Origin of the sequence: Lysinibacillus sp. NPDC097231 (assembly GCF_044761885.1) — a bacterium.
Taxonomy (GTDB): Bacteria; Bacillota; Bacilli; order Bacillales_A; family Planococcaceae; genus Lysinibacillus.
Window position 1 is genome coordinate 1 of sequence record NZ_JBIWDH010000015.1, and the last position, 102,363, is coordinate 102,363.

Sequence of the window (102,363 nt, forward strand, 5' to 3'; positions counted from 1 at the left end):
AGCTTTTCGAGCGTTTTTTGATTTCTCTTGTAAAAATTCTTTAGGCGTTTTTTGGTTGTAACGGGCTTTTGTATGTGTGGCATCCACAATAATCGCTTGACTGTTAATAATTTTTTTCTCCAATGCGATCTCAACTGTTTTCCCAATGAGCATGTCTAATAAGCTTACGTCTTGGAGACGAAGCCGACGAAATTTTGTAAGCGAACTTGAATCAATGACTGGATCTTCTGGCGCCATATCCAAGAAATATTTGAATGACATATCATACTTTGAGCGCTCTACTAGGTCGACGTCTGATACATCATAAATTGCTTTTAATAATAAGTACTTAAACATACGAATTGGAGAAATGGCATTACGTCCATTGTCTAAACAATATTTTGTTTTTAACTCTTCTAAAATGAATGAAAAATCAACAAGTTCATTGATTTGACGAAGTATATTATCTTTTGGCACAACAATATCGTAGATCGCCATATATGGACTTAAATGAAGGGTTTCTTGATTTGAAATCATCGGGGGCACCACCTGCACATTAATTCTTTTATTATAAAGGAAAGCGTGACTAAAATAATAGTGTGATACATTGCGTTGTTTGGAGAAGCATCGCTCGACTCCTGCGGGAAAGCGAGACAGACGAGACCCCGCACGAAGCGAAGCGTAGGAGGAGGCTCGGCGCTCGCCCGCGGAAAGCGAGCGGAATGCTTCGGAAAACAACAGTAGAGTCACAGTGCCAAATGAAAAAAGCGAGGTATATTCAACGATTTACTCGTTAAATACCTCGCGATGTGAGAAGATATAGACTTTTTCAGTGCCCTCCTCTGATGACGAGGCTGTTTTTTTCAATTCACTCACTATTTGTAAGTGGATTTTGCTTAATGAGTTCCTTTTGCAATGCTTTTTTTTGCATCGTAGCATTTAAAATTCCGCCGAAGATCAAAATAATCCCTGTGAAATAAAGCCAAAGCATTAAAATAATAACTCCACCAATACTGCCATATGTAGCGGAATAATTTGCAAAATTACTTATATAAAAAGAGAAAGCATATGTTACAGCCAGCCAGGTAATAGTCGAAAACAACGCCCCTGGCCATACCATCATTAACCTTAAACGTGGATTTGTATTTGGAACAAATCTATATATTGTCATTAAGACTATAAAAATAAGTAGCGGTGGCATCGACCAGCGTAGTCTATGCCATATTACTTCAAACTGCTCTTCAACACCAGCAATCGAAAATAAGAAATGCCCAACCTGCTGCCCGAATATTGGTAATAGCAGCGCAACTGCAATAACTATGACAAATGCTATGGTGAAAACAAGGGATAATCCCCGATCTAGTATACTCGAGCTACTCTCAGTATCGTAGGCCTTATTTAAGGCTCTAATTAACGCATTAATTCCTTTTGAAGCTGACCATATGGTTCCAATCACCCCAAAAGATAATAAACTACTGTTACGAATTGTTAAAATTTCATTTAACGTATTTTCAATGAGCCTATACACCTCATCTGGCATAATATTCACTAAAATTGAATATACTTGCGTCGTCTCTAAATTCAGATATGGTAGTAATGTGACTAGGAAAATTAGTAGCGGGAAGAAAGATAGTAGAAAGAAATAAGCCAACTGCGCGGCAAGAGCTGATATATCTACTCGCTGTAAGCGTAGTAGTAAATCTTGCATAAAGCCCTTTGATGTCATCACATCTACAGTTTCTTCATCTGGTGAGACAAATGATTTAACCACACCAACTGCTGTATTTATCGGTGCTTTTTTCTTTTCCATTAAATCCCCTCCTAAATACAACAGCTATTCTTTATGGGGTAAAGAAAATGCTGATTTTGTATCATTAATCATGCCTTGTATTGCGGAAGGTAATTCTTTAAACTCATCAACTTTTTCAGCAATCGTGTTGACATTTTCTGATACACTTTCACAAAGTACTTTAGCCGCCAAAACTTTTTCTTCCACTAAAACTTGTAACTCCTCTCGATTAGATGCATAATACGATATTGCTTCCTTCATCTTTTTCGTTGTTGCTACCGTCTTTTCACGAGTAGTACGATCAAGCATACTCAACGCAGCACCAACTGCCGCACCTGCTACAACGGATGCTAATAATTTACTTTGGCCCATAGTAAAACCCCCTGCTTTATAAATATATTTTCCATTAATTTATCAATAAACAGCTTACTGCCCTTATTCTACCCAATAACAGTCTATTTTTAAAGCAATGCCCAAATACAGTGTTGACAATTTTTTTATTCAATGAAATGATATGTGCGAGGATTATGAAAGGTAGGTTTAAAGAAATGGATTTATCATTACCGTCAAAAGAAAACGTTATTTATATGGTCGACCAAATGAAAGAAAAGCTTCGCATGGTAAATGTTGATGCAATGAAATCGGAAAATTTTGATGAAGCAAATTATGAAGATTTAGTCTACTTATACGAAATGGTCATGAAGCGCGAAACATTTAGCCCAAGCGAGATGCAAGCAATCGTTGCTGAGTTGGGAGCATTACGTAAATAAGATTTTGTAAATAAAAAGCTATTAGCATGACATTAAAGCCTTTTGCTAATAGCTTTTTTCTATTTCGTATTTTTGGCAGCAGAGCCATCTTCAGTTACAAGTGGTTGAATTAATACTTCTACACGACGATTTTTCGCACGACCCTCAGCTGTATCATTCGGAGCAATAGCTCGGTTTTCGCCATAACCTTTAGCACTAAAGTTCTCAGACTTTAATTGAGAATTACTATTCAATAGAACCATATAGAATTTTGAAGCACGCATTAATGATAGCTCCAAGTTTGACGAGAAATTCGGCCCTACTGGGACATTATCTGTATGTCCTGTGATGACAATGTTTCTGGCTGGATCTGATACTAATACACCAGCAAGTTCTTTAGCTATCGGAATATATTCTTGTTTAATCTCTGCTTTCCCTGGATCGAACAAAATACTATCACGAATCGTTACAAGTAAACCTTCATCAGTCATCGCTGTTGCGAATTGACCTTCCATCTCATGGACAGCAATAAAATTGTCAACACTATCCTTAATTTCAGCTAACTCTCGCTGATCCTTTAAGTATGCTGAATTTTGTTGCGGTATTTGGTCACTATCTGCATTTGGACTTGGTACCGGTGCAGGCTGTTCTAAAAAGCTTGTACCCCCATCGAAAACCTGATTAAATACTGCTGACATTCTTTCTAGTTTTTCTTGATCTATCGAACTGGATGCAAATAATATGATAAACACAGCCAATAGCAGTGTTAAAATATCTGCATATGGTACCAACCAAGACTCATCAATATGCTCATCATGCTTTTTTTTCTTAGCTTTCTTTGCCAAGGCCGCCCGCCCCGCTTTCACCCGAAATTTGACGACGTTCTTCCATCGTTAAGTAAGAAGATAGTTTTTGTTCGATAACACGTGGAGCCTCCCCTTCTAAAACAGAAAGGATACCTTCAATCATCATTCTTTTTTGTTTAACTTCGACAGCTGATTTACGTTTTAGTTTATTAGCAAATGGATGCCATAAAACGTAACCAGTAAAAATACCTAATAATGTAGCCATGAAAGCAGCTGAAATAGCGTGCCCTAGCTTTTCTATATCATTCATATCTGCTAATGCGGCAATTAAACCTACTACCGCACCAAGTACCCCTAAAGTTGGGGCATATGTACCGGCTTGTGTAAAGATTGCAGAACCACTAGCATGACGGTCTTCCATTGCTTCTACTTCTTCTGTTAAGACATCACGAATATAATCCGCATTCTGACCATCAATTGCTAATGTAAGTCCATTTTTTAAAAATGGGTCTTCTATCTCTGAAGCTTTACTCTCAAGCGCTAAGAGACCTTCACGACGAGCCAAATCTGCCCATTGTGAAAACATCTTAATAATCTCGATATCATCTGCTAATTTTGTTTCTTTAAAAAGAATTTTAAATAGCTTTGGTACACGCTTTAACTCCTTCACAGGGAAGGCAATTGTTACTGCGGAAATCGTACCGAAGATGATAATTAAAATAGCTGCAGGGTTATAAAACGCAGTTAAGTTTACACCCTTTAGCACCATCCCTGTTAATAGTGCGAAAAACGCAATAATTAACCCTACAATCGACGATATATCCATTCTTGAACCTCCAAATCTCCTAATAATCTTAATTTCGTCTGTTTTTCCATATTTTTAAATATATAATATAGTATAAATGTATTTCATTAATTTTTCGATGGAATAAATGCTTTTTATTCACTTTTCAGCCATATTTGATTATATTGAATTAAGAATCATACACTAAATTGTCTTTATTTGAAGGGAGTTAAGAATTTGTTATTATCTTTCGACACAAAATTACTAAATTATGCCGAATTAGCTGTAAAAGTAGGAGTAAATATCCAAAAAGATCAATACCTCTATATGAGCTGTTCGACTGATAATTTAAAACTGGCTCAGATAATTAGTAAAATCGCCTATGAAAATGGTGCAAAACAGGTTTTTGTCGATTTATCTGATGATGTCCTTATTCGTACTCGCTATGAAAACGCCCCAAAAGACTCATTTGAGTTCTTCCCACCATGGAAGATCCAACAGCGCGAATGGCTAGCTGAACATGGAGCTGCCTTTTTAAGTATCATTTCTCAAAACCCTGATTTATTAAAAGGAATTGAGCATGAGAAGATTATGACTTTCCAAAAAGCATCTGGTAAGGCATTAGCTAATTTTCAAAGCTGGATGCAGGCAGATAAATTTAGCTGGACAGTTATTGCAGCCCCTTCTAAACCTTGGGCAGCAAAGGTATTTCCTAATTTGCCAGAGGATCAACAAATAGATGCTTTATGGGAAGCAATATTTGATGCTACACGTACAAACCTAGAAAATCCAGTAGAGGCTTGGACAGAGCATGATAAGCAACTACATAACAAAGCTGATTATTTAAATAACAAACAATATAAGGAGCTTCACTACACAGCTCCAGGCACAGATTTAACAATTGAATTACCAACAAAGCATCTATGGACAGGCGGAAGTAGCGTCAACGTACAAGGGCAAACATTTATGGCAAATATGCCGACTGAAGAAATCTTTACTGCACCTTTAAAAACAGGTGTAAATGGCTATGTATCAAGTACTAAGCCTTTAAGCTATGGCGGTAATATTATTGACAAATTTAAACTAACATTTAAAGATGGACGAATTGTTGATGTAGAAGCTGAACAAGGACAAGAAATATTAACCGCGCTTATTGCTACAGATGAAGGTGCGCATTATCTTGGTGAAATAGCATTAGTACCACACAAATCACCAATTTCACAATCTGGTTTACTATTTTACAATACATTATTCGACGAAAATGCCTCTAATCATTTAGCGATAGGAAACGCTTATGCTTTTTGTATCGAGGGTGGTAAGGACATGTCTTTAGACGAGTTACTTACGAATGGACTTAATCACAGCTTGATACATGTGGATTTTATGATTGGTTCAGAGCAAATGAATATAGATGGCATTACTATAGATGGTCAAATAGACCCGGTTTTCCGCAATGGTAATTGGGCAATTTAAGTAATTCATTCCTACTAATATTATTCTAGGTAAGGTATGTTATTGATGTCATAAATTATCCTTAGATTTTCCTAGTAACCTATTGTATAATTAAAACAGATAATATAGTAATTACTTGAGTAGAGAGGAGCTTTTATCGTGTTCTTGACGACTTTACTAGGTTTTTCAGCCGTTTTATTAATTTCTATGGGATTCTTCATCCACTATCTTCAAGTTGGATTAGATACTAAATCTTCTGTAACCGTAGATCCAAAACCAAAAGAAAAATTTTAATTTTATGAAAAACAGCTACTAAAAAACGTAGCTGTTTTTTGTTTATCTAGCGTTAAGTGTACAAGTCTCCCACTTTAAGATGTAAGTGAAGAATAACTGCCCGTATAGCCAGATTAGTGAGAACTGGTAATCAATGAAGAAAATTCCTCGCTAATTCAAGTTTCGCTATATTTTTAATTATTTCAATCTGCTAATTAATTTACTAAACTTTCTTATTTTTCGTAATAATCGCGTGATTATTGTCATTATTATTTGCATATTTAAAGTTTTCCTCTAAAATATTTTTGTAAGGAAGGGAGCAATTTTTCATGACAATGTTACAAGATATTCTAGAATTTAATAAAGATTTCGTTCAAGAAAAAAAATATGAGCCTTTTATTACAACAAAGTATCCTGATAAGCGAATCGTTGTATTATCTTGTATGGATACTCGCCTTGTAGAGCTATTACCTAAAGCTATGAATTTACGTAATGGCGACGTAAAAATTGTTAAAAGTGCTGGCGCATTAGTTAGTCACCCATTTGGTGCGATTATGCGTAGTTTACTTGTAGCTGTTTATGAACTACAAGCAGATGAGGTGTATGTTGTAGGACATTATGATTGCGGTATGAGTGCAGTTGATCCAGAAGCTATGCTAAGTAAAATGGTTGCTAGAGGAATTAGCCCTGAAACCATAAAAATGATGGAATATTCAGGTCTTGATTTAAAAGAATTTTTACGTGGCTTCGGTGACGTCGCGACAAGTGTAATGAAAAGTGTCGATACTATTCGTAATCACCCATTAATGGTGAAAGACGTACCTGTTCATGGCTTAGTAATTGATCCGAATACAGGTCGCTTAGATTTAATTGAAGACGGTAGAAAACACTAATTAACGATTATTTCGTTATTATCTAAATACAATAGAAAAGAAGTGTCTATCCGACTTAACTCGAAAGATAGACACTTCTTTTTATTGGTCCTCTAAACGTGCGTACATATAATGATCTACCCATTGACCATTAATATATAGCAGTTTTTTTAATAAACCTTCACGTTGGAATCCTGATTTTTCCAAAACTCGGATAGAAGCATTGTTTTCTGTTGAAACATAAGCCTCGACACGATGTAAACCTACTTGCTCGAATGCAAATCGCACAACCATATTAACAGCCTCTGTTACTATCCCTTTCCCTACATAAATTTCATCCATCGCATAGCCAACAAATGCACTGGAGTAAGGTAAGCGTTTGACAGCATAAAGAGCAATATGTCCAATTAGATTATTTGTACCTGGTTCAAAAATACCGAAAGAAAACTCTCGTTTGGAGTCCAATAAATATAGGCTTTCTTGAATTTTTTTATATTGAGCATCAATTGTATAATATTCGGGTCGTTGTAATGGTTCATATGTAGACCAAAAGTATTTGTTGCGGCTTACAAGATCAGTTAAACTTTGTACATCCTTTTCTTGAAATGTGCGAATGTAGCATTTTCCCCCTTGAATTGATACCACATTTCCACCCTTTTTCCTCAATAAATTCCAAATCTTAAGCACCATTTCTCCACACTAGCCTTCCAATAATTATCAGTACATATTAATATCGCTTCTTCTTTTCTTATTAATGGGAATACAATCCCCACTGATTGAAGTTTTATTTTATTGTATGTAAAAAAAGATGCTGCTACAACTAAAACAGCTCGTTTTGTTATCACAGCATCAATATCATTATTTAGTTTTTTTGTTTTTGCTTTTTCGGTTTCTCTTCTAACAATTCAAGGCTTGATGATTCAGCATCTTCTAAATGAGCCTTATCTAATACATTCGTTAAATGAAGACCACGTTTTTGAGCCTCACGTTCGATATGCGCAATTGTTTCTTGTAGTACCTGTACACGTGCATATTTTTTATCATTACCCGCTATTAAAACCCAAGGAGCACTTTTCTTATCTGTTTTCTCAAACATTTCATTTGCAGCTTCAATATACTCAGGTGCTTTTTCACGATTACGCCAATCTTCATCTGTTAGCTTCCAAGATTTATAAGGATCATTCTCACGTTCATTAAAACGTTTAAGTTGCTCCTCATCCGAGACATGAAGCCAAAACTTAATGACAATGTAGTCCCCTGCAGTTAAAATCTTTTCAAAGTTATTTATTTCTTCGTATGCACGAGTCCACTCTTCTTTTGTTGCGAATCCTTCAATACGCTCCACTAATACACGGCCATACCATGAGCGATCGAAAATAGCGATTTGACCATGCTGTGGTAGCTTTCTCCAAAAACGTTGTAAATAATTATATCGGAGTTCATGAGGCTGGGGTGCCGAAATAGGGTGTACGACATAGCCACGTGGATCAACACGTTCAATTAGTCGTTTGATGGCACCTCCCTTACCTGCAGCATCCATTCCCTCAAATACTAGTATGAGCCCAATTTTGTTGTTTAATAAAAACTGTTGGGCATTTAACATTTCATATTGGAGTACTTTTAACTTCTTTTTATACATTTTTTTATCTAATTCAATTGCTAAATCTAGATCTTTTAAATTTTGAGTCATTCAATTTCCACTCCTTATATTTGTATATTTTTTATTGTACTAAAGAAATATTTGGATGCCTATACAAATGGTAAATTGTAGATAATTCAAGGAAACAACACAATACATTGCTGACAATTTCCGCTATAATGAAAATGTAATGTTACAGTCCTATACTTATTTGTCTTTTCCCTATACAATTTAACACGAAGGGAGAGGAAAGCATGCCTCGATTTATTTTGATGACAATTAGTTATTTTGTCTCACTCATCCTAACCTTTTCATCCTATTTCATGAATATAAACGGTCAATCTTCGTTAGAAATCTCAAATCGTTTTCCTGTTGTATTTGCACCTGTTGATGTTAGTCATGTAATTTGGATAGTGATTTTCATATTACTTGGTTATTGGTTAGTTATGAATTTAAAAAAGACATCTATTAAACAGACTGTTCTCTTTAGTAGCATATGTATAATACAGGCATTAGCAATTTTCACATGGCATCATGAACTATATATTGTATCACTTGGCAGTACGCTAATTTTAGTGTTGTATTTGTTTCTGTTGTACAATACGTACCCACTTAACAACAATTCACTGTCTGGTCGCACCCCCTTCTCGATTTACTTCGCATGGGTTACATTTATGTTGATGACAAACACAAGCTTTACGCTAACCTCTTATGAATGGAACGGTTTTGGCCTTAGTAATCCACTTTGGGCAGTAATTTTACTGACAATTGGAGTAGCGATTGCGCTACATATTCGATTCCATCATTTTGATATCATGTATCCAAGTGTATTTATTTGGTGTTATATCGGGATTGCATTACATAATGGTTTTGATGAGCTACTGGTGACAACAGCCGCGTTGTTTTTATGCGGTGTACTACTTGTCGGAATACTATTTATCAAAAAAAATCCTGCCTACCAAAAATAATTGGTTAGCAGGATTTTTAAGTTATTATTGCTCATCTAATGAAGTTAAAATAATTGGTTTGTCTTTTGTAACGATAACTGAATGCTCGATTTGGGCTACTAATGACTTGTCTGGTGTAACAAATGTCCAACCATCACCAGCTTCAACAATATGCTCTGCTTCCGCTGAGATGAAAGGCTCAACTGCAAGCACCATGCCTTCTTTCATTATTGTAGAATCCCATGCATCATAATAGTTTAAAATATGATTTGGCTCATCATGTAGTGAACGACCTAAACCATGACCTGTTAAGTTCATAATTACTGTTAAATCATTGGCATATGCTTCACGCTCGACAGCTTTTCCGATTTGGTTTAATTTTGATCCAGCTTTCACTTTTGTCATCGCACGGTCAAAGGCACTTTTAGCTACACGACATAATTTTTCTTTATCTTCATAACCTTCACCAACCACAAATGAAATGCCCGTATCTGCAAAGTAGCCATTTAAGGAACCAGATACATCAATGTTCACGATGTCTCCCTCTTTAATAACACGTTTTCCTGGAATACCATGAGCTACTTCTTCGTTAACACTAATACATGTGTATCCTGGGAAGTCATATTCTCCTTTAGGACCAGAAATTGCTCCTGCTTCAGCAAACATACGACCAGCAATTTCATCGAGCTCAAGTGTTGTCACACCAGGTTTTGTAGCAGCCTTCATTGCTTCACGGATTTCAGCACAAATACGGCCGATTTTTTTAAAGGCTTCAATCTCTTCTTGCGTTTTTACAATCATTTTTAACGTTCCTTTCATCTTATATCTACTCTTTAATATAACATAACTTTCTATGCGTATAACGCTAAACGCTTTAAATATTGTATGCCAGCTTAAATTATAAAGTGCTGAAAACAGGCTCATCATCAAAGGTCGGGGATGACATTTGTTAAAACGTATGTCATTTATATAAGTTGACTTCCGTTGCGACTGAGCGGCTCATCGGATCGGAAATCCCCTCCATGTCATGATGATAAGCTAAATAATAAAAACCCTCCACTCATGTGAAGGGTAAAATATTTATGATTTTCGTTGCATTAATTGAGGTGCTGCTGTAAATAGCAGCACACCGACGATTGCTGTTAAGACTGTTGCTGGTAGCATATATGTTCCATTATAGATAATTGAATAAATCCAAGCATTTTGATCGCCAGCATACTCTGAGAAAAATACTGCGCCAGCAATCGTATGTGCTGCATAACGTAAAAACCCTGCTAATACTGTTCCTAGAATAATATACAGCGCCATTTTCGTTTTGTTTAGATTTTTTGCAGCTTCAAGCACTGGTTGACGTACAATTGCAGCCAAACCAACTACTGTGAAGGCAACTCCATAATCGAGTAAGCCTTGAAACCAATGTACAATGTAGGCACCAAACATTGTTTGCATTACACCGATAAGTAAGCCTGTTGTCAAACCAGGTAGAAGACCCCAACGAAAAGCTATTAAAATTATTGGTACCATCACTAGACTAACCGAGCCACCTTGTGCCCATACTTTAAAGGAAACCTGATCAAGCACAAGGCCAATCGCTGCGAATATCGCAATCTCCACAAGCATTAAAAGTCTTTTTTTGTCCATATTATTCTCTCCTTTGTTCCGATGTAGGATACAAGAGCAGGAATAGAAAAGCGCTGATATGTCTCTTTCTGACATCAATTGTTCATTCCCTGAAGAATGAAAAAACGATGCCAGGACAGAGCCTCACATCGTAAAAGTGTCAGTTTCTATCCACATCCCTACGCAAGTGTTAACTTACAGGTTCAAAGAGTCGAGGCATTACGTGCCAAGTCTCAGCCGACATCATCAGCTCCCCTTGTGGTCGTTACATCTTAATTTTATTTGAACAACCTCATTGTACGCAAACACTTTCATGATTACAACCTTTTCACATTTAATTTTTGAAACTTTACTGTTTTTCATGCGTAAATATTAAAAAAGGAGGTACAACTATGGAGAACCAAAAAATTTTATCTGCATTTAGTTATCTCAGTGTTTTTTTTGCACCCTTTATTGTGCCATTAATTGTTTACTTTGTTTCAAAAGATAGTGACGTAAAGAGACACTCTATTCGAGCACTTATATCTCATTTAATCCCATTCGTGTTTGGAATTATCTTCTTTGCCGTCTTTGTCTTCTCAACCGTATCATTTAACACTTACGACCCATATTCTTCTGGTAGCAATACATTTATGATCGTTTGGTTAGCATCATTTGTCATTTATTTACTCGTTTCTCTAGGAATCGTTATTTGGAATATAATTCAGGCCGTTCGTGTTATCCGATAAGGTTATCAATTAATTCCGTGACATCCACGGGAGGCTTTAGGCCAATAGATGTTTTTTGTCGAGAGCGTAGTTCTAACGCAGCAGCAGCAAAATGGTTTTGTCTGTGCGAAAGCGTAGCGACAGCAACAACATGAAGTTGGTCACTCAGTCGTTGCCACAGGACGTAGCGTTCTTAGACTAAGTTCTACTATTTCAACAGATGTTTGGATACCCGCTGAAAGAAGTAAAACAGGAGAACTATTAGTAAAAGGAGCTGTTATTTTTTGAAAGTATCTAACGTTGTCAAAACCGCGGTAAAGTTAGCACCTATCGTTATTCCAATTGTAAAGAAAGTAATAGCTGCTAAAAAAGGAACAACTCCCAACGTAATTCCACGTAAAAAATAAAGGTACACTTCAATCAGTAGTGCTTTATCACTTACATTTTTTTGTGGGAGTCTTGTACCTGACACTTTGCTTTCGGTACAGAAAAATTACTACCTGTTTATGTAGGATAAAAAAGGCGTACCTCGCTTTATTAAGGGAGGTACGCCTTTTTACCTTACTTTACTTCAAAATATGTTTGACTATGACCATTCATTGTTTTTTCGACATGCAACACTGCGGGCATTGTAGCTTTTAACTCTGAAACGTGTGATATGACACCAATCATGCGTCCAGAGTCCTGTAAATCAATGAGAGTATCGATCGCCTTATTTAATGCTTCTTCATCGAGAGAACCGAAGCCTTCGTCGATAAACATTGTTTCAATGTGGATATTCCCCTGAAAGCTTTGTATCACATCTGCCATACCAAGAGCAAGACTCAAGGATGCATTGAACTTTTCTCCACCCGATAATGTTTTCACATCGCGTAATTGATCTGTATAGGCGTCATAAACATCAAGTCCGAGACCACTTTGCTTGGCATGCTTTTCTAATCGATCGGAACGGCGAAGCTCAAATTGTCCATTAGATAAATGGTGTAAACGCACATTAGCCGCCTCTGTAATTTTATCTAAATAATTGATTTGAATATATCGCTCAAAGGACAGCTTTTTCATGTTCTGACCATTTAGCATTGCATAGAGCTCCTTAACTTTTCCTGCTTCTTTTTCAAGTAAACGAATCTCTTGTGCTGTTTCTTCAATTCTTACAACAAAATCTTCGCAAACTTTTGCAAATCCTTTCATTTGCTGCAATACTTTAAAAGCTTCCTCATATGCTATACGATGCATCTCTAACTTTTCTTCCATTAACATTAAATCTTGTTTCTCTTTCCCTTGAAGATGCTTCTCCCCTTCAGCAATTTGAATCCGCAATGTGTGTATTTGTAAAGTATAATCACTGCAAGCCTTCCGTAAAGCCTCTAATTGCAGTACATTACGCTTTGCAGCAGCAAATTCTTCATAGTTTTCAAAGCCTGCTTCCTGCATGCTTTCTGAAAATAGCTCGCGCTTTTCATCCATTTTCAGCTTCAATTCTTCGAAAGCCTGCTTAGCTATTTCCAAGGCCATTCTAGCATTATTCGCTGCTTCTTTAGAAGATTGCAAGTTTTGTTGGCTGGCATGCCATGCAACTTGTAATGCAGCCTTTTGTGAAGCTATATCAGCAGTCGCTTGCTTTAATGCTTGTAACGTTTTAACATTTTCTGGAATATGCTTTTGTTGTTCTTCTACAATTGCCTGTTGTTTTGTAAATTCCTTCGCTTGGTCAGCAAAATATTGCTCTAGTTTTATTTGTTTTTCTTGCAGTTGCTCCATACTTGCACGTTGATGTTTCTGTTTCATGCGTACATCAGCTAATTGATGATTCACTACTTTTAAAATCACAATTTGTTGCTCTACATATTGTAAGGAAGCTACGATTTGCGCTTGATTCGTTTGATCGATATCATTAGCCTCCAACTGTCCCAGTGCCTCTTGTAGAAGTTGCTTCGTAGAATTCAATAATGCTTCTTTCTCCAAAAACTTACGTTCATCAGTAGCCGCTTTTGCTCGTAAAGCTTCCACTTGTGCTAGTTCAATAATCTCTAATTGCTCTAAATGTGTTTCAAAATGCGTTGTACTACCACAAACTGGACAAGGCTCCCCATCCTTAAGCTGCTGTGCTAAAATACTTGCCTGGCTAGTAATCCATTGCTGCTCTAGCTTTTGAAGAGTCTGCTTACTTTCTTGGTTATGGACGTTAGCAGTAAATACATCACGCTCTACTGTCTCAACTGCTCTAGTGTATTTTTCAACTTGCGTTAGTAATGATACCTGCTCTTTTAGCTTCGGTAGCTGTTCTAAATAACCCTCATAGGGCTCTATTTGCTTTTCATATTGCTCAATTGTTTTTGTTAGTTGCTGTAATTGGCTTTGTTCTTTATCTAGTAGTGTAAGATTATCTCCTACTGCTCGTTTTGCTGTTACGACGTATTGTTCAGCAATTTGCATTTGCTGAAGATTATTTTCGTATGCTTCAAATTTCGGTAATAATGCTTGGAGCTGTATTTCTTGCTGTAGAATTTGCTGACGTTCAGGCTCTTTCGCCTCTTCAACGTTAAATTTCTCTTGTGCTACTATTAGCTGAGTTTCCGCATTTTGCTGCTCCATCATCGCTCGCTGATAGGATTGTTCTTTCCGATTTTGCTCGTTTCGTAAATCGATGCATTGTTGCTCAAGTAATACTAAGCGTTCTGCTTGCTCGGCCAATGCAATCTCACGTTCTTTTGCTGTGTATATATCCTGCTCTTGTAGCAAAGCTTGCAGCTGGTTTTGACGATTAGTCTGTTCATCAAATTGCTCATTAAGTGTTTTTGCCATACTGTAAATTTCTTGTTCTTTTTGATGATATGAGTAAGCTTCTTCATAGCGTTGCTGTTCTAATTGAATACATTCAGTATAGTAGGTATGCTCTTCTTCCAGTGCATTCTTTAGTTGATGCATATTTTCGGTATTGTTATTAATACAAGTAAATAAAGACGATTCACGCTGTGGTAAAGCCCCTGCAATCTGACCAAGAAGATGCTCCTTTAATTGTTTAGCACGCATTAAATCACTTTCCGCATCTTTCCGTTTGGCATCAAGCTTTTTTGTCATAGCCCCAAAGCGATCTGTTTTAAAAATCTTGCGTAAAATAACTTCTTTATTTGTAGAATCAGAGGTTAATAGCTTGCGAAACTCACCTTGTGGTAGCATGACGATTTGGCTAAATTGATCCTTTGTTAAACCTATTATTTCCTGCAGCTTTTTATCTACCTCAAGTGTTTGCTGCTTTTCTACAATACTAAAATCAAGTTTGCCTTCTTTAATTTCAGCCAGTTCAATTTTCTTACCAGTAACACTTTTATTTTTTGCTTTAATATGACCTGGCTGACGTACAATATGATAAGCCTTACCATGCATTTCAAAAACAAGTTCTACCGCAGTGTACACATCATCATCTGCAAACCCGCTTCGTAGCATAGCCGTATCCTGGCGATCCTCACCGCTACCCGATCCGTAAAGTGCATAACAAATAGCATCAAAAATGGTCGTTTTCCCAGCACCTGTTTTTCCGGAAATTGCAAATAAACGATGGTCACCGAGCTGTTGAAAATCAATTACTTCCGTATTTTTATATGGACCGAATGCAGTAATTGTTAACTTTAATGGCTTCATTTTACCGTCTCTCGCTCCTCATCCAATAATTCCTGAAGCATCTCTGTAAATAGACGCTCTGTATCTTGATCTGGCTGTACACCAATTATATCTGTAAAAAATGAACGGAATAAATCAATGTCTTCTACCTTCTCCGTCTCAATCGCTTGAATTTCATGTGGTATTTCTTGGCGCAGTGCTTTACGCTCGACATGCATCGCATGAGGAAACACCGTACGAATACGTTCCATCGGCGAAGCCACTGGCGTCGTATCTGTTAAGCGGACAAATACATAATCATCACTTGATGGTAATTTTAATAAATCATCCATCATGCCCTCCACCACACGCAAATCTCGTCTCGGAATAAGCTTCCGCTTAGTAACAGCGATATCTCCCTGTGCGTCTAGCTCAACTATTAAAAAGCCCTTCTCATGTAAATGCTCCGACAATGAATACTTCAATGGAGAGCCAGCATATCGAATCGTTTCATTCAACACAAAATGCGCTTTATGTAAATGCCCTAGTGCTGTGTAGTTAAAAGGCTTAAATAACGCTGCGTCTATACAATCCGAGCCTCCTATTGATAGAGGACGTTCTGAATCACTAGTATTCGCTTCCTCTTCACCATACTTTGTCACAAAGGCATGTCCAACAAATACATTACGTTTTGTTGGATCTATATTTTGCGCAATATGATCGATAATTTTTTGCATCGCATCTTGATGAGATCGAATGGAGTCATCCTCTAAAATAGTCCGTACAGATGCCGGTTCTGCAAATGGTACAAGATGAAAATGCACTTCTCCATAGTCATCATGTAAAACAATTGGGGCATGATCTTTCGTAAATTGACCTTTAATATGTAATCCACTATCACGCATTAAGCTACTGCCAAAACTTAATCTGCCTGCACTATCGTGATTCCCGGCAACTGCTAACACAGGAATTTTTTTATCAAGTACAATCTCCGCTAAAATATCATTTAGTAAATTAACTGCCTCTATAGGGGGCATTGAACGGTCATATAAATCACCTGCTATAATGACAGCATCAGGTTTTTCCTCATCAATGGCTAGCTTAAATTGCTGCAAAATATAGTGTTGATCCTCTGTCATGTATACGCCTTGTACCAGCTTTCCTAAATGCCAATCTGCTGTATGAAATATTTTCATTCTTTGCGCCTCCTGTCTATTATCATTTTATCATGGCTGATAGATGAATGTTTTTCCTTTTATTAGGTTTAAATTATGGTTCTTCATCAAAGTGTGGTGAGGCAATTATTTCGTTCTATCCGTCACTTTGGTGGTTCTATCCTTCATTTCGATGATTCTATCCGTCATTCCTATTGTTCTATCCTTCATTTTTATGATTCTATCCGTCACATCGATCTTTCTCGCTATATGAAAAAAGAGCATCACTAATCTCGATGCTCTTTTTATCGTTAAATCTAATCAATTATACCTCGGCATAATTGCGTCCGAAATCGGCTTTGTGCTTAGACATGCAGATGTTTTTTGTGCGAAAGCGTAGCGTTAGCAAAATGGTTTTGTCTGTTCGAAAGCGTAGCGACAGCAACAACACGATGACTCAGCCGTTTTCACAGGACATGGTGTTCTTAGCCTGAGTTCCTCTATTTCAGCGGGTGTCCAAACACCTGCTGAAAGATGTTAAATAGCTCTTGCCTTTTCTATAAACGCAGCATAACCTTTGAAGCCTTGAATAACGCGTGCAGTGGGGCTAGGCTTTTCTTTTTCTGCCTGTCGTTTCTGCTCAGCATTCCCTTGTTTTGCTAAAATCTGCTCAAATGACATCGGATTAGGCTTCGGCAATTCGTTTGACGAAATTGCTAAAGCATTACTTCCACTATATTCATGTAAAAATGCGTTTGCCATTTGACGATAGCCTTCAAAATTCGGGTGTACATCAAAGGGATTAGGCAAAAAGTTTGTCGCGTTTATGCTAAAAGCATCGTAGACGTCCACATAAGATGCACCAGCATACTCTGCTTGTTGCTGTAAAATCATATTTAACTTTATAAGCTGTGTATTTGTTCCTTCTTTTTGCGAAGCGTGTACATTTGGATAAGCAAAATAATAGCCCATCACATAGACTTTTGCTTTGGGTGCCCGTACTTTCAACTCTTCTAAAATTTCCACCATATTTTTTCTGGCTACATTTAATGCATAATCCGTTTGTAGCTGGGAAAAGGTTAAAGTACCGGCAGTTGGATTGACATGCACAAGGCGTAGTAAATCATTAGCACCTGCCGAAATTGTAATAAGTGTGGCATCAGCTAATAAGTCACTTACTTCCTCTGACTTTACCCGTTTCAAGACATCAGCCGTTGTAAAGCCTGGGAAAGCAAGCTCCTTCGTATAAAAACTTAATAGCCTAGTACTTTCCAATCTTAAGGCAATCAAATCACTATAGCCTGCATCAATCTGTTGATAAGGTGTTTGACCAGCTGCCAAGGAATCTCCGATAGCTACATAGTTTTCCGTCTGAGCAAAAGCAGATGAAACAGCAATTGTCATTGTAAGCACGGCTGTAACTATTAAGCTCAATATTCGTTTCATCTGTTCACCCCATTTACCTATCAATTATGCCTCGGCAAAATTGTGTCCGGAGGCTTTAACTTTCACAACACCAAAATTTAAAACGCCCAACTTCCTTTGCGGAAAATTGGCTCTACAGTACCATCTGGTAAAATACCGTCAATGTCCATCTCTCCACTGCCAATCATAAAATCTTCATGTGTTACAGAAATATTGGCCCCTAATGCTTCGAGCTGTCCGTTTTCCAAATCTCTGCCACCCTCTAAGCAAGTTGGATAAGCCTCACCAATTGCTAAATGGTTCGATGCATTTTCATCAAATAATGTATTAAAATATAAAATCTCTGATGCTGAAATTGGTGATTCATGAGGTACAAGTGCTACTTCACCTAAATAGCAAGAGCCTTCATCTACATTAATAAGCTCCTGTAATAAATCTTGACCTACCTGTGCTTCAGCCTTAATAATTTTACCTTCTTCAAATGTCAGTTTAAAGCCATCAATAATATTCCCTTGGTAAACTAATGGTTTTGTATTACTAACATATCCACTTACACCTTGCTTCAATGGTAACGTGTAAACCTCTTCTGTTGGCATATTAGCAATAAAGACAGTATCATTTGGCGTTTTACTACCACCAGTAAGCCATTTATGTTGTGGGGCTAACGCAATTGTTAAATCAGTACCTGGCGCTGTATAGTGAAGCTTTGCATATTTTTTACTATTAAGTAGCGCTGCACGAGATTCTAAATTAGCTACATGATCATGCCAGTTTTCAATAGCATTGCCTTCACCGATATGAACCGTTTTAAAAATTGCCTCCCATAATGCTGGTACTTGTTCCTCTGCAGCTAGTTTCGGAAATACTTTCGCTGCCCATTTTGGTGAAGGCACGGCAACAATCGACCAAGCTATTAAATCTTTCATCACAGCGTTACGATAATTTTTCAGTGCAGCCCCTGATACCTTTTGATGTGTTGCTAGACGCTCTGCAGGAATACCTGTTAATTTGTCTGGATCCGCAGCATCAATCCATAATAGTGCCCCTTTTCGTTCGATAAGCTCATCACGCATTTTGACTACCCATTCAGGGAAACGGTTAAATTCCTCTTCTGAAGCATGTTCAAAATAAGCGCGATCCATTTCACCATCAGAGAAGTTTACATGAACACGACCTGCCCCAGCCTTATATGCCTCTTTCACAACTAAACGAGCAAAATCCAGTGCATCTACTGATGTATTTATTAACAAGTATTGTCCTGGCTGAATATTGACACCAACTTTTACCGCAAGCTCTGCATATGCTTGTAATTTGTCATCAAACGTCATATTATTTACCTCGCTTCTGTACAATTGTTTTGGAGTTCCCTTCCACTAGTTCGCCATCATGCCATACCTTTTGCACTGGCTTGCCAGGAATTTCTCTCGTCCATTTTTTATACGTTTTCTCATCACGATAAGATAATAACGTCAATACTTCACCATCTGCTCCAGCACGACCAGTGCGACCTGAACGATGCAAATACTGCTCAATTGTTCGTGGAACATCGACATGAATAACATGTGTTAAACCTGCGATATCTAAACCACGTGCAGCAATATCTGTTGCAATTAATATACGAGCTTCCCCTTTACGGAATGCATCTAAAGCTTTTTTACGTTCTTCCTTTTTCATATCAGAATGTAATGTCACAATTGGGGCTGAACGGTATTGTAGTTTTGTTTCTTTCATCAGCAATTGGTCAATATTATTGACAAATGCTAGTGCACGTAAACCTTCTGTATGTGATAGTCGACGCAGAAAATCTGTTTTATCACGCTCCTCCACCTTTACGAAAGAGTGCACGACTTTACCGACCTTTAACATATCCTCAGGCTTAATTTTAAAGCGCACTGGCTCGAACATCATGCGGCTAGCCACTAATTCAATTTCTTCAGTAATGGTTGCTGAAACAACAACTACTTGTCGCCCATACGCTGAACCTTCGATAAAGGATTTTACGACAACACGATATTCACGGCTAAGAAGCTGATCACACTCATCTAAAATGACTGTTTCAATTTCTTTAAGCTTTAACTTTCCTGCACGAGCTAATTCATTTAATCGTCCTGGTGTCCCAACAACTATTGTCGGTTTTTTCTTTAGCTTTTCGATTTGACGCGCAGAATTTGCACCCCCGATTAGTTGCTGAACAGTAATATCGGATCCTGCAGTCCATTCGCGGATAACCTCTACTATTTGCATAGCTAGCTCCTGTGACGGGGCTACGATTAGTCCTTGTGTTTGTTTTTTTGAGCCATTTACTTTATTTAATAAAGGTAACACATAGGCTAGAGTCTTTCCCGAACCTGTCGGAGATTCAGCTACAATATCTTTACCCTCAAGCATTGCTGGAATCATTTCTTCTTGAATTTTCATCGCTTCTGCAAATTTCCATTTTGCTTGTAATTCTTCGTTTAATAAGTTTATTACTGACATGTAAATTCCCACCTTCTATCTGCTTGACACTAGTTTAACACACTCAGCATGTTCCATCTTCATATGTACTTAAACCATTAGATCAATTTCGCCTTGGCGTAATTGTTGCTGCCGCTTCGCTTTCGCACAGATAAACAATGCGTCCGGATTTTTGAATTGTGCCCACACAATTCATTCCTTTGAAAATCCGTGACATCCGCCGGAGGCTTTATCTTCATTCAGTAGTTGTTTAGACATCCACCGAAAAAAGGCTATACTGGCATTCATCTCACCACCTGCTGAGGTGGGAGTCTTCTGCTGAATGAAGATAATCGTTACATTAATTTATCTTCAATTAAAAAATCTGCACGACTCATACACGGAATTTGTAAGCCTTTCAAGCCCTCGCAGACACTTGCGCTCCTTTGATGGCTTGAGGCTTACCCGCGAAAAGCGAGCAGATTTTTATCTGGATAATTTAATTGTTAATCTACTATCTCATAGCCACATGCTAAAATAGCACATTCTGCTAAAACAATTAACGAGTCAATGTATATATCACTTAATTTTAGATCTCGATTAACGATAGATAATTCTGTACAACCTAATACAATACGATCGCAATTAAGTGCGAGCATTGCCTCTTCTATCGGCTGCCAATTATCCTGTGTGACATCCTTCCCAGCCTTTACATAATCGTAAATAACTGACATAACTTTTTCTCTCATCTTAGCGTCTGGGACTACTGGTGTAATGCCGTATTCCTCTAATGCATCTTGATACATACATGAAGTCAATGTACCTGTTGTCGCTAAAATGCCAACACGCTTTGCTCCTAAATCATATGCACGCTTCGCAGTTTCACGGATCATATGTAGAACAGGAACCGGAGAACCTTCAATGATATCTTCATAAAAAGTATGTGCCGTATTACACGGAATGGCAATCATATCAGCTCCAACTGAAGCAAGTTTTTTGGCATCCGCGATGATTACTGGAACTGGATTTTCTTTTGTATCATCTAAAATAAAGGCAGTACGGTCAGGAATATTCGTATCATTATCAATAATTGTATGCAAATGTTCCTGATCCTTTGCAGCCTTTGTACGTCTTACTATCATTTCGCCAATAAACATTGTTGCAAGTGGACCAACGCCACCAATTATACCTAAAGTTTGTTTTTTCATGAGTTAGACAGACCTTTGTTGTTAAAATATTTCTTATATTTGCGGTAAAAGCTTAAATTATCAAGTGTTACATTCAACCAACGTTTTGCATTCATATCCTTATAATTAAAAATAGAGTCAGTTGCTAATCCTTGGCGAATAAGGCTTTTCGCTTCTATCACAAGTTGTTCATTTTGTACATATTTAAAGAGTACACCATTAGGCACAATTGTCCAAAGATGCTTGTTCTGTACACAAGTTAGCTGTTGCTTGCTTCCACGAATGAAATCATCGGCAACATATTGCATTAAATTATAGCCACTTGCTGTCACATAATAATTCGAAAGCTCATTATGTAATTCAATACTTAAAAGCTTATATTGATCATCACGTTCATCGTATTTCATATCAAACGTGGCAAACCCTTGGAATTGGATCGCCTCAAGGAAAGATTTCACATCATCCATTAATGTCTTATCATATGTCGTCATAATTGCTACATAGCGACCAATACCTTCCGGAGAATGCTCCTCTAAAATTGGATTACCTACTGAAAGTAGCTTTACTTTACCATCTTGTCCAACATAAGCATTGACGACGCGCATGTTAGCATCTTCACCAGGAATATATTGCTGTATCATTAAGTCATCTCGATATGCAGATTCTTTATAAATGGCATGGAAAATTGCATCCTTTTCTTCTTGATCATATGCAATATAGACTTTTTTCTTCCCGGGGAAAATACATGTAGCGTATTTTGTCATATTCATTGGCTTAATGACAACTGGATACTCAAAAGGTATATTATATTCCTCATAGTCATTGACCGTACAGACATGCATTGCTGGATATTGAAAGCCAAACTCCGTACAAAGTTCATACATGCTCTCACGTGTTAAGAGCTGATTAGCAAGTGGAGCATCAACGTAAGGAATGACAAAATACCCAGCCAGCTCCTCTTTATGTTGTACAATTTTTTTTACATAAAATTCATCACAGGCTAATAACAATAATTTTTTACCTGAAAATTCCTCAGCAATTGCCTTTAAAGCAACTACAAATCGTTCTTCAATATGGAGTCTTGGTACTTCACGGAATGTCAATAAATCACTCTGTTGTATCTTCTCCATATTCGTATGATTCAATGCAAGTGGTTTAACCCCATAGGACTCGTAAAATGCTCTTGCCATACCGTAAGCATTCATTTCATCTCCTAATAAAACCGGTAAAAAAGCGTGCTCAATGGCCATTCTACTCAACTCACTTTAACTTTTTTTCTTAGTGTAACATACTTCCCCTAAAATCTTTATTACTCGTGCTATTAATCTATTTATGAACAGCTACAGCTTTAGATCCTAACTCTCGATAGCTGTTAAAAAATTGGTCCACATTGTATGTTACAAAGCCTTTTAATGGATCCATAACTACTACTTTATCGCCTAAATGCCCAGTTAACACAACAGCGTGTAAGTTCAAATAAGCATCATGTGTTTTACCTTCATATATCCAGCCTTTAGCGGGACTCATTTTTGGTGTCGATAAATCCAGTGTAACCCATGTCACAACTGGTACCCCATCTTGGATAAGATGTAAAATTTTATCTTGAGAGGCACCACTCATATTTGTGACACGTAAATCTGCCTGTTGATCTGCTATTACTGCCTCTGCTGCTTTTACAATAGGAGCTGCAAAGACATACATACCATGCGCTTTCTCACGAGGATTACCTGCAAATGCATTGTCTGGATTTGGACCAAAGCGTCGTCCGCCTGAAGTGTAAATTTTTTGCTTCGGTAAATACGTATCAGCCATTTCAAGTTTTGTAACATTTATACCATAATAATTTAAGACAGCTGTCAACGATGTAATTTCACAGCCATGTGGTAGTTCAGGATTTTGCTTAACAACTGGTACATCTAGCTCCTGTTCGTCCCTTGAGAAATGAGTCTGCAAACGATAATACGGCTTCGTCGCATCATACGTAAAATTTTCGATTGTCGTATAGCCATCTTTTTTCGTACTATTTTCAAGCGTAGTTGCTGCAATAGTATATTCCTGCCCATCTACAAGTTTCGAAAATACTGCCTCTCCTTCTTCAGAGCCAACCACATCCTCCACTACATTACCTGTCTCGACATCAGTGACAGTTATATAAAGGTTGGGAATGGGTGCACCACTATTAAACTCAACCGTTAAAACTGTTAATTCACTTTTTTGTTCTTTCTGCTGAGGAAAATCACAGCCTGAAAGTAGCATGATCATTAAAATACCTATTAGTAAAAGGCGTTTATACCTCGTCCACAAGACAAATTCCGCTCCTATCCCATTTGAAGACAAACACTTCAATTCTATTATTTCCATTTGTCGTAGACTCTATTATACGCTAATTTTTAATAGACGTTCCTATTTTATCTTCATTCAGCAGAAGACTCCCACCTCTACAGGTGGTGAGATGAATGCGATTTAAATTACTTTTCCAGTGGGTGTCCAAACACCTGCTGAATGAAGATAAAGCCTCCGGCGGATGTCACGGATTTTCAAAGGAATGAATTGTGCGGGCACAATTCAAAATCCGGACGCATTGTTTATCTGTGCGAAAGCGAAGCGGCAGCAACAATTACGCCAAGGCGAAATTGATCTTGATGCGGTAGAAAATTCACTCAACTAGCGAAAGGAGCTTGTTTCATTGATATGCACGCATTCTCTAACGGTATAATAAATTTTAGTGTGTGCTTACTTTAGGACGTAATGTATGCTTCAAAACTTTGCCCGAGGCATTGCGAGGTAATTCTGCTAAAAACTCAATCTCTTGTGGCACTTTATATTTTGCAAGCTTTGTTTGACAATAGGCCAATATTGCCTCTTCATCAAGGTTTTTTCCTTCCTTCAGTACAACAAATGCTTTCGGTACTTCCCCATATACTTCATGAGGTAGACCTACTACTGCTGCCTCTAAAATTTCTGGCAACTGATATAAAACCTCTTCTACTTCGATAGGATAAATATTTTCGCCGCCTCGAATAATCATATCCTTTTTCCTATCAACAATATAGAGATAGCCTTCTTCATCAAAACGCCCTAGATCTCCTGAATAGAGCCAGCCATCTCTAATTGTTCTAGCTGTTTCTTCAGGATTGCGTAAATAGCCTTTCATTACCTGAGGTCCTTTTACGCAGATCTCTCCTACCTCACCTGCTGGCATAGGCTCTCCAAAGCTGTCCACTACACATACCTCTGTTTGTGCCAATGGCTTTCCTACCGAACCAATCTTTGTTAATGCATCTGTATCTAAAAGGGAAGTGGCCGCAGGAGAATTTTCGGTTTGACCATATAGATTTTGTACCTTTATATTATGGAATGCCTCTTTCACCTGCTTCACGAGCTCATAAGGCATAGGAGCTGCCCCGTAACATAATAAACGTAAATTTTTAAATATTTGTTCCTTAAACCCAGGTGTATTTAGAATAATGGTATACATGGACGGAACGCCGAAGAAAATTGTCGCATCCGTTTTGGCCAGCTGCTCTAATGTATTCGTCGGTGAAAAAGCTTCCTCAATCACAACTGTACCGCCTTTAAAAAACATTGGCATTGCAAATACATGAAGTCCAGCACAATGAAATAAAGGTGTACAAATAAACATTCTATCCTCATTGGTCATAGTCATAGATGACGACCAGATAGCTGCAGTTGATACAATGTTTTGATGTGTAAGCATAACCCCTTTTGGTTTACCTGTCGTCCCAGAAGTATACATAACAACTGCTGTATCATTAGGCTCCAATTTGATGGTTTGCCTTGGACCATCATAGCTCTTGATGACATCTTTCATATCTTCAAATCCTACAATATGTTGGAATGAATAAGGAATATCCGTAAGTATATCCTCTAATCTTTCGTCATAAATTAGTCCTTTTGCATGTGAATGATTAAAAATAAATTCAACCTCTGGAGCCGCTAATTTTGTATTGATAGGCATGACAACATAGCCAGCTAACTGAACACCGATATAAGCTACTAGAAATAAATCTGAATTGAGCGTGTATAATGCAATTACATCATCTTTTTCAAAACCTTGCTCTTGTAAGTATGCTGCGAGTATTTCAGCATTTTTATAAAACTCACTATAGGTCAGCTTTTTTCCATCATATAACGTTGCAACCCCCTTAGGTTGTTGCGTAGCATAGTTTCGCAGGATATCTGTCATTAACATCGTCATCATAAGCCCCCCAAATTTTTAATATTCATAACTCTGAAATCGTGTAGAGCCATCCCAAAAAGCAAATTTATCACGATACAAATTTCAGAAAATTATGATTATATTCTAACAAGCTATAAATTAGTTGGCAATTTTTCTACACATACGAAAATATGACCACAATGTAACAAAATATACTTATACATTTTACTTTTCTATCAAATTCTGTTAGGTGTATGATATTTGTACAATTATTTTTAGGAAAGGCCGGGTTAAAATGCTGTACGCACTATTAGGAGACTTACATTCTAATATAGAAGATACTAAGGCAGTGTTAGCTCATATTCAGCAAACTGCAAATGAAGCAAAAGTTATAGGATTAGGCGATTTATATGAATGTACGGTAAGTAAGAAAAAAGCTCAAACGATGTCTGGGTTACCACTACAAAAAGCTGCGATTGTGGATAATGATTTTGAAAATTTACTTACTTTTCCCTCTATTCGGGGTAATCAGGAAGAACGTATTACACGTGTAACAGGCATCAGGCGTTTTACAGAGTTACCTGAAACAATGGAAATAGATGGTGCAACACTTATGCACGGACATCAATTTAAATGGAGTGTGACATGGCAGCCGAAATTTCCTCCATTCAAAAAACCGCTTCTTTTCTTTGGACATAGTCATGAATCTGGCCTTTATCGTGGAAATAAAAAGCTGCCGATTCGTATTCACTTTGGTCAACCGATAGCATTACAAGAAAAGCAGTATGGCATCAATGTCGGGTCAGTGGTTGATCACCGTGAATGGTGTTTGTACGATAGTGAAAAACGAACAGTAACATTTATGGTCGCTCCATCAAATGATAAGGTTAGTGTGCCACTATAGTTTTTTCGCATGTCTACATAGTATACTTGAAGCCGAAAGTTGAATACTTTTGCTCGGCAGAAAAGGGCTTTCCTATTTAGGAAGCCCCTTTTCTATTAATGGATATATTGTTTTTTCTCGTTTAATAAAATTTGCTTTAACTCTTTTAGTTTGTCTATAACGACGTACGATTCTTCTGTTATTTCTTTTAAGTATTTTTCTGCTTCTTCTTTATGGCCTCGATTGTATTCCTGTACGGCCTTTTTCGCAATTTCATGAACATGGATAAAAGGACGCTCCAATTCTACATAAGCTCTCTCTTTATTTAATAGCTTTTTCCCTGTGCCGTAATACCATTCCCCAAGTCGAGATTCCTGCGGTGAGCCGACATCCTGCTCCGTCATCGTTTCAAACCCTAATAATAGATTATAGATTTTCCAGCGCCACAATAAATGATCTGTAATTGCTAGTTCAATAATATCCTCTTGACTAATAATAAAGTTTTTAGAAATAGTCGATGAACGATAACCATCAATCATCTTACTTAGTTTGTAAATCGCAGAACCCATATCAAAGACAATAACCTTACTTTTTTGCATGCTCTCCGTAATATTTCGATTGCGCTCCGATATATCTGTCGCAGATACGGCCTGTGCCTTAGTTGTCGTAGCGATTTCCTCAAAACGTGCACCTTGCTGCTGTAAATTTTTATTTAATTCGGTAAGCGTTTGAGAAATATGCAACGTATCAGTAACACCTTGGTGCAAATCCTGTGAAAATTGATTCGTTAAAGTACTAATATTATTCGTAATATGAAGTAATTCTTGAATGTCAGTATGAATAGATTTCACGGAAGTACTCGTATCATCTGCTAGTTTCCGAACTTCCTCTGCCACAACAGCAAAACCTTTCCCAGCTTCCCCTGCACGAGCTGCCTCAATAGAAGCATTTAGGGCCAGTAAATTCGTCTGGTCTGCAATCCTTTTAATTAACTCCATCAATTTTGCTACACTATTAACGCGCTCAACTAAGCGGTCAATATCCGCTTGCATAGATTTATGTCCTTCGTCGGTCGTTTGTAAAATGGTCGATACCTGTTGCAACGATTCTAAATCTTGGTTTAACTTTTTCAAAGCATGCTTCGTATGTTCTGAGATGTCTCCAACAGATGCCGCAATTTCTTCAATACTTGTATCTAAATCGTGCATAGAGTTATCCACTGCAATAATTTCTTCTTGCTGAATATCTTGAAATTCAATAAGCTCCTTAATTGAATCTAACTGCGTATTATATGTAATAATTTCGCCTAAGCCATTAACGACTGAACCTGCTTGAATTTCAATGTAAGTCTCTAGAATGATTTGTTGGTCAATCGTTACCAAACTATCATAAGACAGTAATACATCAAGCATTTTCTCTTGATCACTTGATAGCGCCTTCACAATCAATGGAATAATTAATTGATTAATGAGCGTGTATGCAGAAATCATCCAGTTTGGCAGTACACCTATTCGCGCATGAATATAGGCAATTTTCCGTCTTTTGAAGACATAATCAAGGTCCAACTTATCGTCAAACAAGCTAATAAAATGAGAATCGAATAATCCTTTTAATCGTTCGACCGTTGAATGTGTATGAATAACTTTGTTAAACTCCGGTATTTCTAATAAGCGGTCATAAAAATTATCCAATATATCTTTTCGATTATCTTCATAAATCTTACGTAAGAAACTAACAGATTCCCTTCGGATTCTAGATAAAGCTAAGAAATCCAATTTTTCTTTAAAACGCTCATTTGTCTCAATATCTGAATTTTTTGCGGCAGAGAAATAATCATAGGACTGATTAACTTTCTTTCTTTTGAACACGATGCCCCACTCCCCTTTTTTTAAAGTACATTTCAACCATCCCAATTTTTATAAATCGTTTTTTTCATTGTATTATGAATTTAGTACCAATTAATAAAACATATATATTTTACCAATAATCCAAAAGTAAGCATAGGGTCCCTAAACAATATTTACGTATTCTTTTAGTTTTGTACACTCGATAGACAATTTTTCATTTTACTATTACTCATCGTATTCAACACAAAAACGCTAAAATCGCTTTCGACTTTAGCGTTTTTATTACTAGCAATTCTCGCAATCCTTTAAAGCATCGAGTAATTTTTCCATTTCACAAATTCGATCACACATCGTTTGAATCAGGTTGCGAAGGATTGGTATTAATTCCTGACACACACAGAATCTTAAAGCGTTTTGCGCCAGGCGTACTCCTCCTTGATGGTGAACAATCATTTCTCGAAGATAGTTTATATTGATATTATTAGAAACTGGTGGTAGACTCATTGCTTTGAACATAGCTTCAGTTATTTCTTTATATGCGCACATATAGTCGTACAATTCATATTCTGAATTTTGAACGATACAGCATCTATTTTGAATAGCTTCCAGACATTCAACAATCTCAGTCGTTGTTTCTATTATTTCTAATGCAAGATTTTGTACGAATATATTAGTTGTGAATCGCAAAACATTTTCTGACATTTTTATAGCGGCTACTTGATGCGGTAGTATTTGTTTTATAAAGTTTTCAGATATACTACATGTAATTGTCACATAGGTCATGCCCTGTATCATTTTATCGAGAATCCTTTGATAATCTTCTAAATACACCTTTGTTACATTACTGAGTTCAATTGGTTTAGTCATTAGACACACTCCTCCTTTCAGAGTAATGTATGCCTGATAGGTAGCTGTGCGGTAGACAATTGTACCAACTGATAATCATTTATTCCTTCATTGTTATTTTACAACGATAGAAATATTTTATGGTTGATTAGGTGCTTTTGCCACACCTTAAATGTCTTTATATGTATCGAGGCACTTTTGACAAATACATTTATTTTGCTTTTGAGTTAGTTCTTCAAAAATTTTCTCAGGAAAGCTTTCAGTCATACACCAGCACTCCTTTTGCCCTTTAGCTACCCCACAATGATTTTCTTTTCTACATAGTGGACAACGATTTTTCTCCATTTTTTCACCTCCTCTATTTACTTTACAGTGTAAATTAAAAAAGGAGGAGTACCAATTTCACACTCCTCCTAAAATAGCTTATTGCTCTTTCCCATGAATCTGTTGCTTTACTTCTTCAGTGTCTGTATCACTATATTTTGCTGTACCATAACCACCACTTTGGGCTAGTAGCTTTTTCACGTCGTTATAAGATAAACCTGCTTCAGCATTTTTTCTTTTTACTTCATTAATATCTGTTCCGGAAGAAGTAAACTGAGCATCACTACGTTCATTCATGCAATTACTACCTCCTATAATTCATCAGGCTGCAATTCGATTAATTCGTCGCCTTCTCGTTCAACTCTTTTATTAAGCTCCTCAACAGGTATAGCATCAACCGTTTGCATATCTTCGTGTAAGTCGAAAAGACTTATCGTATCTGATTCAACCATGTCTGGTTTATCCTTACTTGCTAAATTCATAAAAATTTTTTTCTTATGTGGTATGTTTTCTATGTCCATTATTTCACACTCCTTTACAGATAGTGTGTGAAATGTCTGGCTAATTATGTGCCTTTCGTTTTTGCATTTTTATCGATACGGTGATACTCAGATATTTGTATAACCCGAACATTTCTTGTATGCAGTTCATGATATATCCCTCTACTATCTGTAAAGGAGATATACTGATCTCGCTCATTTCTAACCAATGCCTCTGCTTTTTCCTGTGATTCGATATGAATAAATCTTCTAACATAATGCATTTCATCAAAGAAATAAGTAATTTTAAACTCTTTCATTTATTAATAGCTCCTTGATTACTGGATATGTGTTGTTACTGCTTATCATATCCAATTACCTGCAGTTGCTATCCCATTGCCTGTTTTTTCGCATACCCTATATTAAAGAAGAAATTACATTGGAGGTGATGAATTTGATTCATACAGTTAAAGCAGGAGAAACGCTGTCTCAAATAGCCAGAAATTATCGTACACCACTATCGTCCATAATTGCCGCTAATCCTGGGATAAATCCTAATGTCCTTTATATCGGACAACAAATTATAATCCCAGGGTTCCCTAATCCAAATACTCTCCCTTATAAAATTGATATTTCTACGGAAAATCGTTGGCTACGATTATATAAGGATGATATTCTTCAAAAGCAATATCCAATCGCAGTTGGTAGGATGCTACATGATACACCAATCGGCAATTTTATAATCATTAATAAGGATCCAAACCCTGGTGGTCCGTTTGGTACAATGTGGATGAGTTTGTCTAAAGAGCATTACGGTATTCATGGAACCAATGATCCAAGCTCTATCGGTCATGCTGTCTCACGTGGCTGTATTCGTATGCATAATAAGGACGTCGAAGAGCTTGCAAGCATTATTCCGATCGGTACTGGCGTTTTTATTCATCCTTAAAGTCAAAAGAGGCTATCTTTTCTCAGTGCAGCAAGGTAGCCTTTGTTAATTATTCTTCTCTTATAGCTTGTGCAAGCTTCGATAAATAATATTGCTCCTCTCTTAGCATATGATCCGCCATTAGAGCTGTAAATGTTCCTAATACTTCAGCACTTAGCTCCATCTCTTCTAACTCACGTAAAAAGGTTTGAAATAATTTCATTTCTAGCTCTACATCCTGATTAAAGCGATTCAATGCGGGGAATGATTGCATATTTGAACGCAAATATCCCGTTAACTCTACAGCCTTTAAATAAAATTGTTCAAAATGTTGAGCAAAGGTATTACTTTTTTGCCTCAATCTTCTTTCTACTCCATCCAAATCGTCATGAATGATGCCAGCATGTCCTGATGCATCTAAAAGCCAAACTAAATGATGATGTAGCTCATGAAAGATTGGCGGGACTTCCCCTTTCTTCAGGTAAGCTAGGACATTTTGATATTCCTCTAATTCATTTACCATATGATTGATAAATGTAGGGGGAAGATGAATACTAATATCTCCTATTAATTGTTTTCTAAGGATATGAAATTTAAATTGCTTGAGTTGTTCTACATTCTCATCGACAGTTAGCGTAAAGGAAACTGTATTCGTAGCATCTAACGAATTGACAAAGGCAAGAAGCTGAGAAAATTGCTGAATAAATGAGCTTGCTCTTGCAATCTCCTCCTTCTCTGATGGATACAATGAATCATGAATGAATTGAGAATGATCTTTCAGTATCCCTAGCCAAAACCTATGTTCAAATACTGCATGCTGCACGTAATTCGACAAGCAGTCACATCTCCTTTGTTCTTTACGTTCCTCTATTTTATTCTTCTATATAATCCAATATTAATGCTCTGTGAAATTATGCCTATCGCTTAGTCCTCCGTATAGGATGAAACCCTTAAAGCAATACTACATAATGCTGAAGCAGATTCAATTATTATTAAAATTTTAAATTTGTTTGGAGGGAATACGCTTGTCCACGAAAGACAATTTATTATCTATTTTTGCGCTAGGTGGAATTAATGAGATTGGGAAAAATATGTATGTAGTACAATATGAAAACGATATATTAATTATCGATTGCGGCGCTAAGTTTCCAGACGAAAGCTTATTAGGCATTGATTTAATAATCCCTGATATTACGTACCTTCTAGAAAATAAAGAAAAAATTAAAGCATTAATTGTGACTCATGGACATGAGGATCATATTGGCGGTATCCCATATCTCTTAAAAAAATTAAAAGTACCTATTTATGCCACACGTTTTACTCTTGGATTAATCGAGTTAAAGCTGAAAGAGCATAAGCTTTTAAGAGAGACAGATTTAATAGAAATTCATTCCGATTCATCTTTAAATTTCGGACAAGTTGATGTTAGTTTCTTTAGAACGAACCATAGTATACCTGATTGCCTTGGAATCGTTTTTAATACCCCCGAGGGAAATGTAGTGCACACTGGTGACTTTAAATTTGATTTAACGCCTGTAAATAATCAGTTTGCTGATATCCATAAGATGGCCGAAATAGGAACAAACGGTGTATTAGCACTTATTTCCGAAAGTACTAATGCAGAAAGACCTGGGTTAACTCCATCAGAAATGCTTGTCGGTGATCATATTGAAGAAGCATTTTTACATGCCGACCGCAAAATTATTATTTCTACTTTTGCTTCGAATGTTAATCGAATACAACAAATTGTCAACGCAACGATTGCTACAGATAGGAAGCTTGCATTACTAGGGCGTAGTATGGTGAATGTAGTAGATGTAGCACTTGAGCGAGGATACTTAAACATTCCAGAGGATATGTTAATCGATGCACGTGAGGTAAAATATCTCCCACCTGAAGAAGTAGTCGTTCTATGTACAGGTAGTCAAGGTGAGCCATTAGCAGCACTCTCTCGCTTAGCAAATGGCAATCATCGTGAAGTAAAAATTTTGCCTGATGATACAGTTATTTTGGCTTCATCCCCTATTCCGGGAAATGAAAAGAGCGTTTCACGCATTGTCGACAATTTGTTTCATCTAGGTGCAAAGGTGATCTATGGCTCCTCTAGCAACACAGGTATGCATGTGTCAGGACATGGCTACCAGGAAGATTTAAAATTAATGCTTACTTTAATGAAACCAAAATTTTTCATTCCGATACATGGTGAATTCCGTATGTTACATCAGCATCGTTTGCTGGCTGAATCTGTGGGTGTCAAAAGAGGACATACTTTTATTATGAAAAATGGGGATGTCGTTGATTTTGAAAATGCCAAGGCTAGGCAAACACGTAAAATTCCCTCTGGTGATACGTATGTTGACGGTATCGGTATCGGTGAAGTTGAAGGGATTGTCTTACGTGATCGCAAACAGCTTTCAGAGGATGGGATGCTTGTTATCGTTTTAACGTTAAGCAAGGCAGACGGAGCATTTATTGCAGAACCTGATACAATTTCGCGAGGCTTTGTTTATGCCAAAGACTTCGAGGAGCTTCTAACTAAAGTAAATTTCCTTACTAAAGAAACGGTAAATGAACTTCAGGAAGAAAGTAGGCAGCAAATACATGTTTTAAAAAGAGAAATCAAAAGAGCTGTCGGTCAATACCTTTTTTCACAAACAAAAAGAAAACCCATGATATTACCTGTTATTATCGAAATTTAAAATAGCCGGTGTGAAGGTACTTTTCCCTTTGCACCGACTAAATCGCTTTATTGATAATTTTTTAATAGTTCAAGCTCTTGCATTTCTGTATAGAGTTCGCCCTTAAAAATTTTATGTAGCATTTCATTATAAAGATACTGAACCCCATTAAACCCAGCTTGTAAATTAGTTGCATGATTTTCTATTTGCATGAACAAATGGTCAGAATGCTGAGGTAGCCCGTCTAATGCTGTCATTAGTGAATCTTTATTTTTTAATAAAAGCTGAATCATATTCAAAAGTTGTACCATTTTATATTGAATGTCAATCATCGGGATATTAAGTGTAATACTATCCAAATAATTACATTCTTTATTTATTGGATACCACTTTAGAAAATGAAATAAATAGTCACTTAAAATAACCGATTCATTCGGAATAATAGCCACGATATCATTGGCAATAAATACTTCATTTTTACATTGATATACATGTTTATTTGTATCCTTCGTTTTAGTAAGAAGAATCGTTTTTGCCGGTACTGTTGTACACATAAAATGTTTTTTAAATGCACCGTTAATCTTCGGTAATTGATGGATATTATTATCTAGCATTAGCTGCTTTAAATTCTTTGCTGTAATAAAAGGTAATCCAACTTTTGTAAAGGGCTTCTTCTCTGGTACTATGTTTCCTACTTCAATTTTAGCAACTTCACCTAATCGATAACGCTTTCTCATTCCTGAGACCTCCAATCCTTCACTTAATTAGGTATACGGTATACTCCAAAACAAGCCATTCAAGAATTATCAACACTGTTTTTCATAAGTCTTTTCTCTTAATAACAAATCATCACCCTTAATTGTACCATTATAATGTAACATTATCTCTATTATACTACTATAATGGTATATGCTTTTGTAAATTTTTTCACTAGCTTTTTACATAGAGGTGAATCTTATGTCAGACTTTTTAAAGCTAGTAGGTGAACAACTCCGTATCGCTAGAGTATCCAAGGGTCTTAGTCAGGAAGAAGTTGCAGAAAGAACGGGGAAATTAGGTTTTAGTAAAGGTCGAGTCTCAAATATTGAACATGGGCAATCTAATATCACTTTAAGCACTTTAGAAACGCTGATGAAAGCATTAGATATTGCCCCTGAGGAGCTTTTTAATTTTCAAAAATTATCTGGTGTTACTGATATTGAAGAAAAGAACCTCATGCTTGACATTCATCGCTCATTACTAAGAGAGCGCAATTTGGATGAGGTAAAATACGTAGTACGCATAACAAAGGATTTTTTAGATACTATTGATTCTCAATCAAAGAAAAACAGCTCCAATGGTTAATGACATTGGGGCTGTTTTGTTAGTGAATATGACACATCAGACATGTTACATGCCAAACTTTTGACGATAGCCACATTTTCTACATAGCTCTTCTACCGCTTCTCTTCGTGAAAAGCCATCAACAATATTATTGGCACGCTCTCCCTCCACAATGTCAGTGAAGGATTTCTCATGCACATTTCCTAAATTAATAACGCCCTCACCATCTAGACAGCATGGTACAACTGTACCATCCACTAGAATAGCAGCCTGGCTTCTCAGTGCATGGCAAAAGCCTTTTCCTTCATCCTCAGGCTCAAGCAAGCTTGGCCATTTGAATTCATGATCCTGATTTAAATAAACATTATGAGCAATCTTTACACCTTTACCAGGCTGCACTTTTTCTTCGATACGATAATCAAGATTATATTCATTTTCAAGAATTTCAAGCGTTTCACGATTTCTTCGGGCCGCAATATCTGATATATGATCCTTTTGTAAATTCCATAAACGATATGAAATAATCGTATTATATTCTCTCGAAGCACGAACAAAATCTAATATATCCTCTAAATATTTCTCACGATTTTCCGAACCCTCATGGCCATCAAAACTATGCAAAGAGAAATTAATTTGGCGTAATGCTGGTTTGCCAAGTATCTTTTCACGATTCTTTTTAATCAGTGTGCCATTCGTTGTAATATTAACTTTAAAGCCCTTCGCATGGGCAGCGTCAAGCAGCTGATCGATACGTGGATGTAAAAGCGGCTCCCCCTTCACATGCAAATAAATATATCTCGTATGAGGACGTATTTCATCCAGTATTTTATTAAATTGTTCCACTTTGATAAGTCCCTTTGCACGAGCAGTTGGCGGACAGAAGCTACATGCTAAATTACAGACGCTCGTAATTTCTATATAAACCTTTTTAAATGTTCTCAACGTCGATTCACCGTTCCAGTTCTTTAAATATTCAAATCCTATTTATTTTAACAAATTTATACGATAAGGAGCAGTTTTTCAGTATTTATATCTTTTCCTCTCGTATTATTTATACATCGCAGGGCTACATATACAAGTAAGTTTGCGAAATATTAATACCTTAATAGTATTACTGAAATGAAGGGAGGGAACACTATGGCTGATAATGAACATTCAAAGGACCCATCCAAAAATCATATTACCATCAATTTTACTTTTAACATCGGCAATACAGATATCCACATTGAACAAAGGGCCAAGGGTGGGGGGCAAATTAACAAGGATGTAGGTACTAATGCAAACCAAGGCGGTCAAAATGCAATTAATGGAAGTACTAGAAACATAAATTCTCAATTTGCCGATGGAAATGGCAGAAGCGGTATTGCTGGTAACGATAATGATGAAGCTGGTGGACAACAAGGAATAAAAGTAAGAGATAGTCGAGTGATTGACAGCGATTTACACTCATCCTCTAACCACAGTGAAAGTAATGAAGAGGAGAATGCGGTCTCTCCATCCTTAGATGAAAACGAATAAGGTTAAAAATTAAAACTTCTATCTGTAGGAATATTGCATTCCAACAAATAGAAGTTTCTGTGTAAAGGATAGGTCTGTGACTCAACCTCAAATATTGCGTTTAGAATTCTTTGTGCCATCAAATGAATATAGCATAGGCTTACCATCAACATAGGTTTCTAAATGAACAGGACGACCCCATAGTTGATGAATGTATGGTAATACGTTTTCTAAATAGTGGGGATCAAGCTCCATGCCCTCATAACCATGTACTAAATACAGCTCACCATTGCGAAGGTAATCTCCATTTTTCACAACGATATAAGGGAATCCCCCATTTACTCTCATGGATACGAGCTGATCCCGTACCATTTTATAATCCTTGTCTGTAATGCGATATTCATTACCCTTTTTCTGGAATAAATAAAGATCTTCTTGCTTTGCTAAATCTTTTGTTAAATAGTTTCTGATAAAGGAAATATCCGACTCTATCTCTCTAACTTCGAATATTTTCTCACGGCCTGAGTTTGGCTGCACACCCAACTTTTTCATTTCCTCCGTTGGATTATTATACCGATCTTCAATATTCTCAAAAATTTTTATTCCAAGATAATAAGGATTAATCGAAGTTTTTGATGGCTGCACAACACCTGCATTTAATTTTGCATATTCAATGGTTTCTGCAGTTGTAAGCTTAAGCTCACGCATGATTCGTTGATGCCAAAAAGAAGCCCAGCCCTCATTCATAATCTTTGTTTCTAATTGTGGCCAAAAATAAAGCATTTCCTCACGCATCATCGTTAATATATCTCGCTGCCAGTCCTCTAACTCACGGCTATGCTCTTCTAAAAATAACAATAAATCCTTCTCTGGCTTTGGCGGGAAGTGCTTTATTTTTCGCCGTGTCGATTTATATTCTTTTTCTTTGTCATCTAAACTCCACAGATCATCGTACTGCGACTTTGTTGGAAGAACTTCCTCTTCCTCTTCATCTTCTGTATTCCAAGATAACTTTGGTCGTAAAATGGATGGATCAATATGTTCCTGAATGGCTAAAATAGCATCCAAAAACTGTTCCACCTCATCCTTTCCATACTCTCTTTCATAGCCAGCTATACGTTCAGCAGTGGCCGTCATGCTCTCCACCATATCTCTTCTTGTATTGGAAAAGCGTACATTATTTTTAAAGAAATCACAGTGCGCCAAGACATGCGCAATAATTAATTTATTTTGGGTTAACGTATTTGTATCGAGTAAAAATGCATAGCATGGATTCGAGTTAATCACTAGCTCGTATATTTGGCTTAGTCCAAGATCATATTGAAGCTTCATTTTATGAAATTGCTTGCCAAAGCTCCAATGTGAAAAACGTGTAGGCATACCATATGCGCCAAAGGTATAAATAATATCTGCTGGACAAATTTCATAACGCATTGGAAAATAATCTAAGCCAAAGCCTGAGGCAATTTCAGTGATTTCATCAATCGCTTTATGAAGCTCTTGCATCTCCATTTTTCTGCCCCTCCTTTGAACATGAATGTTTACAGCGTTTCAGCTTCCATCTTCACCTTTTTTGAAAAAGCTTTTTAAAGCATCATAAACGTCACCTTTTTTTCTCAAAATATGATACCTAAATTTCGGGTCATCTATCTTTTTGTATGTGTACATAAGTGTAGAAAAACGATTATGCTGATTCACTTCACCGTATCCAAACATACTAGATACATCCATTAGCTCCCCCACTAGCTTTAAGCATTTTTCATTATCCATTGAAATATTTTCTCCATCTGAAAAATGTACAGGATAAATATTATAGCGAGAAGGATTATACTTTTCCCGAATTAATTCCAATGCTTTTATATAGGCGGATGAACAAATAGTTCCTCCGCTTTCTCCCTTCGTGAAAAATTCTTCTTCCGTCACTACTTTTGCCTCCGTATGATGTGCAATAAACTCAATTTCCACTGTTTCGTACTTAGAACGCAAAAATTTTTTCATCCAGAAGAAGAAACTTCTTGCGCAATATTTTTCAAAGGAACCCATCGAGCCACTCGTATCCATCATTGCAAGGACTACTGCCTTCGATTCAGGTTTCTCCACTTCATCCCATGTTTTAAAACGTAGATCATCATTATGGATTGGTGTAATATCTGGTTTCCCTTGCATGGCATTACGCTTTAATGCATTAAGAATCGTGCGCTTTTTATCGACATTCCCCATAAGGCCTTTTTTCCGAATATCATTAAACTCAATTTTTTCAGTTTTAATATCTGCTTTTTCTTTCTGCTGCAGATTGGGTAGCTCGAGCTCATTAAATAACACATTTTGAATTTCCTCAATGCTTACTTCCGCTTCGTAATAGTCTTGGCCAGGCTTGTCGCCAGCTTCTTTTCCTTTGCCATTCGCCTGATTGCCTCGACCGGGCTCACGTGCAACTACATCACCTACATTACTGTCTCCTTGTCCTTGCCCCACATGTTTGGAGTTATCATAGTTATATCGAATTTTATATTCATCCAGTGAACGTATAGGTATTTTAATAACCTCACGACCATTGGACATGACAATACTTTCTTCACTAACTAAATCAGGCAAATTATTCTTAATAGCATCTTTTACTTTTTCCATATGACGTTGCTGGTCCTGGTGCCCTTTACGATGGAGGGACCAATTTTCCTGAGAGATGACAAAGCGTTTGTTTTCGTGTTCAGTCATTTTTATCCTCACCCATCTATCAAATTCGCTTTTTCTATACTATGCTAGTAATCCGCTTTCTTGAACTTTTTTAAGAGAAATGAATTACGCTTTAAAATGAAGCGAAAAGGAGTGCCCTAAAATGGGACACTCCTATAACCTTAATGCTTCCACCAAATAGTTTAAGCAATTAACGATTTAACAGACTACCTACATATTGCAATAATTCATTGGCAGAAGTTGTATTATAGCCATGTTCATCGACAAGCCTTGCTACAACCTCATTAATTTTCTTCAATTGCGATTCATCCGGCATTTTTGAAGACGTTGTAATCTTTACAATATCTTTTAAATCAGCAAATAATTTCTTCTGTATTGCTTCTCGTAATCTTTCATGAGAATTATAGTCAAAACGCTTTCCTTTTCGAGCATAGGCAGAAATACGAATGAGTATCTCCTCACGGAATGCTTTTTTCGCATTTTCTGAAATGCCAATTTGTTCCTCAATGGAACGCATTAATTTTTCGTCAGGATTCATTTCCTCACCAGTTAATGGATCGAAAATTTTATTTTTATTACAAAACGCCTCTACATTATCGAGGTAATTATTCATCAGTGTTTTTGCAGACTCTTCATACGAATAAACGAAAGCTTTCTGCACTTCGTTCTTGGCAATTTCGTCGTACTCTCTTCGAGCAACTGCAATATAATTCATATATTTTTCTCGATCCTCTTGGGAAATGGAAGCATGCTGATCGAGCCCATCTTTTAGTGCTCTTAGTACGTCTAACGCATTAATAGACGGTACTTCTTTTCGAATAATAGCAGAAGAAATACGATTAATAATATACCGTGGATCAATACCGTTCATGCCTTCATTCGGAAACTCTTTTTTTAGTTCCTCTAAGTCAACGGAATTAAATCCCTCCACATTTTCTCCGTCGTACAGTCGCATTTTTTTAATAAGATCCACACCTTGCTTTTTCGGTACTTCAAGTCTTGTGAGAACCGAAAAGATTGCTGCGGCCTTTAATGCATGCGGCGCAATATGAACATGAGACATATCACTTTCTTTAATCATCTTTTCATAAATCAACTCTTCTTGACTCACTTTTAAGTTATACGGAATCGGCATCACGATAATTCGTGAATGTAGCGCCTCATTCTTTTTATTTGAAATAAATGAGCGATATTCCGTTTCATTAGTATGTGCTACAATTAACTCGTCTGCACTAATTAAAGCAAATCGACCTGCTTTAAAATTACCCTCTTGTGTTAAAGATAATAAATTCCATAAAAATTTTTCATCCAGTTTTAACATTTCCTGAAATTCCATCATACCCCTATTCGCCTTATTTAACTCACCGTCGAAGCGATAAGCACGAGGGTCAGATTCTGAACCAAATTCTCCAATTGTCGAGAAATCAATACTACCTGTTAGATCTGCAATATCCTGCGATTTTGGATCTGATGGTGTAAAGGTTCCTATGCCTACACGTTTGTCTTCAGAAAAAGTAATACGTTCAATCATCACATTTTCAATACGTCCATCGTATTCCTTTTCAAGACGCATCGTATTTAAAGGCGATAAGCTTCCTTCAATTCGTATTCCATACTCCTCGTAAAATTCGTTACGCAAATGATGCGGAATTAAATGTAGTGGATCCTCATGCATTGGACATCCCTTTATTGCATAAACTGCGCCTTCATCCGTTCGCGAAAATTGCTCCAGTCCGCGTTTCAGCAAGGTCACTATTGTCGATTTCCCTCCACTAACTGGTCCCATTAATAACAAAATACGTTTCCTTACATCCAACCTGCGTGCTGCTGGATGGAAGTACTCTTCCACCAATCTTTCAATTGCTGTTTCAAGCCCAAAAATTTCTTGCCCAAAAAATTCGAACATTTTTTGCCCATCGCGTTCCTCTACACCAGCACTTTTTATCATATTGTAGACGCGTGAATGGGCTGTTTGAGCAACTTCAGGTCTTTCCTTAATGATGTTTAAGTAATCTGCAAATGTTCCTTCCCACTTCAGCCGATTTTCTTCTTCGCGATAGCTTTTCACTTTATCTAAAATGTTGATAGCCTTCCCTCCATTCAGGGCTTGATTTATACCATAGTATGAAGTAAATGACATTATGATACCCAATACTTTTTCTTTGTCGAAGTTTCTTCTTATTGCTTATAATTTTTTTCTGATGTTAACAGAAATTTATCGCCAAAACGAATCATTTCGCCTGACGCATTTCGGCCCATCACCAAAATAAGGGATGCATTTTTTTGAAACTATGCATGAATACAAGTTGATTGGAGTGGAAACTGGGCGACTCCTTGGGGCAGCGTCATTGCTGTTTTTTTCACAAAAATTGCTCATTTCTACCGCTTTGTTTTCCCACAAAAAGTGCTGAATGAAGATAAAAAATTCGGTTATTCTAACATTAGAAAGGAGGTCCATTATTGAATCGCCATTTTATATTCCTTCTATCATGGATTTTTTTATGGAGCTTTACTCTCCCCACTATTGCATTAGCAAAAGAAGAACCCACCCAAGAAGAAATTGTGCAGCAACGTATGGCCTATTACGTACAATTTGACGAATTGCTTATCCCATGGCATTTCCTAGCAGCCATTGACCAATATGAACGAAATCTACAATCAGTTCGTAAAGATATTCCAAAGCGAGATGGTACTATTGCCATTCAATTTTCTGATGAATATTGGTCAGGTGCTTTAAATCCTGTACGAGATGATACTCGCCCAGAAACAATTAGTTACTTTGGCGGGATGGGACTAGATGGCAACGGTGACGGAGTTGCCAGCCCAAAGGATGATGCCGATATTATTTTCTCCATGGCTACTTTTTTAAGTAAATTCGGAACAACTGATGAGGACTTTAAATTAGCTTTATGGGAGTATTACGGAAGTGAACAAGCCGTAAACCAAATCTTTACCATTTCCAAAATGTATAGTCATTTCAAAACAACTGAGCTTGATGCCCACACATTCCCAATCCCTACTAATTATGATTACAGTTATCGGAGTACATGGGGAGACAATAGGGGCTGGGGCGGACGCCGTATTCATGAAGGCACAGATATTTTCGCTAGCTATGGTACTCCAGTACTTTCTTCCTCTTATGGAGTAGTAGAAATAAAGGGCTGGAACCAATTTGGTGGTTGGCGCATAGGCATTCGAGATAATCATAATTCATACCATTATTATGCCCATCTTGGTAGTTATAATAAGAAAATTAAAATAGGCGACTTTGTCGAGCCTGGAACTGTTCTCGGTTATGTTGGTAGTTCTGGCTACGGTAAAGAAGGAACGTCCGGAAAATTCCCGCCCCATCTTCACTACGGGATTTATAAGTTTAATGGGCGTACAGAATGGGCATTTGATCCATATCCATCATTACTGCAATGGGAACGACTAGCAAAAAAAGCAAAGCAGTAAATGTGACACACAAAAAAAGAAGGATAGATAAAATTGACTTTATCCATCCTTCTTTTTGCTACATATATCTGGTGATTTCATAAGACCACAAGCTTTCTACCTCTGATCCGTCCGTTTCTCCCCTTCAATTTGTAGAACTAGTTTGTTGCAATTGTTGTTGTTGCAATTTTCCTGACTGAATTTTCCTAGCTCCGTATCTTTGCCCTGAGCGTCTACAATTCCATAAGTGAATAAGCCACCCATATACTCGTCCAAGAAATAAACATAGCTTTTAAAGGTTGGTTTCGTTCCCCACTCTCGTTCAGCCACATCATCCTTCTGCCATTTAATGACTGCCAGACCTTCATTATTCACTTCATAATAAGCATCGCTATAGCCGGCGAGATTCAGCGTGAAACGCAATGCTTCTCCTTCTGGAAACGTGTAATAGAAGTAATTATACCCTTCTCCAGAATGAAGAGGTGGCGCTTCCTCTGTGAGTTTTTCAAGTCCTAGCGCAATATGACGCGCCTTCGTGAGATCCCCGTGCATCAGTGTCTCGTATTCTTCCTGTCCCGCAGGTGTACGGATAATAACCCGTTTTTCTTTGCTATTGTAATAGACATAACCGCCAAGTGTCTCGCTAATGAAACGAATCGGCACATAAGTGCTACCGTTTTTGTTTACTACTGCAGCGTCTAATTTTATCGCCTTCCCATTAACTGTTGCTGTTTTTCTTCCCGCCACAAGCTGTACTTTCTTACTCTTATCTTTATTTTGAATCGTTACGACACCGGTCTTAGGATCATAAGCGAGCACAGGCCATGACGGGTCGCTCAGAGACCTTAATTTAACCAATGTTCTTCCTTCAACCGAAATAAAGTCATACTCAGCTTGACCGTTAACAAAAAGAGACGTAGAAGAGGCCGCATTTGCTGAAGTATTACCAATAAAGCTCACAAATATCACGAAGCCTATTATTTTGAACCATTTGTTCATACATATCCCTCCTAAAATCGCATTGTTTTTCGGAATAATTATACCATCCAAACTAAAATATGGATAATAAAGGAAGACACAAGCCACTTTGATAGATTAGCAGTTATGGAGTAAACAATATTTATGTAACTTAATAGATAATGCTTTTTCATTAAACTAGGTATAAATGCATAAAGGCATTTTTAAAAATTTAGAATCCTCATTTAGACATATACATTTAACTACCAATAATTAATAACCACGATTTGTTATTGTACTAAAAAACTATTTTTAATATTTCCTATTAAAAGGACTTATTTATAAATAGATTTAGTTATAGAATATATTTGTACTATAACAATTTACATTTTAAAGATTATGAACTAATAAAAGGATGGGAAAAGATGAAAGGGATATTTCAGTTTAAAACGCTTAAAGCTCGAATTTTAAGTGCATTTCTTCTTTTGTTAGTATTGGTTGTTACTTTCACAACCTATACATACATTTCCAATACTACGATGGAAAAACAAGCAGAAGGTTTAGTAAATGAAGATTTAATTGTCCTAACTGCAAGTAAAGATTTAGCTATGTCTATGAATGTTCGTCTATCCTCAGCTTTAAGCTATGTTGTATCTGGTGACGAAAAGTACATTGAGACTTTTAATCAATATCGTCAAATTGCTGAGGAAAGTAATAGTATTGTGGAAAAATACGAAAACACCCCTGAACGTGCGAAGCTAGTGGAAAAGGCACGCGAATGGAGCAATCGTGTAAATACAGAAGTATTCGATGTTTATAAAAGTGGTGATAAAGATTCCGCATTAAAAAATTTAACGGCTATTAATAATCTTGTAACCGAAGTTCGAATTGGCTATGAAGATTTAGCAAATAAACGCTCAGATGCCATTACTGAGGTAGGAAATGATGTAGTATCCATAAGTTTAAGCAATAAAGCAATTGGGTCCATTTTTAGCCTTATCCTGTTGATGATAGGAATTGGCATTGCCATTGTTACTGCAGGTAAAATATCTAAGCCTATTATTGTTGTTTCAAAACGCATGAGCGAATTGGCGGATGGCAATCTACAACATCAACCATTACCAGTAACACACCGGGATGAAATTGGAAATCTAATGCTTTCTGCCAATGAACTGAATGATAAATTAAAGCAAACAATTAGCTCTATTTATACTGTTTCCGAAACAGTAGCAGCTAGTAGCGAAGAGCTTGCCCAATCTGCTAATGAGGTACAAACTGGTACAGAGCAAATTACTGTTACCATGCAGGAACTTGCCTCTGGCACAGAATCACAAGCATCAACGGCAGGTGATTTAGCTGAATCAATGACTTCTTTCCAACGTAGTATTCATGAAACAACTCAAGAAGGCTTTGAATTAAAAGAGCATTCAGATCATGTACAAAATTTAACAACCTCAGGCAAAGGCTTAATGGTACAATCAACGCAACAAATGGCAGCCATTAATAAGATTGTTTTAGATTCAGTGAAAAAAGTGGAAGGCTTAAACGAGCAGTCTACTGAAATTTCCAAGCTCGTTTCAGTTATTGATGATATTTCAAATCAAACAAATTTACTCGCCTTAAATGCTGCCATCGAAGCGGCACGTGCAGGAGAGCATGGTAAAGGTTTTGCAGTTGTCGCTGATGAAGTTCGCAAGCTTGCGGAACAAGTTCAATTCTCTGTCACTGATATTTCAACAATCGTTAACCGTATTCAAGGTGAAACAGGGAATGTAACAACTGCTTTACAATCTGGCTATGAGGAAGTAAAAAAAGGAACAGTTCAACTAAATCAAACGAACGAAACCTTTGAACAAATCTCAAAAGCTGTCGAGGATATGATTCAAAACATTAATGTCATTTCGGGCAATTTAAATAGACTTGCTCAAAATTCCGAATCCATCAATGCTTCTGTTGATGAAATGGCTTCTATTTCTCAAGAATCTGCTGCTGGCGTAGAACAAACAACAGCAACTGTAGAAGAGACAGCTGCTACTATGGAAGAAATTTCGAAGAGTGCAAATCAGCTCGCTGGTATGGCTGAAGAGTTAAACACACAACTACAGAAATTCAAAATTTAAGTTACACCTCTTGACCCTTTTTGTGACTTGAGTGATTTATGGTGTCCCCGAGTAGTTTTGGTCTCTACCTGAGCAGGTCTTTGGCGTACCTGAGCTATTTTGGTCGCTACCTGAGCTGTTCTTGGTGTACCTGAGCGATTTTAACTGCTACCTGAGCTGTTCTTTGCTGTACCTGAGCAATTTTGGCTGCTACCTGAGCGGTTTTGGTCGCTACCTGAGCAGTTCTTTAGTGTACCCGAGCAGTTTTGGCCGCTACCTGATCAGTTCTTTGGTGTACCTGAGCGGTTCTTTGCTGTACCTGAGCAGTTTTGGCTGCTACCTGAGCAGGTCTTTAGTGTACCCGAGCAGTTTTGGCCGCCACCTGAGCAGGTCTTTGGCGTACCCGAGCGATTTTGGCTGCTACCTGAGCTGTTCTTTAGCGTACCCGAGCGATTTTGGCTGCCACCTGAGCGGTTCTTTGCTGTACCCGAGCAGTTTTGGCTGCTACCTGATCAGTTCTTTAGTGTACCCGAGCAGTTTTGGCCGCTACCTGAGCAGGTCTTTAGTGTACCTGAGCGGTTTTGGCTGCCACCTGAACAGTTAGTGATTCTTTAGTACAACCGCTAGTTCATAGACTATAACTAAAAAAGCTATCTCGACACAACATCCGAGATAGCTTTTCTTTTGGCTAAAAGATGTCACTGCCAATGCCTGATTGGCACTCTTTCAAGCTCATGTCGCTTTATAATAACACTTATTTTCTGATACCATTTCTCACACAACTCCAGTGCTTCTTGATACTCATCCTCTTCTTTTGATATAGGCTTCATGTTATCCATGAAAACATATTCTAAAATTGGGTCAGCTAGATGGTCAGCTACGATTTTTAAGACCAATTGAGACACCGTATTATAATCAGAGTCATCCTCATCTAATTCCTCGTCCTCTAATTCGGGATTTTCCCCCAGTAATGAACCACTTATTAAGTTATTGCTAGTTCTTGCAATAAACGCTTCGTCCTCTACAATAGCAACCTCATATATTTTATTGAATGGGATTTCTCTTTTAATCAATTCCTCATCAAAATCTTCCCTGCTCGCAAGAAAAAGTGTATTCGTAGGTTCGTCTAACAACAAAGCACTTAAGCAATCATTTGATATTACGCAATGTGTATGAGGAATAGCCTTAAGCTCCTCCTCACTAGCGTCTTTCATTTCATTGAACCTGCTTAAAGATAGATTGCGCTCTTTCACATAACGAATACTTCCTGCAATGACTAGCCCCAAAGCAATATAAAAATAAAGTCTACTAAAGATAGCTGTCTCCATAGCATTTGCTAGCAATAAATAGATAACCCCTAGTAAAAAAAGAAAAAAGGTTTTCATCAATATCCCACCCTCAAAAAGATAATCGATAGCAAAATTACATCCATAGTAGTAGAATTTTATTCTAACGATTATCTTTTCATTCTTAAATTACGTGGGAATTGTCTGTATTTTTGATACCTACATCAAACTTTGAAACAGTCTTTTCAAGTTCTTCCGCCATTTTATTTAGCCTTAAAACGGCATGAAGGATATCTTGATTGTAGTTTTCCTGTTCAATTGTTCGACCGACCACACTTTCAGTTGCCTTTGCAGCCTTATTTGCAAGCATCGTCGTTTCCATTACTCCTGCTGTGATTTCCTCCGAGAATGCTGACATTTCTTCTGAAGTTACAGAAACTTGCTTCGTATGAGATACTACGCCCTGAATAGAGTGAAGAATACTTTCAAATGATTTTCCAGCTTCTTCAACAGCTTGGATACCGTCTTCTACATTTTCTGTCACAACATTCATTGTTTGTACTGTTAAACTCGTATCCACATTTATGTTAGAAATCAAATCCGATATGCTATTTGCTGATGTTTCCGATTGCTCTGCTAGCTTTCTTACTTCCTCAGCTACTACAGCGAAGCCCTTTCCAGATTCACCTGCTCTCGCCGCTTCAATCGCAGCATTTAAGGCAAGTAAATTCGTTTGTGAAGCAATGTCACGAATGATATTAATAATAAGTGAAACTTCGTTTGATTGATTCTCGAGTTTTTTAATTGCATTTGCCGATAACTGAACAGATTGATGAATAACATTCATTTGATGAATCACTTTTTCAATGCTACTATTTCCGAGCTCTACGTTTTGTAAGCTAATCGATGATAATTGAGATACATTGGAAGAAGCTTCTGCAATTTGTTGAATGCCCTCTGACATTTGCTCTAATGTAACAGAGCTTTCCTCCGAGCTTTTATACTGTGCATGCGCTCCTGCAGATACTTCCTGAACGGACGCAGAAATCTGACTAATTGCTTCACTTGCCTTCTCGCTACTCTTAGCAACTGAATTGGTCGTGTCAATTAACTGCTTGGACCCAACATTAATGCCAAGAATGATATTTTGTAAATCTAATACCATCTGTTGAAATGCTTGTGTTAGAAGTCCAATTTCATCTTTTCGACCAGTTTCTATCTCGACAGTTAAATCACCATTACCAACTTTTCTCACTTGTGATGTTAATTTTCGTATAGGTTTCGTTAAATAATCTGTGAAGAAATAAACAATGCAGATTCCTACTATTAAGACAATCAGTGTAATAGTAATAATTTTCATTTGATTGGCATCCATGGCTACATAAACTTCTGTGGCATCCAAATCTGCCCCCAATAATCCAATTACTTCTCCCGCCTTATTTTTTATCGGAGCATAAATTGCTAGTATAGCACCATATTGTGCATCATTTGATAACTGAAATTGTACTTTCCCTGTTTCAAATACTTGTTTCATTTTAGGATAGGATTCAGGTGATTCCTCTTTAGCACCAATCGATGATTCCTCACTTGGCGTACTATCTACCATATAGTAGTAATCGTAGTCTTCACCCTTTTTCACACGAGACATCGTATACAAACTAGATACATCATAAAACTCTTTAACAGAGCCTAGCTCTTCTTGTAATTCTTGATAATACCCTTCCTTTTTAGCACCCACTTCTAAATTTTGATACTCTCTATCATCTATCTTAGAGATTGCATGATCAATCATAGGTAAGTTTTGTTGACCAACAGTCTCTTTCACTAAATCTAACGATGAACGATAAATAAAAAAGCTAATTAGAAAACACGAAATAACAAGTAAAATTGAAAAAACCATTAACATTTTAATCTTTAAGCTACTTCTCATCGATGAACTCCCTTTGACTATTTTAATATGCCATTTACTACCATGGTATATTCCCCAAATTTAAGAATATCAGGAGTTTTAAATTTTACAATATTTTTCCTAGTATAATGTTGATATTTTTAAAATATTGGCATTTACTTGCTAAAAAAAGCTAGAACCTATCATTTCTAAGTATCCTTTTTGGCAACAAAAAAACACGAGAACATTGAATTAGCAATGCTCTTGTGTTTCATGTTGTTATCAATTTGAATGTTCCATTAACTCTTCCTTACTACCAACATTGTCTAAAGTCTTGTCTTTTTCAATGTTATGCATATCAAGCACATGTTGTGTTGGCGGTATCAGTAAACTTACAACAACAATTGTAATACCTGTAATGACAACGCCTGAGAAAACAGGTGCTTGCCATAGTTCATTTAATAAACCTAAGAAACCTCCTGATTGGATAGTTAGACTAGGAACATGTGTTAACGAAGTAATAATGTAATAGACTAACCCCACAGAGATACTTGTCCAAACGGCAGGAGTACTTACTCGCTTCCAAAATGGACCTAGCACAATTGGCCAGAAAATTGTTACGAATATAATATCCCACGCTAAATAAGCTAAATCAATGACTTTCTGGAAGCTGACCGCTAGCACTAAACCTAGTAAAGCACTCACAAGAATAATAAGTCTTGAAAATCTTAATAGCTTTTTAGGATCAGGGGTATGATTAATAAAGTCTAAATAAATGTTTTTTGTAACAATACCTGAAGTCGCAACATAACATGCTGCTACAGTAGACATTCCCATCGCTGCCATTGCTGTTAAAAAGATGGCTGCTAATAGCGGTGGGAAATATCCTTGGGCAAAGGCAAGCATTAATGTCTCTGGATTTGTACTATTAGGATAAATCGTTTTGAATGCTTCTCCTAACATACCAGGAATCCAGCTGATAGCAATAATAATTGTCCCAGCTATAATCATACTACGCTGTGCTACTTTTGGACTTTTCGCGGCTGCTACCCTTTGGCCTAAGTCCACTGCCGGAATATCCCCAAGAGCTAATACAAGATAGAGGGTCCAAAATTCTGCCCCAGCTTTATTGAATAATTCACTAATATTCCACCACTCTGGGTTAAAGGTCACATCTGGGTAATAGAATAAGATAAATATTGTAATCCCTACTATACCTGCAACTGCTAGAGCACCTTGAACAATTTCCGTGTAGGCCACCGCCCATAAACCACCGATAACAGAATATAGGGCGGTTAATGACACAAATAGCAATGCCGCAGGAACGAAATCAATTTGTAACAGTTGCTGAATAATATATGTTCCACCAACTGTTAAAGCAGCTGCATTAAAGACACCGAAGGCAATCGCCATCACGACTCCCGTATAAGCACCTAGCTTTTTACTGCCATATCTCAATCCGTAGTAATCTGCGAGGGTCCACCCCTTTAATCTTCGAAGTGGCTTCGTCCAAATGAGTGCCCCCAGAATCATACAAGTTCCTAAACCCCCCATTGTTGCTGACCCTTCAAAGCCTCCACTTGTGTAACCAGAGCCTACTGCTGCAAAAAAGAACGGGGCAGCTAATAATGCAGCAACTAGGCTTCCAGTGACAACAGATAAAGGCATACTCCATCCAGCAACAATTAAATCCTCCGCTGTATTAACTCGTTTGTATCCCTTATAGCCAATGTAATAAATAAATAGTAAGTATAAGCTAAAGATGATTATATTTAACATAGTATTGCTCCTTAGTTTTCTACATTATCCGTTCATAACGACTCCACCATTAGGCGTCAATATTTGACCCGTATAGAAATTCGCATTTTCCGAAGCTAAAAATAGTACACTTTTTGCGATTTCTTCTGGTTGGGCTAATCGTTTTAAAGGATATTTAGCAGACTCTTCCTCTACATAGTTTTCGCCAAATTCCTTAAGAATGTCTGTAAAGGTTCCACTAGGAGCTACTGCATTGACCAATATAGCAGGTGCTAACTCTCGCGCCAAAGCTTTCGTAAATGCATTGATGCCACCCTTTGCCGCAGAGTAATGTGTAAATTCCTCACAACCTAAACTACCAATATCAGAAGAAATATTAATAATCTTTCCTCTGTTTTGTTCTTTCATTCTTTTTGCCGCTTCTCGACAATTGTAGAAACAACCGTATAGATGGACTTTAATCATTTTATCCCACTGTTCATCTGTTAAATCCGTAATGCTTGAAGCCTGGGCAAACCCTGCATTATTAACAAGGATATCAATAGCTCCTAGATGCATATCCATATATTGATACATGTCTTGTACTTGCTGAGAATTGGAGACATCTGCATTGAATTTATAAGCTTGTACGCCAAACTGTTCGGCTTGTACTCGAACTTCTTCTGCTTCCTTATGATCTCCAATATAATTGATTAATATATTGGCTCCTTGCTTAGCAAAGCCTAAAGCAATGGCTTTGCCGATTCCTTTACTCGAACCTGTAATTAGTACATTTTTCCTTTTAAAATTAATTTCCATTATGATCATGCTCCAACTTAAATTTTGCTACAATTTCTTGTAGCTCTTCTGCTGTTTTTCCTAATGAAGTAGATGCCTCTTTCACTTCTTGCATATTTGTTAATTGCTCCTGAGTTGCTGTTGATACATTTGATGAGAATTCAGATGACTGCTCAGCAGATAGCTTAATATTATTGACAGATGCAGCGACTTCCTCCGAGGAAGCAGAGATTTGTTGAGACGCAGCTGAAATTTCACGAATCTGACTTGCAACTTCTTCTGATGAATTAAGAATTTCTTTAAAGATTTCCCCTACTTCATTTGTAAACTCCATACCAGCCTTTACATCTTCTTTACCCTTTTCCATAACAGTGATTGAAGCATTAGAATCTGCTTGGATGGCATTAATCAAATTGTAGATTTCTGTGGCAGATTGTGATGATTGTTCCGCTAATCGTCTAACCTCGTCAGCTACAACAGCGAAGCCTTTCCCATGCTCTCCTGCTCTTGCAGCCTCGATTGCTGCATTCAATGCTAGTAGGTTTGTTTGATCTGCGATTGCTGTAATGAGACTTACAATATCGCTAATTTTTTTCGTATTCACATGTAATCCGTTTATCGTTGTGCCGATTTGTTCAACAGACTCATTAATTAACTCCATTTGTGCAATGACTTGCTGGACAACATGATTTCCACGTTCTGAAGCTTGAGAAGCAGAGATAGATGATTCAGCAGCAGTATTAGCTGAATCAGCAATTTGCTGAATGCCCGTCGCCGTTTCCTCCATTGCAGCCGCTGTCTCCTCAGTCATCACCATCGATGCCTCAGCGTTTTGCGTGATTTGTCTCATATCTTGAGCAATATTTGTTGAACTGCTATAAGTTTCTGCTGCATTAGCAGTTAGCTGACTAGCAGCAGAAGATACATTGTTTGACGTATTTCTAATATTTAAAATGATGTGCTGTAGATTCGAAACCATCGTATTAATGGATTCAGATAAATTGCCGATTTCATCCTTTGTGATTTCTAAATCAACGCTTATTAACTCTCCATTTGCTACTTGGTTTGCAACATTTACTACTTTATTAAGAGGTTTTAATAGACGATCTATAATGATATAAAGTAAAACTAATAATATTAGAATTCCAATAACAGCTATAACAATTTGTTTAATGACACTTGTTTTAATGATGGTATTTATGTAATCAGCGGAATAATCAATGCCTAATAATGCAATGAGTTTACCATTGCCATCTTTAATAGGGCTAAATACTGTTCTCCATGAACCATAAGGATCCTGAAAAATATTAGTTACCTCAGTACTATTATTTTTAATTGCCCGTTTAGCTGTTTCTACATGTTCGTCTGCTAAATCAGTAAAGGTTTCACCAGCTTCATATACATCGTTCAGATTAGATGTGTAGCCTATCGGGTTAACGCCACCTTCATCATTCACATCCCAAATATAGCTCCAACTCATAATTCCTTGTTCTTCTTGAATCATATCGAGTTGTTTTTGAACTTTCTTAAATTCAGCGTTAGTTTCCCCTTTTTCCGTCAATAAATCTTTTATGTCATCACTATCAAGATTCATAGCTGTTAATAAACCGACACTTTTTAACTCTTGTTCTAAATCGACTGCCATTCGATTGTTTAATTCCCTAATACTTTGCGTAGTAATAATAGCAATTAGAAGTAAAACAATAATCGAAACAGTTAGTAAAAGTTTGTTTTTTAATGAAGCATTTTTTAACAACCTCATGGTTATTACTTCCCCTCATTGTGTTTTTGGTAAAAAAATAACCTATTTCAAAAGAAATAGGCATCAGAGAATATAACTAGCAATATATGTACTAAACTAGCACTCTTTTGCAGCACAGCCATCATAGCACCTATTGCCTTAGACCTGTAACTTTGCGTCTCTACTTTTCAGTAGATTTGCCCATCTTTTTTCCTCTTCAAATTAACACAATGGGTAAAAACATTCAATAGCACTAGAATAAAATACACATTATTTATACTACTTTAAAACCATGAAATGATCACTATTACATAATCTTCTCTGCTAGCACATAATCCTCTTCATTAAACAAATAAAAATAGCTACAACGAATTTTTCAAAACGTTGTAGCTATTTGTATGATTTTTAATAATCACTCACCCCTAAGTGATTATTCCTATTTAAGAATACTTACACATTGTTTGTGACAAGTAAGACTGTTGGTATGAAAGATAAAGCAAACATACATAGATACCAAAGTGATGTACGACGCAATGAAAAACGAACTTGTTTTTTTTCTGCATAAAAGATGTCTAATATAATTGCAACAATGAGTGGCGTACTAACACATGCGATAGCAACTAATAAGATGTCAAAATAAGTCATAAAAGCACCCCTCTGTTCGTAAACATTTATTTTTCCCTTTGTGACAACTTTGTGTCAACTAAAGTGTACACAATTCCGCCACATTTTGTCAACTAGTTAAAATATGATTTTTATAGAAATTCACAAACATAAATGAGCTATTTATATAAATCCACTCATTGAAAAAGCAGCTGCAAAATTGCAGCTACTTCGTTAATCATTATTTTAATCTCTATATTTATATGTCAGCCCTCTTAAAAAGTTTCTCACAAAACGATCGCCACATTCCTTATAGTTACGATGACTTGGATTTCTTAAAATGGCCCCTAATTCGCCTTTCGAAACGTTAACGCCTCCATCATATAAAATATCGAGCATCTCCTCACTCGTTAAGGCTAACGCAATCTTTACTTTCTTTAACAGCATATTATTAGGACTTTCTTTTCCAGAAACAGGTAGAGCCCCTTCTGGCTGACCAGGCTTAGGCTTTTGTGGACCTCGTTTTAAGGTAATAAATCCATTTAAAAAAGCCTCTAACATTTTATTATTACATTTGATGTATGCTTCTGGTGCTTCTTCCTCATCATTTACTTTAATCAGCATGTTCAATACTTCTTCCTTCGTAAAGTCCATGCCTCCTAGCTTAAAAATTTCAACCATGTCTGTATTTTTGATATCTAATGCATATCTTAAACGAATTAAAATATCATTGTTCGTCATTTAAAAACCTCCATTTTGACTGTAAAGCGCTTCTAACAATCATATCCTCGAGATTGAAGCATCACTTTATTATAGCAGAGACATTCACAATTTTAGCTAGCTTTCCAAAAGTTACTTTACTAGAATGTGCATTTTACTTTTTTAAATGTATGATTAGCTAACTCTCGACCATTCTAATCACAAGGAGGTGAGAAAAATGGCTAATCGTAGCTCAAACAAACTTCAAGTACCAGGTGTACAAGAAGCTGTTGATCAATTGAAATATGAAATCGCACAAGAATTTAACGTACAGTTAGGGCCAGAAGCTTCTTCTCGCGCCAATGGTTCAGTCGGAGGAGAAATTACCAAACGACTCGTTGAAATGGCTGAAAAACGTTCAAAAGGATTATTATAAAAACAAATGTGCTAAGGAGTTGGAGAGCCCGAGGAGTCGAAGTGATCTCGAGGATGTAGTGCTTTAGACGCTTTCCACAACTTTGAATCTTAAAATTTCCTCTTAAAAAAGAACGAATCCCTTTTAACAGGAATTCGTTCTTTCATGTTTAATTATTTCACCTGGTTGATATGCCTAGTTTGACTTTTTTAGGGTCAGCATCACGATAAAGAACTGCAATAGTATTTATGGGCTTTCCGGAATCCTCTACACAACAAGCGGTTTTTAAAGCATACAATAAAAATCCTTCTGTCTCAGAGGACAAAAGGGCGTGCCAAAGTAAAATTCGCTTAAAAAATATCACGGGGCCCTTCTCAGTCTCTCTGGATCGTATTAAATACCCGTTCGTTCTACATTCTAGATTAAAATGAAATAGCAATGGCTTAATATAGTGGAAATTAACTTGGCATTTCAATAAAATTTTGAGCAAATTGATAAATTAAATGAGCAGGTACTGCCAAGTTAAGATTCTGACCATCATCAAAACCTGCTGTAATCAAACCTACCAATCTCCCATGCATATCCAATAAAGCCAGAACTTCCGTTTGAAATGGCCGCCGTAAATTGAATCATAGACATATTTCGAATATCCCGAAAACCAGAAACAATTCCATCAGAAACAGAGTTAAATAATCCTAGAGGACTGCCAATAGCAACGATTTTCTGACCTCGAACTAATTGACCTTCAACTTTAACGGGTAATGGTTTGCTTATTCTATCCACTTTAAGAATGGCCAAATCATGCATATCATGATATTTCACAAATCGATGTGTTATATATTCGTTCGTATCGTTTTCATATAGCACAGAATAATATTCCCCACCACTCACAACATGCAGGTTTGTTAAAATATAACCATCTTGATGAAGAACGACACCAGAACCAAAGCATAACACCTTGTGATCCGCTCCAAACGTTTTAATCATTACAACAGATGTGGCTAAAGAAGCTAATTGCTCATAGCTACACTCTCCTGTAGTCTTACTCTGAACCGGAAGAATCGTTGTTTGTTGCGGCAGTGTACTCTTCCTAGGCAAAGATTTAGGTATTACTATTTCCTTTTCGTAGAAATCACGACACTTATATAGAGTAGATGACGCTGCTATGTTTGGAAGCAAATTTGGAATGTCTTCTTTAGGATTCATATAACAGATATCACAACCAAGTGTCGATAAGAAATATAAGAATAATAATTCATGTTGAGTAATATTACCAATAAAAACAATTTTCTGCACTGTTTGGTTATTCTCAGAAAAAATTTGAGGTAAATAATAATCCATCCAGTATAAAAATTTTACTGCAAAGTTTTTTAATAAAGTGGCATTGGAATTAGGGTGATTTTCTTCATAAATATGGATGATTTCTTGAAAGCTAAGCTTTTTTGTCCATTCAAGTTGATCTTTCTTTAATCTACTGCATAAAGGTGTCTCATAAAGTAACGGAGGGTTATTAACAACGTCTTGGAAATTTCCCCAAAGTTTCGTTAGTCGGTCTACATCTTCTTTATTGGTAATGACCTCAAGCTTATGTAATCGTAAATAAAGTACACTTTGCTTTTTTGCATAAAAATACTCATCCATTTTTAAAATATCTTCCTTATAAAGATCTACAGAATCAGGTATACCAATATATCGTAGAAAAACAACTTCTTTTGTAAGGGAGCTATTGTATTGAATGTTTTGCATAAACTCCTCAAGAGGATTGTCCGGCTTTTTATATTTAATTTTTAGAGGTCTAGTTGTCACAATCATATCCTTCCATCTCCTATAAGCACGTATATTTGGCTCATCACCAAAACGTTTGGTGATGAGCCGTATATTTATATATTTTGGCACTTATATACAATTCGCTTATATTCCTCTAAATCCTTTTTTCATCAATTTTGTGTTTTTAATATTTAGTCTGTAAACAATTTCTCCATCTATCACTCAGCCATCTGCTTAAAGCCTCATATAAATGCTTTGCCACATTATTATCTGGTTCAAAGCTAAGTTAAGTTTCTCCTCAACTCATAAAAAAAAGAGAAGTCAACACCCCAAGAGTAGTTGACTTCTTAAACGTTTAGCTATTTTTTTAAATGAGGTGCTGGCTCATGGGAACTTTAAACGGAAAAAATAAGTACAATTGAGTGGATGTGATTCATTTCCCTTCAGCATTCTTTTCAAAGTTATCAAGCAATGTACGTACTTCATCTGTTGATTTCGTGTTCATCAATTGATTTCTTAATTCTCCTGCTCCACGGAATCCTTTGACATAAATTTTGAAAAAGCGATGAAGCCCTGTGATGGAACGTGGTAGTGCTTCCGCATATTGATCTTGAAGATCAAGCTGCAGTCTTAAAAGATCAAGGTACTCTTTACTGCTATGCTCTTTTGGCTCTTTTTCAAAAGCAAAAGGATTTTTAAAAATACCTCGCCCGATCATAACGCCATCAATACCATATTGATCAGCAAGCTGCAGCCCAGTTTGACGGTCAGGAATGTCTCCATTGATTGTTAGTAGCGTATTTGGGGCGATTTGGTCACGTAATTTTTTGATTTCCGGAATAAGCTCCCAATGCGCATCTACTTGGCTCATTTCCTTTCTGGTACGTAAATGAATAGAAAGATTTGCAATATCCTGTTTTAAAATATGCGATAGCCACTCCCCCCACTCATTTACGTCGTTATAGCCAAGTCGTGTTTTTACGCTGACAGGTAATCCGCCCGCTTTTGCTGCTTGAATAAGTTCTGCCGCAACGTCTGGACGCAGAATAAGGCCACTGCCTTTCCCTCTCGATGCCACATTCGGTACAGGGCAGCCCATATTAATATCGATGCCTTTAAACCCCAGCTCTGCCATACCAATACTCATTTGACGAAAATATTCTGGATTATCTCCCCAAATATGTGCCACCATTGGCTGTTCATCTTCTGTAAAAATCAAACGCCCACGCACACTTTTCATGCCCTCTGGATGACAATAGCTATCCGAATTTGTAAACTCTGTGAAAAATACATCCGGTCGACCGGCTTCACTTACTACGTGACGAAAAACAACATCTGTCACATCTTCCATTGGTGCAAGTACAAAAAATGGTCGTGGTAAATCACGCCAAAAATTATCTATCATTTCAAACTCAAATCCTCTCACTATGGTTACACCTTCAACTCTCGGTCAAAAATATAAAGCTAAATGTTCCACTTCGTCAACACTTATATCATGCTTAATAACCAGTTATCAAATACAAGTATATTTGGACATTTATATAATTTGTGAAAAAAATCAGCAATGTTATTTTATCGAAAGTCGGTCCTAAATGGTATTTTTATAAACCAAAAAGCAGTATAGATTTCAACTGCTTTTCTATTATACCAACTCCACCATGCTATCGCTTCACAATATGGTGAGACTAGCCAGTCGCGAAGACTATAAAAATAATGGTAAAAGCAGACGGCCAATTAGAGGTGCAATGTCGCATTTCTAAACCGTCTGCTTTTATATTTCATTTAATACTTATAAATCTAAAGATAAATATATCTTTATACACCTACAACGACATTATTTTCGGTACCATGATTTAATGAAGAAAGTAATTTTTCGGCGTTCTTTTTTAAATCTACAAGATACTCTGCTTCTTCAACTAGTTTTTGCATTGTATTTAATTCGTCATCGCTAATTCCAACTAACTCTTCAAACATTTCAACTGATTCTCGTGAAATGAAAGAAATATCCCTCATTGCTTCCATAATTTGCAGAGAACTTGAAGATAATTCTTCTGTACTTGCAGATGAATTCGCATTATTTTCAGCAATAATTTTTGTAGTCTCTACGATTTTTTCAAACATCTCCCCAATTTCTAAGATTTTTATATTTGTTTGTTCAAATTCCTCTGTTCCTTGCTTCATTGAAGTTACAACTTTGTTCGTCTCTTCTTGAATATTTTTCACAATATTCGAAACTTCACCAGCTGACTGATGTGATTGTTCAGCTAATTTACGAACTTCATCAGCAACTACAGCAAACCCTTTACCGTGTTCACCTGCACGAGCTGCTTCGATAGCTGCGTTCAATGCCAATAAATTTATTTGCTCTGAAATCCCCGTAATTACTTTAACAATGTTACCAATTTCGTACGATTTTTCTCCAAGAATATTGATCGCATCAAACGTCGTATTAATCGTTTGATTAAATTGCTTCATGTTCACCATCGAATCTTTTAACTTTTCATTACCTTCCTGCGTCAATTCTAACGTCGTATTCGATTGTTCTGAAATTTGGTTTGATCTTATAGATAGTTCTTCAATAGCCACTGTGATGTCTTCGATAGAAGTAGAACTCTCTTCGGTAGCAACTAGTTGCTTTTTTAACCCTTTACCGACTTCATCGATTGCGGCCCTTACAGTATCAGCCTTCTCAGTTGCGTATTCTCCATGTTCTAAAAGATTCTCACCTTTTTTATTCACATTATTTGCGAATTTGTTAAATTTTTCACTTACTTGACCTGCTGACAATTCGTTCATTCCATTTAGTACCTTTTTATTTATATGGGAATTACGTTTAAGTGAAAAATATCGGTAAGCAAAATACAAAGATGTACATAATAAAACTACAATTATCCCTAACATAATAGCTTCCATGAAAAAAATTCTCCTATTCTAACGTATTAGTGATGAAATGTTATAGTTCTTTTACAATGATGTAAATTCCATCTGCTACAGTCGATGGAATACTGCTTAGATTTTCATTACTTTCATACTTATGTACAATAAAGTCCCCTTCTACGTTTATATACTTTGTCAGGCCGTGATACTTCTCCAGCAAACGCATTGACTTTGGATTTGTCGCTTCAGCTAACACTAATCTTAAGCCTTCTTCTGTTGCTTTTTTTATTAATACATCACCTAAACTTTGTACTATATCATGACGATTATGTTCAGCAATTACACCTAATAAAAATAAATGTAGTATTTCTCCATCTTCCATATCTTTTCCAAAACGATTCTTATAATCTTCTAGGAAACGTTCATCAATATCCTCTAATACACGCATTACTATATTCATGTCAGCAAACGTGCCTTCAAAAATATCCCCTTCGATAATTTCAAGGACATTCGTATCTCCAACTAGTGCGCCTACAACATTTTGCTCTTCATCTAGTGCAATAGCACAGTATCCTTGATGAACATTTGCTTCAATATATTCCTTCGTAAATTGATAGAAATCTTCGTAAGGTAGTTGTAAGGCGTACCCGATAATCGGTTCTTGCACCCATTTGCCAGCAACTTCTACCCCAGTAAAGGTTTTTGCTAAACATTCTGCTGCCTTTTCAATTAAATCTGGTTGGTCTTTTGTAAGTATTTCATATGTATATAATTCTTGAATTGTTTGCATCGTAAAATTCCTCTTTTTCAAAATTTGATTATAGTTCATTAATGACTAACGCATTGGTAATTGTGAAACATTGTCGACTACGGTTCCTGGGAAATTAACTCCCTCTAAAGCATTTCGCACTTGCACATATGCAATTTTAGAGGATGGATTAACAATAAATATTTCTTTGAAGCCTAGTGATGCATAAAACATTAGTGTTTGTCCTAGCTCTGTTGAAACCTTTGAAGGAAGAGGCGATTGATATGTTGCATCAACAACAAATGTATATGTATTTTTCTGTACTTTTGCCACTGTCTCTTCTAAATCTTTCATATAATCCTCTACAAGAGCTGCTTTAACAAACCCTATTACTTGGACGTGTACTTCTTTTTTTGCTTCATAGATCGCCATTTTATATTTCTCTTTATCAACGACTATCATTTCAAATCCCCTTTTCGTAATTTTCTAATTTTTTAAAACTGTTAGCATTTTAGTAATAAATATCACATCTGTCGCTACGATTGATTGGAATCAGTCCTTTGATTTTTTTCCAAAAAAAAACTATCCCAGAATATAATTAGGATAGCCAAAAAATCACTTATTATCTTGGCAACCCGACTATCATTATCCAAGAGGATTTTAGACTCGTAGCTTTGCGTCCTTACCTTTCGATAAGTTTGCCTTTTTCAATTTTATTAAAATAACACTAACATATTACAATTTGATTATAAATGTTTTGTCAAATTTTGTCGACGGTAGGCAATTTTATCTAGAGAATATCGGTTGAATTAGAGAAATTTTCCGTATATTTAAAGGTATGAACAAGAAAATACTGTTTGGCGATTTTACAAAGAGGGGAATCTCTACTCCTGCCCAGATTGTAGGAAAAGTAAATGTCTGTATTTTTCCATATCCATCTAATAAGAACCAGCAGAATTAATTCACCATATTATTTACTTTTTTTGGAGTAATGATTATAAAAGAGCGGTTTTTAGGATTTAGCCTAAACAATCATATTACATAGTCCATCTAAATCTTTCTCATTCACCAATCTAATTTTATATTTTATAAAGTATCCCCACCTAAAATTACGCTTACATGACAATTTTTCTTTACAATCTTTATAGTGATATATCCAAAACAAAATCATCTCCACTCTTAGAGATTTATAGAGAGGAGATGATCTTCTTATTGGCATTATTTCTAAGCCCTATATTTTTCTTACTCGTTATACCCCTTGAGAAAAGAGTATTCTACAAAGGAATAATAAGCAGCTCCCTATCAGAGCTACTGCCTTCTACTACTTTCCCCTTTTTCTTCCTTGATATAAACTTTAAAATAAAACTGGTGGATGAATTGGAATAGATATAATTATTACTGCAGCACTCAGTATTAAGATTGATAGTCCAGCATTTTTCTTCATATTCACACTCTCCTTTAGATTTCAATAAATTGCATAGCTTTCTCAAACTTCTTTTCTTGTCGATAATACTCTCCCAATAAATAAGAAAATTGTTGGTGTATTTCTTTTAATTCTTCATTATCTGCTGTAAATGGAATTAACCTCCCTTCTAAAAAATCCATTGCTTTCTTTTTTTCTTCTCCCAGCAAATATAAATAAAAAGTAGCAAATAAATTAAAACTTAATTTTTTCTTATTTTTTGCTTCTTCCTTTAGAATAGTAAAGGTTTTTATACTTTTCTCCGCTTGTTCTAAGCGAAATTGTGTAACACCTAAATTATATAAGCAAAGCAGATAATGATCACAGTTCTTTGACATTAACGAAGCGCTTTTTTCAAAGTAAATTAATGCATTTTCATATTCCCCTCTCATTTGGTACAAATCCCCCAAATTGTGATATATAGTAGGTAATAGCTGCTGTTCCTGTAATAGCTCCACATTTCTCACTAGATGTTCATAGATTTCGATTGCTTCCTGAAACACTTTTCCTCGAGAGTAATTGAGTGCCAGAGACATTAATGTATAAATAATTCTTTTAAAATTAAATTGGTCCTTATAGAATTGAAGAGCTTTTTTCCCATAAATAATTGCTTGGCTTGGTTCTTCTAACCGCCCTTTTATTAAAGCGAAATGGTAGTAAAACTCTCCTTCTAGTGACCCTAGTTCTGGATGTATTTGAAGTATTTGAGTTAGTTCTGTAGCTGCTTCTTCATATTTACCTTTCGTTATTAAAACTAATGCATAATAATATGAATGTAAATACCTTTCATGTTGGGAAAAATTTTGTCGGTGGGCATTTAGCCATCTTAATTGATTTTCTGCTAATTTATGCTCGTTAACAAACACATAATAACGTAACTTATAAAGTTCATATAAATAAATAGATTCCGTAAAACCAATTATTTCTTCATATTCTTTTAATCTGCCCACTGTCTCTTTTACTTTCTCATTCTCTAGGTAATTTATATGTTTTTGTAAATTATTTAATAGGCAAATTATATTTTGTTCGCTATTCTCTACATCGTGAATACTAATATTTAATCGTTCTAGCAATAGACGTATTGTCTCGCTATTTGCTTCTTTATTATTATTCTCAATTTTACTTAAATGAGGAATCGAGCAAATCCCCATCGCCACCGAATTCTGTGTCATTCCTAACTTTGTACGATAGTACTTAATTAATGAACCTATTTTCATTCTCATAACCTCCCGTATCGAATGACTATATTTTACATTTATTATACCCAAAATTTTCCCAATAATCAAAAAACTGAAATTATGATAGATTCAAATTGTAGTACTACTATAACTTAATTTGAAAAGGGGTTAGGACGAATGAAAAAAATGAAAAGTACGTTGCTTGGTCTTTTGATTGCAGGATCAGTAATAAATCCGGTGCACGCAACAACGATGAATAGCGAAGATAGCTCAGAAAACTACGGTGGTCAGGAGACATTCCGTGTTTATGTTGAGGCAAACAACAAATCAGAAAAATCAACATTAAAAGATCAATATTCTGCTCGTTGGGAATTAACAGAGAACGGATTTTCAACTGATATGAATGAAAAACAATTCGAAGCATTACAGAAGAATAAAAATTTTACAGTTACAAAAGTTCCTATCGTTACATTAGATACGATAGGTTTGGAAGACGATAGTATGGTAGAAAATGAAGTCTTGGATTCGGTAATTTCTTTAAGAGCTTCTCAACAAATACCTTGGGGAATTAAAGCAATTTATAACAATGACACTTTAACATCTACAACTGGAGGAAGTGACATAAATATTGCCGTACTCGATACGGGAGTAAACACTTCTCATCCTGACCTTGTCAATAACGTAGAGCAATGTAAAGACTTTACAGGTGCTACAACACCCATTAACAATAGCTGTACAGACAAAAACGGACATGGTACACATGTTGCTGGTACAGCCTTAGCTGATGGTGGAAGCGATCAAGCAGGCGTTTACGGTGTTGCTCCAGATGCTGATCTTTGGGCTTACAAAGTGTTATCAGATAGCGGCTCTGGATATTCAGATGATATTGCTGCTGCTATTCGACATGCAGCAGATCAAGCAACAGCTACTGGTACAAAAACAATTATTAGTATGTCTCTAGGTTCTTCAGCAAATAACAGCCTCATTTCAAGTGCTGTCAATTACGCATACAGCAAAGGAGTTCTAGTAGTAGCTGCAGCTGGTAATTCAGGTTATGCGCAAGGAACAATTGGTTATCCAGGAGCATTACCAAATGCAATCGCCGTTGCATCTTTAGAAAATGTACAACAAAATGGGACGTATCGTGTAGCTGACTATTCTTCACGTGGTTATGTATCTACAGCTGGAGATTATGTAATCCAGGAAGGTGATATTGAAGTCTCGGCTCCTGGCTCATCAGTTTATTCAACATGGTATAATGGCGGTTATAATACAATCAGCGGCACATCAATGGCTACTCCTCATGTCTCTGGTTTAGCAGCAAAAATTTGGGCTGAAAATCCGTCCTGGTCTCACACGCAACTACGTTCTAACTTACAAATGAGAGCAAAATCAGTAGATATTCAAGGTGGTTATGGCGCTGCTACAGGTGATGACTACGCTTCAGGATTTGGATTTGCTCGCGTTCAATAATTGTCAAAAGGTGAAGCATATTAACATTAGTAAGGAGCTGTCCAAAAAGAGGGTTTTTAACCAAAAATAAATAAAAAGTGAAAGGCAGAAACGTTGTCAAATCAACGTTTCTGCCTCTTCAATTTCATGTGATTTTACTCCAAAAGGGACTTATGGGACAACCCCTTACTTTTTTTGGGTTCTATGATATATTCGATTATCTAAACTATCTGAACCGTTATATCTAACCTTTAACCCAAAGAACTGACTAATATCAATTTTTCCACCAAAAAGATAAAAATATGACTATTAAGTTTAACACTATTACAACAAATAAATTAATCTCTTATTTCTCTTCTTAACTAACCTGCCCTGTTCAATACTTTCACCAAAAATATCTTTAATCCTTTTTAGAACTAGAAGAAAGAAAAAAGAACGAATTCCCACCATCGGAAATTTGTTCTTTTTCATTATACCAACTCCAACCAAGTCACCCCTTCACAATGTGTGGAGTGTATGTGGCAACACAAAGGATGTTGGTGGGATTAGTTATAGAGGCTCGACTCCAAGGTCAGGGAATCGAGCCTCTTTTTTCATCATTTTAATTCCAACCATGCAACCGCTTCACAATGCCACGAGTGCTGAGCGTGGATAATTGAAAAATAAAGATGTATAAGAGTCACCTATAATTAACTATAAATTACCTCTAAAAAATCGTCCTCTATATCAGTCTTTAAAACAAATTATATCTTTCATAATATGCTTTCCCTTAACATATATCCAGCTACCGATCCCTTTTCAACTAGGAAATCCAGTACAATTATAACTTCTCCCTTTAATCTAACTTCTCTTCGTATATTTTCCCGATTGATATGAATATAGCTTTTAATAACATTTTCTAAATAATATACAGTATAATCTTCTAATTCAGCACTCCATAAACTTTGATTTTCTAATAACATACGTGAAATCCAAGATATTCCGTCAGTAATAAATTTTTGTCCAAATCCATCTAATAATTTTGCGATAGAATATAGAACTGCTGGTGCATCTCCTAATCGTCTTGTAACTTTCATTAAAAACCTTTTATTTTGTTCAGTTAAAGAATACCATTCTTTAATGTTATCATTCCATAATGTTTCGGCAAAAAGGTAGCTTTTGATGATTCGCGAATTACCATAACTATTTTTTCGTTTATTATTTAACTCAACAACTTTTTCGAAAAATAAATCCCATACCAACCAAAAGTTATCATATTTTTTTAGAATATCTTCTACATAAATAAATTCTTTAAATAAGTCAGCCATAGATTCATTATTATTAAATTTTGTTATAAACGGACTTAAATATTCTGGTATGTCATCACTTGAAGAAGATAAAATAATTTCTGCTAACTTTACTAGAAAATCACGACTAACTTCATAATCCATTCTATTTCTTCTATCATCCAATAATAGCTTCTCAGCAAAAACTATTATTATATTTTTGATTAAATGCTTATGAACGTCATTATTAGTATCTAACGGTATTAATTGAAATGCTGTTTTTAAAATGCGTGGATTGATATCATTTATTTTTCCAATTTCTTCAAAGGTTATTTCGTCCCCTATAATTTTCTCTATGTCTGCTTCATATTCTTCTGAAAATCTTTCTAAAAAACCCTCTTCACCATCTATCCGTCTATACTTTTCAAAACTTTCTATACGCAATCGCTCTTTCATATCTTCATACTTAGGTTTTAAATATAAATATCCGTTCACTTACTCAAAAATCCCTTTAATATATCCTTTTTTCTTTTGCTGTGATACCTTAACCCGAATATCTTCCTCCGGCATATCAACAAATAATGTTGTAGCCTCTAGCCTACTTGGTAAACGGCCATCTTTATAAATTAAGCGAGTTTCTTTAAGTGTTAAAATACCGTCTAATTGTCATATTCCTAAAAAACCAACAGTTGTAGAAACACTATAACAATAGCGCCCCCTAAATAACAGGTTTAACGCTATTTAACGCTTACGTTTCAACCAATATTAAGTTAGCTATACCAAAGACAAACCCTAATAAAGCATACGTTGAAAAACACGCTTAAATTAGGTTTAGTCAGCTAGTTCAAGCCAAGCCACCGCTTCACAATGTGTTGAATGCGGGAACATATCCACTGGCTGAATCTCCTGTGTTTGATAGCCCCCATCCTCCAAAATACGTAGGTCACGTGCTAGTGTTGCTGGATTACAGGACACATAGACAACTCGCTTTGGACGTTGCACTAAAATTGTTTTTAGAAGTTCTTCATCACAGCCTTTACGTGGAGGGTCAACTACTAGAACATCCGCTTCTTTCCCTTCCTCATACCAGCGTGGAATAATTTCCTCTGCTGGGCCTGCCTCAAAATACGTATTCGTAAAACCATTTAATGCTGCGTTACGTTTTGCGTCTTCAATTGCTTGTGGAACAATTTCAACACCCATTACGGCCTTTGCTTTTTGTGCAAGGAATAAAGAGATGGTACCAATTCCACAGTAAGCATCAATTACTCTTTCATCTCCCTGTAAGTCAGCGTAGTCTAATGCTTGTTTGTAAAGGACTTCCGTCTGCTCAGGGTTGACTTGATAGAATGAACGAGCTGAAATTTCAAAGCGCACATCGCCAATTGTATCAATAATAACGTCCTTGCCCCACAGGTTTACGGTTTCATCACCAAAAATAACGTTCGTTTTGTCGCTGTTAACGTTTTGCATAATTGAAGTGACATTCGGGACAAGCTTTTGTATTGTCGCTACAGCTGCTTCTTTTTGAGGGAACTTTTTCTTTTTAGTCACGAGTACAACCATGACCTCACCAGTTGCTCGAGCTTTACGAATGACAACGTGGCGTAGCATTCCCTCGTGCGCTAGCTCATTGTATGGTCGAATACCTATTGCAGCTAATTCATTTTTTAAGCCCACAAGAATAGCGTCCGCTTCCCCTGTTTGAATCAAGCAACGCTCCATATCCACAATGATATGAGACTTCGTTTTGTAGAAACCCGCAATTGCTTGTCCTGCTTCATTCGAGGAGAATGGGATTTGTGCTTTATTACGATATTGCCAAGGCTCTTCCATGCCTTTCACAGCTAGAACAGGCGCATCAATTTTACCAATGCGCTGCATAACATTACGCACCATGTTTTCTTTCCATTTTAACTGTCCTTCATAAGACAGGTGCTGTAATTGGCAGCCTCCACATTGCTTAAAATATTCACAAGGCGCATCTACACGATCTGGTGATGGTTTGACAATTTCCACTACTTTTGCAAAGCCGTAATTTTTTAACGTTTTCATGACGTGAACTTCCGCGGATTCATTCGGAAGCGCGCCTTGAATAAATAACGGATAGCCATCAACCTTTGCGACACCATTGCCATCATGAGTTAAATCTTCTATATAAACTGTTAGTCGATCATTTTTTTTCACGGGTGCTGACATTCGTACATCCTCCATTTCAATCTCCTTATTGTAGCATGTGTTGGCGGATGAAAAAAGAACAAGGCTTGATATTGCAAGGTCTATTTACAGAGCGATAATATTTTCGACTTAATTGTCACCAGAACTTTACTCAAGCGGGTTTACCTCCGATCTGAGCGACTTATTCTTTACCTGAGCAGTTTTACCTCCGACCTGAGCGATTTTACCTTTTACCCGAGCAGTTTCTTCTTCGACCTGAGCAGTTCTACTCTTTACCCGAGCAGTTTCTTCTTCGACTTGAGCGATTTTACCCTTAACCCGAGCAGTTTCATCTTCGTTACAGACCTTTTCCTGCCATTTAGAAAAAGAGCCGCTAATCGCGACTCTTATCTTCGTCTTTTGCTATATGGTAATCTCTCGGAGCCCACCAGAAAGCAAGGGCAATTCCGAGGATAACAACGATAAATGGTGCGTAAAACATGAGAAATTGTTCCATTTACTCTAACCTCCTATGCATGATTGTCTTCTTTTCCTGTCACGTATTTTTTGTTGAATAGGAATAGTTTCAACAATAAATACAGTGAAGGAATAAGCAGACATAGTCCTAAAATAAACGCAATGACTAGTGCAATCGCCATTTGTGTACTTGTAAAGCTATCGTAAATCGTTAAATACGGATAAAGTAAATAAGGATATTGTGCGATGCCGTAAGCAAAGAACGCTACTGCAAATTGTGCAATTAATAGTCCTACAGCAAGACCGTAATTTTTTTTCATCCATATTAACACTACTGTAATAACAAACAGTACAGCTGAAATGGCGAACAACCACCATAGATCAACCATATTGTTATAACTCTCAGGGTTGATGGATTTCATTTCGTACATTATGCCAAGCGCACTTATCATTAAAGGAGCTGCCCAAATGAGAGCATATTTTCGCATTAATTTTGTTGCTTCTATATCTTTTGCTGTATGTGCATACCATGTTAAAAACACTGCTGAAATATATAACACTGCTGCAATGCTCAACACGACAATACTCCAGGCAAATGTGCTCGTGTATAATGTCCAGTAGTTTAATTCAGGTTGCCCATCTACGATATCCACATAGCCACCGCCAGCAATGGCAAATATTACAGAAAGTGAGGCTGGAATAAGTAAGCCTGCCACACCATACGTCAATGTGTAACCGATATGTCCACGTGAGCCATATGATTCAAACGCATAGTAGGAGCCTCTTATTGCAAGCAGCACGAGTGATATACTGACTGGAACAAGTAAAATCGTTCCGTAATAGAAGGCTGTTTGTGGGAAAAAGCCAATAATCCCTACGAAGAAGAATACTAAAAAGACATTCGTCACTTCCCAAACAGGTGATAAATAACGTTTAATAATGTTTGTTAAAATATGATTTTTCCCAATGAGTAGACTATAGGCATTAAAGAAGCCTGCTCCAAAATCAATCGATGCTACAATGACATAGCCAAATAGGAAAATCCATAAAACCGAAATGCCTAAAATCTCTAATGTCATAGGATGTCACCGCCTTTTTCAGAATGGCGCTCTTCAATTTCACGTTCAATTGGATTCTTTTTGAACATACGGACTAGAACCACAATACTTCCTATTCCCAATACAGCATACACACCTGTAAACAATAGCATCATTAAATCCACATGGTCACTTGTTGTAGCTCCTTGCGGTGTTCGCATTAAACCATATAAAATCCAGGGCTGTCGTCCAACTTCTGTGAGCCACCAGCCTGCTTCAATAGCAATGATTGACAGCGGTCCACCTGCAACAATAATCCATCTAAACCACCGTGTATGAATAAACTGCCAGCTACGTACTTTCCCAACTACGTAAAGCAATGAAACGAGTACCATGAACATACCTATAAACACCATAAGATCAAAGAGGTAATGAATGTACAGTGGTGGCTGATCTTCTTCCTCAAACTGATCTAAACCAATTACCTCTGCCATTGGATTATTATGCGCTAAAATACTAAGAGCATAAGGTACTTTAATGGCGTATTTTACTTCTTTTCCGTCTAATACACCAAACAGAATAAGTGACGCTTTGTCTTCTGTTTCAAAATGCCATTCAACTGCAGCTAGTTTTTCTGGCTGATATTCTGCTAAATATTTTCCTGAAAAGTCTCCAATAATCGCTGATGCAATGGAGAAAATCAGACCAATCTTCATAAGTAATAGCATTGACTTTTTATGATACACATGCTTAGAACCTCTTAGCATACGATATCCTGCAATTGCCGCTAACACAAAGGCAGATGTCATATAAGCTGTAACGAGAACATGCGCTACCTTTGTTGGCATTGCTGGATTAAACATTGCTAAAAAAGGTTGAATATTCACAAGCTGACCGTCTACAATGTCAAATCCTTGTGGTGCATTCATAAACGCGTTGACAATTGTAATAAACACAGCGGACATGGAAGCACCTACAGCAACTGGAATTAATAGTAGCATATGCTTTTTTTGACTTTCGAAACGATCCCAAGTATACAAATAAATGCCCAAGAAAATGGCTTCAAAGAAAAATGCAAACGTTTCCATAAAAAGTGGTAATGCAATTGTTTGGCCAGCGAGTTGCATAAAATTTGGCCATAGCAAAGATAACTGTAGGCCAATCGCTGTTCCTGTCACAACTCCGACCGCAACTGTAATGACAAAACCACGTGCCCAACGTCTTGCCATTAGAATATAGTGCTCATCATTCTTTTTATACCCAGTCCATTGCGCAATCATGATCATTAACGGGACACCCACACCAATCGTTGCATAAATAATATGGAACGATAAAGTTAGCTCCGTTAACGCTCTACTCCAAAAGACTGCTGATTCATTGATCATCACATTGCCCCCCTAACTTCCAAATATTCTTCCAAGTATGGAAAGTAGCATAATTATTGCAACACCAAAGCTAAGCCATATTAGCTTTCTTTCCTGTGACTTATACAAAGACAACACTTCCTTTCCCTTTTCCATACCCCCATTTTCCACTATTACAACGGAAAAAACCTTTATAATGGACCGAAATTTCGGCCTATTATAAAGGTTTCAAATTTTGTTCAAGTAATATACGCACATTTGCCAAACATTTTTCTTATTTCATTCACAATCCTAATTCCAGAGGATTTATATGGTAAAAAGTGAAAAAACCTTGGCTTTTAGCTGCACTCTCAAAACTATATGCGATCTTCCTCACGAATATCTGCAAGAGGAACAAAAATTTCAATATGGCGCTTTAGGTTTTCAAATGTTGCAGGGGCATCTCCACCATATTCACCATCTAAGTTTAAATGTATTTCGTCTTCAGTAGTTACTTTTACGACACTTGCTTTTTTATAAATAACACGATCATCGTTTAAATGCTCGCCTCTCAGTGCCATTGCAGCAAGCTGAATAAATTCTGGTAGGCTCACTTTCTTCAATACTAATAAAGTAAAGTAGCCATCATTAATACTTGCATCGGGGGCAAGCTTTTCAAAGCCACCCACTGAATTCGTTAAGCCACATAAAAACATCATGGCATCCCCATCAAATACTTCACCATCATATTCGATACGCATGTGAGAGGCTTTAAGTGATGGAATCATTTCTACAGCTTTTAAGTAATAAGCTAGCTGTCCTAGCATTGTTTTCATTTTACTTGGCACTTCGTAAGTTAACTCAGTAATGCGTCCGCCAGCAGCAATATTGATGAAATAGCGTTCCCCATTTAATAAACCAACATCAACTGGTAACGTCTCACCTTTTATAATAATGTCAACGGCATCTACAATATTTCGTGGGATATGCACAGCACGGGCAAAATCATTCGTTGTACCCATCGGAATTAGACCAACTTTCGGACGTTTTTCATATGGGCTTACACCTGAAACAACTTCATTTAATGTGCCGTCTCCACCAACCGCAATGATTATATCAAAGCCACGCTCTACCGCATTTTTTGCTGCAATGGTTGCATCGCCTTCACATGTTGTTGCGTGACAAGATGTCTCATACCCTGCTACCTCTAGTTTTTCCAATACCTCTGGTAGATGCTTTTTAAACACTTCACGTCCAGATGTCGGATTATAAATGATTCTTGCTCGTTTCATAACATACCTTCTTTGCTTCATAAGATTCTATTTATTCAACGATTTATACGTTGAAATGTTGCATTTACCTTAAATATGTCCGATGACACAATTATTGCAATGCAGCTGTTATTTGCTTTTTAAAGTCCTCATAAACAAATGTCCAATATGATTTATTTGTCATATTTTCCTCTTGTATTTCTGCATATAACGCCTTTTGTGCATCCCCAAATGAAGGATCTTCTTTATCAGGCAAGCTAGCTCGTTTGCTCACAACTAATTCCTGTAATTCTGGTGCACGTGGTCCCCATTTTCCAATGACTTGTCCAGCATTGTCTAATAAAATGTAAATTGGAATCGCACGGCCTCCATTTGTTAAATAGCGATCGATTAAATCTGTATCAGCATCACGTAGTACGGCACGCATTTCTAATCCTGCTGCCTCCGCTACACGGCGAATAATTGGATTGTTTAGCATTGCGTCCCCGCACCAATCCTCAGTAATTGTTAAAATTTTTGATTGCTTGTCCTTTAATAACTCGATAAATCCATCATTCGTTGGCACTTCGAAGCCATCATAAATACGGAAGCTCTCTTCTTTCAACGTAGTCATATTATCCATATATTGCTGAATTGAAATTGCATCATTGAAATATTGCTGTTCAGTTTTCATCGATTGTCCCCCTTAGATATATCGTGCTCTATTCTATATTTTGCTATGAATACTCTTTTTAGACAACTATTATGTGCTGTCAGATTCAAATCCCAGTTAGTATGTACATTTTTTGTAAATAAAAAGTCAAGAAAGCAATTTTGCTCTCCTGACTTTTCGATGCAACAAGACTTAGCGTTTTGCAATTTCTTGTTGTAATAATTTATTAACCATTGGTGGGTTTGCTTGACCTTTAGTTGCTTTCATAATTTGACCAACTAAGAAGCCGATAGCGCGATCCTTACCGTTTTTGAAGTCTTCGATTGATTGTGCATTGTTGTCCAAAACTTCTGTCACGATTGCAAGTAATGCGCCTTCATCAGAAATTTGAACTAACCCTTTTGCTTTAACGATGTCTTGTGCAGAACCGCCATTTTCTACTAGTTCAGCAAATACTTTTTTACCGATTTTAGAAGAAATTGTACCATCAGTGATTAATTTCACCATTTCAGCAAGGTTTTCTGGTGTTAACGCAGTATCTTTAAGATCTTTTTGTTCTGCATTTAAGTAGGCAGAAACATCACCCATAAGCCAGTTTGCAGAAAGCTTGGCATCCGCGTCTTTAGCTACCATCGCCTCGAAGAAGTCTGAGATTTCTTTTGAAATAACAAGAACTCCAGCATCATATGGTGTTAAGCCTAGTTCCTCAACATAGCGTTTTTTACGAGCATCTGGAAGTTCAGGAATTTCTGATTTTACACGCTCTAACCATTCATCATCGATTGATAAACGTACTAAGTCTGGCTCTGGGAAGTAGCGGTAATCATCAGTTCCTTCTTTAACACGCATAAGGATAGTTTTACCTGTTTTTTCATCAAAGCGGCGAGTTTCTTGCTCAATTACCCCACCCGAAAGAAGAACATCAGCTTGACGTAATTCCTCATGCTCTAAACCACGACGAACATAGTTAAAGGAGTTCAAGTTTTTAAGCTCTGTTTTCGTACCGAATTCTTCTTGACCATATGGGCGGATTGAGATGTTGGCATCACAACGTAAAGATCCCTCTTCCATTTTACAGTCTGAAACATCTGCATATTGAATGATTGATTTTACTTTTTCAAGATACGCATACGCTTCGTTTGGTGTGCGAATATCTGGCTCAGAAACGATTTCTACAAGTGGTGTACCTTGACGGTTAAAGTCAACTAAAGAGTGGTCGCCACTGTGAGACAGTTTACCAGCATCTTCTTCCATATGAAGACGTGTGATACCGATACGTTTTGTGTAACCATCTACTTCGATATCAACCCAGCCATTTTTACCGATTGGTTTATCAAATTGAGAAATTTGATATGCTTTCGGATTATCTGGATAGAAGTAGTTTTTACGGTCAAATTTTGTTTCTTGTTCGATTTCCATGTTTAGTGCAAGTGCTGCACGCATTGCGAAATCTACAACATTTTTATTTAGTACTGGCAGAACACCAGGATACCCTAAGTCGATAACTGTTGTATTTGTATTTGGTTCAGCACCGAAATGAGCTGGTGCTGACGAGAAGATTTTTGAGTTAGTTTTTAACTCAACGTGTACTTCTAAACCAATGACTGTTTCAAAGTTCATGTTATTTTCCCTCCCAAATTTGAGGAACTTGTTTATGGAACTCCGTTGCTTGTTCGAAAGCATGAGCTACACGGTAAATTGTTGCTTCATCGAAATATTTACCGATAATTTGTAAGCCTAGTGGTAGACCATTTTCAAAACCACATGGAATTGAAATGGCTGGTACACCAGCTAAATTCATAGGAATCGTTAAAATATCGTTTGCATACATCGTCATTGGATCATCGATGTTCTCACCAATTTTGAAAGCTGGCGTTGGAGCAGTAGGTCCAATGATTACGTCAAAGTCTTCAAATACTTTGTCATAGTCTGCTTTGATAAGTGTACGTGCTTGTTGAGCTTTTTTATAGTAAGCATCATAAGTACCTGCACTTAGTGAGTAAGTACCAAGCATGATACGACGTTTTACTTCATCACCAAAGCCTTGTGCACGAGTCTCTTTATAAAGGTCCATTAAATTATTCACGTTTTCTGCGCGGAAGCCATAACGGATACCGTCAAAACGAGAAAGGTTAGAAGACGCCTCAGATGAAGAAAGGATATAGTACGCTGCTAGAGCATATTTCGAGTGCGGAAGTGATACTTCTTCTACTGTAGCACCTAAGCCTTTTAATACTTCTAATGCATCAAGCACTGATTGACGTGCTGCTTCGCCAACACCCTCACCAAGGAATTCCTTTGGCACAGCAATACGTAAGCCTTTTACATCGCCTGTAAGAGCCGATACATAGTTTGGTACCTCTACATTTGCAGAAGTTGAATCATTAGAATCTAATCCCGCAATCGCTTCCAGTAAAAGAGCATTGTCTTCAACATTACGTGTAATTGGTCCGATTTGATCTAAAGAAGATGCAAATGCAACTAGACCAAAACGAGATACACGACCGTATGTAGGCTTCATCCCTACAACACCGCAATAAGCTGCTGGTTGACGGATTGAACCACCTGTATCAGAACCAAGTGAGAATGGTACTTCACCTGCTGCTACTGCTGCCGCAGATGCACCTGAAGATCCACCTGGCACGTGGTTTAAGTTCCATGGATTTTTAGTCGTTTTATAGTATGAGTTTTCATTTGAAGAACCCATTGCAAACTCGTCCATGTTTAATTTACCAATAGTGACCATACCAGCCTCACGAAGCTTTTTCACTACTGTTGCATCGTAAATTGGCATAAAGCCTTCTAGAATTTTAGAAGCACAAGTTGTCTCTAAGCCTTCTGTCACGATGTTGTCTTTTACACCGATAGGAAGACCGAAAAGTGGTCCACGTTCTTCAAATGGTACTTTATCCATTTCAGCCGCTTGTGCAGTTGCTTTTTCTTCGTTTGAAGCAAGGAACGATTGTACATCGTTGTCAAGCTTTGCAATACGCTCGTATGCTTCTTTTGTTAAATCAGCGATTGTTAAGTTACCAGCTTTAATATCAGCTTGTAGCTCCTTTGCTGAACGTTCAAATAACGTCATGAGGAATCCTCCTATGTTTTAGTATTACATGATAGCTGGTACTTTTACTTGACCATCTTCTTGTTCTTTTACGTTTAACATCATTACTTCACGATCTAAGCCTTTTGTTGCCACATCTTCACGCATTACGTTTACTAGTGGTAAAACATGAGTTGTTGGTTCAACATTCGTTGTATCTAACTCGTTTAATTGCTCTGCAAAGTCTGTAATTTTACCAAGCTGCTCTGCAAATTTCTCAGCTTCCTCTTCCGTGATTGCAAGACGTGCTAAATTTGCAACGTGCTTTACTTCTTCTTTTGTTAATTTCGCCATTTTTCACACCTCCGAATACTCATTCAATTCTTTGTTTTTGTCGACAACAATAGGGTTGAATAAAGTTGACCATGCAAATAATCATAACATTTTTCATATTAAAAATCACAACTTTCACCAAAAATATAGAAACTTTCGCTACTACGACAAAGTGTATCTCTTTTATGACGTTCTTATGACGTTCTATCGTTCTGTTTGATGATTTTATCTATTGCTTTGATGGTTCTATCCGCCGCTTTGATAGTTCTATCCGGCACTTAGCGTCCTATCCGTCGCTCCGTTGTTTCTATCCGCCTCTTCGGTTTTTCTATCCTTCATTCCGTCAGTTCTATTCATCACTTTGACTTTCTATCCGCCGCTTTGATGATTCCATCCATCACTTAGCGTCCTATCCGGCGCTCCGTTGTTTCTTTCCTTCACTTTGGCGTTCTATCCGTCAATTCGATGGTTCTATCCATCACTTGACTTTCTATCTGCCACTTCGTCCATTCTATCCGGCACTTTGGCTTTTCTATCCGTCAATTCATCGATTCTATCCATCGCTTGGCGTCCTATCCGTCGCTCCGTTGTTTCTAACCGCCACTTCGATGTTTCTATCCGTCACTTAGCGTTCTATCCATCACTTCGATGTTTCTATCCTTCACTAAGTCGGTTCTATCCATCACTTGACTTTCTATACGTCACTCCGCCAATTCTATCCATCACTTTATCTTTCCACATAAAAATATAGTCAGCACTAGGCTGACTATATTTTAGTAATTATAGATATGCACGTATGGTTCCTTTTCGTTGGCTTTCTTAATGATTAATGCCTCTGGACCGTTTATTGAGCTAATGCTTACTTCAACATTGATGTTATCAAATTGATTGATAAGAACACCTGTTAAATATTGAGTAAAGCCTGTAATTTCAGCTTGACCGAAGAATTGGATTGGTACTTCGATGTTTAGTTTTTGAATTTTTTTATTTTGATAGAAGCCTGTTCCTATTACACTAGTGTAGTTAGAAAAATATTTATCTATATCTTGTTTGAAATTTTTAAAGTTGTTGCTAACATCACGATAGACATCCATTGATTCGTCCGTCGGGAACAGCACATACTCTTCGTCAATACCTTTCCAATCAGCTATATCATTTTGTCCAGCTTTTGCTATGCCATAGCTAAAGTATGTTCCTGGGATAATGTCATTGCGAGCTTTTTGTTTAAACAAGCCTACTACTATCGGTATATCTTTCAATTCATCACGAGTTCTTAGGCGAGACACAATTTCAGCGGCCATCTTCTTCCCTTGCTCGATAAGTGTTGCCTCAGAAATTGGCTCCTCGTAGTACTCTCCATACTTTTCTTTTTGATAATAATAAATAGAGTTTAAGGCAAGCCCTATGGAAATACCGCCTAATTTCACCTTATTATCACTTGTTTTTGTTAAATAATTTTGCTCAACAATATGCGATAAATAAATTGGTGCCTTTATGGCACGTTCCTCTGCCGGCATGGAGTCCGTTGTTGGAGGATTTAAACCATCCTTATCTTGTGAACTACGCTTCAGGTAATTGGTCACTGTGCTTTCGGCTAAATATTGCCCTTCTTGGAAGAAGTAGTTTTCTGTATCAAACTCATTTTGAGAAAGACGCATCAATCCTGTTTCAACTTCCTTCATATCATATTTCGTAAACATATTTGAAACTACTAGCCCTCTGCTTGCACTTTCTTTATAAGGGATGAGGGTCTTATAATATGATTCATCAATCTGTAAGCTTGGAATAATCGTTGTTTCCGCTTTTTCCTGTTGCGTCTCCTGTGTAAGCTCTGTCTCCTTCTTATTAGAAGGCACACAGCCGACTAGCATTGCAGCAGCGACAATTGCTGGAATGAGTCGAATTGACTTCATTTTTTAGTACTCCTTTACTGATATAGAATTTCTGCTAGAATCAGGCACCGCCTAGTTGTGAAATGAGAGTAGGCATTGACTATTTAACATGTCTTTGCCCTCCCTCAAAGTGGCTGGAACAATTCATCACATTTTTGCTTTAATCAACTAAAGTCTATTTTTCATCTATTTATTGCACTAGGTTAAGCTGCTCAATCAGGCTGTCTTCATTCCAAACTTCAAGACCAAACTGCTCGGCTTTTGTCAGTTTCGAACCTGCATCTGCTCCTGCAATGACAAGGTCAGTTTTTTTGCTGACACTGCCTGTAACAATACCACCTAACTCTTCTATTTTCGCCTTTGCTTCGTTACGTGTCAATTGCTCAAGTTTACCAGTTAATACGATTGTTTTGCCTGCAAAAGGATTATCACCTACAGCTACCTCTACCTTTTTACCCTTAAACGTCATATTGACGCCTGCTTCAGTAAGGCGATCAATTACTGCACGTGCATCCTCATTTGAAAAATACTCTACGAGCGATGATGCCATTTTATCGCCAATCTCATAAATTGTTACTAGTTGCTCCTCTGTGGCTACCATAACCGCTTCCATCGTTCCAAACTCCTCTGAAACAATTTTCGCTGCCTTTTCACCAACATGCCGAATACCTAGTCCAATTAGTAAACGCTCCATCGAATTTTCCTTGGAAGCTTGAATAGCATTGACTAAATTCGTCGCTGATTTTTCACCCATACGGTCAAGATCAACAAGTTGTTCCACAGTTAAGTGATACAAGTCAGAGACATCATGAATTAAATCTGCACGCAATAATTGCTCAACGACCTTATCACCAAGACCATCAATATTCATAGCATTACGCGATACAAAATATTTAATGCTCTCCGCAATTTGTGCAAAACATGCGGGATTTACGCAACGTAATGCAACTTCTCCCTCGATGCGAATAAGCTCACTATCACACACAGGACAGTTTTTAGGCATTTCGAATGGCACTGAATCCTCTGGGCGTTGCTCTATTAGAACACCTACGACTTGTGGAATAATATCGCCGGCTTTTCGGATAACGACTGAGTCTCCTAAACGAATATCTTTATCTCGGATCAAATCCTCATTGTGTAATGATGCACGTTGTACCGTCGTACCTGCAACTTGCACCGGTGTTAAAATGGCAGTTGGCGTAACAACACCTGTACGTCCAACCGTTAAATCAATATCAAGTAATGTTGTCACTACTTCCTCAGCAGGGAATTTATAAGCAATTGCCCAACGTGGACTCTTTGCTGTATAACCAAGTTCATCCTGCTGTGCATAGCGGTCCACCTTAATGACAATACCATCAATTTCGTAGGCCAAATTTGGACGGTTTTCAGTCCATTTTTCAATAAAGGCAAGTACCTCCTCAATTGACGAACAGCGTTGACGCTCTCTGTTTGAAGGGAATCCTAGTCCCTCTAAGTAATCGAGCATTTCAGCGTGCCCATCAATACCGTATGACTCACCATCTCCACCGATAGCATAGATAAAGGTTGATAGTTGACGACTCGCAGCTATTTTTGGATCTAACTGACGTAACGAACCAGCAGCTGCATTGCGCGGATTAGCAAATAACTCCTCACCATTGTCAGCACGCTGCGCATTTAATTTTTCAAAGGAAGTTTTCGGCATATATGCCTCGCCACGTACTTCAATTGTGATTGGCTCCTTTAATCGAAGAGGTATCGCTCGAATCGTTTTTAAATTGGTTGTAATATCTTCCCCTACAACTCCGTCTCCTCGCGTTGCTCCTTGTACAAAAACACCATTTTCGTATTTTAGAGAAATGGCAAGCCCATCAATTTTTAACTCGCAAACATAGGAAAAGTTATCACCGATTGCTTGACGTACTTTACGGTCAAATTCACGTAAGTCAGCTTCATTAAAAGCATTTGATAAACTTAACATAGGATAATCGTGTGTCACTTTTTTAAAGCCTTCCACCACTGCTCCACCAACACGCTGTGTCGGTGAATCTGGGTAAATCAAAGACGGATTCGCTTCCTCTAATGCAATAAGTTCATGTAATAATTGGTCATAGACACTATCTGCTACAATAGGTTTATCCAACACGTAATAGGCGTGGCCATATTCATGCAATAATTTATTTAACTCTGCAATGCGCTGTTCTATTTCGTTCATTTAAGTTCCTCCGCTTACGCTTTTTCAATAGGTGCAAATTGTGCCAGTAATCGTTTAATGCCAATAGGCTGTGGGAAAGCAATATCTAGCTCTGTACCATCACCCTCACCTTTTACACTGACAACCATACCTGTTCCCCATTTTTTATGGATTGCCTTATCTCCGGCCTTCCATCCAAATTGGTCACCACCAGTTGCTTGTAAACGAGCTGTTGCAGGCTGTGTTTTCTGAATCTCTCCAAGTGTACGTTTTTGATAGCCACCTGATGAACGATTGCTAGAAGCAAATGGGACTTCAGACTTTATACCACCCTTAGAGACTGATTCTGTAATATCCTCCGATATTTCACCTAAAAAACGAGATGCATTGTTATAGCTTGAACGACCGAAAATCGTACGGCTTTGGGCACATGTTAAATACAAACGCTCCTCTGCACGCGTCACACCAACATACATTAGTCGACGCTCTTCTTCCATTTCATCAAGATCATCAAGTGAACGAGAATGTGGGAAGATATTTTCCTCCATACCAATAATAAAGACAACAGGAAATTCTAATCCTTTTGCGGCATGCATCGTCATTAAAATAATATTGCCCTTGGATGTATCTTCTTTATCGAGTGCATCAATATCTGCAATAAGAGCTAAATCCGTTAAGAAAGCAAGTAAGCTCTTATCTTCACTACGCTCTTCAAATGACTTTGTCACTGATAAAAACTCTTCAATATTTTCTAAACGACTTTCTGCTTCAATCGTCTTTTCATTTTGAAGCATTGCGCGATAACCTGATTTGTCGATGACCTGCTCTACAATTTCAGTCACAGATAAATAATCTTGCATCTCTGTAAAGCCTTTGATCATAGCGTAAAATTGCTCTGCTGAATTTGCGGCCTTTCCTGATAACCCCATGAACACAAGATCATTCATAGCATCAAAAATAGAACGGTCTTGTTCAATCGCATAGCGTGCCATTTTTTCAAAGGATGTAGCACCAATACTACGCTTAGGTTCATTAATAATACGTGCGAGCGATAAATCATCATCATTATTGGCAATAAGACGCAAGTAAGCCAGTAAATCCTTAATCTCTTTACGATCATAGAACTTTGTACCGCCTACAATTTGATAAGCCATATTGGACTTAACAAGCACTTCCTCCATCACACGTGACTGAGCATTTGTACGATACAATATTGCAAAATCATCAAATGAACGATTTTCTTTTTGAATAAGCTGTTGGATTGTTTGTACAACGAATTGTGCTTCTTCTTGCTCATTATACGATTTGTATAATACGATTCTTTCACCTTCTGCATTTTCTGTACGCAGTTCTTTTGGATAACGTGTTGTATTATTTTGAATGACGTCATTTGCTGCTTGTAGGATGCGTTTTGTTGAACGATAATTTTGCTCAAGCATAATGACCTTTGCAGTAGGATAATCTTTTTCAAATGAAAGAATATTGCCAATGTCGGCACCGCGCCAACGATAAATCGACTGATCTGAATCCCCTACAACACAAATATTTTTAAATTTCTTGGCAAGCAACTGAACGAGTAAATATTGGGATTTATTCGTATCTTGATATTCGTCTACATGAATGTATTGGAATTTGTTTTGATAGTATTCAAGCACTTCTGGTACACGATTGAATAATGTAATAGTTGTCATTATTAAATCATCAAAATCGAGAGATTGATTGCGACGTAATCTTTTTTCATAGCCTTTATAAACACGAGCAACCGTTTTTTCGTAAGGATTATTTTCGTTTATTTGACCAGCATAATCTTCGGCAGTTATACATTCGTTTTTGGCCGCACTAATCGCATTTAAAATGGCACGTGGCTCAAAACGTTTAGGGTCAATATTTTCATCCTTCATAACATTTTTAATGACTGATAACTGATCGGTAGAATCTAAAATTGAAAAGTTACGTGACATCCCGAGCTGATCAATATTGCGTCTTAAAATACGCACACACATTGAGTGGAATGTCGATACCCACATACTATCGCCCGTTCCGTTCCCAAGGATACCATCTATACGCTCTCGCATTTCACGTGCCGCTTTATTCGTAAATGTGATCGCTAAGATCTTTGAAGGATATACTTCTTTTTCTATAACTAGGTACGCAATACGATGTGTCAATACACGTGTTTTCCCCGATCCAGCACCTGCCATAATTAGAAGCGGCCCTTCAGTTGTTTTTACCGCATTTTCTTGTTCAGGATTCATTCCTGCTAATAAGTTTTTCGTTAACTGCTCCATTTCGCACCGCCTTACAAACATTTGTTCTTAAATTATATCGTATTTTTTACAGCCTTAACAGTCGCAAGTGCAGCTTTTAAATCTTGGTAAATAATATTTCCAACTACTACAGTATCCGCATATTTTGCCATATCGGATGCCTGCTTCGCAGATGTAATACCGCCACCGTAAAACAGTCTCGTATTTTTCAGTTCGTTCTTTACAGCACTTACAAGCTCAATATCACCAAAAGTACCGCTATACTCTACATAAAATACAGGAAGTTTAAAGAAATTTTCAGCCATACGTGCATAGGCAATAACATCATCAATCGATAAATCTGTTTGCGCATTCGTTACTTCTGCTACTTTACAATGCGGATTTAAAATACAATATCCTTCAGCTACAAGTTCATCCCACACCATAATATCTCCGTATTCCTTAATGGCCTCATGATGTAAGTTTTTAATCCACTTTGGATCGTCACTATTTAACACTGTAGGAATGAAATAATAGTCATAGCCTGGTGTGACCGAATCAACTGTAGAAATTTCAAGTGCAATTGGTACTTCAAAGCGTCGTACTCGAACAAGTAAATCTAATACACCATCTAATGTTACACCATCTGTTCCACCAACTAAAATGACATCTGTGCCTGATTCACAAATTCTTTCTAGTGCTTCATCTGAAATGTCCTTAGCTGGATCTAGCTTGAACACATGTCTCCATTCTAAATAATCCATCTATTTTACCACCTATCATTTTCTATCTATTCGTTTACAAGTATAGCTTATGACTGTCTACAAAAAAATGAAAAAGACTGAGCAGAACCTCTACCCAGCCTCTTTACTATTATTCTTTTGGTGCTTGGAACGGCTTTTCATCTGGATACAAACGACCTAACATTTCATCATATGTATCATTTCCATAATCAAAGCAACGACGTACACGTGAAATAGTTGCTGTACTTGCGCCTGTTTCCTTTTTAATAGATTCGTAAGTCTTCTTTAAACGTAGTAAATGGGCAACTTCAAAACGTTGTGCCAGCGATTGAATTTCACTAATCGTACATAAATCATCAAAAAATTTATAGCATTCTTCGATGTCTTTCAGCTCTAACACTGCTTTAAATAATTGATCTGTTTGATGCCCTCGAATTTTTTCGATTTGCATGCAATTTTCCTCCCTTTAAGGCTGCGTTTTCACCATTGCTTTTAACCCTGGAGAAGTTGGTACGAAATGAATCCAAGACTTTCCTGGTACTAGCTTTACAAGCTCCCCAGACTCTTCAACAGCCCTCGGTATTCCATCAATATTAGCCCACTTGACTTCTCTCATATAGCCATTTTGAAATACATACGCATTTCCACCAGAAGTTAAATCAATCTCTTGGCGTCCCTCATTATCAATTGTTTGATGCTTCATTTCAAAAAATAGAACATTTGCCAACGATAATGCTTCACCAGTTAACATATCCTTTGTGTCAACGCCAGCCGATTGTCGTCCATAATGATTACTTTGATGATCATACACATACGTATTGTGGAAAGACTCATTATTTCCGTAGTAAATGTCAACTTGACTTGTTTCAATGCCTATTTTACCACGTTCATCGGGTTCAAAAAAAGCCTGACGCACTTTTTCACTGTAATTCATTGAAGCGCCTACTTTTTTAGCGCCTTTTAGTAAATTTTCTGATGTAATATACGAATTGTGTGGCGCAACACGATCCTTCGAACGATTGAAGAGTGTGCCATCATAAGTCATGCCGTTTATATTGTCGACTACATTATTATCAAGCATCGATTTTGCCTCTGGACTATAGCCATGTGCTACATAAAATGCATCGTAGCCTTTTGCCATATCAATAAAATAAGATCGAGCACTACGAACAGGTCCTATATTTTCTGGTAGTTCACTTTGATAGACTGCTAAAAAACGAGTTACATTACCTTCTGCTAACATTTCATAAACGATATCTGCCGATGCTAAACCCGATTGTGGACGTGCAGCAGGATGATTATTGATCGTGACAATAATGGGACGTTGTGTAATTTCCTCCTTAAAAGCTTCACCCGTTAATGGTGCAACGAACGTCTTTTCTTTTACAGACTCTTCCACAGTAGATTCTTCATCTATCTTTGTCTTATCGTCTTCGTTTACTTTCGACGAATCTTTTGAACATCCTCCTATCAACAGGGCGCTAAATGCCATTGCGATAAATAGTGTTTTTGATTTGAACACAAGCATTACTCTCCTTCAACCAATTACATTTTATTGTAATTGTACCAGTATCTTCAGTTACGTTATAGTAAAATATCAACTAGCGCATAACTGCTGGTAATAATAACTTATTCTTCATAACATCAAAAATCCCTTTTGGTGTTATACGAATATAGGGTAAATGAGTTGATTGTAAAAATAATAAAGTATAAATTGCGTCTCCTAAACGGTAACCACGTTCTGCTAGTGCTTGTTTTAGGAATTTCTCCTTTGCAGTTAGCTCCTCAACATCACCATCATATAAAGTACCACCAATTGTCAAAGGAACTGAAGCAATAACTTCTCCTTTTTCTACAAGGACAATACCACCACGCATTGCCTTCATTTCTTCAAAGGCTTTTAACATATCGTCTTTATTTTTTCCGATAAGTAAAATATCGCCTGTATTTGAATAGGAGGAAGCAAAGCCTTGAACACTAGTAGCAAATCCTTTAATCATCGTGTTCACATGCCAATTACCTTCTTTATTAATGAGCATTAAATAGCTTTCGTCATGATTTGCAAGCTGCCCATCTCTCGCAATTAATGAGTTATACGGTTTTGTAATAACATCATTTATTAACTCAATTCCAAGCGGCATCGAAAACTGGAAATCTTGTGATGTTAATGTGAAATTCAAGTCAAATGCAGGGATTACAGAATAATCAATTTCCGCAAGTCTATGCACACGCTCTCCATCGCGTTTTAACCAAACTCCTTTAGAAAGTACACTTTCTGGAATTGGATGCCATTCATCTTGTAAAATATTAAGCGATGCAAAGCGGCCAGTCGCGATAAAGCCATGTAAGTTAGACATATTATAATAGCGTGCCACATTATAAGAAGCCATTTGGTAGGCATCTATTGGTGATACACCTGCATCTAAGGCTACTTGAATACATTTATCCATCACACCGTTCTGATGGAATGAAGGTGTCGAACCATCCGTTGTCATCATTAAATGATCAAAAATTGGTAACTCTTTTTCGACTATTCCCTTTAATATGTTTGGTAAATCGGGACGTATTGAAGAATGACGTAGTGTTACAGCATAGCCCTGCAAAATACGTCGCTCTACTTCTTCCACTGTCATTGCTTCATGATCACCATCTGCTCCTAGTAGCTTCATACGCGCTAAAGTTCGCTCTGATGCTCCTGGGAAGTGGCCTTCTATTTTTTTCCCATAGCCCTTAGCCATTTGCATACGATATAGCATTTGGTCATCTCCATGTAATAACCTTGGCCAGCCTGTTAATTCGCCTCCAAGTAAAACATCATCCCGTTCTAACCATTCTAAAATGGATGTATTAGAGAAAATCTCTTCTTCTTGATCCATTTCAGTTTGCGAATCAAAACGTGTCCACCAGTAAAATGAAAATGGTAGTTTTTTCAAATCATCTAGCATTGAAAACGCTTTCTTATTTTCTAAAGATAAAACAAAGGTTAAATTATCAGAAATAAAAGTTGTAGTTCCTAGCTGTCCACAAAAATCTGCGAAAGATTGTGGGTGGTATAACTGAAATGGATGAACATGTGGTTCAATATATCCCGGTACGATTGTTTTATTCGTACAATCGATTACTTCTGCTCCTTCTAATAAAGGAGGCATTCTGTCACCAGCATAGACAATACGATCCCCCGAAATCCAAATATTTCCTACCACCCATTGTTTTAGCATGCTATGTAAATAACGTGCATTTTTTAAAATAATATCTGGTGCCTTTTTGCCATCAATCACGGCTAATTGTTGGCGTAATTCTGTAATTTTCCACACTGGATCCATTCAATTCGCTCCTTCCTAAATTGCGTAAAATTTCATTGTGTAAATACACCGTGAAATCACATACTACTACTGCATAACGCTTTTTTTCATAAAATTAGTGCTTTATGCAATCATCTTGTTTCAATCGTAACACAGCACTTTCATAAAGCAAAGTGCACCCCGCTTTATTTTTTCCACAATGACTAAAGGAGGAAATATGATGCAACAGGCTAATTTAAACGAACAAAATGCCTTCTGTCGCTTTGCCATGGGTACAAGTATGACGGCATTTGGCATCGCTCGTGTCTCAAGAAATCCTAACTGTATGAAAGGTCGATTGATGATTGCATTTGGTGCCATGAAAATGGCTGAGGGTATCTTCAAATATTGCCCGACGAAAGCTTTGCTAAGCTCTAATATGCAAAATGCCATGAACAGCTCTATGCAAAGTATGCTCGGTGGCCAAAATTCTATGTCATCTTCACAATCTGCGTCTTCAGAACAATCTATGTCATCTGAACAAATCGATAAACTCATGAAGGATTTCTCCTCTGCCATATCTGGAAATACGTCAGGATCAAACGCAACTGCTTCACAGCAGTCTGACGCCAGAACTTCCGCTCAAAACTCCTCAGACAGTATGAATAAAGCACAAAATCCTTCTTAGTCAAAGGAGCCGTCTCAATAATGCAGTTGAGACGGCTCTTACCCATATAAATCATACGACTGAAAATATTAAGAAGTTTCATTACATGATTAAAAATATTTAATTTAGTATTAGAAGGCTCTGATTTCCGCTACGGACTCTCGCCCCAAAAAGCGTAAGTCGGAACAGAAATCAACTCCACGCTATGGTGATAAACTTAAGCAAAATGTAAACAAAAAATCAGTTTATAGGGCAATTAAAAATCTATATTTCGCTAATCAATACGCCTATTAGTTACTCAACTACTACTTAAACGTACGCCAGCCAATATCTTTACGGAAGAAGAAATTGTCCCATTCTTCAGTTGCAATACCTGCATATACTTTTTCTTGTGCTTCTTTTAAAGTTGTTGCTTTTGCTCCAATTAATAAAACTCGACCACCATTTCCGACAAACTTACCATCTACAAGCTTTGAACCTGCATGGAAGACCGCGTATGAAGCTGATAGAGCCTCTAGGCTAGGTAATGCATTTCCTTTTTCAACGTCTCCTGGATAGCCCTCTGCAGCAATAACAACACCAAGCATCGCTTCTTCAGACCATTGTAGATCAAATGGTTTTTCATCCATTAATGCCATCATAAATGCACCAAAGTCGGATACCATACGTGGTAAAACTACTTGCGTTTCCGGATCTCCAAAGCGTGCATTAAATTCAATCACTTTTGGACCATTTTTCGTTAATATTAATCCTGCATATAGAATTCCTGTAAACGATACACCATCTGCCTCCATACCCTTCACCGTGGGCTCAACAATTGTTTTATAGGCAATGTCCACTACTTCTTGTGAGATTTGAGGTACTGGTGAATAGGCTCCCATACCACCTGTATTAGGTCCTTTATCGCCATCATAGGCACGCTTGTGGTCTTGAGCAATAACCATTGGATAAATTTGACCTTTATGAACAAATGACATAAAGGAGAATTCTTCACCGTCTAGGAACTCCTCGATAACGACACGTGATGATGATTCACCAAAACGTTGGTTACCAATCATATCCTGTACAGCTTCGATTGCATCTTCTTCAGTCATTGCTACAACTACACCTTTACCTGCTGCTAAACCATCTGCCTTGATAACAATTGGAGCACCTTGCTCTTTAATATATGCTATAGCCTTATCTGCTTCAGTAAACGTTTCGTGGGCTGCTGTAGGGATATTATATTTATTCATAATATCCTTCGCATATGATTTACTACTTTCGATTTGCGCTGCTGCCTTTGTTGGACCGAATACTCGTAAGCCACGAGCAGTAAAGAAATCCACGATTCCTTCCGCAAGTGGTTGCTCAGGACCGACAAAAGTTAGCTCTACTGCATTTTCTTTGGCGAATTGTGCCAAGCCTGCAAAATCCATTGTATCAATCGCCACAACTTCTGCGTCACCTTGCATGCCATCATTACCAGGTGCTACAAATACCTTTTTAACAGATGGGGAAATACTAAATTGTTTGGCGATAGCATGTTCACGACCGCCGCTTCCGATTACTAATACGTTCATTTAGGGAATCCTCCTCTTTGTGCATAAGACCGAGATGAACCAACATCTCGGTCTAAGTGTTAGAATATTTGACTTAAGTGCGTAGCTTGTAATTAGTGTTTGAAATGACGTACGCCTGTGAACACCATTGTAATACCATACTCATTTGCTTTATCAATGGAATCCTGATCTTTTATAGAGCCACCTGGTTGAATAATTGCTGTAATACCAGCTGCTGCAGCTGCTTCTACTGTATCGCTCATTGGGAAGAATGCGTCTGATGCTAATGCTGCACCTTTTGCCTTTTCTCCAGCTTGCTCAAATGCAATTTTGGCCGCACCAACGCGGTTCATTTGACCTGCACCAACACCAAGAGTCATTTGTGAATCTGTCACAACAATAGCGTTTGATTTAACATGCTTCACAACTGCCCAACCTAGCTGTAATGCTTCCCATTCTTGTACTGTCGGTTCACGGTCTGTTACTACTTTAATATCTGCATTGGCAAAGCCGTAGCGGTCTGGTTCTTGTACAAGAAGACCACCTTCTACCGATACAACATTGAATTTATCTAGTTTTGCTTGCTCAAAAGGTATTGTTAATAAGCGAATATTTTTCTTTTGCGTTAAAATATCTAGTGCTTCTTGAGAGAAAGCTGGTGCAATAATGATTTCTAAGAATATATGGCTTAATTTTTCAGCAGTTGCTGCATCCACTTCCATATTTAAAGCGATAATGCCACCGAAAATAGACGTTGGATCTGCTTCGTATGCTTTATCAAATGCTTCTTCTAATGTTACACCTGTTCCAACACCACAAGGGTTCATGTGTTTGACAGCTACTGCTGCAGGCATTTCAAACTCTTTTACAATTTGCAATGCTGCATTCCCATCTTGAATATTGTTGTACGATAATTCTTTACCGTGCAATTGTGTTGCATAAGCTAATGAGAAATCAGAGCCAAGACGTTTTTGATAGAATGCTGCTTTTTGATGAGGATTTTCACCATAGCGCAAGTTTTGTTTTAATTCATATGTCATTGTTAAGCTCTCTGGGAACTCTTCTTCTGTTAAGTGATTTGAAATATATGAATCATAAGCGGCTGTGTGACGGAAAACTTTCGCAGCTAACTTACGACGTGTTTCTATTGTCGTTGCACCATTTGCTTTTAGTTCCTCTAATACGTTTGCATAGTCATTGCTATCCACGATTACTGTTACATATTGATGGTTTTTTGCTGCAGAACGTAACATTGTTGGACCACCGATATCAATATTTTCGATAGCATCGTCCCATGTTACATTAGGCTTTGAAATTGTTTCAACGAACGGGTATAGATTGACACACACAATCTCAATTGGCTCAATTCCATGCTCATTCATTTGTGCTTGATGAGAAGCATCGTCAAACTTTCCTAATAGACCACCGTGAATCATAGGATTTAATGTTTTTACACGGCCATCTAAAATTTCAGGGAATTTAGTTACTTCATCGACTGCTGTTACGGCAACATTATTGTCTTGTAACATTTTTTTCGTACCACCAGTTGATAAAATTTCATAACCTAATGCTACTAGTTCTTTTGCAAATTCTAAAATACCATCTTTATTGGAAACACTGATTAATGCACGTTTTGTCACAACAATATCCTCCTAATTTTTATCGTGTTTGCCACGAAAATGTCTTGCTGTTTTTGTTGGAATAGAGTTAGGCTTTGATTGAGTAGCCTCGTCTAGAAGACCTAACTCCTAACCAATGGGTTACTTTAATAATTGCTGTAATGCTTTTGTATATAATACATGCTCTTCCTTGTGAATCGCCGTTTCTGTTGCCTCACGGTCGCCATCAATGACTGGCACAGCCGCCTGTGCAATAATAGGACCTGTATCCATACCTTCATCTACAAAATGTACAGTTACACCTGTGATCTTGACACCATGTTCCAACGCTTGACCAATAGCATCTTTTCCAGGGAAAGCTGGTAATAGTGAAGGATGAATATTCACGATACGCTGTGGATATGCAGTTAGTAATACCTCACTAATTAAGCGCATATAACCTGCAAGCACAACCCATTCCACATTGCATTCATGTAGAGCCTTGATAATAGCAGTCTCATAATCTGCTTTAGAAGCAAATTCTTTTGGACTTAAAGCTAGCACGGGAATACTATAGTTTTCAGCACGGGTAACTACAAATGCGCCAGGCTTGTCTGTCACAACAAGCTCGACCTTTGCATTGAGTTCACCACGTTCAATCGCCTCTTGAATGGCCTGAAAATTACTACCGCTGCCTGAAGCAAAAACGGCAATTTTAGTTGGTGCAGTCATTACACTAAACTCCCATCATGTGAGCCATTAAATACAACACCCTCGCCCTTCACAACGCGACCGATTTTGTATGCTTTTTCACCATTTGCTTCTACTGTAGCAATCACTTTATCAGCTTCATTTGCCGGTACAGCTAAAACGAAGCCAATGCCCATGTTAAAGACATTATATAGATCCTTATCCTCAAGCTGTCCTTTTTCTTTTAAAAACTCAAAAATACGTAATACCGGCCAAGAACCTAAATCAATTTCAGTTGCTAAACCTTCTGGCATCATACGAGGTAGGTTTTCATAAAAGCCTCCGCCAGTTACGTGTGCACAGCCGTGAACGTCTGCTGACTTTAAAGCTGCAAGTACAGGCTTTGCATATAATTTTGTTGGTACTAACAAGGCTTCCCCGATTGGACCAAGATCCTCATAGCCATCGACAATTGCATCAACTGCATAATCATTATCAGCAAAGACAATTTTCCGTACTAATGAGTAACCATTTGAATGCACACCACTTGAAGCAATACCAACAAGCACGTCACCTTCTACGATTTTTTCACCTGTCACGATTGCTGATTTTTCGCAAGCTCCTACTGCAAAACCAGCTAAATCATACTCATCTTCTTCGTAAAGACCTGGCATCTCAGCCGTTTCACCACCGATTAATGCCGCACCTGATTGTACACAACCATCCGCTACGCCCTTTACAATTTGTTCAATTTTTGCTGGCTCAGCTTTTCCAAGAGCTACATAATCTAAAAAGTATAGTGGTTCGGCACCTTGCGCTACGATATCGTTGACACACATCGCTACACAGTCCACACCAATCGTATCATGCTTGTCTACCATAAATGCTAGCTTTAGCTTTGTCCCTACACCATCTGTACCTGAAATAAGAACAGGTTCCTTAAGATTTAGTTCTGACAGGTCAAACATACCACCAAAGCCACCGAACGTCCCCATCACACCTAGACGGTTTGTACGTTCAACGTGAGATTTCATTCGTTTTACGGCTTCATAGCCCGCTTCAATATTTACACCTGCTTGTTCATATGCTTTTGACACGCAGAGTTCCTCCTTATCATCAAAATCGCCTTGGCTCATCCTCATCCAATGATAGACATAATGCTTTCAAACTCAAAAGCAATTATGTGATTTGCTAGGCGCGTAAGATGTTTTTCTTAACGTAATAGTTCTTTTTCATGTGGTAAGATTGTATCTGGAAAAATTTCTGTTGGATATTTGCTTGTAAAGCAAGCTAGGCATAGTCCACGGTTTTCATCTTCATATGGTCGTGCGATTGTCTCTACCATACCTTCAACTGAAAGGAATGTTAGTGAATCGGCTCCTATTGCTTCACGGATATCATCTACATTGTGGCTAGAGGCAATTAATTCCTCATGTGTCGATGTATCAATGCCATAATAGCAAGGGTCGGTCATCGGTGGTGAAGAGATTACAACATGTACTTCTGCCGCACCTGCATCTTTTAGCATTTTGACGATACGTCGTGAAGTTGTACCACGAACGATTGAATCATCCACCATCACTACACGTTTACCTTTTACGACCTGAACAACTGGAGAAAGCTTCATTTTCACACCACGTTCGCGTAATTCCTGTGTTGGTTGGATAAATGTACGACCTACATAGCGATTTTTAATAAGACCTAGCTCATATGGAATACCACTTTCCTCTGCAAAGCCGATTGCTGCAGAAATACTTGAGTCTGGTACACCTGTTACAACATCAGCCTCTATATGCGCACATTCACGAGCAAGCTGTTTTCCCATACGTTTACGTGCCATATGAACATTAATACCATCAATATCAGAATCAGGACGTGCTAAATATACGTACTCCATTGCGCACATTGCACGTTTATCCATATCTGCAAAACGATCAGATTTTACACCTTCATCGTTAATAATTAATAACTCACCAGGTTCAACAGAACGAACAAATTCTGCACCTATTAAATCAAATGCACAAGTTTCAGAGGCTACAACCCAGCCATCTCCCAGCTTTCCAAGAGATAATGGACGTAAACCATGTGGATCACGTGCAACAAGCATTTCATCTTTTGTCATTATTAAGAAAGAATACGCACCCTTTAATAATGACAGGGCATTTTTCACCTTCGCACGGAATGGTGAATGCGAGCTTTTCTTAATAAGATGCGCCAGCACTTCTGTATCAGAGCTTGAATGAAAAATACTCCCTTGACGCTCTAAATACTGTTTCAAGTGCGTTGCATTGACTAAGTTACCGTTATGAGCAATTGAAAGGCTACCAGTTGAAGAGTGGAATAATAACGGCTGTACATTTTCAATACCGCCTCCACCAGCAGTCGTATAACGAACATGAGCAATTGCTGCTTTACCGTTAACTGCCTTTAATTTTTCTTCGTTGAAAACATCATTAACTAGTCCTTCGCCTTTCACCGCGCGAAGATGCTGACCGTCAGAAACGACGATTCCAGCTCCTTCTTGTCCACGATGTTGAAGAGCATGAAGCCCGTAATAACTAAGGTGTGCAGGATTTGGGTTACCCCAAATACCAAACACCCCACATTCTTCGTTTAAGCCTCTGAGTTCAGCAAGCATGGGATTGCTCCTTTCCAATTAGAACGGAATTCCTCCACTGTACCTTCTACAAGCACACCGTTTTCACCGTTGATTTTAACTAGCGCATCGTTTGTTACGACTCCGATTTTTTGTGCGTCTCTTACAATTTCTACAAACGCAGCCGCATTTTCTTCTTTCACTGTTACCACGAAGCGAGATTGTGTCTCACTGAATAATGCTGTTGTTGCAGAACCAGTTAATGTAACATCAACACCTAAACCATTTGCGTCAAATGTTGTTTCAGCAATTGCAACTGCAAGACCGCCTTCTGCCACATCATGTGCAGACTGTACAAGTCCTGTTTTAATCGCTTTAAGCAATGCCTGTTGACGTGCAGCTTCAATCTCTAAGTCAATAGCTGGTGCTTTTCCTGAAATAACGCCATTATTTAATAATTTTTGAAGTTCAGAACCACCAAATTCAGTTTTTGTATCACCGATAACAAATACTACATCGCCAACTGCTTTAACTTCTTGTGTTGTCACATGTGCTAAATCTTCAATTAGACCAACCATACCGATTGTTGGCGTTGGGTAAACCGCTTCTCCAGAACGCTCGTTATAAAGAGATACGTTACCACCGATTACTGGTGAATTCAGTGCTGTACAAGCTGCAGAGATGCCGTCTGCTGACTTCTCAATTTGCCAGAAGATTTCTGGTTTTTCAGGATTACCAAAGTTTAAGCAGTCTGTAATCGCTAGTGGTGTTCCACCAGTTGCTACGATATTACGAGCAGCCTCTGCTACAGCAATAGCACCGCCCACCTCTGGATCTAGGTAAATATAACGTGAGTTACAGTCTGTAGTCATCGCTAAACCTTTGTTTGTACCACGAACACGGATAACTGCTGCATCAGAACCTGGTGCAACGACTGTTGATGTGCGTACTTGATAATCATATTGATCATAAACCCATTCTTTTGAAGCAATTGTAGGTGCTTTTAAAAGTGCGTTTAAAGTTTCTTTGTAATCTGTTACAGCTGGCTCAGTGTTTTCCATCGCTTGGAACTCAGCATAATATGCAGGCTCTGCAGATGGCTTATGATAAACTGGTGCATCTTCTGCAAGTGCATCAGCAGGTACTTCGGCTACAACTTCACCATTGTGTAATAGACGAAGCATTTTATCATCTGTCACTCGACCAATTGCTACAGCATCTAAATCATATTTATCGAAGATCGCTTTAATTTCGTCTTCGCGACCTTTTTTCACAACAAGTAACATACGCTCCTGAGATTCAGATAACATCATTTCATATGCTGTCATACCTGTCTCACGCTGTGGCACTAAGTCTAAATTCATTTCTACACCTGAACCAGCTTTAGATGCCATCTCTGCTGAAGATGAAGTAAGACCAGCAGCACCCATATCTTGAATCCCGACTAGAGCGTCAGATTTTACAACTTCTAAACATGCTTCAAGTAAAAGTTTCTCCATGAATGGATCTCCTACTTGCACTGCTGGACGTTGATTCTCTGATTCTTCTGTTAACTCCTCAGACGCAAATGTTGCACCATGGATACCATCACGTCCTGTTTTTGCTCCAACATACATCACTGTATTTCCTACACCCGCTGCGATACCACGTTGAATATCTTTGTGGTCAATTAAACCAACACACATTGCATTAACAAGTGGATTACCTTCATAGCAAGGATCAAATTGAATTTCGCCACCTACTGTAGGAATCCCAATACAGTTACCGTAACCTGCGATACCTGCAACCACTTCTTCAAATAAATATTTACCACGTGCTGATTTTAATTCACCAAAGCGTAGTGAGTTCAGCATTGCAATTGGACGTGCCCCCATTGAGAAAACGTCACGGATAATACCACCGACACCCGTTGCAGCACCTTGATAAGGCTCGATTGCTGATGGATGGTTATGTGACTCCATTTTAAAGACAACTGCTTGTTCATCACCAATATCTACGATACCAGCACCTTCACCTGGACCTTGTAAAACTTGAGGACCCTTTGTAGGGAATTTACGTAACACTGGTTTTGAATTTTTGTATGAGCAGTGCTCCGACCACATTACTGAGAAAAGCCCTGTCTCTGTCCAGTTTGGTAGACGCCCTATAATACCTTCCACCATTGCGAATTCTTCGTCTGACATCCCCATACCAGCGTATAGCTTTTCGTCTTTAATTTGCTGTGCTGTTGGCTCAAACTTAGTTGTTGACATGATTTTCCCTCCACTGCTTCACAATTGATTTAAATACTGCTAGACCGTCTGCTCCGCCCACCAGTGCATCAACAGCTCGCTCTGGGTGAGGCATCATACCTAATACATTGCCGCGCTCGTTTATAATCCCTGCAATATCTTCTAAAGAACCGTTTGGATTTTCGCCTGAGTATGTGAACACGATTTGATTGTTGTCTTTTAACTTCTGTAAAGTTTCCTCGTCACAATAGTAGTTGCCTTCACCATGTGCTATCGGAATATTGATCACTTGACCCTGTTCATATTGGTTTGTGAATAAGGTATTGTTGTTTTCGACCTTAAGCTGGATTGTACGACACATGAATTTTAAATTTTTGTTGCGAAGTAATGCACCTGGCAATAAACCTGCTTCGGTTAGGATTTGGAAACCATTACATACACCTAATACTGGTTTACCAGCATCAGCTGCTTTCTTAACCTCTGCCATAATGTTAGATTGATTAGCCATTGCACCACAACGAAGATAATCCCCGTATGAGAAGCCTCCTGGCACTAGAATGCCATCAAAGCCACTTAAATCTGTTGCTGTATGCCATACATATTCTACTTCTTCACCTAGCTCGTCTTTAATCGCATGATACATATCAATATCACAGTTTGACCCAGGGAATACGAGTACTGCGAATTTCATGATTAGTTAGCCTCCTCGACTTCGTAACGGTAGTCTTCGATTACAACGTTTGTTAAAACCTTTTCACACATTTCCTTTACTAGAGCATCAATATCACGTTCTGTATCATTAATTGCTAGTTCAAGATATTTACCGATACGTAAATCTTCTACCTCAGCGTACCCCATCTTTACTAAAGAACCTTGTACAGCAGAACCTTGTGGATCAAGAATGCTCTCGCGTAATGTTACGTAAATTTTAACTTTTTTCATGGTTATTTGCCTCCGAGTCTAGAAAGTATAATAGTATAAACTTCAGTTAAATTACCAAGGTCTCTACGAAAAACATCTTTGTCTAACTTTTGCTTTGTTGTTGCATCCCAAAGTCTGCATGTATCTGGTGAAATCTCATCTGCCAGTAGTACGTTTCCGTCATTGTCACGTCCGAACTCTAATTTAAAGTCAATTAGCGTAACGTTGACCTCTGCAAATATTGGCTGCAGCACTTTGTTAACAGCTAGTGCACCATCATAAATGGCTGTCACTTCTTCAGGTGTTGCAAGATTAAGTACGTCAATATGCTCCGTTGTAATGAACGGATCGCCTAGCTCATCGTCCTTATAATAAAACTCAACGATTGGGCGATTTAATGGTGTACCTTCCTCGAAGCCAAGGCGTTTCGCTAAGCTACCTGCCGCTATATTACGAACTACTACTTCAATTGGAATAATATCTACCTTTTTTACAAGTTGTTGTGTATCAGATAATTGTTTTACGAAATGTGACGCAATTCCGTTATCTTGTAATTTTTCGAAAATTACTGAAGTAATGCGATTATTTAATACGCCTTTTCCTTCAATCTCTTCTTTTTTCTCACCATTAAATGCTGTTGCACTATCCTTGTACTCAACGAGCAGCACATTTGGCTCCTCTGTTGTATACAATTTTTTTGCTTTACCTTCATACAAAAGTTGACCTTTAGTCATTTCGTTATTCCCCCTGGATATTATCAAATACGTGCGAATTGTTCAGAATTGAACCGTACGTACAACGATTCAATTCTGTCCCATCCGCTGGTGACTCTAACATTTATTTTGTTTAGGCTCAATAAATATTAGTTTAGTCCAAGACGTTCAAAAATCATGTCTACATGCTGTAAATGGTAGTTGTAGTCGAAGCACTCATCAAGCTCTTCCTTCGTTAAATACGATGTGATTTTATCACTTGCATCAACTAACGTACGGAACTGAACTTGCTCGTCCCACGCCTGCATCGCTAAAGGTTGTACTGTATCATACGCTTCCTCACGCACTAATCCTTTATCAATAAGAGCTAATAAGATGCGTTGAGAATAAATTAAACCGAAAGTGCGACCCATATTACGTTTCATGTTTTCAGGGAATACTGTTAAGTTTTTCACAATGTTTCCGAAGCGATTTAACATATAGTTAAGAGTAATCGTTGCATCCGGTAACATTACACGCTCCGCAGATGAATGTGAAATATCACGTTCATGCCATAAAGCTACATTTTCATAAGCTGTCACCATATATCCACGCATTAAACGTGACATACCAACCATATTTTCAGATCCGATTGGATTACGTTTATGTGGCATTGCTGAAGAACCTTTTTGTCCTTTTGCAAAAGCTTCCTCGACTTCTCGAGTTTCAGATTTCTGCAAGCCGCGAATCTCTGTAGCAAACTTTTCAATTGAAGTTGCAATTAACGCTAAAGCACTTAAATATTGTGCATGTCGGTCACGCTGTAATGTTTGTGTTGAAATAGGTGATGCTGTAAGCCCTAATTTATCACATACATATTGTTCAACTTGAGGATCAATATTGGCATATGTCCCAACCGCTCCAGACATTTTTCCTGTTTCAATTACTTTTGCTGCCGCTTCAAAGCGTTCAAGGTTACGCTTCATTTCTTCATACCATAAACTTAGTTTTAAACCGAAAGTTGTTGGCTCAGCATGAACACCATGTGTACGTCCCATCATAACCGTATACTTATGCTCTTTCGCTTTTGCAGCAATAATATTTATGAAATTCACAATGTCTTTGCGTAAAATATCATTCGCTTGTTTAATCAAATAAGAAAGGGCTGTATCAACTACATCCGTTGAAGTTAAACCATAGTGCACCCATTTTCGTTCTTCCCCAAGTGTTTCAGATACAGCACGAGTGAATGCTACAACATCGTGACGTGTTTCTTGCTCAATTTCTAAAATTCTATTTACATCAAATGAAGCATTTTCACGTATTTTAGCTACATCTTCTTTTGGAATGTCGCCTAATTCTGCCCAAGCCTCACATGCTAAAATTTCAACTTCTAACCATGCTTGATATTTATTTTGTTCTGTCCAAATTGCGCCCATTTCGGGTCTTGTGTAACGTTCAATCATTGCTTATCTCCTTCTATTCTGACCAAATGCCAGAACTCTCGATTTGTTGTAGTGTTCTTTCTAAGTCTTTTGTCATAATCGTTACGTGGCCCATCTTACGGTTCACTTTAGCTTCAGCTTTCCCATAAAGATGCATAGACCATTCAGGATATTTAGCAATTGAGTTACTAAGCGGCATTACATGCTGCCCTAAAACATTCACCATAATTGATGGTGCCCAAAGTTGTGGTTTACGTAATGGCCAACCACAAACAGCGCGAATATGTTGATGGAACTGTGATACATTACATGCTTCTATCGAATAGTGACCAGAATTATGCGGTCTTGGTGCTAATTCATTAATCATAATGCTACCATCTTCTAATACAAACATTTCTACCGCAAGCGTCCCTACTAAATGCAAGTAATCTGCAATTTTCAATGCTTCTCGTTCTGCAGCCTGTGCTGTTTCCTCTTTTATACGGGCTGGCACAATCGTTTCATGTAAAATATGGTGAACATGAATGTTTTCTCCAACTGGTTGACAATAGGATTCACCATTGCCGTTTCTTTGGACAATGACAGATACCTCTTTCACGAAAGGCACAAATCCCTCAGCAATACATTGTGAATGAGAGAAAAGATCCTTAGCTAATGATAGGTCTTGTGCTGATTTTAAAAGCTGCTGTCCTTTGCCGTCGTAACCACCTCTTGCTGTTTTGACTATACAAGGATAACCAATCGTATCAATATTGGCTACTAATTCGTCATATGTATTCGCAACAATATAAGGTGCTACTGGACAACCCGCGTTTACTATCGCTTCCTTCTCAGTCACACGGTTTTGTGTAATACGTACCAGCTCTGCCCCCTGCGGAACGTAAGCCATTTGTGTTAAACGTTTTAAGCCATCGTAATCGATATTTTCAAACTCAAAAGTTATAACGTCACTTACCTCTGCAAGTTCCTCTAAAGCTGCCTCATCATCATATGGTGCCACAATACGTATATCCGCAACCTGTCCACATGGTGAATCCATTGTTGGTTCAAGAACGGCAATTTTAAAGCCTACTTCTTTCGCAGCCAGTGCCATCATACGGCCAAGCTGTCCTCCGCCAATAATACCTATCGTTTGCCCTGGATAAATAATTTTTGTCACACTAAGTCACCTGTGCTTTCCAACACTTGTTGCTTAGTGGCTTCGCGTCTAGCATCTAGCTTATTAGTAAGCTCTGCATCTGTTGTCGACAAAATTTGCGCTGCTAGTAAGCCTGCATTAGTCGCTCCAGCTTTGCCAATAGCCACTGTCGCTACAGGTACACCGCCAGGCATTTGGACGATTGATAATAGAGAATCAAGACCATTAAGAGCACGAGATTGTACAGGTACTCCTATCACTGGTAACGTCGTTTTGGCTGCCACCATTCCTGGTAAATGCGCAGCTCCACCTGCACCTGCAATAATTACTTGAATACCTCGCTCACGTGCTGACTCCGCATACTCAAACATTAAATCAGGAGTACGATGTGCAGACACAACCTTTTTCTCGTACGGTACTTGTAATTCATCTAAAATATCACATGCATGTTTCATTGTTTCCCAGTCACTTGAACTCCCCATAATGACACCGATTTTCGGATTCATGAATTGTCGCTCCTTTTAAACGATAGAAAAATGATCAATATTTGTGCAAGCCTCTATTCTTCAAATAGCTACTGCAATTCTTTTCCTCTTTGTACAAAGAAAATCCCCAAATAAACTACTTCTCTACCATACAGCGTGAAAGCAGCTTACTTGAGGACTAATTATGAAAAGAATATACAAATGTACATATCTGTACATATACCTTCCGTAACATGCCAAAAGTGCTTTCCCGCATAGTCCAGCATTTACGGTGCCGGGTAGAGACACTAGAGCCAATCCTCTAGCATATATGTGGGATTTTATTTGTTTTTCCTTCTCATATTTTAACAAGTGATTGCACTATCGTCAATGTAAAAATGCGAACATTTTATTTTACCTATTTATAAACGTTCGGATTTTAGTCAAATTCACTCGAAATCCTGACATAACATCGCTTTAAATTGTATTTTTTGACGTAAATACGTTGGTTCTCCATTGACTAAGTGAAAAATAGGCTCTTCTTTTCTTCCTACTGCCATATAGCCGTCTTGACGCATTCTCGCCAAACAATCTTCAATCGACTCGTTTTCTTCTACCTCATACCAAATTTGTTTTTTTCCCAAATCTTTCTTCCTTTCAATTCCGTATCCCATTATTTTTCCTATCTTGAATTCCATTATACCTTGATATACTTCAGTAAGTACGTAAGAATTACTAAATTAATTATGCCTCGGCATAATTGCGTCCGGAATCGGCTTCGTGTTTAGGCCCGGGTGAGGGCCGACACGATGTCGGTCATTTCGGTAAAGCCACAGGACGTGGCGTTTTTTACCGATGCAGGTCAGTTAGCCGTTATCACATGGATGCGATGATTTTAGGCTAACATCCTTTTTAGAACTCCTTTCCGATTCCGTGATATCCGCCGGAGGCTTTGGGCCAACAGATGTTTTTTGCGCGAAAGCAAAGCGGCAGCGGCAGATGTTTTTTGTGTAAAAGCGCAGTGCTAACGTAACGACAGCAAGAGGGTTATCGTCTATGCGAAAGTGTAGTGCAGACGTAACCGCAGTAACAACAAAATGTTGGTCACTCGGTCGTGTGTTGTTGTTGCTGTCGCTTCGCTTTCGCACAGATAAAACCGTGTTGCTGTCGCTTCGCTTTCGCACAGATAAAACCGTGTTGCTGTCGCTTCGCTTTCGCACAGATAAAACCTTGTTGCTGTCGCTTCGCTTTCGCACAGATAAATTGCCACAGGACGTGGCGTTCTTAGACTGAGTTCTTCTATTTCACATTGGCATAATTTCCGCTGTCACATTGCATTACGGGAGATAGACAATGAGTCCAGATTTTGAATGAGGCTTAGGTCTGCATGAATATCGCTACAATGTTGATCACTTACGTTGCACATTTGCTGAATGGAGACAAATTAAAAGAACCGCAGGAATAAGTAAATTCTGCAGTTCTTTATTAATTAAGGTCTTTGAAAACCAAATATCCCCATTAAATATGCATTTAAGAAAAGAAACAACAATATAGCATTGAGTATAATAAGAAACATACGGATATCGCCTTTCACACCAAAAATCGCACTTATTGTCCCAAGCCCCGCTATTATTAAAGGTGCAAATATACTTATATCATAAAGGAAATTATAAAAACTACCATACCATTTTGTTGCATCGTAGCCAAACATAAAAAATGTAATCAATAAGCACAATATAGATATAGCAGTAAAAATGTTTCGCCTCATGGTTCATCCCTCCATTATCAAAGCGATATATGTTATGAAATTATTCAAGTACAATATGAAGCTTGAAAACCTTTTTATGATTTTCTATCAGTCACTTTGACTTTTCTATCCGTCTGTTTGATGTTTCTATCCATCGCTTTTGTTTCTACATGTACAATGATCAACTTCTCAAAGCATTCCATCGACAGCTTTCGCTAGTTTATCAGAAGGCGTATATCAGACGTTTTAAATAGAACTAAATTTATTATGTAATTTTTAACATTTTAATTATTATAACATTTTTATATTCTTTTTATAAAACAAAAAAGCCGAGGAATAAATCCTCGACTAATTTTTATTGCCTAGCGACGTCCTACTCTCACAGGGGGAAGCCCCCAACTACCATCGGCGCTAAAGAGCTTAACTTCCGTGTTCGGTATGGGAACGGGTGTGACCTCTTTGCCATCATCACTAGAC

Annotated in this window: 93 protein-coding genes, 1 rRNA gene and 4 riboswitches; of the genes, 18 read left to right on the plus strand and 76 right to left on the minus strand. The window is 37.5% G+C overall.

What is annotated here, in order from left to right; all coding sequences use genetic code 11:
• The 3 genes from ACIQXF_RS10725 to ACIQXF_RS10735 all read right to left on the minus strand — a co-directional run.
• A partial coding sequence (locus ACIQXF_RS10725; RefSeq protein ID WP_402782662.1) for a transposase occupies positions 1-516 on the minus strand: 516 nt, incomplete at its 3' end.
• A 331-nt stretch (positions 517-847) separates the two neighbouring features.
• On the minus strand, positions 848-1,789 hold the full coding sequence (locus ACIQXF_RS10730; protein WP_402782664.1) for a YihY/virulence factor BrkB family protein: 942 nt from the start codon (positions 1,787-1,789) through the stop codon (positions 848-850).
• 24 nt (positions 1,790-1,813) lie between these two features.
• On the minus strand, positions 1,814-2,140 hold the full coding sequence (locus ACIQXF_RS10735) for a YtxH domain-containing protein (protein ID WP_402782666.1): 327 nt from the start codon (positions 2,138-2,140) through the stop codon (positions 1,814-1,816).
• Between the two features lie 176 nt (positions 2,141-2,316).
• Here ACIQXF_RS10735 and ACIQXF_RS10740 point away from each other — a divergent pair, with 176 nt between their 5' ends.
• Positions 2,317-2,538 carry a DUF1128 domain-containing protein gene (locus tag ACIQXF_RS10740; RefSeq protein WP_402782820.1) on the plus strand — a complete coding sequence of 74 codons (222 nt, stop codon included), beginning with the start codon at positions 2,317-2,319 and terminating at the stop codon, positions 2,536-2,538.
• 59 nt (positions 2,539-2,597) lie between these two features.
• Here the strand turns inward: ACIQXF_RS10740 and motB are convergent, their stop codons facing one another.
• Together motB and motA are read right to left on the minus strand one after the other, a co-directional pair.
• On the minus strand, positions 2,598-3,362 hold the full coding sequence (gene motB, locus ACIQXF_RS10745) for a flagellar motor protein MotB (RefSeq protein WP_402782668.1): 765 nt from the start codon (positions 3,360-3,362) through the stop codon (positions 2,598-2,600).
• Entirely contained in the window at positions 3,346-4,149 is an 804-nt protein-coding gene (gene motA / locus ACIQXF_RS10750; protein WP_402782670.1) for a flagellar motor stator protein MotA, read from the minus strand. The genes motB and motA overlap by 17 nt, the downstream gene beginning before the upstream one ends.
• Positions 4,150-4,344: 195 nt before the next feature.
• Here motA and ACIQXF_RS10755 point away from each other — a divergent pair, with 195 nt between their 5' ends.
• From ACIQXF_RS10755 to ACIQXF_RS10765, 3 genes are all read left to right on the plus strand, one after another.
• Positions 4,345-5,580 carry an aminopeptidase gene (locus ACIQXF_RS10755; RefSeq protein WP_402782672.1) on the plus strand — a complete coding sequence of 412 codons (1,236 nt, stop codon included), beginning with the start codon at positions 4,345-4,347 and terminating at the stop codon, positions 5,578-5,580.
• Between the two features lie 138 nt (positions 5,581-5,718).
• Complete coding sequence (locus ACIQXF_RS10760) at positions 5,719-5,853, plus strand: hypothetical protein (protein ID WP_402782674.1); 135 nt, start codon at positions 5,719-5,721, stop codon at positions 5,851-5,853.
• A gap of 308 nt (positions 5,854-6,161) precedes the next feature.
• Positions 6,162-6,725, plus strand: a complete 564-nt coding sequence (locus tag ACIQXF_RS10765) for a beta-class carbonic anhydrase (RefSeq protein WP_402782676.1) — start codon at positions 6,162-6,164, stop codon at positions 6,723-6,725.
• Between the two features lie 81 nt (positions 6,726-6,806).
• Here ACIQXF_RS10765 and ACIQXF_RS10770 read toward each other — a convergent pair whose 3' ends face one another.
• The gene (locus ACIQXF_RS10770) at positions 6,807-7,394 is read right to left on the minus strand and encodes a GNAT family N-acetyltransferase (RefSeq protein ID WP_402782678.1); all 588 of its coding nucleotides are present in this window, start codon (positions 7,392-7,394) and stop codon (positions 6,807-6,809) included.
• Between the two features lie 172 nt (positions 7,395-7,566).
• Complete coding sequence (locus ACIQXF_RS10775) at positions 7,567-8,394, minus strand: polyphosphate kinase 2 family protein (protein WP_402782680.1); 828 nt, start codon at positions 8,392-8,394, stop codon at positions 7,567-7,569.
• A 203-nt stretch (positions 8,395-8,597) separates the two neighbouring features.
• Between ACIQXF_RS10775 and ACIQXF_RS10780 the strand changes: the two genes are divergently transcribed.
• A complete protein-coding gene (locus ACIQXF_RS10780; protein ID WP_402782681.1) occupies positions 8,598-9,311 on the plus strand; it encodes a hypothetical protein in 714 nt (237 codons plus the stop codon).
• Positions 9,312-9,335: 24 nt separating this feature from the next.
• On the opposite strand, the gene map is transcribed toward ACIQXF_RS10780, so the two are convergent.
• Together map and thiT are read right to left on the minus strand one after the other, a co-directional pair.
• On the minus strand, positions 9,336-10,091 hold the full coding sequence (gene map / locus ACIQXF_RS10785) for a type I methionyl aminopeptidase (protein ID WP_402782821.1): 756 nt from the start codon (positions 10,089-10,091) through the stop codon (positions 9,336-9,338).
• 279 nt (positions 10,092-10,370) lie between these two features.
• Entirely contained in the window at positions 10,371-10,931 is a 561-nt protein-coding gene (gene thiT / locus ACIQXF_RS10790; RefSeq protein ID WP_402782683.1) for an energy-coupled thiamine transporter ThiT, read from the minus strand.
• A 138-nt stretch (positions 10,932-11,069) separates the two neighbouring features.
• A riboswitch (TPP riboswitch) is annotated at positions 11,070-11,177 on the minus strand.
• A 125-nt stretch (positions 11,178-11,302) separates the two neighbouring features.
• On the opposite strand from thiT, the gene ACIQXF_RS10795 reads away from it, so the two are divergent.
• Together ACIQXF_RS10795 and ACIQXF_RS10800 are read left to right on the plus strand one after the other, a co-directional pair.
• Positions 11,303-11,638 carry a magnetosome magnetite crystal formation protein family gene (locus tag ACIQXF_RS10795; protein ID WP_402782685.1) on the plus strand — a complete coding sequence of 112 codons (336 nt, stop codon included), beginning with the start codon at positions 11,303-11,305 and terminating at the stop codon, positions 11,636-11,638.
• A gap of 263 nt (positions 11,639-11,901) precedes the next feature.
• Complete coding sequence (locus ACIQXF_RS10800; protein WP_402782687.1) at positions 11,902-12,024, plus strand: hypothetical protein; 123 nt, start codon at positions 11,902-11,904, stop codon at positions 12,022-12,024.
• A 154-nt stretch (positions 12,025-12,178) separates the two neighbouring features.
• On the opposite strand, the gene ACIQXF_RS10805 is transcribed toward ACIQXF_RS10800, so the two are convergent.
• The 8 genes from ACIQXF_RS10805 to ACIQXF_RS10840 all read right to left on the minus strand — a co-directional run bounded on the left by ACIQXF_RS10805 (position 12,179) and on the right by ACIQXF_RS10840 (position 23,723).
• Positions 12,179-15,259 (minus strand): AAA family ATPase, encoded by a 3,081-nt coding sequence (locus tag ACIQXF_RS10805; RefSeq protein WP_402782689.1) that lies wholly within the window; start codon positions 15,257-15,259, stop codon positions 12,179-12,181.
• Positions 15,256-16,413 carry an exonuclease SbcCD subunit D gene (locus tag ACIQXF_RS10810; RefSeq protein WP_402782691.1) on the minus strand — a complete coding sequence of 386 codons (1,158 nt, stop codon included), beginning with the start codon at positions 16,411-16,413 and terminating at the stop codon, positions 15,256-15,258. Before ACIQXF_RS10810 ends, ACIQXF_RS10805 begins: the two co-directional genes overlap by 4 nt.
• Positions 16,414-16,908: 495 nt before the next feature.
• A complete protein-coding gene (locus ACIQXF_RS10815) occupies positions 16,909-17,817 on the minus strand; it encodes an SGNH/GDSL hydrolase family protein (protein WP_402782693.1) in 909 nt (302 codons plus the stop codon).
• 77 nt (positions 17,818-17,894) lie between these two features.
• On the minus strand, positions 17,895-19,124 hold the full coding sequence (locus tag ACIQXF_RS10820) for an aminopeptidase (RefSeq protein ID WP_402782695.1): 1,230 nt from the start codon (positions 19,122-19,124) through the stop codon (positions 17,895-17,897).
• A gap of 1 nt (position 19,125) precedes the next feature.
• Positions 19,126-20,274 carry a DEAD/DEAH box helicase gene (locus tag ACIQXF_RS10825; RefSeq protein WP_402782697.1) on the minus strand — a complete coding sequence of 383 codons (1,149 nt, stop codon included), beginning with the start codon at positions 20,272-20,274 and terminating at the stop codon, positions 19,126-19,128.
• A 464-nt stretch (positions 20,275-20,738) separates the two neighbouring features.
• The gene (gene cuyB / locus ACIQXF_RS10830) at positions 20,739-21,440 is read right to left on the minus strand and encodes a cysteate racemase (protein WP_402782699.1); all 702 of its coding nucleotides are present in this window, start codon (positions 21,438-21,440) and stop codon (positions 20,739-20,741) included.
• Positions 21,437-22,669 (minus strand): carboxylate--amine ligase, encoded by a 1,233-nt coding sequence (locus tag ACIQXF_RS10835; RefSeq protein ID WP_402782701.1) that lies wholly within the window; start codon positions 22,667-22,669, stop codon positions 21,437-21,439. Before ACIQXF_RS10835 ends, cuyB begins: the two co-directional genes overlap by 4 nt.
• Positions 22,670-22,745: 76 nt before the next feature.
• Entirely contained in the window at positions 22,746-23,723 is a 978-nt protein-coding gene (locus ACIQXF_RS10840) for a C39 family peptidase (RefSeq protein ID WP_402782703.1), read from the minus strand.
• Positions 23,724-23,943: 220 nt separating this feature from the next.
• Between ACIQXF_RS10840 and ACIQXF_RS10845 the strand changes: the two genes are divergently transcribed.
• Complete coding sequence (locus ACIQXF_RS10845) at positions 23,944-24,087, plus strand: hypothetical protein (protein WP_402782705.1); 144 nt, start codon at positions 23,944-23,946, stop codon at positions 24,085-24,087.
• A gap of 54 nt (positions 24,088-24,141) precedes the next feature.
• On the opposite strand, the gene ACIQXF_RS10850 is transcribed toward ACIQXF_RS10845, so the two are convergent.
• Positions 24,142-25,638, minus strand: coding sequence for a class I adenylate-forming enzyme family protein (locus ACIQXF_RS10850; protein WP_402782823.1), 1,497 nt, complete (start codon positions 25,636-25,638; stop codon positions 24,142-24,144).
• A gap of 256 nt (positions 25,639-25,894) precedes the next feature.
• On the opposite strand from ACIQXF_RS10850, the gene ACIQXF_RS10855 reads away from it, so the two are divergent.
• On the plus strand, positions 25,895-26,503 hold the full coding sequence (locus ACIQXF_RS10855) for a metallophosphoesterase family protein (protein ID WP_402782707.1): 609 nt from the start codon (positions 25,895-25,897) through the stop codon (positions 26,501-26,503).
• 95 nt (positions 26,504-26,598) lie between these two features.
• Here the strand turns inward: ACIQXF_RS10855 and ACIQXF_RS10860 are convergent, their stop codons facing one another.
• From ACIQXF_RS10860 to ACIQXF_RS10885, 6 genes are all read right to left on the minus strand, one after another.
• Complete coding sequence (locus ACIQXF_RS10860) at positions 26,599-28,350, minus strand: protoglobin domain-containing protein (protein WP_402782709.1); 1,752 nt, start codon at positions 28,348-28,350, stop codon at positions 26,599-26,601.
• 264 nt (positions 28,351-28,614) lie between these two features.
• Positions 28,615-29,196, minus strand: a complete 582-nt coding sequence (locus ACIQXF_RS10865; protein ID WP_402782711.1) for a DUF305 domain-containing protein — start codon at positions 29,194-29,196, stop codon at positions 28,615-28,617.
• Between the two features lie 147 nt (positions 29,197-29,343).
• Positions 29,344-29,520, minus strand: coding sequence for a cysteine-rich CWC family protein (locus ACIQXF_RS10870; RefSeq protein ID WP_402782713.1), 177 nt, complete (start codon positions 29,518-29,520; stop codon positions 29,344-29,346).
• Positions 29,521-29,598: 78 nt separating this feature from the next.
• On the minus strand, positions 29,599-29,796 hold the full coding sequence (locus ACIQXF_RS10875) for a gamma-type small acid-soluble spore protein (RefSeq protein ID WP_402782715.1): 198 nt from the start codon (positions 29,794-29,796) through the stop codon (positions 29,599-29,601).
• A gap of 14 nt (positions 29,797-29,810) precedes the next feature.
• The gene (locus ACIQXF_RS10880; RefSeq protein WP_402782717.1) at positions 29,811-30,020 is read right to left on the minus strand and encodes a hypothetical protein; all 210 of its coding nucleotides are present in this window, start codon (positions 30,018-30,020) and stop codon (positions 29,811-29,813) included.
• A 44-nt stretch (positions 30,021-30,064) separates the two neighbouring features.
• Positions 30,065-30,298: a hypothetical protein gene (locus tag ACIQXF_RS10885; protein ID WP_402782719.1), complete on the minus strand. Its 234-nt coding sequence runs from the start codon at positions 30,296-30,298 to the stop codon at positions 30,065-30,067.
• A 134-nt stretch (positions 30,299-30,432) separates the two neighbouring features.
• Between ACIQXF_RS10885 and ACIQXF_RS10890 the strand changes: the two genes are divergently transcribed.
• Positions 30,433-30,927: a L,D-transpeptidase family protein gene (locus tag ACIQXF_RS10890; protein ID WP_402782721.1), complete on the plus strand. Its 495-nt coding sequence runs from the start codon at positions 30,433-30,435 to the stop codon at positions 30,925-30,927.
• A 49-nt stretch (positions 30,928-30,976) separates the two neighbouring features.
• Here the strand turns inward: ACIQXF_RS10890 and ACIQXF_RS10895 are convergent, their stop codons facing one another.
• A complete protein-coding gene (locus ACIQXF_RS10895) occupies positions 30,977-31,741 on the minus strand; it encodes a DUF2935 domain-containing protein (protein ID WP_402782723.1) in 765 nt (254 codons plus the stop codon).
• A 190-nt stretch (positions 31,742-31,931) separates the two neighbouring features.
• On the opposite strand from ACIQXF_RS10895, the gene ACIQXF_RS10900 reads away from it, so the two are divergent.
• Positions 31,932-33,605, plus strand: a complete 1,674-nt coding sequence (locus ACIQXF_RS10900) for a ribonuclease J (protein WP_402782725.1) — start codon at positions 31,932-31,934, stop codon at positions 33,603-33,605.
• 47 nt (positions 33,606-33,652) lie between these two features.
• Here the strand turns inward: ACIQXF_RS10900 and ACIQXF_RS10905 are convergent, their stop codons facing one another.
• A complete protein-coding gene (locus ACIQXF_RS10905) occupies positions 33,653-34,321 on the minus strand; it encodes a restriction endonuclease subunit S (RefSeq protein ID WP_402782727.1) in 669 nt (222 codons plus the stop codon).
• Positions 34,322-34,541: 220 nt separating this feature from the next.
• On the opposite strand from ACIQXF_RS10905, the gene ACIQXF_RS10910 reads away from it, so the two are divergent.
• A complete protein-coding gene (locus tag ACIQXF_RS10910; protein WP_402782729.1) occupies positions 34,542-34,928 on the plus strand; it encodes a helix-turn-helix domain-containing protein in 387 nt (128 codons plus the stop codon).
• A 45-nt stretch (positions 34,929-34,973) separates the two neighbouring features.
• On the opposite strand, the gene ACIQXF_RS10915 is transcribed toward ACIQXF_RS10910, so the two are convergent.
• A complete protein-coding gene (locus ACIQXF_RS10915; RefSeq protein ID WP_402782731.1) occupies positions 34,974-35,849 on the minus strand; it encodes a radical SAM/SPASM domain-containing protein in 876 nt (291 codons plus the stop codon).
• A 195-nt stretch (positions 35,850-36,044) separates the two neighbouring features.
• On the opposite strand from ACIQXF_RS10915, the gene ACIQXF_RS10920 reads away from it, so the two are divergent.
• Positions 36,045-36,425, plus strand: a complete 381-nt coding sequence (locus tag ACIQXF_RS10920) for a hypothetical protein (protein WP_402782733.1) — start codon at positions 36,045-36,047, stop codon at positions 36,423-36,425.
• Between the two features lie 87 nt (positions 36,426-36,512).
• Here the strand turns inward: ACIQXF_RS10920 and ACIQXF_RS10925 are convergent, their stop codons facing one another.
• The 3 genes from ACIQXF_RS10925 to ACIQXF_RS10935 all read right to left on the minus strand — a co-directional run bounded on the left by ACIQXF_RS10925 (position 36,513) and on the right by ACIQXF_RS10935 (position 41,184).
• Positions 36,513-37,916 (minus strand): SpoVR family protein, encoded by a 1,404-nt coding sequence (locus tag ACIQXF_RS10925; RefSeq protein WP_402782735.1) that lies wholly within the window; start codon positions 37,914-37,916, stop codon positions 36,513-36,515.
• Positions 37,917-37,955: 39 nt separating this feature from the next.
• Complete coding sequence (gene yhbH, locus ACIQXF_RS10930; RefSeq protein WP_402782737.1) at positions 37,956-39,119, minus strand: sporulation protein YhbH; 1,164 nt, start codon at positions 39,117-39,119, stop codon at positions 37,956-37,958.
• Positions 39,120-39,288: 169 nt separating this feature from the next.
• Positions 39,289-41,184 (minus strand): PrkA family serine protein kinase, encoded by a 1,896-nt coding sequence (locus ACIQXF_RS10935; RefSeq protein ID WP_402782825.1) that lies wholly within the window; start codon positions 41,182-41,184, stop codon positions 39,289-39,291.
• Between the two features lie 374 nt (positions 41,185-41,558).
• Between ACIQXF_RS10935 and ACIQXF_RS10940 the strand changes: the two genes are divergently transcribed.
• A complete protein-coding gene (locus ACIQXF_RS10940) occupies positions 41,559-42,554 on the plus strand; it encodes a M23 family metallopeptidase (RefSeq protein WP_402782739.1) in 996 nt (331 codons plus the stop codon).
• Positions 42,555-42,650: 96 nt separating this feature from the next.
• Here ACIQXF_RS10940 and ACIQXF_RS10945 read toward each other — a convergent pair whose 3' ends face one another.
• Complete coding sequence (locus tag ACIQXF_RS10945; RefSeq protein ID WP_402782741.1) at positions 42,651-43,532, minus strand: copper amine oxidase N-terminal domain-containing protein; 882 nt, start codon at positions 43,530-43,532, stop codon at positions 42,651-42,653.
• Between the two features lie 383 nt (positions 43,533-43,915).
• On the opposite strand from ACIQXF_RS10945, the gene ACIQXF_RS10950 reads away from it, so the two are divergent.
• Positions 43,916-45,610, plus strand: a complete 1,695-nt coding sequence (locus ACIQXF_RS10950; RefSeq protein WP_402782743.1) for a methyl-accepting chemotaxis protein — start codon at positions 43,916-43,918, stop codon at positions 45,608-45,610.
• 677 nt (positions 45,611-46,287) lie between these two features.
• Here the strand turns inward: ACIQXF_RS10950 and ACIQXF_RS10955 are convergent.
• From ACIQXF_RS10955 to ACIQXF_RS10985, 7 genes are all read right to left on the minus strand, one after another.
• Positions 46,288-46,974 carry a hypothetical protein gene (locus ACIQXF_RS10955; protein ID WP_402782744.1) on the minus strand — a complete coding sequence of 229 codons (687 nt, stop codon included), beginning with the start codon at positions 46,972-46,974 and terminating at the stop codon, positions 46,288-46,290.
• A gap of 85 nt (positions 46,975-47,059) precedes the next feature.
• Positions 47,060-48,805, minus strand: a complete 1,746-nt coding sequence (locus ACIQXF_RS10960; RefSeq protein ID WP_402782745.1) for a methyl-accepting chemotaxis protein — start codon at positions 48,803-48,805, stop codon at positions 47,060-47,062.
• Between the two features lie 240 nt (positions 48,806-49,045).
• Positions 49,046-50,542 (minus strand): sodium:solute symporter family protein, encoded by a 1,497-nt coding sequence (locus tag ACIQXF_RS10965; RefSeq protein WP_402782746.1) that lies wholly within the window; start codon positions 50,540-50,542, stop codon positions 49,046-49,048.
• A 24-nt stretch (positions 50,543-50,566) separates the two neighbouring features.
• Positions 50,567-51,319 (minus strand): SDR family NAD(P)-dependent oxidoreductase, encoded by a 753-nt coding sequence (locus ACIQXF_RS10970; protein ID WP_402782747.1) that lies wholly within the window; start codon positions 51,317-51,319, stop codon positions 50,567-50,569.
• Positions 51,309-53,060 carry a methyl-accepting chemotaxis protein gene (locus ACIQXF_RS10975; protein ID WP_402782748.1) on the minus strand — a complete coding sequence of 584 codons (1,752 nt, stop codon included), beginning with the start codon at positions 53,058-53,060 and terminating at the stop codon, positions 51,309-51,311. Before ACIQXF_RS10975 ends, ACIQXF_RS10970 begins: the two co-directional genes overlap by 11 nt.
• Before the next feature lie 105 nt (positions 53,061-53,165).
• A riboswitch (cyclic di-GMP riboswitch) is annotated at positions 53,166-53,251 on the minus strand.
• Between the two features lie 238 nt (positions 53,252-53,489).
• The gene (locus tag ACIQXF_RS10980) at positions 53,490-53,684 is read right to left on the minus strand and encodes a hypothetical protein (RefSeq protein ID WP_402782749.1); all 195 of its coding nucleotides are present in this window, start codon (positions 53,682-53,684) and stop codon (positions 53,490-53,492) included.
• Positions 53,685-53,888: 204 nt separating this feature from the next.
• Complete coding sequence (locus tag ACIQXF_RS10985) at positions 53,889-54,383, minus strand: YehS family protein (RefSeq protein ID WP_402782750.1); 495 nt, start codon at positions 54,381-54,383, stop codon at positions 53,889-53,891.
• Between the two features lie 196 nt (positions 54,384-54,579).
• Between ACIQXF_RS10985 and ACIQXF_RS10990 the strand changes: the two genes are divergently transcribed.
• A complete protein-coding gene (locus tag ACIQXF_RS10990) occupies positions 54,580-54,777 on the plus strand; it encodes an alpha/beta-type small acid-soluble spore protein (protein WP_285399819.1) in 198 nt (65 codons plus the stop codon).
• A 519-nt stretch (positions 54,778-55,296) separates the two neighbouring features.
• On the opposite strand, the gene ACIQXF_RS10995 is transcribed toward ACIQXF_RS10990, so the two are convergent.
• The 6 genes from ACIQXF_RS10995 to ACIQXF_RS11020 all read right to left on the minus strand — a co-directional run bounded on the left by ACIQXF_RS10995 (position 55,297) and on the right by ACIQXF_RS11020 (position 62,827).
• Positions 55,297-56,568, minus strand: a complete 1,272-nt coding sequence (locus tag ACIQXF_RS10995; RefSeq protein WP_402782751.1) for a YceG family protein — start codon at positions 56,566-56,568, stop codon at positions 55,297-55,299.
• Between the two features lie 388 nt (positions 56,569-56,956).
• The gene (locus ACIQXF_RS11000; RefSeq protein WP_402782753.1) at positions 56,957-57,928 is read right to left on the minus strand and encodes a tRNA dihydrouridine synthase; all 972 of its coding nucleotides are present in this window, start codon (positions 57,926-57,928) and stop codon (positions 56,957-56,959) included.
• Between the two features lie 410 nt (positions 57,929-58,338).
• On the minus strand, positions 58,339-59,436 hold the full coding sequence (locus tag ACIQXF_RS11005; protein WP_402782755.1) for a methyl-accepting chemotaxis protein: 1,098 nt from the start codon (positions 59,434-59,436) through the stop codon (positions 58,339-58,341).
• 40 nt (positions 59,437-59,476) lie between these two features.
• Positions 59,477-60,190, minus strand: coding sequence for a hypothetical protein (locus ACIQXF_RS11010; RefSeq protein ID WP_402782757.1), 714 nt, complete (start codon positions 60,188-60,190; stop codon positions 59,477-59,479).
• A gap of 45 nt (positions 60,191-60,235) precedes the next feature.
• Positions 60,236-60,610, minus strand: coding sequence for a hypothetical protein (locus ACIQXF_RS11015; RefSeq protein WP_402782759.1), 375 nt, complete (start codon positions 60,608-60,610; stop codon positions 60,236-60,238).
• A gap of 164 nt (positions 60,611-60,774) precedes the next feature.
• A riboswitch (cyclic di-GMP riboswitch) is annotated at positions 60,775-60,861 on the minus strand.
• A 745-nt stretch (positions 60,862-61,606) separates the two neighbouring features.
• Positions 61,607-62,827, minus strand: coding sequence for a helix-turn-helix domain-containing protein (locus tag ACIQXF_RS11020; RefSeq protein WP_402782761.1), 1,221 nt, complete (start codon positions 62,825-62,827; stop codon positions 61,607-61,609).
• A gap of 138 nt (positions 62,828-62,965) precedes the next feature.
• On the opposite strand from ACIQXF_RS11020, the gene ACIQXF_RS11025 reads away from it, so the two are divergent.
• Complete coding sequence (locus tag ACIQXF_RS11025; protein WP_402782763.1) at positions 62,966-64,261, plus strand: S8 family peptidase; 1,296 nt, start codon at positions 62,966-62,968, stop codon at positions 64,259-64,261.
• Between the two features lie 731 nt (positions 64,262-64,992).
• Here the strand turns inward: ACIQXF_RS11025 and ACIQXF_RS11030 are convergent.
• The 17 genes from ACIQXF_RS11030 to ACIQXF_RS11110 form a co-directional block, all read right to left on the minus strand.
• A complete protein-coding gene (locus ACIQXF_RS11030) occupies positions 64,993-66,000 on the minus strand; it encodes a hypothetical protein (RefSeq protein ID WP_402782765.1) in 1,008 nt (335 codons plus the stop codon).
• 336 nt (positions 66,001-66,336) lie between these two features.
• Positions 66,337-67,704: a 23S rRNA (uracil(1939)-C(5))-methyltransferase RlmD gene (gene rlmD, locus ACIQXF_RS11035; RefSeq protein ID WP_402782827.1), complete on the minus strand. Its 1,368-nt coding sequence runs from the start codon at positions 67,702-67,704 to the stop codon at positions 66,337-66,339.
• A 352-nt stretch (positions 67,705-68,056) separates the two neighbouring features.
• Positions 68,057-68,179 carry a cytochrome bd oxidase small subunit CydS family protein gene (gene cydS, locus ACIQXF_RS11040; protein WP_402782767.1) on the minus strand — a complete coding sequence of 41 codons (123 nt, stop codon included), beginning with the start codon at positions 68,177-68,179 and terminating at the stop codon, positions 68,057-68,059.
• Positions 68,180-68,192: 13 nt separating this feature from the next.
• Positions 68,193-69,218: a cytochrome d ubiquinol oxidase subunit II gene (locus tag ACIQXF_RS11045; protein ID WP_402782769.1), complete on the minus strand. Its 1,026-nt coding sequence runs from the start codon at positions 69,216-69,218 to the stop codon at positions 68,193-68,195.
• Complete coding sequence (locus ACIQXF_RS11050) at positions 69,215-70,561, minus strand: cytochrome ubiquinol oxidase subunit I (RefSeq protein ID WP_402782771.1); 1,347 nt, start codon at positions 70,559-70,561, stop codon at positions 69,215-69,217. Before ACIQXF_RS11050 ends, ACIQXF_RS11045 begins: the two co-directional genes overlap by 4 nt.
• Positions 70,562-70,896: 335 nt before the next feature.
• Complete coding sequence (locus tag ACIQXF_RS11055) at positions 70,897-71,811, minus strand: diacylglycerol kinase (protein ID WP_402782773.1); 915 nt, start codon at positions 71,809-71,811, stop codon at positions 70,897-70,899.
• A 91-nt stretch (positions 71,812-71,902) separates the two neighbouring features.
• A complete protein-coding gene (locus ACIQXF_RS11060; protein WP_402782775.1) occupies positions 71,903-72,463 on the minus strand; it encodes a thioredoxin family protein in 561 nt (186 codons plus the stop codon).
• 171 nt (positions 72,464-72,634) lie between these two features.
• Positions 72,635-74,062 (minus strand): Asp-tRNA(Asn)/Glu-tRNA(Gln) amidotransferase subunit GatB, encoded by a 1,428-nt coding sequence (gatB, locus tag ACIQXF_RS11065; RefSeq protein ID WP_402782777.1) that lies wholly within the window; start codon positions 74,060-74,062, stop codon positions 72,635-72,637.
• Between the two features lies 1 nt (position 74,063).
• Positions 74,064-75,527 carry an Asp-tRNA(Asn)/Glu-tRNA(Gln) amidotransferase subunit GatA gene (gene gatA, locus ACIQXF_RS11070; protein WP_402782779.1) on the minus strand — a complete coding sequence of 488 codons (1,464 nt, stop codon included), beginning with the start codon at positions 75,525-75,527 and terminating at the stop codon, positions 74,064-74,066.
• A gap of 24 nt (positions 75,528-75,551) precedes the next feature.
• Positions 75,552-75,839: an Asp-tRNA(Asn)/Glu-tRNA(Gln) amidotransferase subunit GatC gene (gatC, locus tag ACIQXF_RS11075; protein WP_010857153.1), complete on the minus strand. Its 288-nt coding sequence runs from the start codon at positions 75,837-75,839 to the stop codon at positions 75,552-75,554.
• Positions 75,840-76,591: 752 nt separating this feature from the next.
• Positions 76,592-77,731 carry a CamS family sex pheromone protein gene (locus ACIQXF_RS11080; protein WP_402782781.1) on the minus strand — a complete coding sequence of 380 codons (1,140 nt, stop codon included), beginning with the start codon at positions 77,729-77,731 and terminating at the stop codon, positions 76,592-76,594.
• Between the two features lie 169 nt (positions 77,732-77,900).
• A complete protein-coding gene (ligA, locus tag ACIQXF_RS11085; protein ID WP_402782782.1) occupies positions 77,901-79,907 on the minus strand; it encodes an NAD-dependent DNA ligase LigA in 2,007 nt (668 codons plus the stop codon).
• A 14-nt stretch (positions 79,908-79,921) separates the two neighbouring features.
• Complete coding sequence (gene pcrA, locus ACIQXF_RS11090; protein ID WP_402782783.1) at positions 79,922-82,174, minus strand: DNA helicase PcrA; 2,253 nt, start codon at positions 82,172-82,174, stop codon at positions 79,922-79,924.
• A 32-nt stretch (positions 82,175-82,206) separates the two neighbouring features.
• The gene (pcrB, locus tag ACIQXF_RS11095) at positions 82,207-82,896 is read right to left on the minus strand and encodes a heptaprenylglyceryl phosphate synthase (protein ID WP_402782785.1); all 690 of its coding nucleotides are present in this window, start codon (positions 82,894-82,896) and stop codon (positions 82,207-82,209) included.
• A 109-nt stretch (positions 82,897-83,005) separates the two neighbouring features.
• Positions 83,006-83,326: a YerC/YecD family TrpR-related protein gene (locus ACIQXF_RS11100; protein ID WP_004225717.1), complete on the minus strand. Its 321-nt coding sequence runs from the start codon at positions 83,324-83,326 to the stop codon at positions 83,006-83,008.
• 15 nt (positions 83,327-83,341) lie between these two features.
• Positions 83,342-84,397: a DUF3048 domain-containing protein gene (locus ACIQXF_RS11105; protein ID WP_402782787.1), complete on the minus strand. Its 1,056-nt coding sequence runs from the start codon at positions 84,395-84,397 to the stop codon at positions 83,342-83,344.
• Positions 84,398-84,476: 79 nt separating this feature from the next.
• Entirely contained in the window at positions 84,477-86,198 is a 1,722-nt protein-coding gene (locus tag ACIQXF_RS11110; protein WP_402782788.1) for an adenine deaminase C-terminal domain-containing protein, read from the minus strand.
• A 196-nt stretch (positions 86,199-86,394) separates the two neighbouring features.
• On the opposite strand from ACIQXF_RS11110, the gene ACIQXF_RS11115 reads away from it, so the two are divergent.
• The gene (locus ACIQXF_RS11115; RefSeq protein WP_402782790.1) at positions 86,395-86,844 is read left to right on the plus strand and encodes a hypothetical protein; all 450 of its coding nucleotides are present in this window, start codon (positions 86,395-86,397) and stop codon (positions 86,842-86,844) included.
• Between the two features lie 284 nt (positions 86,845-87,128).
• Here the strand turns inward: ACIQXF_RS11115 and purD are convergent, their stop codons facing one another.
• The 15 genes from purD to rrf form a co-directional block, all read right to left on the minus strand.
• A complete protein-coding gene (gene purD, locus ACIQXF_RS11120) occupies positions 87,129-88,385 on the minus strand; it encodes a phosphoribosylamine--glycine ligase (RefSeq protein ID WP_402782792.1) in 1,257 nt (418 codons plus the stop codon).
• 92 nt (positions 88,386-88,477) lie between these two features.
• The gene (gene purH, locus ACIQXF_RS11125) at positions 88,478-90,004 is read right to left on the minus strand and encodes a bifunctional phosphoribosylaminoimidazolecarboxamide formyltransferase/IMP cyclohydrolase (RefSeq protein ID WP_402782794.1); all 1,527 of its coding nucleotides are present in this window, start codon (positions 90,002-90,004) and stop codon (positions 88,478-88,480) included.
• A 120-nt stretch (positions 90,005-90,124) separates the two neighbouring features.
• On the minus strand, positions 90,125-90,694 hold the full coding sequence (gene purN, locus ACIQXF_RS11130) for a phosphoribosylglycinamide formyltransferase (RefSeq protein WP_402782796.1): 570 nt from the start codon (positions 90,692-90,694) through the stop codon (positions 90,125-90,127).
• Positions 90,694-91,749 carry a phosphoribosylformylglycinamidine cyclo-ligase gene (gene purM, locus ACIQXF_RS11135; RefSeq protein ID WP_402782798.1) on the minus strand — a complete coding sequence of 352 codons (1,056 nt, stop codon included), beginning with the start codon at positions 91,747-91,749 and terminating at the stop codon, positions 90,694-90,696. The genes purN and purM overlap by 1 nt, the downstream gene beginning before the upstream one ends.
• A 116-nt stretch (positions 91,750-91,865) precedes the next feature.
• The gene (gene purF, locus ACIQXF_RS11140; protein WP_402782800.1) at positions 91,866-93,290 is read right to left on the minus strand and encodes an amidophosphoribosyltransferase; all 1,425 of its coding nucleotides are present in this window, start codon (positions 93,288-93,290) and stop codon (positions 91,866-91,868) included.
• The gene (gene purL / locus ACIQXF_RS11145) at positions 93,266-95,500 is read right to left on the minus strand and encodes a phosphoribosylformylglycinamidine synthase subunit PurL (protein ID WP_402782802.1); all 2,235 of its coding nucleotides are present in this window, start codon (positions 95,498-95,500) and stop codon (positions 93,266-93,268) included. The genes purF and purL overlap by 25 nt, the downstream gene beginning before the upstream one ends.
• Positions 95,487-96,170 carry a phosphoribosylformylglycinamidine synthase subunit PurQ gene (gene purQ / locus ACIQXF_RS11150; RefSeq protein ID WP_402782804.1) on the minus strand — a complete coding sequence of 228 codons (684 nt, stop codon included), beginning with the start codon at positions 96,168-96,170 and terminating at the stop codon, positions 95,487-95,489. Before purQ ends, purL begins: the two co-directional genes overlap by 14 nt.
• 2 nt (positions 96,171-96,172) lie before the next feature.
• Positions 96,173-96,421 carry a phosphoribosylformylglycinamidine synthase subunit PurS gene (gene purS / locus ACIQXF_RS11155; protein WP_402782806.1) on the minus strand — a complete coding sequence of 83 codons (249 nt, stop codon included), beginning with the start codon at positions 96,419-96,421 and terminating at the stop codon, positions 96,173-96,175.
• A 2-nt stretch (positions 96,422-96,423) separates the two neighbouring features.
• Positions 96,424-97,134: a phosphoribosylaminoimidazolesuccinocarboxamide synthase gene (gene purC / locus ACIQXF_RS11160; RefSeq protein ID WP_402782808.1), complete on the minus strand. Its 711-nt coding sequence runs from the start codon at positions 97,132-97,134 to the stop codon at positions 96,424-96,426.
• Between the two features lie 128 nt (positions 97,135-97,262).
• Positions 97,263-98,558, minus strand: coding sequence for an adenylosuccinate lyase (gene purB, locus ACIQXF_RS11165; RefSeq protein ID WP_402782810.1), 1,296 nt, complete (start codon positions 98,556-98,558; stop codon positions 97,263-97,265).
• A 13-nt stretch (positions 98,559-98,571) separates the two neighbouring features.
• Positions 98,572-99,696 carry a 5-(carboxyamino)imidazole ribonucleotide synthase gene (gene purK / locus ACIQXF_RS11170; protein WP_402782812.1) on the minus strand — a complete coding sequence of 375 codons (1,125 nt, stop codon included), beginning with the start codon at positions 99,694-99,696 and terminating at the stop codon, positions 98,572-98,574.
• Positions 99,693-100,181, minus strand: coding sequence for a 5-(carboxyamino)imidazole ribonucleotide mutase (gene purE, locus ACIQXF_RS11175; protein WP_402782814.1), 489 nt, complete (start codon positions 100,179-100,181; stop codon positions 99,693-99,695). Before purE ends, purK begins: the two co-directional genes overlap by 4 nt.
• A 214-nt stretch (positions 100,182-100,395) precedes the next feature.
• A riboswitch (purine riboswitch) is annotated at positions 100,396-100,494 on the minus strand.
• A gap of 94 nt (positions 100,495-100,588) precedes the next feature.
• The gene (locus ACIQXF_RS11180; RefSeq protein WP_402782816.1) at positions 100,589-100,783 is read right to left on the minus strand and encodes an NETI motif-containing protein; all 195 of its coding nucleotides are present in this window, start codon (positions 100,781-100,783) and stop codon (positions 100,589-100,591) included.
• An 845-nt stretch (positions 100,784-101,628) separates the two neighbouring features.
• Positions 101,629-101,907 carry a hypothetical protein gene (locus ACIQXF_RS11185; RefSeq protein WP_402782818.1) on the minus strand — a complete coding sequence of 93 codons (279 nt, stop codon included), beginning with the start codon at positions 101,905-101,907 and terminating at the stop codon, positions 101,629-101,631.
• 339 nt (positions 101,908-102,246) lie between these two features.
• Positions 102,247-102,362, minus strand: a 5S ribosomal RNA gene (rrf, locus tag ACIQXF_RS11190).
• Between the last annotated feature and the right edge of the window lies 1 nt (position 102,363).

Excerpts from the sequence above, each read along its gene's own strand:
- ACIQXF_RS10730 (WP_402782664.1), bottom strand. The coding sequence starts at position 1,789 with ATGGAAAAGAAAAAAGCACCGATAAATACAGCAGTTGGTGTGGTTAAA.
- ACIQXF_RS10735 (WP_402782666.1), bottom strand. The coding sequence starts at position 2,140 with ATGGGCCAAAGTAAATTATTAGCATCCGTTGTAGCAGGTGCGGCAGTT.
- ACIQXF_RS10740 (WP_402782820.1), top strand. The coding sequence starts at position 2,317 with ATGGATTTATCATTACCGTCAAAAGAAAACGTTATTTATATGGTCGAC.
- motA (WP_402782670.1), bottom strand. The coding sequence starts at position 4,149 with ATGGATATATCGTCGATTGTAGGGTTAATTATTGCGTTTTTCGCACTA.
- ACIQXF_RS10765 (WP_402782676.1), top strand. The coding sequence starts at position 6,162 with ATGACAATGTTACAAGATATTCTAGAATTTAATAAAGATTTCGTTCAA.
- ACIQXF_RS10770 (WP_402782678.1), bottom strand. The coding sequence starts at position 7,394 with ATGGTGCTTAAGATTTGGAATTTATTGAGGAAAAAGGGTGGAAATGTG.
- ACIQXF_RS10775 (WP_402782680.1), bottom strand. The coding sequence starts at position 8,394 with ATGACTCAAAATTTAAAAGATCTAGATTTAGCAATTGAATTAGATAAA.
- ACIQXF_RS10780 (WP_402782681.1), top strand. The coding sequence starts at position 8,598 with ATGCCTCGATTTATTTTGATGACAATTAGTTATTTTGTCTCACTCATC.
- map (WP_402782821.1), bottom strand. The coding sequence starts at position 10,091 with ATGATTGTAAAAACGCAAGAAGAGATTGAAGCCTTTAAAAAAATCGGC.
- thiT (WP_402782683.1), bottom strand. The coding sequence starts at position 10,931 with ATGGACAAAAAAAGACTTTTAATGCTTGTGGAGATTGCGATATTCGCA.
- ACIQXF_RS10795 (WP_402782685.1), top strand. The coding sequence starts at position 11,303 with ATGGAGAACCAAAAAATTTTATCTGCATTTAGTTATCTCAGTGTTTTT.
- ACIQXF_RS10805 (WP_402782689.1), bottom strand. The coding sequence starts at position 15,259 with ATGAAGCCATTAAAGTTAACAATTACTGCATTCGGTCCATATAAAAAT.
- ACIQXF_RS10810 (WP_402782691.1), bottom strand. The coding sequence starts at position 16,413 with ATGAAAATATTTCATACAGCAGATTGGCATTTAGGAAAGCTGGTACAA.
- ACIQXF_RS10815 (WP_402782693.1), bottom strand. The coding sequence starts at position 17,817 with ATGAAACGAATATTGAGCTTAATAGTTACAGCCGTGCTTACAATGACA.
- ACIQXF_RS10820 (WP_402782695.1), bottom strand. The coding sequence starts at position 19,124 with ATGACGTTTGATGACAAATTACAAGCATATGCAGAGCTTGCGGTAAAA.
- ACIQXF_RS10825 (WP_402782697.1), bottom strand. The coding sequence starts at position 20,274 with ATGTCAGTAATAAACTTATTAAACGAAGAATTACAAGCAAAATGGAAA.
- cuyB (WP_402782699.1), bottom strand. The coding sequence starts at position 21,440 with ATGAAAAAACAAACTTTAGGTATAATTGGTGGCGTTGGTCCACTTGCA.
- ACIQXF_RS10835 (WP_402782701.1), bottom strand. The coding sequence starts at position 22,669 with ATGGCCATTGAGCACGCTTTTTTACCGGTTTTATTAGGAGATGAAATG.
- ACIQXF_RS10845 (WP_402782705.1), top strand. The coding sequence starts at position 23,944 with ATGTCACGGATTTTCAAAGGAATGAATTGTGCGGGCACAATTCAAAAT.
- ACIQXF_RS10850 (WP_402782823.1), bottom strand. The coding sequence starts at position 25,638 with ATGACGATGTTAATGACAGATATCCTGCGAAACTATGCTACGCAACAA.
- ACIQXF_RS10855 (WP_402782707.1), top strand. The coding sequence starts at position 25,895 with ATGCTGTACGCACTATTAGGAGACTTACATTCTAATATAGAAGATACT.
- ACIQXF_RS10865 (WP_402782711.1), bottom strand. The coding sequence starts at position 29,196 with ATGACTAAACCAATTGAACTCAGTAATGTAACAAAGGTGTATTTAGAA.
- ACIQXF_RS10870 (WP_402782713.1), bottom strand. The coding sequence starts at position 29,520 with ATGGAGAAAAATCGTTGTCCACTATGTAGAAAAGAAAATCATTGTGGG.
- ACIQXF_RS10875 (WP_402782715.1), bottom strand. The coding sequence starts at position 29,796 with ATGAATGAACGTAGTGATGCTCAGTTTACTTCTTCCGGAACAGATATT.
- ACIQXF_RS10880 (WP_402782717.1), bottom strand. The coding sequence starts at position 30,020 with ATGGACATAGAAAACATACCACATAAGAAAAAAATTTTTATGAATTTA.
- ACIQXF_RS10885 (WP_402782719.1), bottom strand. The coding sequence starts at position 30,298 with ATGAAAGAGTTTAAAATTACTTATTTCTTTGATGAAATGCATTATGTT.
- ACIQXF_RS10905 (WP_402782727.1), bottom strand. The coding sequence starts at position 34,321 with ATGAGAAAGCGTTATCGATTAGGTGAAGTTGCTAAAATTGAAGTAGGA.
- ACIQXF_RS10910 (WP_402782729.1), top strand. The coding sequence starts at position 34,542 with ATGTCAGACTTTTTAAAGCTAGTAGGTGAACAACTCCGTATCGCTAGA.
- ACIQXF_RS10920 (WP_402782733.1), top strand. The coding sequence starts at position 36,045 with ATGGCTGATAATGAACATTCAAAGGACCCATCCAAAAATCATATTACC.
- ACIQXF_RS10925 (WP_402782735.1), bottom strand. The coding sequence starts at position 37,916 with ATGGAGATGCAAGAGCTTCATAAAGCGATTGATGAAATCACTGAAATT.
- yhbH (WP_402782737.1), bottom strand. The coding sequence starts at position 39,119 with ATGACTGAACACGAAAACAAACGCTTTGTCATCTCTCAGGAAAATTGG.
- ACIQXF_RS10945 (WP_402782741.1), bottom strand. The coding sequence starts at position 43,532 with ATGAACAAATGGTTCAAAATAATAGGCTTCGTGATATTTGTGAGCTTT.
- ACIQXF_RS10950 (WP_402782743.1), top strand. The coding sequence starts at position 43,916 with ATGAAAGGGATATTTCAGTTTAAAACGCTTAAAGCTCGAATTTTAAGT.
- ACIQXF_RS10955 (WP_402782744.1), bottom strand. The coding sequence starts at position 46,974 with ATGAAAACCTTTTTTCTTTTTTTACTAGGGGTTATCTATTTATTGCTA.
- ACIQXF_RS10960 (WP_402782745.1), bottom strand. The coding sequence starts at position 48,805 with ATGAGAAGTAGCTTAAAGATTAAAATGTTAATGGTTTTTTCAATTTTA.
- ACIQXF_RS10965 (WP_402782746.1), bottom strand. The coding sequence starts at position 50,542 with ATGTTAAATATAATCATCTTTAGCTTATACTTACTATTTATTTATTAC.
- ACIQXF_RS10970 (WP_402782747.1), bottom strand. The coding sequence starts at position 51,319 with ATGGAAATTAATTTTAAAAGGAAAAATGTACTAATTACAGGTTCGAGT.
- ACIQXF_RS10975 (WP_402782748.1), bottom strand. The coding sequence starts at position 53,060 with ATGAGGTTGTTAAAAAATGCTTCATTAAAAAACAAACTTTTACTAACT.
- ACIQXF_RS10980 (WP_402782749.1), bottom strand. The coding sequence starts at position 53,684 with ATGACTTATTTTGACATCTTATTAGTTGCTATCGCATGTGTTAGTACG.
- ACIQXF_RS10985 (WP_402782750.1), bottom strand. The coding sequence starts at position 54,383 with ATGACGAACAATGATATTTTAATTCGTTTAAGATATGCATTAGATATC.
- ACIQXF_RS10990 (WP_285399819.1), top strand. The coding sequence starts at position 54,580 with ATGGCTAATCGTAGCTCAAACAAACTTCAAGTACCAGGTGTACAAGAA.
- ACIQXF_RS10995 (WP_402782751.1), bottom strand. The coding sequence starts at position 56,568 with ATGATTGTGACAACTAGACCTCTAAAAATTAAATATAAAAAGCCGGAC.
- ACIQXF_RS11000 (WP_402782753.1), bottom strand. The coding sequence starts at position 57,928 with ATGATAGATAATTTTTGGCGTGATTTACCACGACCATTTTTTGTACTT.
- ACIQXF_RS11005 (WP_402782755.1), bottom strand. The coding sequence starts at position 59,436 with ATGGAAGCTATTATGTTAGGGATAATTGTAGTTTTATTATGTACATCT.
- ACIQXF_RS11010 (WP_402782757.1), bottom strand. The coding sequence starts at position 60,190 with ATGCAAACAATTCAAGAATTATATACATATGAAATACTTACAAAAGAC.
- ACIQXF_RS11015 (WP_402782759.1), bottom strand. The coding sequence starts at position 60,610 with ATGATAGTCGTTGATAAAGAGAAATATAAAATGGCGATCTATGAAGCA.
- ACIQXF_RS11020 (WP_402782761.1), bottom strand. The coding sequence starts at position 62,827 with ATGAAAATAGGTTCATTAATTAAGTACTATCGTACAAAGTTAGGAATG.
- ACIQXF_RS11025 (WP_402782763.1), top strand. The coding sequence starts at position 62,966 with ATGAAAAAAATGAAAAGTACGTTGCTTGGTCTTTTGATTGCAGGATCA.
- rlmD (WP_402782827.1), bottom strand. The coding sequence starts at position 67,704 with ATGTCAGCACCCGTGAAAAAAAATGATCGACTAACAGTTTATATAGAA.
- cydS (WP_402782767.1), bottom strand. The coding sequence starts at position 68,179 with ATGGAACAATTTCTCATGTTTTACGCACCATTTATCGTTGTTATCCTC.
- ACIQXF_RS11045 (WP_402782769.1), bottom strand. The coding sequence starts at position 69,218 with ATGACATTAGAGATTTTAGGCATTTCGGTTTTATGGATTTTCCTATTT.
- ACIQXF_RS11050 (WP_402782771.1), bottom strand. The coding sequence starts at position 70,561 with ATGATCAATGAATCAGCAGTCTTTTGGAGTAGAGCGTTAACGGAGCTA.
- ACIQXF_RS11055 (WP_402782773.1), bottom strand. The coding sequence starts at position 71,811 with ATGAAACGAGCAAGAATCATTTATAATCCGACATCTGGACGTGAAGTG.
- ACIQXF_RS11060 (WP_402782775.1), bottom strand. The coding sequence starts at position 72,463 with ATGAAAACTGAACAGCAATATTTCAATGATGCAATTTCAATTCAGCAA.
- gatB (WP_402782777.1), bottom strand. The coding sequence starts at position 74,062 with ATGAACTTTGAAACAGTCATTGGTTTAGAAGTACACGTTGAGTTAAAA.
- gatA (WP_402782779.1), bottom strand. The coding sequence starts at position 75,527 with ATGACGTTATTTGAACGTTCAGCAAAGGAGCTACAAGCTGATATTAAA.
- gatC (WP_010857153.1), bottom strand. The coding sequence starts at position 75,839 with ATGGCGAAATTAACAAAAGAAGAAGTAAAGCACGTTGCAAATTTAGCA.
- ACIQXF_RS11080 (WP_402782781.1), bottom strand. The coding sequence starts at position 77,731 with ATGAAGTCAATTCGACTCATTCCAGCAATTGTCGCTGCTGCAATGCTA.
- ligA (WP_402782782.1), bottom strand. The coding sequence starts at position 79,907 with ATGAACGAAATAGAACAGCGCATTGCAGAGTTAAATAAATTATTGCAT.
- pcrA (WP_402782783.1), bottom strand. The coding sequence starts at position 82,174 with ATGGAGCAGTTAACGAAAAACTTATTAGCAGGAATGAATCCTGAACAA.
- pcrB (WP_402782785.1), bottom strand. The coding sequence starts at position 82,896 with ATGGATTATTTAGAATGGAGACATGTGTTCAAGCTAGATCCAGCTAAG.
- ACIQXF_RS11100 (WP_004225717.1), bottom strand. The coding sequence starts at position 83,326 with ATGCAAATCGAAAAAATTCGAGGGCATCAAACAGATCAATTATTTAAA.
- ACIQXF_RS11110 (WP_402782788.1), bottom strand. The coding sequence starts at position 86,198 with ATGGATCCAGTGTGGAAAATTACAGAATTACGCCAACAATTAGCCGTG.
- ACIQXF_RS11115 (WP_402782790.1), top strand. The coding sequence starts at position 86,395 with ATGATGCAACAGGCTAATTTAAACGAACAAAATGCCTTCTGTCGCTTT.
- purD (WP_402782792.1), bottom strand. The coding sequence starts at position 88,385 with ATGAACGTATTAGTAATCGGAAGCGGCGGTCGTGAACATGCTATCGCC.
- purN (WP_402782796.1), bottom strand. The coding sequence starts at position 90,694 with ATGACTGCACCAACTAAAATTGCCGTTTTTGCTTCAGGCAGCGGTAGT.
- purF (WP_402782800.1), bottom strand. The coding sequence starts at position 93,290 with ATGCTTGCTGAACTCAGAGGCTTAAACGAAGAATGTGGGGTGTTTGGT.
- purL (WP_402782802.1), bottom strand. The coding sequence starts at position 95,500 with ATGTCAACAACTAAGTTTGAGCCAACAGCACAGCAAATTAAAGACGAA.
- purQ (WP_402782804.1), bottom strand. The coding sequence starts at position 96,170 with ATGAAATTCGCAGTACTCGTATTCCCTGGGTCAAACTGTGATATTGAT.
- purS (WP_402782806.1), bottom strand. The coding sequence starts at position 96,421 with ATGAAAAAAGTTAAAATTTACGTAACATTACGCGAGAGCATTCTTGAT.
- purC (WP_402782808.1), bottom strand. The coding sequence starts at position 97,134 with ATGACTAAAGGTCAACTTTTGTATGAAGGTAAAGCAAAAAAATTGTAT.
- purB (WP_402782810.1), bottom strand. The coding sequence starts at position 98,558 with ATGATTGAACGTTACACAAGACCCGAAATGGGCGCAATTTGGACAGAA.
- purE (WP_402782814.1), bottom strand. The coding sequence starts at position 100,181 with ATGAATCCGAAAATCGGTGTCATTATGGGGAGTTCAAGTGACTGGGAA.
- ACIQXF_RS11185 (WP_402782818.1), bottom strand. The coding sequence starts at position 101,907 with ATGAGGCGAAACATTTTTACTGCTATATCTATATTGTGCTTATTGATT.